Origin of the sequence: Nocardiopsis sp. NPDC006139 (assembly GCF_040614155.1) — a bacterium.
GTDB classification, from domain to species: Bacteria; Actinomycetota; Actinomycetes; order Streptosporangiales; family Streptosporangiaceae; genus Nocardiopsis; species Nocardiopsis changdeensis.
In genome coordinates, this window is the sequence record NZ_JBEXTT010000003.1 from 1 (window position 1) to 112618 (window position 112618).

A 112618-nucleotide genomic window follows, 5' to 3' on the forward strand; every position below is an offset into this window, starting at 1 on the left:
CTGGTGGCGTATCCTCGACCCGCCCCCCCCCACGTCCGTTGGTTCCCGCCCGCGTCCCGGGACGCGGGCGGGAACGGCGGACGTGCCCGTCGGCGGGCTCCGGCTCAGGGTGCGGGCGGGGCGTCCCTCTCCGCGAAGGCGTCCGCGACGATGCGGTCGGCACCGTCGGCGATCATGGTGCGGGCCAGCTCGCGGCCCAGGGCGGCGGCGCCCTCCACGTCGGTGGGGCCCCCGACGGCGGCGGCGCGTTCGCCGCGCACCGACTCGGAGCCGTCGGTGGCCACCACGGCGGCGCGCAGCCGCAGCTCGCCGCTGTCGGCGTCGTAGAGGGCGTGGGCGCCCACCGGCGCCGCGCAGCCCGCTTCGAGCTCGGACAGCACGGTGCGCTCGGCGACGACCGCGAGGCGGGTGGCCGGGTGGTCCACGGCGGACAGGTAGGCGAGGTCCCCCTCGGCCCGGTCTGCGCGGCACTCCACGGCCAGGGCGCCCTGGCCGGGGGCGGGCAGCACCAGCTCGGGGTCGAAGACGTCGGTGACGTCGGCCATGCGGCCCACCCGGACCAGCCCGGCGTAGGCCAGGACGACGGCGTCGAGCTCGCCGGAGGCGACCTTGCCCAGGCGGGTCTCGGCGTTGCCGCGGATCGGCACGTACTCCAGGTCGGGGCGCAGGGCGGCGAGCTGGGCGACGCGGCGCGGCGAGCCGGTGCCGATCCTGGCCCCGGCGGGCAGGTCGGCGAACTTGAGGCCGTCGCGGGCGCACAGGGCGTCGCGGGGGTCGTCGCGTTCGGGGATGGCGGCCAGGACCAGGCCGTCGGCGGGCGCGGTGGGCAGGTCCTTGAGGGAGTGGACCGCGAAGTCCACGGCGTCGGCCGCCAGTTCGTCGCGCAGGGCGTTGACGAACACGCCGGTGCCGCCGAGCTGGGTCAGGTGGGCCTTGGTGACGTCGCCGAAGCTGGTGATCAGCACCAGCTCGATCGCCCGTCCCGTCCGCTCGGTGATGGCGTCGGCGACCAGCCGGGACTGGCTGGTGGCCATGTTGCTGCGACGGGTGGCGAGCCTGGCGGGCCCGGTGGTGCCGGTCATGCCTTCTCCTGGGCGGCGCGGGCCGCCGTGGTCGTGGTGTCGAGGTCGAACAGTTCACGCAGGGCCGCCTCGTAGGACTCCCCGTCGGGGGCGGCGGCCAGCTCCTTGACCCGCACGGTGGGTCTGTGCAGGAGCTTGTCGGCGACGCGGCGCATCGCGCGGGTGATCTCCTCGCGGGTGCGGTCGTCCAGGTCCTCGGGCAGCCGGCCGTGCAGGCGGTCCAGCTCGGCCTCCACCACGTCGCGGGCCTGGGCCCGCAGGGCGACGACGGTGGGGGCGACCTGGGCGGCCCGGCGGACGGTGCGGAACTCGTTGACCTCCTCGTCCACGATCCCGCGGACGAGTTCGAGGGCGCCGCCCCGGCCCGCCCCGGTGCCGCCGCCGTGGGAGGCGGCCCGGCGCAGGTCCTCGATGTCGACGAGGTGGACCCCCGGCAGGTCGCGCACGGCGTGGTCGATGTCGTGGGGCAGCGCGAGGTCGAGGAAGACCAGCGGCCGGGTGCGGCCCGCGGCGGCGACGGCGTCGGCGGTCAGCACCAGGCCCTGGGCGCCGGTGCAGGAGATGACCAGGTCGACCTCGGGCAGCACGGCGGCGGCGTCCGCGAAGGGGACGGAGCGGGCGGCGACGCCGTCGTAGGCCTCGGTGAGGCACTCGGCGAGGCGGTCGGCGCGCTCACGGGTGCGGTTGGCCACGACGACGGTGGCCGCGCCCTGGCGGGCGACGGTGTTGGCGGACAGGGCGCTCATGGAGCCCGCGCCCAGGATCAGGACGCGCGTCCCGGCCAGGGGCCCGGAGGTGGCGCGGGCGATGCCCGGCGCGTCGGCGGTGTCGCCCTCGGCCGCGGACATCGGGCAGCCGACCGGCGGCGTGGCGCCGAGCCGCTGGACGGTGCGGTCGGCGGTGACCTCGCCGCCGCCGGTGGGGCCGGTGCCCAGGCGGCGCAGGGCCACGGTGAGGCCGAAGCTCACCATGTCGGCCCCGGCGTGGTCCAGGTGGGTCTCGGTGTGGGCGCGCTTGCCCACGCGCAGGGCGCGCTGGCCCAGGTCGTTGAGGACGCGGCCGACGGAGCCGGTCTCCTGTCCGGCCTTGAGGGCGTCGCGGACCTGGCCGAGGATCTGGCCCTCGCCCAGGACCATGGAGTCCAGGCCGCAGGTGACGGAGAACAGGTGCTGGACCGCGCGATCCTCGTAGTGCACGTACATGTGCTCGGACAGCTCGGCCAGGGGGACGCCGGTGTGCCAGGACAGCAGCTCGGTCACGGCGGCGACACCGCCGTGGAAGGCGTCGACGTCGGCGTAGATCTCCGTCCGGTTGCAGGTGGAGACCACCATCACCTCGTTGACGGACTCGGTGCCGAGCATCTCCTCGACGGCCTTGGCCCGCGTCTCCCCGTTCAGCGCGACGCGCTCCAGGAGCGCCACCGGCGAACTCCGGTGGCTCAACCCCACGGCCAGGACACTCATCCGCATTCTCCTATGCAGGCACTACATCAGCGTCTCTTCATGCTCCGCCAGGCCCCCCGCGCACTGCGGGCGGCCCCCCGGAAAGCGCGGCGGACGCTCGCTCACCGCCGCCGCTCATGCAGGCCTCGCGACCCGGTCCGCGGGGCGCCGCCCCGCGGTTCGTTCATGTCAGTTCCAGTCCCGCCGGCTCCGCGCCGTGGCCCTCGTCGCCGTTGCGGCGCTGCGCGTGGAAGGCGAGGATCTGGAGTTCGATGGACAAGTCGACCTTACGCACATCGACCCCGTCCGGCACATTCAGCACCACCGGCGCGAAGTTGAGGATGCTGCTCACCCCCGCCCCGACGAAGCGGGTCGCGACCGCCTGCGCGGACGCGGCCGGCGTGGTGATCACCCCTATGGAGACGCCCTTGTCGCGGACAACCGTTTCCAGGGTGTCAATATGCCCCACGTCGAGTGAGGCGACGCGCCGCCCCACCATGGCGGGGTCGGCGTCGAGCAGGGCCGCGATGCGGAATCCGCGGGTCCCGAACCCCCCGTAGTTGGCGAGGGCGCGCCCCAGGTTGCCGATGCCGACGATGGCGACGGCCCAGTCCTGGGTGAGACCAAGTTCACGCGAGATCTGGTACACGAGGTACCGGACCTCGTAGCCGACCCCGCGCGTTCCGTAGGACCCCAGGTGGGAGAGGTCCTTGCGGAGTTTGGCGGAGTTCACCCCGGCGGCCGACGCCAGGTCCTCCGACGAGACCGTGAGGGTGCCCCGGTCCTGGAGCGCCTGCAGGGTGCGCAGGTAGACGGGGAGCCGGGCGACGGTGGCCTCCGGGATTCCCCTCTCCCGGGGCCTGGGCGGACGACTTGTCACGGGCGGGTGCTCCTGAGGGCGGTCGTGCGGGCGCGGGGCCGGGGGCACGCCCCCGGAGGGCTGTCGGGTGGCCGAGGCCGTGTCCGGCCCCCGGGGCGCGACCGCCGGGCCACCTCCCGCGCGGCGGCTCCGGCCGCGCTCGGACGGCCGGCCCCCGACGGCCCGCCGCGCGGCGCCGCGGGGCCCGCCGGACGGGGCGCGGTGGGAGCGCCCCCGCCGGTCGTCCTGCGAGAGATCGCCCGGAGGGTGCCCCTGGGGCCGGCGCGAGCGCCGGACTGCCGGAGGCGGCCACCGAACACGCCCTAGGTTACGCGCTTGTGAAAGCACGCACAAAGTGGGGTCGCTTGTGACGCCGCGCTCATAAGTTCCCAGCGGCGGCCCGGCCCGCCGGTCCCGCGAACCGCCGGGCCGGGATGATCCGACGATCCCGCGCCCGGAACGGGCCCGATGGGGCGCGGTGTCGCCCCCGTCCCCCCGACGACCGTTCCGGTGGTGAAAGCGCGTGAATGGGAAACCCGTTCACACGCCGATCCCGCTTTCGCAACAGAACGATTCCGGTGCCGTTCAGCCGTTGAGCGCGGCGCGCAGACGGCCTTCGTCCACCCGCCAGAAATCATGCCGGGCGCCGTCGACGAAAGTGACCGGGATCTTGTCCCAGTACTCCTCCCGGTCGGCCTCCCCCACCTCGGTCAGGGACACCTCGGCGCGGCTCGCGCCCGTCTCGGCGGCGACTGCGCCGATCACCTTCCAGGCGTCCTCGCACAGATGGCACCCGTCCCTGCCGAGCATCACCACGCGCGCACGCCCCGCCCACTCAGGGGTTTCCGTCATGTTTCCTCCGGATTCCGCAGCCTTTTCGAGCACCTCACCCGCCCGCGAAGGGCGGTAGGACCTCGATCACAGTCCCATCCGTGACCGGAACGTCACCATGGGCCCGCCGGCCGACCGGCTTCTCGTCGACCAGGAACGAGGAAACCCCGAGAACCCGCTGAAAGCGGTCGTCGGGGTGGAGTCGGCGCGCCGCGTCGAGCGCCTCGCCGAGAGTCGCCGCAAGGACCGGCTCCTCGGCGATTCCCGCCGCTTCCTTGGCCGCGGCCCAGTACCTGATAGTGCACTTCGCCATCTGTTGATTATCCTTGGTGTTGCTCGGAGGCGACGTATTAAACAAATCTTCACCGGGGGCAATGGCGCCTTCGATCGTCCGCATAGCGCGGGATGACGGGAAGAGACGCATGAGCCATCTGCTTCTGTTGACGAACTCCAACGAACCGTCCGATCACGTGCTGCCCGCTCTCGGCCTCCTCCTGCACTCCGTGCGGGTGGCGCCTGCCGAAGCCGGCGCACTCCTGGCGTCCGGCGCCGGGACCGGCTCCAGCGCCCCGGTCGACGCCATTCTGGTCGACGCCCGTACCGACCTGGCGGCCGCCCGGAACTTCTGCCGCCTGCTGGACACCACGGGCCTGGACTGTCCGCTGCTCGTCATCCTCACCGAGGGCGGCGTCGCCGCGCTCACCCCGGACTGGCAGGTGAACGACTTCATCCTGACCGCCGCCGGTCCCGCCGAGGTGGAGGCCCGGTTGCGGCTGGCCATCGGATCCGCCGACGCGGGCACCGACGACCCCGACGAGATCCGCCGCGGCGACCTGGTCATCGACGAGGCCACCTACATCGCCCGGCTGCGCGGGCGCATCCTCGACCTCACCTTCAAGGAGTTCGAGCTGCTGAAGTTCCTGGCCCAGCACCCCGGCCGGGTGTTCACGCGGGCGCAGCTGCTCCAGGAGGTGTGGGGCTACGACTACTTCGGCGGCACCCGCACCATCGACGTCCACGTGCGGCGGCTGCGCGCCAAGCTGGGCTCGGAGTACGAGTCCCTGATCGGGACCGTCCGCAACGTCGGCTACCGCTTCGTGCCCGACCCCGTCGGCAAGGGGCAGCCGTCCGGGGCCGCCCCCTCCCCGTCCGGCGAGGGCGGCGAGGCGCTGCCCTCCGCCCGCCGGGAGGCCGCCACCGGCTGACCTGACGCCCGCAGTCCGTACGGCGCGGGGCCGCCCCGTCGGGGCGGCCCCGCGCCGTACGTCCGGGACACCGCTCCCCGCCCATGCCGGGGCGCGGCGGGCGGGCGGACGGCGGCCCCCGAGCGCACGGAGCCACCCCGCTCCCAGGCGCGTTCCCCGCACTCCTCGCCTGTGCACGGGGGGCTCGGCGGGCGGGCGGACGGTGGCGGACACCGGGGGGACGGGCGGGTGACGGGTGGACAACGGTGCGTCGTGGGGCCTCGTGTTCGGGGCGGGGACGGCCTAAGATCTGTGGAGCACCCCGAGGCCAGGCCAGGCGCGGCATGGCTCCCCCGACGGGTGCGGACCCCTGCATGGCGCACCGCCCTTGAGGAGTGAACCCGCCCTGATGTCCACCAGCGCCGCGAACACCCCGCTCACCCTCCGACGCCTGGGCATCGCCCTCGGTGCCGCGTTCGTCGGATCGACCCTGGTCGCGGTGGCGTCCCCCGCCATCGCGCAGCCCACGGACCCGGGCGGTCCGTCCCCCTCCCCCACGCCGCCGCCGGCCCCGGTCGCCGCGGTCGCCTTCGCGCGTGACGCGGACAGTGTCGCGCTGGGCACCCCGGCGCCGCCCAACACGCTCACCCTGAGCAACACCGGCACCCTCGACATCTGCGTGATCGGGCTGGAGATCGGCGGCGGCTTCCAGGGGCACGGCTTCGCCGCCGGACGGCTCGCCGCCGGCGCCTCGGACACCGTCATGGTGACCGGCTCCCCGCGGCGGTCGACCGACGTGGTCGCCACCCTGACCTTCGCCGCCGCCGACCCGGAGACCGGCTGCGCCACGCCCCCGGGCGACGTGCACAGCATCTCCTCCGGGGTGTGGGCGGTCACCATCACCGGGCCGAGCCCGTCGCCCTCCCCGACGCCGTCGCCGACCCCCACCCGCCCGGACCCGCCCGCCGAGAGCCCCTCCCCGACCCCGAGCGGTCGGCCTACCCCGTCGGCCACCCCCACCGCCCCGGGTTCCGAGACGAGCGGCCGGCCCTCGTCGCGGCCCTCCAGCGGCACCACGTCCCGGCCCTCCACGCCCGACCGTCCGCGCAGCAGTGTCAGCGACGTGCCCACCACCGGCTCGAACATCCCGACCCTGCCCCGGAACGAGGCCGACCTGCCCGACGTGCTGCCCGGCGAGGACCTGGCGACCCTGCCGCTGGCCACCCCGACCGGGTCCGACGACGCGGCGGAGACCGAGGTGGCCGCCGAGCACACCGACATGGGACCGAACATGGCCCCCGCGGTGCTGCTCGCCGCCTTCCTGCTCACCCTGCTGCTGGCCGCCCCGCTGGCCCCCACCCGCCGGGTCCGCCCCGGCACGGGCGGCTACCAGGGGCGCCGCCGCAAGGGCTGACGCCCGAACAGGCCGGTGCGCCCCGGCCCCGCGTCCGCGGGGCCGGGGCGCGGCCGTGTCCGGACCCCTTCCGACCAGACGCGGAACGCCACGGGCGAGGCCAACGGAATCTTCACGGGCCTGTCGTCGTAGGCTTTCGGTCCATGAGCACCCCGCTGGTCACCGACGACCTGGCGGCCGCGACGGCCGACCAGGTGCTGACGCTCGCCGAGGCCGCCCGCAGAACCGACGGCGTGGCCCCCCTGTCCGAACACACCCTGCTGCGCGTCCGCCACGGCGCGCCCTCCGGGAGCGCGCGCTTCCACGTGGTCTCCGAGGACGGCCGCGTCGTGGGCTTCGCGTTCGTCGAACGCGGCGAGGACGAGCCCGACTCCGGAGAGGTCGTCGTCGACCCCGCCCGCCGGGGGCGCGGGCACGGCACCGCCCTGCTGCACTCCGTCCACCGGGACGCCGGCGCGAACGGCGTCCGGGTGTGGGCGCACGGCCGCACCCCGCAGGCGGTGGCGGTGGCCGAGGAGGACGGCTGGCGGGCCGTCCGCGAGCTCCACAAGATGCGCATGCCGCTGCGCGACATCGCCGCCGAGGAGAAGGGCGGGCCGCGGACCGCTCCGGAGCTGCCCCCTCCCGTGCTGCGGCCCCAGGTCGCCGACCGGGTCGAGGTGCGCGCGTTCGTGGTGGGACAGGACGAGCAGGCCTGGCTCGACACCAACGCCCGCGCCTTCGCCCACCATCCCGAACAGGGCAGGCTCACCCTGGACGACCTGCTGCAGCGCGAGGTCGAGGACTGGTTCGACCCGAACGGGTTCTTCCTGGCCACCGGCAAGGACGGGCGGGTCGCCGCGTACCACTGGACCAAGGTGCACGCCGACGGCGCCGGGCTGACCGACGGCGAACCCGTCGGCGAGGTGTACGTGGTGGGCGTGGACCCCCAGTGGCAGGGCACCGGTCTGGGCCGGGCACTCACCCTGGAGGGGCTGCGGCACCTGCGCGACGCCGGGCTGCCCTGGGTGCACCTGTACGTCGACGGGGACAACGAGGCGGCCGTGCGGCTGTACACCTCGCTGGGCTTCGAGATCTGGGACACCGACGTGATGTACGCGCCGCCGGAGGAGCCGCCGGGCGAGGAATGAGGGGGCGCGTGGTGGGCAGGACATCCGTCAGGACGGGCCGCCCGCACGTGCCGCTCATCACATTAACCGGTCAAACCCTTGGCCGCCACGGGAGTGCGACGCCCCGTTCATTTCCCGTTCACCTTCCTTGGGACAACTCGTCACCTAGTGGGCCTACCTTCGCATTCGGCGCATCGCGACCTCTCGGCGTTCGGCGGTCGCGGCGGCCTCCCGCGGGGTGAACCCCCGGGGAGGACACCCGAACCCGACAAGGGTCCGGAACCCACCCGCAGGGGGCTGGTGGGCAGCACTGAACCCTTCCGAACCGGAGCCGATACATGACGACGACGGACGCGCCCACGGTGGCACCACCGCCCAAGGGCAGGCGCCGGATCGGCGATGTCGCATTCGCCGGGCTCGCCCGAGGCTCGGGCATCCTGATCCTCGTGATCCTCGCGGGCGTCGCCGCCTTCCTGATCGTTCAGGCCTGGCCGTCGCTGGCCGCGAACACGGCGAACTTCATCACCGACCAGTCCTGGGACGCCAACGTCCGCGAGAACCCCGCGTTCGGCGTGGGGGCCCTGGCGTTCGGCACCGTCCTGGCCGCCGCCATCGCGCTGCTGCTGGCCACCCCGGTCGCCATCGGCATCGCGCTGTTCATCGTCTACTACGCGCCGCGCCGCCTCGCCGCCCTGCTGGGCTACCTGGTGGACCTGCTCGCCGCGATCCCCAGCGTGGTCTACGGCCTGTGGGGCATCGGGTTCCTCGCCCCCCAGCTCGTCCCCGTCTACGAGGGGCTGGCCCGCAACCTCGGCTGGATCCCGCTCTTCGCCGGGCCCGCCTCCACCTCGGCCCGCACCATCCTCACCGCGGGCATCGTGCTCGCCGTGATGATCCTGCCGATCATCACCGCCATGTCCCGCGACGTGTTCCACCAGGTCCCGCAGGGGCACCGGGAGGCCGCCCTGGCCATGGGCGCCACCCGCTGGGAGATGATCCGCCTGGCCGTCCTGCCCTTCGGCAAGTCCGGCGTCGTCGGCGGCGCCATGCTCGGCATGGGACGCGCCCTGGGCGAGACCATGGCCGTCGCCATGATCCTGTCGCCCTCGCTGGCCGTCTCCTGGAACCTGCTCCAGAGCGGCAACCAGACCATCGCCGGGCACATCGCGCTCCAGTACCCCGAGGCCACCGGATACGGCGTGTCCGCGCTGATCGCCGCCGGCCTGGTGCTGTTCGCGATCACCCTGGTCGTCAACATGGGCGCCCGCTACATCGTGGCGCGCGGCAACAAGGAGTCCTGATGAGCCTGACGACCGCTCAGCCCACCGACCCCGGCCCGGGCTCCGGCGCCCTCCGGCGCGACCTGCGCGGCGGCTCGCTGCCCCGCTACTTCCCGCCCGCCCTGCTGGCCTCCTCGGCCGCCGTGGTCGCGGGCGTCCTGCTGGCCTTCTCGTCCTTCGGGTTCGTACTGTGGGGCGTGCTCACCGCGCTCGCCTACACGGTGATCGTGGTGGCGGCCTCCGCCCGTGTCGAGGGCGGCCGCAAGGCCAAGGACCGCCTGGTCACCTCGCTCGTCTACCTGTGCTTCACCCTGGCGATGCTGCCGCTGGTGTCGGTGCTGTGGACGGTGCTCGGCAACGGCATGGCCCGGTTCGACGGGTACTTCCTGTCGGTCTCCATGAACGGCGTGCTGCCGAGCATGGACGCCGGCGGCGCCTACCACGCGATCGTCGGCACCCTGGCCATCACCGGCATGGCCACGCTCATCGCGGTGCCGGTCGGCGTGATGACCGCCGTGTACCTGGTGGAGTACGCGCGGGGGCGGATGAAACGCACCATCATGTTCTTCGTCGACGTCATGACGGGCATCCCGTCCATCGTCGCCGGTCTGTTCGTGGTGGCCCTGTGGATCCTGCTGTTCGGTCCCGGCAAGACCAACGGCGCGGCGGGCGCGATCTCGCTGGCCGTGCTGATGATCCCGGTCGTGGTGCGCTCCAGCGAGGAGATGCTCCGCCTGGTCCCGCAGGACCTGCGCGAGGCCTCCTACGCGCTGGGCGTGCCCAAGTGGCGGACCATCACCAAGGTGGTGCTCCCCACGTCGGCCGCCGGCCTGACCACCGGAATCATGCTCGCCATCGCGCGTGTTATCGGAGAGACGGCGCCGCTGATCCTCACCGCGGGGTCGTCGGCGGTCTCGATCAACTGGAACCTGTTCGACGGGCAGATGATGAGCCTTCCCGTGTTCATCTACTCGCAGGTCCGCATGGGCGGCGCGGTCAACTACGAGAGGGCCTGGGCGGCCGCGCTGACGCTCATCCTCGTGGTGATGCTGCTCTTCTTCCTGGCCCGCATGATCGGCCGCCTGTTCGCGCCGAAGTCCCGCTAGCCCGCCAACCCGGCAATCACGAGGAACATCCAGTGGCGAAACGAATCGACGTCTCCGGACTCCACGTCTACTACAGCGACTTCCTCGCTGTGGAGGACGTGTCAATGACCATCGAGCCGCGTTCGGTGACGGCGTTCATCGGGTCCTCCGGCTGCGGGAAGTCCACCTTCCTGCGCACCCTCAACCGGATGCACGAGGTCACCCCCGGCGCCCGCGCCGAGGGCAAGGTGCTCCTGGACGACATGGACATCTACGCGCCCGACGTGGACCCCGTGATGGTCCGCAGCGAGGTCGGGATGGTGTTCCAGAAGGCCAACCCGTTCCCGACGATGTCGATCTACGACAACGTGCTCGCGGGGGCGCGCCTCAACAACAAGCGGATGAGCAAGGCCGCCGCCGACGACCTGGTCGAGGAGTCGCTGCGCGGCGCCAACCTGTGGGAAGAGGTCAAGGACCGGCTGAACAAGCCCGGTTCGGGCCTGTCCGGCGGCCAGCAGCAGCGCCTGTGCATCGCGCGGGCCACGGCGGTCAAGCCGTCGGTGCTGCTCATGGACGAGCCGTGCTCGGCGCTGGACCCGATCTCGACGCTGGCGATCGAGGACCTCATTCACAAGCTGAAGGAGGACTACACGATCGTGATCGTCACCCACAACATGCAGCAGGCGGCCCGTGTCTCGGACCGCACGGCCTTCTTCAACCTGTCGGCCCCGGGCAAGCCCGGGAAGCTGATCGAGATGGGCGAGACGAACAAGATCTTCACCCGTCCCGACAAGAAGGAGACCGAGAACTACATCACCGGCCGCTTCGGGTAACCGCCGCGCGCCCGACGTCCTCCCGAAGGGGGCCCGTGGACACGGGCCCCCTTCGTGCGCGGGGGGCGCGCCGCGGGCGGGGCGCCGGGCCGCCCGGGGGCGGGCGGGAGGAAATGCCGACGGCCCTCCGGTACGGACCGGAGGGCGTCCGGAAGTGAAGCGGATAACCGATCCGAAACCCTTTCCTGTTCATTCCGAAGAATCAGGAAAAGGGTCGCGAAAGGCGTTGTCCACCGTTTCCCGCATTCGGGGGCGGTGGCGCGCGCCGTCCCGGCCGGGCGGGGGCCCGGCCGGGGGTCGGGCGGAGGATCAGGTGAAGCAGTTACCGGACTGCTTGACGAGGTAGCTGGCCGAGACCCACCGGCTGGAGCCGATCTGCCGGAAGCCGTTGGTGGTGGACTGGGTCGCGTTCACGATCGCGCCGTTGGCCAGCGAACCCACGATGGAGTAGCCGGTTCCGGGGCCGCTGCGGATGTTCAGGCCGCCGCTGGCGTTGACCTTGTAGGTGCACCAGACGGCGGCGGCCGCCGGCGCCTGCTCGGGCGCGGGGGCCGCCTGGGCGGGGGCGGACAGGCCGATGACGACGGCACCGGCGGTGGCCGCCATGGTCGCCAGGCCGCGGGCGAGCCGACGGGACTTCGTGGCCTTCACAGGCTTTCCTCCATCATTCAAGGCTTGATCGGGGGACCTCGGCCGAGGGTGGAATCCCGTGGCGGGCAAGGCCTCTGGAATCCACGCCCAGAGTAACGGGGAAGCCCATTCCACGCATGATTCCGACCACATCAGGCCACCCCCTCCTCTTTCTCGGAGAAGATCCCTCAAAGCCCTATTCGAGTATTGACCCGACCCTTTGCCCGGCTTATCATCCCGCGCGGGAGGGCCGGCCCCGTGCGCCGCACGCGCCCGTCCCGGGGGCCCGACGTGACGTGGACCGCTCCCGGCGGCGGGGTTGAATGGGACCGGGAGGGGGCCCGCGGCGGGCTCCCGTTCGTTCGTCTGGGGGAACCGCATGACCGTGCCGTTGGTGATCGACACCGATACCGCGCAGGACGACTGCGTCGCCCTGCTGGTCGGCCTGCTGGACCCGGCGGCCGACCTGCGGGCGATCACGATGGTCGCCGGGAACGTGGGCTTCGACCAGCAGGTCCGCAACGCGTTCATGACGCTGAACGTCGCCGGGACGCCCGCGGTGCCCGTGTACCTGGGCTGCCGGCGGCCGCTGGTGCGCGAGTGGGTGAGCGCCGAGGACGTGCACGGCGACGGCTCCGGGGGGCTGGCCATGGCACAGGAGGGCCTGGTGCCGGAGGCCGAGCACGCCGTGGACGCCCTGGTGCGGATGGCCGCCGAGGCCCCCGGCGAGCTGTCGATCGTGGCGATCGGCCCGCTCACCAACATCGCCGCCGCGGTGGTGAAGGACCCCGGCTTCGCGCGGAACGTGAAGTCGCTGTTCATCATGGGCGGCTCCAACAACGGCCGCGGCAACATCACCGCCGCCGCCGAGTTCAACTTCTACGTGGACCCCGAGGCGGCCAAGGCGGTGTTCTCCGCCGGGTTCGACATCACCGTGGTGCCCTGGGACCCGCTCACGCTGCGCCAGGCCGTGTTCGGGCAGGAGCGCCTGGACGAGATCGCCGCGCTGGACACGCCCCTGTCGCGGTTCTTCACCCGCATCTGCGCGGCGACCCTGGAGTTCGACCGCAGGGTCGGCATCGACGGCACCACGCACCCCGACTCGCTGACCGCCGCGGTGCTGCTCCACCCCGAGCTGGTGCGCAGGGCCTCGCCGTACCACGTGGACGTGGAGACCGCCGGGGAGCTGACCCGGGGCTACTCGGCCATGTCGTGGGGCGTGCACGGCCTGGAGCCCAACGCCCGGGTGGTCGAGGAGGTCGACTCCGAGGCGTTCTACGAGCTGATCAAGGGCGTGCTGGCCCGCGAGACCGCGCCGGAGCGCGAGATCACCGGCCTGTGAACGTGATGACGCCCTGGGCGGCGGCGACGGTCGTCTCGCCGCCCTCGGCGTCGGCCATCACCAGGTCGCAGCGGCACAGGGCGCGGCGGCGGGTGTGCTCGACCACGTGCGCGCGGGCGCTGAGGCGGACGCCGCGGGCCGGGCGCAGGTACTCGATGGTGAAGCCGCCGGTGAGGACCGACGGGCCCAGCACGGTGCCCCCGGCGAAGGTGAGCGCGTTGTCGGCGGCGTAGGAGAGCACGCCGCCGTGCAGGAAGCCGTTCTGCTGGAGCAGCTCGTCGCGCACGTCCAGTTCCAGGACCGCGTCGCCCGGGGCGAAGCGGGTGACCCGGGCGCCGATCAGCCGGCTGAACGGCTGGGCGTCCAGCACCGCCGCGGCCAGGGCCAGGGCGTCGGCCCCGGAGAGCGGCGCGGTTCCGGGCTCGGGGTTCTCGGTGGACATGCGGTCCCGCTTTCTTCTACGCGCTTTGACCCTTTTGTGGGGATATGTCACCTAGGGTCCGCCTCAGGGAGGAGGATCCACCGTGCAGACTTCCACACTCGCCTCCGCCGCGGCGGCGGCGGCCCTGGTGTACGCGACCGCCTGCGGCCCCGTCGGTGTCGACACCACCGGCGGGGAGGGGGAGCGGACCGAGACCGCTCCCCCGCCGTCGGGGAGCCCGTCCGGGCCCCCGTCGCGGCCGCCCGGCGGCCAGGGGGAGCAGGAGGGGTCCGACAGCGGTCCGGGCAGGACGGAGGAGCCCGGCGGGGGCGCGGCCGTCCACCTGCCCCTGGGCGGCTCCCACACGTTCGCGGACGGCTTCTCGGTGAGCATGGGCCCGGTGGAGCGCCGGACGGAGGGGGACGAGGACCGGCGCGCGCCCCGGGAGCCCGGGGACGGCGCCACTCCGCGGGAGGGGCCGCCGGAGGGCGGGGAGTCCCCGGATGAGGGGGAGTCCCCCGGGGAGGCCCCGCAGGACGGGCCCTCCGGCGGGGAGTCCCCCGAGGACGCCTCCCCTGGGGAGGAGGGGACCGACGGAGAATCCCCCGGGGACACCGGCCCTGAGGAGGAGGGATCCAACGGAGAGTCCCCCGAGGACACCGCTCCCGAAGAAGAGGAATCCGGCGGGGAGTCGCCCGGGGACACCGGCCCCGCCGAGGAGGAGTCCGAAGGGGACGGCCCCGCCGGGGAGTCCCCGGAGGAGGTCCCCGAGCAGCCGGGCGAGGGCCCCGGGGAGGACGAGTGGGGCGAGGAGGAGACCCCGCGGGAGCCGCAGTACGACGCCCTGCACTACTTCGCCTGGACGGTCACCGCCACCAACGGCACCGGCGCCCCCGTGCACACCGGATCGCCGCTGGACACCTGCGCCGTCGGCGATCCGCTCCAGGAGTCCATCGCACCCGCCATGGGCGAGAGCGTGGACCCGCCGCGGAGCCTCGCACCCGGTCGAAGCGGGAGCTGGGACGCGGACTGCCTCATCACCGAGGGCGACGTGCCCCTGCAGTGGACCCTGGAGTTCTACGACGAGGAGGGCGAGCCGCTGTACCCGCCGCTGGTGTTCTCCGGCGACGTGCCCTGAGCCCCGTCCGGGGCGCGGCTCAGCCGTTCTTGACGACGATGCTCTCCACCGTGTTCGCCACGTGCTCGAACGCGTCCGCGGCCGTCTCCAGCTCCTCGATGACGTCCTTGAGCTTGAGCACCGTCAGCGCGTCGTACTCGCCGCTGAACAGCTTGGCCAGGAGCTTGCGGTAGATCCGGTCCGCCTGGTTCTCCAGCTGGTTGATCTCGATCCAGTACCGGGTGAGGTCCTGCATGGTGCGCAGCCGCGGCATGGCCTCGGCGGTCAGCTCGGCGGCGCGCTCCAGCACCTCGATCTGGTCGATGATGCCCTTGGGGAGGCGCTCCAGGCCGTACAGGCCGATGAGGTCGACCGCCGCCTCCATCGAGTCCATGACGTCGTCGAGGTTGGAGGCCAGCCGGTAGATGTCCTCCCGGTGCATGGGGGGTGCCGAGCTCTTGTTGAGGCGGCGCATGATCGCGTGCGTGGCGTCGTCGCCCGCGTGCTCGCAGGCGCGCATCTTCTCGGTGATGGCCTCTCGGTCGGCACCGTCGCTCATCAGCTCCACCAGAAGGCGGGCCGCGATGACCAAATTGTTCGCCGAATCGGTGAACATCTCGTAGTAGCTGTCATCACGCGGGCGCAAACGCAGGCGCACGTCGTCTCTCCCGATGGTGCGGTGGGTCTTCCTTGGTGGATGTTAAGCGGGTCCGCCGAGCGGCTCGTCTTGACGCGAGGGTCCGTCGCGTCGATCGCGTGCGCGGTCATCCCTCGTTCACTCGGCGGCACCGGTGCGTGGAACTCCCTGGGGGAAGGGGCCCATCGCATTCCTCCCAATCTCAACGACACCGGGACGGTTCGGGACGCTACCGTGTTCCGGGCCCGCTGACCAGCGGTGCGCTGAGACACGAATCACCCGATCGGTGGGAGACCGGTGGACGCCGACCCCACGGTTCTCCGATGTCCACTTTCGGGCCATTGGGCGGCAATGGCAAGTATCCCTCTCGTTCACCCGCACGTTGCCCCGCTCCGGTCGATCCGGCTTCCCGGACCCCCGGCCGCCACCTCCCCGACGCCGCCCGGGGCCTGTTCCCGGGTGTTCTCCGGTGTCACCGGGGGTCCGGAGGCCCCGGGAGGGCCCGTGGCCGCGGGCCTGCGGCCGGGGACGGCGGGTGGGCCGAAGGACACGATCTAGGCTCGGACCCATGCCGTCCAACCTCACTCCCGCACTGGTGCGCCGGGTCCGGCTGGCCCTGGCCGAGGCGGGCGCCACCACCCCCGAGAACCTGGGACCCGAAGACGCCGTGGCCCTGCTCGTGCGCACCGCGATGGCCCCCGGCGCCGCGCCCAAGCTGGTGAAACTCGCCGTGCGGGCCTCCCTGGCCCTGCTCGCCGACCGGGCGCCCGGCAACTCCCTGGAGGTCCGCGTCCCGCCGTTCGGAGCCGTACAGGCGATCGAGGGCCCACGTCACACCCGGGGCACCCCTCCCGGTGTGGTGGAGACCTCCCCCGCCGTCTGGCTGCGCCTGGCGACGGGCGGAACCGCCTGGGGGCAGGCGATCGCGGACGGGGAGGTCCAGGCCAGCGGCACCCGCTCCGACCTGTCCGAACACCTGCCCCTGTGGCCCCGGGTGGTCCCGCCCTCGTCCCCAGGCACTAAGCTGTGAGCGTGTCGTACTCCGACGGCCGGCTCTCCATGGACCTCGATCCGCTCGAACGCGGCCCGCAGGACGCCTGCGGTGTATTCGGGGTCTGGGCTCCCGGCGAAGAAGTCAGCAAGCTCACCTACTTCGGTCTCTACGCATTGCAGCACCGCGGACAGGAATCCGCGGGCATCGCTCTGAGCGACGGGGAACGGATCGTCGTCTACAAGGACATGGGACTGGTCTCCCAGGTCTTCAACGAGGCGACCCTGGACTCCCTGCGCGGCCACCTCGCCATCGGCCACTGCCGCTACTCCACCACCGGCTCACCGGTGTGGGAGAACGCGCAGCCGACCTTCTACACGGCGCGCGAGGGGGGCCTGGCCCTCGGCCACAACGGCAACCTGATCAACACCCCGGAACTGGCCGCGCTGCTGCCCGACACCCGGCGCAACGCGACGACGGACACCGAGGTCCTCACCAACCTGCTGGCCTCCCGGGCCCGCGACGGCAGCACCGTCGAAGAGGCCGCCATGGAGCTGCTCCCGCAGGTCCAGGGCGCCTTCTCCCTGGTGTTCATGGACGAGAACACCCTGTACGCGGCCCGCGACCCGCAGGGCATCCGCCCGTTCGTGCTGGGCCGCCTGGGCGAGACCTCCGGCGCGGGCGGCTGGGTGGTCGCCAGCGAGACCGCCGCCCTGGACATCGTGGGCGCCGAGGTGGTCCGCGAGATCGAGCCGGGCGAGCTGCTCACCATCGACGAGCGCGGCGTCCGGTCCCGCCGGTTCGCGCCCGCCCGCCGCAAGGGCTGCCTGTTCGAGTACGTCTACCTGGCCCGCCCCGACACCACCATCGCCGGGCGCAACGTCAACTCCACTCGCGTGGAGGTGGGCCGCCGCCTGGCCAGGCAGCACCCGGTGGACGCCGACCTGGTCATCCCGGTGCCCGAGTCCGGCACCCCCGCCGCGGTCGGCTACGCCGAGGAGAGCGGCATCCCGTTCGCCCAGGGCCTGGTCAAGAACTCCTACGTGGGCCGGACCTTCATCCAGCCCAGCCAGACCCTGCGCCAGCTGGGCATCCGGCTCAAGCTCAACCCGCTGCGCGAGGTCATCCAGGGCCGCCGCCTGGTGGTCGTGGACGACTCCATCGTGCGCGGCAACACCCAGCGGGCACTGGTCCGGATGCTGCGCGACGCGGGCGCCGCCGAGGTGCACGTGCGCATCTCCAGCCCGCCCGTGCTGTGGCCCTGCTACTACGGCATCGACTTCGCCACCCGCGCCGAGCTCATCGCCGCGAACCTCTCGGTGGACGAGATCGCCGCGTCCGTGAACGCCGACAGCCTGGCCTTCGTCGAGCTGGACGAGCTGATCGCCGCCACCACAGTGCCCAAGAACGACCTGTGCCGGGCCTGCTTCGACGGCGTCTACCCGATCGAGGTGGACCCCGCCGCGCGCGGCAAGTACCTGCTGGAGAAGTCCTGCGGGACTCCCGAGGGATCCACCCTGGCCACCAGCACCAAGTAACCGTCCGCACGGCGTCACCGCCGTGCGGACGTCCGCCGTGCCCCGGATCCGACCGCGGGGCCGGCGGGCCGTCCGGCACAACGAGCACCAACCATCACAGCACGAGGAGAACTCGCGTGGCAGCCGACAGCAAGACCACGGGGGCGTACGCCGCCGCGGGCGTCGACATCGCCGCCGGGGAGCGCGCCGTCGACCTGATGAAGCGCCATGTCGCGCGGACGCGGCGCCCCGAGCAGGTCACCGACGCCAGCGGATTCGCGGGCCTGTTCCGCCTGGACACCGCCAAGTACAAGGACCCGGTGCTGGCCACCTCCACCGACGGCGTGGGCACCAAGGTCCTGCTCGCCCAGAAGCTCGACCGCCACGACACCATCGGCATCGACCTGGTGGGCATGGTCGTCGACGACCTGGTCGTCAGCGGTGCCGAGCCGCTGTTCATGACCGACTACATCGCCTGCGGGTCGGTGGTCCCCGAGCGGATCGCCGAGATCGTCGGCGGCATCGCCGAGGGCTGCCACCAGGCCGGGTGCTCCCTGATCGGCGGGGAGACCGCCGAGCACCCCGGGGCGATGGGCCCCGAGGAGTACGACCTGGCCGGCGCCGGGACCGGCGTGGTGGAGGGCGACGCGATCCTGGGCCCGGACCGGGTCCGCGAGGGCGACGCCGTCATCGCGATGGCGTCCTCGGGCCCGCACTCCAACGGCTACTCGCTGATCCGCCACATCGTGGACACCGCGGGGCTGGACCTGCGGGCGCACGTGCCGGAGCTGGGCGGGGAGCTGGGCGAGGTCCTGCTCACGCCGACCCGGATCTACGCCAAGGACTGCGTGGCGCTGACCGGCGCCGTGGAGGTGCACGCGTACTCGCACATCACCGGCGGCGGGCTGGCCGCCAACCTGTCGCGGTCGCTGCCCGGACACCTGGACGCGGTGCTGGACCGCTCCACCTGGACGCCCGCCCCCGTGTTCGGCCTGCTGGCGGAGCGGGGCGGCGTGTCGCGGGAGGACATGGAGGCCACGTTCAACATGGGTGTGGGCATGGTGGCGGTCGTCGCGGCGCAGGACGAAGGGCGCGCCCTGGACGTGCTCTCCGAGCGCGGTGTCCCCGCCTGGCGCCTGGGCACGATCGTGTCCGGTTCCGGGCTGGCCCGCCTGGACGGCGAGCACCCCGGCGCGTGACGGACGCGAACATAGCCGGTGCGAACCACCGCAGTGGTTCGCACCGGCTATATCCACCTGTCCGGCCCGGCCCCTGGTGGGGGACCGGTGGTGTCCGCAGGTCTGCTGTGTTGCCCGAGCGACCTGGAAGCCCCGCCCGACGTACTGCTACTTGTCGGACTCCGAGTACTTCTCGGCGAGATCCGCGTAACGGTCGATCAGGTCATCGTGAGAATCCGCGTAGGAATCGTCCGGACCCGGTCCGGTCGGTCCCTCATCCTCAGCGACACCCAGCTCCGACCGCAGCCGATCAAGGTCGGTCCCACCGGTGCTGTACTTGAGCTTCCGGGCGACCTTCTGCTGCTTGGCCTTGGCTCGGCCGCGCCCCATTGGCTCGACCCCCTCAACGATGGGGTTCCGACGGAACCCCGGATCACTTAACTAACCCGCACTGAACGGGCTGACGGCCGTCAAACGCGACTGACGACAGGCGTCAGCTTACGTACACGTACAACCGTACCTGGTCGGGCCCCGCCGTGCCTACGCCACCCGGGTGTGACGGATGTGGTGCGGGGACGCGGCACGCCCCGGGGCGCCGCCGGTCGCCACCCTGCAAACCCTCCCCGACCGGCGGATACGGGGTTCGGGCGTGGCGAGTGCCACACGGCGGGATGTGTGCCACGATGCGTTCCGTGCTGCCCTACACCGCCTATCTCCGCGTCTATCAGCCGATCGAGTCGTTCGCGCCGGACGAGCGGAGACGCTGGGAGGAGTACGCGCGGTCCCCCGACCGGCCGCGCCGCGCGCACGCGCTGGCCGCCGAGCAGGCCGAGAGCCTGGGCCGCCTGGTGGTGACCCCGCCGGTCCTGGCGCCGCGCGAGGAGAGCCGCAACGCGTACCTGCGCCGGGTGGAGGGGCGGCTGTACGTGTGCCCCTGGGAGACCCGGCTGCGGTCGTGGCGGGCGTTCGCGGACTTCGCGGAGCGGGTCCCCCCGGCGCTGAGCGAGGCGTTCGTGTCCGAGCGGGAGGCGGAGCGGGTCGAGGACGGGTACCGGGAGTGGCGGGCCTCGGGCGCGCGCCTGCGGCCGGGGATCCTGTCGAGCAACTGGGCGGTCCCGGTGGCGTGGTTCGTGCCCTTCTCGGACGGGGAGCGGCGCCTGGTGCCGGAGGCGGGGCCCACCCGGGCCCTGCTGTACCTGACGCGGACCGCGACGGGCCTGGAGCGCCTGGAGCGCACGGCGGCGGTGCTGACGGAGTACATCGGGCGGCACGCCGTGTCGGCGGCCACGGAGGGGCTGGTGGAGTGGCTGCGGGCGGTGGCCCATCCGGGTTCGCTGCTGGAGCTGGACTACGGCGGCCTGGTGCACCTGCTGGACGACGAGCACCTGGCCGGGGAGCGCTCGGTGGCGGAGGTGGCCGCCGCGGTGGAGGCTCTGGCGGCCGGCGACGCGGAGCGGGTGGTCGAACTGCGGGACCGGCTGCTGCGCAGGTGGAGGTCGATCCGCGCCCTGGAGCACGCCAACTGAGGGTGATGAGATGCCCAGATTTTCGTGGACACCGACCCCTGGGTGTCGTGAAATTCCAGCGCCGACACCCCCGCGACGCGCCGCCCGCGAACCTGGTACACCAGGTTTCTTTCCGCCCGGCGTACCCGTTTGCGCACGTGACAACGGTGCGAGCCCGGACGTCGTCCGCGCACGACATCAAGCGTGGTGAAACTGGGCATAACGCCCGTTAGTGATCGACGTAGACTGTAGCCGTCCGATCACCGAAAGCACCGCCGTCCATCGGAGAACCCCTACCGCGCGGGCGATCCCGCGCGACCCGACCGCCCCGGGGCGGCCCGCGGAGGGGGATCCCGCCCCCGGCGGCCCCGCCCTCCCCCGGCGGGCCGGCCGAAGGCGCGATCCAGCGGGCAGCAGGCCCGGCACCGGGGTTTCGGTCAGACCTCTGTAGCACTTCGTGACCTCCGGATCGAGAAAAACAAGGCCCGAGAACGAAGTTTTGACCGAATACGCCACATGCCACTAAACGTGTCGCTAGAATCACTTAGCGTGACGCAGCCACGGGCGGCTTTCCAGGGCCTCCCATGAGCAAAGTTGCTGAAAGTGGCTGCACCATCACCTCGGGTGATGCCAATATGGACTCATATTGGACATCCGGGCGAAGCGCCAGGATCACAGGCTCAAGGATCGGCACACAGATCCAGGAGGAGAGGCCGTACACATGTCAACTCGCACGCCCGAGGCGGAGCCCCTGTTGACCCCCGCCGAGGTTGCCACCATGTTCCGCGTGGACCCCAAGACCGTGACGCGCTGGGCCAAGGCGGGCAAGCTGACCTCGATCCGCACCTTGGGCGGACACCGTCGCTACCGTGAGACGGAGGTCCGTGCCCTGCTGGCCGGCATCCCCAGCCAGCGTACGGAGTGATCTCCCCGGTCTGAGCCGCTGGTTCCGGGGGGAAACGGCCGGACGGGCTCCGGCCGTGCAGGCAGGCTGACAAGACCCGAGGGCGGGCCTTCACCGAGAAGGCCCGCCCCCTTGTGCTCCCGGGGCGCCTCCGGGGTACGGCGGCCCGGGCCCCGCACCCCCTCCCACCTGCGGATGGGACATTCGTACCGGCGGGGTCCGTACATTTCCATCTACAGCGGGCCCCAGCCGCTCCGTAGCGTTCGGGGCATGGACAGGACGCAGGCGGCACCCCCGGCCGTGGAACTCAACGGGGTCGTCAAGGAGTTCGGCGCGGTGCGCGCCGTGGACGGCGTGGACCTCGGCATCGGCGCCGGCGAGCGGGTCGCGCTGCTGGGCCGCAACGGCGCCGGCAAGTCCACGACGGTCGACATCCTGCTGGGGCTGGACACCCCCACCTCCGGGACCGCCCGGCTGTTCGGGGGCGCCCCCCGCGCGGCCGTCGACGCGGGCCGGGTCGGGGCGATGCTCCAGGACGTCCGGCCCGTCCCCCGGGTCACCGTGCGCGAGCTGGTCGGGTTCGTCGCCCGCACCCACCGCGCCCCCATGCCGGTCGCCGAGGCCCTGGAGCTGGCCGGGCTGACCGGGGTGGCCCGCCGCCGCGCGGACCGCCTCTCCGGCGGCCAGACCCAGCGGGTGTGCTTCGCCCTCGCCCTGGTCGGCGACCCCGACCTGCTGATCCTGGACGAGCCCACGGCCGCCCTGGACGTGGCCGCCCGCCGCGTGTTCTGGGATTCCGTGCGCGCCCTCACCGAGCGCGGCACCACCGTGCTCTTCTCCACCCACCACCTGGACGAGGCCGACCTCAACGCGGACCGGGTCGTCGTCATCGACCGCGGCCGGGTCATCGCCGACGACGCCCCGGACCGCATCCGCCGCTCGTTCGGGACCGGCATGGTGTCCTTCGCGCTGCCCGACGGCGCCGAACGCCCCGCGGGCCTGGAGGGCCTGCCCGGAGTGGTGTCCGTGGAGGACCTGGGCGGCCGGATCCGGCTGCGCACCGCCGACTCCGACGAGACCGTGCACGCCCTGAGCGCCCTGGTCCGGGTGCGCGACCTGGAGGTCGCCACCGCGAACCTGGAGGACGCCTTCATCGGCATCACCTCCGAGTCCTCCCCCTCCCCCGCCCGAGCCCGGAAGGCCGACCGATGACCCGCACCGCCGTCCTGCTGACCGCCTACGTGGGCCTGGAGCTCCGCCGCACCTACCGCGACCCCGGGTTCATGATCTTCGGACTGGGCACCCCCGTGCTGATGTACGTGCTGTTCACGAGCATCGGCCGCGGCGACGGCCCGGCCGACCCGGGCTGGGCCGTGGTGTCCATGGTGGGCCTGGCCGCCTACGGCGCGCTCGGCTCCGGTCTGTCGGCCGGGACCGCCGTCGCCGAGGACAAGGGGACCGGCTGGCTGCGCCTGCTGCGCCTGCTGCCGATGCGGCCGTGGACGGTGGTGGCCGGGCGGGCGATCACCGGGTCGCTCATGGTGCTGCCCTCCGTGCTGCTGGTCCTGGCCACCGGGGCGCTGCTGAACGGCGTCCGGCTGGAGGCGTGGCAGTGGGCCGTGCTGCCGCTGCTGCTGTGGGTCGGGGCGCTGCCGTTCGTGCTGCTGGGCATCGCCAACGGGTACCGGCTGTCGCCCTCCGCGGCCGGGACGACCAACATCGTGGTCAACCTGCTGCTGGCCCTGCTCGGCGGCCTGTGGTTCCCGCTCTCGGAGTTCCCCGGGGCGCTGGCGGACCTCGCCGCCTGGTCTCCGGGCCACCTGTTCGGGGCGCTGGGGTGGGCCACCGTGGACGGGGCCGCGCCCTCCCCCGGTACCGTGGCGGGGCTGCTCGGGTGGACCCTGGTGTTCGGGGCCTACGCGGTGCACTCCTTCCTGCGACCGGCGACGAAGGGCTAGGAACGCGATGGACGACCGGTCCGGGGGCGGTGGGGCGGCCGGCGCCGCCGGCGGTGGCGGTGGCGGTGGCGGGGACGACCGCGAGGGCTGCGGTGTCGTGGACCCGGTCGCGGCGCTGGGACCGGTCGGGCCGCCCGGGCGCACCGGGTACCTGCCCGGGCTGCTGCTGACCGCGGGGGCCGTCACCGACCTGTTCGACGGCGCCCGCTGGCCCTGGTTCGGCTGGGCCGGGCTGCTGGCGGTCTCGGCCCTGTACGCCGCCGTGGTCACCCGGGACCTCTCGCCGCCCCGGTACGCGGGCCGGGGCCTGCTCTGGCTGCTGGCCGCCCAGGCGGCGCTGACGACGGTGCTGGCGCTGGTCTACGGCGACACCTGGGTGTTCCTGTTCATGATGGCGGCGCTGGCCTGCGGGACCGCCCTGCCGACGGTGCCGCTGGTGGGCGCGCTGATCGTGCTGGGCGGGGCGGCCGGGGTGATCGCCGGGCACCGGGGCGACGCCCTGTGGCTGCCGATGGTCTCCGGGTACGGCACGTTCATCTCGGGGGTCATGGTGTCCGCGCTGCTGGGGCTCAACGAGACCGTGCGGGAGCTGCGCCGGACCAGGGAGGAGCTGGCCCTGGCCGCGGTGGACCGGGAGCGGCTGCGGTTCGCCCGCGACCTGCACGACCTGCTCGGACACAGCATGTCGGTGATCGTGGTCAAGGCCGAGGCGGTGCGCAGGCTGGCCCCGCGCGACGCGGCGGCCGCCGCCGCGCAGGCCGCCGACATCGAGGAGGTGGGGCGGCGCTCGCTGACCGAGATCCGGGAGGCGGTCTCCGGGTACCGGGAGGACGGGCTGACCCGCGAGCTGGAGCGGGCGGTCCCGGCCCTGGAGGGGGCCGGCATCGCCGTGGCGGTGCGCCGGTCGGGGCCGCCCGTCCCGGCGCGGGCCGAGGCGGTCCTGGGCTGGGTGGTGCGCGAGGCCGTGACGAACGTGCTCCGGCACAGCGGCGCCGCGTCGGCGGAGCTGTCCGTGGAGCACGCGGACGGCACCGTCCGGGTCACCGTGGCCGACGACGGCGGGGGCGGTCCCGCGCCCGGCGGGGGCCCGCGGGAGGGACGACGCGACGGCCCGCGGGAGCGGCGCGGAGGCGGGCACGGGCTGGCCGGGCTCGGCGAGCGGCTGGCCCTGGCGGGCGGCCGGCTGGAGAGCGGGGCCCTGCCCGGGGGCGGGTTCCGGGTGGTCGCCGAACTCCCGGTGGCGGACGGGGAGGCGCTGCTCCCGTGAGGGGCGGGGCGGCCGGGCGCGCCCGAGGCCCACGGGACCCGCGGGACCCGCGGGACCCGCGGGTCCGGGGCGGGGAGCGGTCGCCCGCGCCGGGGGCGGTGCCCTAGGGTTCGGCCCATGAGTGCTGCCGACACCCCCTCCTCCCCCGTCCGGGTCCTGCTGGCCGAGGACCAGGGGATGATGCGCGACGCGATGGCCCTCCTGCTGGGTCTGGAGGAGGACCTGGAGGTCGTGGCCCTGGTGGCCGACGGCCCAGGGATCGTGCCCGCCGCGGTGGAGCACCGGGCGGACGTCGCCGTGCTGGACATCGAGCTGCCCGGCGGCAGCGGCCTGGAGGCCGCCGCGGAGCTGCGCGAGCGGCTGCCGTCCTGCCGGGTCCTCATCGTCACCACCTTCGGGCGCCCCGGCTACCTGCGCCGCGCGATGGAGGCGGGCGCCGCCGGGTTCCTCTGCAAGGACGGCCCCGTGGAGGAACTGGCCGCGGCGATCCGGCGCGTGGCCGCGGGCGGGACGGTGGTCGACCCGGGCCTGGCCGCCGCCGCGCTGGGCTCGGAGCCGGATCCGCTGACCGCCCGGGAACGCCAGCTGCTGGCGGCCGCCAGGGACGGCTCCACGGTCGCCGACATCTCGGCCCGGCTGCACCTGTCGGAGAGCACCGTCCGCAACTACCTGTCCTCGGCCATCGGCAAGACCGGCACCCGCAACCGCACGGAGGCGGCGCGGGTGGCCTACGAGAAGGGCTGGCTCTGACGCCCGGCCCGGGCCTCAGTCGCCGATGCGGTCGTCCATGGCGGAGGTGCGCTTGCGGGCCAGGAAGGTGGCGGCGGACCCGCCGCCGATGGCCACCAGCGCAGCGGTGACCAGGGCGGCCAGGGAGCTGCCCGTCATCGCCAGGTCGTTGCCGGGGCGCTGCTGCGCCTGCGGGGCGGTGCCGGTCCGGCCGTCCGGGGACGGGGAGGCCCCCGAGTCCGCCGCGTAGGTGGAGCCCAGCGCCCAGGAGTCGGCGAAGTCGACGGTCAGCCCGTTGCCGTCCTCCGCCTCCCCCACGTTCACGGTCACGCTGAGCCGGGAGCGGGCGCCCTGGCCCCGCCAGTCCGGGTCCTCGTCGTCGAAGGTCTCCTGGACGCTCGCGAAGTGGACGGCCACCGGGACCTCCAGGACCGTCTCCCCCTCCTCGTCCACGACCTCCAGGACGTCCTCCACGACCTGGGCGCGCCCGGGCCGCAGCGGGTCCACGGGCACCCCGAACGCCCTGAGGGCGCCGTGCTCGAAGCCGCTGCCGGTGTGCCCGTCGTACCCGGCCGAGGCCGTGGTGACGACGTCGGCCACGGAGACCTCCAGGGCGTCGTCGGCCTCCAGGGGGCCCTCGGCCGCGAACCGGCGCGTGGAGGAGTCGTCCAGGGCGACCACGCCGTCCGTCGGGCTCTCGCTCGGGGAGGGGCTCGCGGGGCCGGAATCCTCCGGGCCGGGGCTCTCCGACTCCTCCTTGAGGTGGGAGTGGTCCCCGTCGGCGGGCGGCTGCTGGGGCCGGGGCTCCTCCCCGCCCTCCGGGGTGGGCACGTCCCAGTACGGGGAGAGCGGCTCCTCGCCCTCCTCGGAGGTCGGTTCGGCGTCCAGGGTGTCCGGGGCGGACGGGGAGATGTCGATGCCCGCGGGCACGTCGATCATGCCGAGGGCGATCAGGTCCGTGACGGTGAGGCGCAGGACGGCCGAGTCCACGACGGCGGTGGCGGCCGCGCCCTCGGCGCCGATGACGGTGCGGCTGGAGCCCTCGATGTCGACGTAGGGGGCGAGGGGGCCGTACACGTCGGCGGTGTCGCCGCGCGCCTCGTTGTCCCCGCCGAAGCTGACCGCGGTGGAGTAGCCGGAGACGGCGTCGCCGTTGGCGGCCCAGGCCTGCGCGTTGCCCCAGACGAGGGGGTCGACGGCGGTGGCCGCCGCGGCGGCCGGGGGCGCGGACAGGGTCAGGCCGAGCGCGGCCGCGAGCACGGCCGCGGCCGTGCCGCCGAGGAGGCGGTGTGCTGTCGTTCTGGCGGGGGTCACCACGGCACTCCTGTAGCTACTGGGGGATGTCCGGCCGTACGGCCGGCCCCGTCCTCCGGCCCGGGGCGCGGTTCACGGGGAGCGCCGCGTACGAGGTCGCGGCATGCGGGGCGGCGGGGACGGTCGCCTTCCCGCCCCGGGGGAAGGGTCCGTGCGTGGCGGGGCGCGGAGCGCCCACACGGCCGAGCCTAACCGCTCGATCACGAATCGGAAACCGTTCTCCGGCGCGTGATCGCTCACCGTGAGGGGTCGGATGCCGGATCAACGGCCGGGGGCGCGGAAGAGTTCCGGCGGCCGGGAACGCGAACGGCCCCGGGGAGGAGTCCCCGGGGCCGTTCAGGCCACCGTGTCACCGGCGGGTCAGGGCCGGCGGTGCGGTGTGGGTCGCCTAGTTGTCGTTCTCCTCGGCGGGAGCCTCGACGGCGGCGTTCTTCTTGCGGCGGGCCAGGTAGGCGGCGGCGCCACCACCGGCGGCGATCGCGGCACCGGCGGCGATCAGGCCGCCGATCGGGCTACCGGTCGTGGCCAGGGCCTCGGAGGGCTTGGCGACGGGCTTCTTGTCCTCGCCCTCGGGCTTCTCGATCGGCTTCTCCGGACGCGGCTTCTCCTCGCCGTCGTCGTCACCGCCGCCGGGGTTCTCACCCTCGCCGATGGTGACGGTGCCGACACCGGTCTCGGCGATGGTCACGTACTGGACCAGCTCGCCGTCGGCCTTGAAGTCGTAGTCGAGGACCGAGTAGGCGTCCTCCCAGAGGTACCCGTCGACCTCGGTGGGCTGCTCCCACTCGTAGATGTCGGGGGTGATGGTGAACTCCACGCCCTCGGGGGCGGTGATGTTGCTGACGGTGCCCGGGTCGACGCTGTGCTCGACCGAGCCGTCCCAGCTCTTGAAGGTGCTGACGGAGATGCCGGAGATGGTGGCCTCGACGAGGACCTCGTCGGAGTCGGCGACCGTCTCGCTGTTGGTCTCGTCGAGCGTGACCACGGTGGCGTCGGCGTCGGTGTCTTCGGCCTCGGCGGAGGGGCTGGGGCTGGGCTCCGGGGAGGGGTCGACGGTCTCGTCGTCCCCGTCGACCGGGGGCGTGGTCGGGGCGGGCTCGTCGGTGTCGCCACCGTCGCCGTTCCCGTTGTCGCCGCCCTCGGAGGAGCCGTCGTCCTCGCCGCCGCCGGAGGTGTCGTCATCTCCGGTGTCCTCGCCGCCCTCGGGGTCCTCGGCCCCGTCGGTCGGCTCCTCGGACTCGGTGGGCTCCTCGTCCTCGGTGAGCTCCTCGTCCTCCTCGGTGGGGAGGCCGTTCTCGGCGTCCGACACGGTGATCTGGACACGGACGGAGGGGACCTCCACCGTGGCCAGGATGCCGCTGGAGGTCACCGACGCGGTCGAGGTGCCCGACCAGGACACCCAGCCGTAGTCGACGGAGAAGGCGTCGCTGACGCTGCCGTCCTGGGTCTCGATGAACCCGTTGCCGCCGTTGGAGGTGGCGTAGGCCCAGCCGTACTGCTCGTCCGCGGCGGCGGGAAGGGCCGTCGCAATGCTCAGGGCGCCCAGGGCGGCGAAAGCGGCACCGGCCTGAAAGACGCGACGAGCGGCGATCTTGGTGTTCTTCAAATCAATCCTCATAGGGGATTCCGACCCGTGCTCGCCAGGTCGGCCCGGCTCAGTGCAACACTCGCGGGCGGGGTGCGGCCACGCGGTGCGGGGGTACTGCGGCCGGGGTTCGGATGGGATGGGGAGGCTCGAAAAAACGGCTTCCACCAGGGAGAATCGACAGCGGCCTCGGACGGAGGGGCCGGCGGAGCCGATGCGGGATACTTCCCGTTTCCTCACGGAAACCTTACACCGGCCGAATGCCCGAAAACATCCGAAAATAGATCACAAGAAGATCACGAGAGAAACTCGGATTACACTGCGCACAGGAACGGATTCGCTCGAAAATTTTTCCTTGTATCGTGTAAACCGATCCGACTTCCAGGCGTCTTAATAAGAAGTACCGCGCGAGGACCGGGGTGTTCCGCCCGGTTCGCCCGGTAGGTTGTGGACATGCCCGTCTCCGCACCGCCAGGGCCCCGGAGCCGCGCCACCCGCGCCCTGTACCTCATCCCGCTCCTCGCGCTCCTCGCCACCGGCTGCGCGTCGGCCTCGGGGGCCGAGCCCGACGCCGCCCCCACCGCCGCGATCCCGCTGCCGGGCCCCGACGACGGATCCTCGGAGGAGGGCTCCCCCGGCACCGCCGGCGCGGGGGACGGCGCACACGAGCCCGTCGGCGACGGCCCGCTGCACGACCGGGTCGTGGTCATCGACCCCGGGCACAACGGCGGCAACGCCGAGGCCTCCTCCGAGATCAACCGCCTGGTCCCCGCCGGCCCCCAGCAGAAGGCCTGCGACACCGTCGGCGCGGAGACCGGGTCCGGCTACCCCGAGCACCTCTTCAACTGGGAGCTCTCCCTCCTCGTCAAGGAGCGCCTGGAGGCCGACGGCGCCACCGTGATCCTCACCCGCGAGGACGACGAGGGCGTGGGCCCCTGCATCAACGAGCGCGCCGAGATCGGCAACGAGGCCGACGCCGACGCCGCCCTGTCCATCCACGCCGACGGCGGCCCCGAGACCGGGCGCGGCTTCCACGTGATCGTGCCGGGCGAGGTCGAGGGCTACACCGAGGAGATCGTGGAGCCCTCCCGGGAGCTGGCCGAGGACCTGCGCCGCGAGTACCGCGAGGGCACCGACATCCCCTATGCCGACTACCTGGCCCAGGACGGCCTGGACGAGCGCACCGACCTGGGCGGGCTCAACATGTCCACCGTGCCCAAGGTGTTCCTGGAGGCCGGGAACATGCGCAACCCCGAGGACGCCGCCCTGCTGGAGGACCCGCAGTGGCGGGAGCGGGCCGCGAACTCGATCGCCCGCGCCCTCGCCGTCTACCTCCTGCGGGAGTGAGAGCGGGGACACGCGTCCGCTGTCGGCCACAGGGCCGGTCCGCTATGGCGCGGGCCGCAGGGCCCTCGGCATAATGCGGGCATGCAATCCCCCATGACGGTCCCGGACTTCGACATCGTGCTGCGCGGATACGACCGCGTCCAGGTCGCCGACCTGGCGCACCGCGCGCTCGCCGCGCTGTCGGCGGGCACCGGGGCGCCACCGGCCGCGCGGGCCCCGGAGGGCGGGGAACCGATCACCTCGGCCGAGCTCGCCTCCGCCCGGTTCGACGTGGTCCTGCGCGGATACGACCGCACCCAGGTCGGCGACTGGATGGACGGCGTCGCCCGGGAACTCGCCCTCCTGGAGTCCCGGGACGGGAGCGCTCCGGCCCCCTCCGGCCCCTGGGACCCGCCCGTGGAGACCCCGCCGCCGCTGCCGGAGTTCGACGTCGTGCTGCGCGGATACGACCGCGTCCAGGTCTCGGAGCTCCTGGACCGGGCGTTCGCCACCCTGGCCGCCCGCACCGGGGTCCCCTCCCCCGTCGCGGTCCCGGCCGGGACCGCCGCGATCACCGCGGACGAGCTCGCCTTCGCGCGGCTCGACGTGGTCCTGCGCGGGTACGACCGCACCCAGGTCGCCGACGCGCTGAACGACCTCGCACAGCGCATCGCGCGGTCGGAGGCGCACAGCGGGCCGGAATGACCACCCCGAGAACCTCCTGAACTGCACAATAGGGACCATGCCTCTGACACCGGCGGACATCCGCAAGAAGAAGTTCCACACGGTGCGTCTGCGCCCGGGATACAACGAGGAGGACGTCGACGCGCTGCTCGACCGCATCGAGAGCACGCTCGTCGCACTGGAGGGCGGGCCGCGCACGGGCCCGCTCATCACGGCGGAGGAGGTGCGCAACTCGCGCTTCCGGACCACCCGGCTGAGCCCGGGGTACCGCGAGGACGAGGTGGACGACTTCCTCGACGTCGTGGTCGCCGACCTGGCCGGGCGTGGCCTGGGCCGCTCCGGACCGGCCGCCCCTCCGCTGCCGCCGCACCCGGCGGCGGGGCCGCAGGCGGGCGGCGCGGCGGCGCCCGGGCCCGGGCCCGGGCCCGCGGGCGGCCGGGGGCGGCCGGGGCCGCCGCCCCGGATGACGCCCGAGCACGTGCGCGACCAGCAGTTCGCCACGACGCGGCTGACCACCGGCTACAACGAGCAGGAGGTCGACGAGTTCCTGGACCGGGCCGAGTTCACCCTGGAGGTGCTCCTGCAGGGGCGGCCGGAGCGGGCGACGCTGTCCGCCAAGGACGTGGAGCGGGTCCAGTTCTCGACGACCCGGGCCCGGCCGGGGTACGACCCGGCGCAGGTGGACCGGTTCCTGGACGTGCTCGCCGAGGAGCTGCGCCGGTACGAGCAGCGCTGAGGGCCCGACGGAGGGGCCTCGAAGGGGTTCCGGACAGCGGCGCGGACCGGGGGAAGGTGTCCGTTAACCGTCGTTGACACGCCGTCGGGCTCTAAGCCCATCCCAGAGGAAGCGGAAAGTAATATTTGGACACAGGGAGTGATCATCCCTGTCCACATTCCCGCGCCCGAGGGGAGGCCTCCATGTTCCATCCCGCGCCCGCGCAGGGCCGCTTCAAGGGGTGTTCGGTGCACGGGGCGGGTGGCTGCGGATACGTCCCGGAGACCCGGTACCCGGCCGCGCCCTACTGCCGGTCCGTCCGACCGGGCGGCCGCGGGCCCTACGAGCTGGGCGACGGCGAGGAGATCGTCCCGGCGCCCGCCCACCCGTGGGAGGCCCCGCTGTTCGTCGTGTGCGCGGTCGCGAACGTGCTGCTGCTGGGCCTGGGCGCGCACCTGCTGGCCGTGCTGACCGGTACCTGGCAGGCGCCGGTCCTGGCGCTGGCGGCCGTCCCGGCCGGCTGCTGGCTGGTCCGGGGGCTGCGGTACGCGCGGCACCGGGCGGAGTCGGTGAAGATCTCCCCCACCCAGTTCCCCGAGGCGTACCGGGTGGTCGCGACGCTGTCGGCGGCGATGGGGGTGCGCACCCCCGAGGCGTACGTGCGGGTCGACGGCGGCCGGGCCGACGCGGGGGCGCACGGGCTGCGACGCTACCTGGTCCTGTCGGGCGAGCTGTTCGACGACGACGGGCGGGTCGGCGACCCGGACGCGCTGGCGTTCACGGTGGCCCACCAGCTCGGGCACGTGGTGGCGGGGCACACCGGGTTCTGGCGGCGGCTCGCGGTGCTGGGCGCGGAACCGGTTCCGCTGCTGGGGGCGGCGCTGGCGCGCTGCTCGGAGTACACGGCGGACAACCACGCCTACGCCCACTTCCCGGAGGGCGCGCACACCGTGCGGGTGCACGCGGGCGGGGTGCGGCTGTACCCGCGGGTCAACATGGGCGAGATGGCCGACCGGGCGCGCACCGACCGGGGGTGCACGCTGCTGCTCTACCACCTGCTGTCGCGCCGCCCCGGCAACGTCCGCCGCATGGCGGCCCTGCGCGACCGCGGCCGCCGCGGCCGCGTCTTCCTCTGACCCGCGCGCGCGGACCGGCGGTCAGCGGACGTAGAAGGGCTCGGGGCGGGCCTCCCGGGCGTAGGCGATGCGGTCGAGGATGCGCTCCGACATGGCGGGCAGCCCGCCGGGGGCGAACCAGCCCACCTCCAGGGTCTCGTCGCCGCCGGCGTCGAGGGCGCCGCCGACCGGGCGGCAGCGGAACGCCAGGTCCAGGAACTGGACCCGGTCGCCGTTGGGGTAGACGTAGGGGTCCTGGCCGAGCACGCTGACCAGCCGCTCGACCTCCACTACCAGGCCGGTCTCCTCCTCGACCTCCCGCACCACGGCGACGGCGGGCTGCTCCCCCGGTTCGAGGATGCCGCCGGGGGTCGCCCAGCGGCCGTCGTCGGCGCGCCGGTGCAGCAGCACACGGTCGTCCTCGTCCAGGACCACGGCGGTGACCCCCACCAGGGGGACCAGGGCCGGGCCGATCTGATCGCGCAGCTCGCGCAGGAACTCGGGAACGGGCATACCCCGAGGCTAGCCGTCCCCGGCCCCGGTGTCCCCCGCGGCGCGTAGGGCCGAGTACTCGTGGGCGAGCACCGACATCAGGACGGCGTCGTGCCACTCCCCGTCCCAGTGCAGGGCCTGGCGCCACACGCCCTCGCGGACGAACCCCGACTTCTCGTAGGAGCGCCGCGCCCGCGGGTTGAAGTCGAACACCTCCAGCGCCACCCGGTGCAGGCCCGCCACCGTGAACGCGTACTCCAGGACCAGGTCCGTGGCGGCGGTCCCGTACCCCTTCCCGGCGTGGGCCGTGGAGGCCAGCGCGATCCGGTAGCCCGCGGAGGCGTTGTCGGGGTCCAGTTCGGTGAGCGCGCAGTCGCCGACGGTCGTGCCCCCGGCGCGTTCGACGATCACCCAGTCGGCGCGGTCGTGGTGGTCCGGGCGGGTCCGGTTCCACTCCTGGACCTCCTCCCGCGTGAACCGCCGGTGGGTGCCGGTGAGGCGGCGCACCTCCGGGTCCATGTCGACGAGGGCCCCGACGAGCGGGGCGCCGGTCTCGGCGTCGAGGGGGCGGAGTTCGACCAGGTCGCCGGTGAGGACCGGCTGGTCGCGGAAGACGTCTGCGGGGACCATGGCCCGCATCCCACCACCGGTCGGGGCCGTCCGGCAACCCGTTTTCGGCCCGCCCGGTACGATCCGGACACGGCGGTGGGTTGACGAGGGAGGTCCCCGTGGCGATGGGTTCGGGAACGGTGGGCCTGCGCACGGTCCGTGAGGCCAACCTGGGGGTGGTGCTGCGCACCATCCGCGAGTCCGCGCCGTGTTCGCGGGCGGCGGTGGCGGCGGCCACCGGCCTCAACAAGACGACGGTGTCCAGCCTGGTCGCCGACCTGATGGCGCGCGGCCTGGTCCGGGAGACCGGCCGGACCGCGCAGAGCGGCGTGGGCCGCCCCGGGGTGCTGCTGGACCTGGACGACACGTCGGTGGCGGCGCTGGGCCTGGAGGTCAACGTCGACTACCTGTCGGTGGTGGCGGTGGACCTGGTGCAGCGGGAGCTGACCGCCCGGCACACGCCCTTCGACGCGCGGGAGGCGGGGCCCGACGAGAGCGCCCGCCGGATCGTGGCGGCGCTGCGCGAGGCCGCCGACGACCCGGCGGTGCGCGGACGGACCGTGGTGGGCGCCGGGATCGCGGTGCCGGGACTGGTGGACGCCCCGTCCGGGACGGTGCGCCGGGCCCCCAACCTGGGCTGGGCGGACTTCCCGCTGGGAGCGCGCGCGGACGCGCTGGGCTTCCCGGTGCGCGTGGACAACGACGCCAACCTGGGGGCCGTGGCCGAGTACCGGGTGGGCTCCTTCGCCGGGACCCCGGACCTGGTCTACGTCACCGGGGAGGTCGGGATCGGCGCGGGGGTGCTCACCGACGGCGCCCTGCTGCGCGGCGCGGGCGGGTTCGCCGGGGAGCTGGGGCACCTGGCGCTGGACCCGGGCGGGCCGGAGTGCTCGTGCGGGCGGCGCGGCTGCCTGGAGGCGGTGGCGGGCATCGGCGCGATCCTGCGCGACGCGCTCCCCGGCCTGGCTCCGGGCGGGCCGCTGTCCGGCGCGGACGTGGCGGTCCTGGTGGACACGGCGGTGGGCCGGGCGGCGGCGGGCGACGCGGTGGCGGTGGCGGCGCTGGAGCGGGCGGGAGGCATGCTGGGCCGGGGGCTGGCGGCGCTGGTCAACCTGGTGGACCCGGGGCTGGTGCTGCTGGGCGGGTACTTCGTGCCGATGGGCCCCTGGCTGCTGCCGCCCTGCCGGAGCGCCCTGGCGGCCGGGGTGTTCGCCCCGGACGCGGGCGGCTGCCGGGTGGAGCCGTCGGCGCTGGGGCTGAGCGCCGCGGCCCGGGGCGGGGCGGCGGGGGTCATCCACGCCCTGGACTCGGGCGCGCTCCCGCTCCCCGCGCCGGCGGCGGTCGGCTGACCGGTCCCGGCCAGGGGCCTGCGCCTTCCGGGCCTCGGGCGGACACCGCGGGTCCCCCGGCCCGTGCGCTAGCGTGTGCCCCGCGGCGGGGCCGTAGCGCAGAGGTCGTCGCGTTCGGCTGCACACCGAAAGGACGCCGGTTCGAATCCGGCCGGCCCCGCCCTTTCCCCCCGCGGCGCCGGTGCGCTATCTTTCCCCGCAGCGGTGGGACCGTAGCGCAGAGGTCGTCGCGCCCACTCTTCAATGGGGGAGGACGCCGGTTCGAATCCGGTCGGTTCCATTCCGCGCCGCCCACGGCCCGGGCCGCCGCCCGCGGAACCGCTACGCTCGTCGCGTGGCGGGGGTGTAGCGCAGAGGTCGTCGCGCCTACACATCATGGGGGAGGACGCCGGTTCGAATCCGGCCGCCCCCGTCACCCCGATCCTTTTCTCCGCCCCCACCTGCGGCAACGCCGAAAACCAGGGGGAGAGCGCCGGAAACGTCGGTATTTGTGGTTAGACTGCCTGCTCGGCAGGGCCGTAGCGCAGAGGTCGTCGCGCCGGACAGCGAGTTGGAGGACGTCGGTTCGAATCCGACCGGTCCTGCCGCTTCTTCTTTTGCACGCAGGGGCCCCGGTCGGCTCCGTCCACCGGCCCGATCACGATCGAGCGGTGGAATGGTGATGACCGACAAGACGCCCGTACGCTGCCCCGCCATCGAGCACCCCGACCTGCCTCTGGCGGACCCCGCCGGCCTGGAGCCGCTGCTGGCCCGGCTGGCCGACCCGGCCCCCGTGACGGCCGACGAGACCTTCCCGCTGGGGACCCTGCGCCCCGACGGCCGGGTGGACCTGTGCAAGCAGGGCCTGGGCCTGGCCGGGGCACGGCGGGTGATCCCCGCGGCCGCGGCCTCCCCGCACGCCGCCCACCTGCTGCTGGGCACCAACGCCATCGGCTCCGAGGGCGCCCGCGTGCTGGCCGGCTCCCTCGCCGACGGGCACGGGCTCCAGACCCTCTACCTGGGCTGCAACCGGATCGGCGCGGACGGCGCCGCCGCCCTGGCCGACCGGCTCGCCGGGGACGACACCGTGCGGGCCCTGTGGCTCAAGCGCAACCCCGTGGGCGACGAAGGGGCCCGGGCGGTCGCCGGGGCCCTGGCCGCCAACGGCCGCCTGCGCTCCCTGGACCTGGTGAACACCGGGGTCACCGCCGACGGGCTGCGCGCCCTCCTGGACGCGCTGGCCGGGCGGGAGGCCCCGCTGGAGCGGCTGTTCCTTGGCGGCAACGGGCTGGGCCCGGACACCGCGGACCTGCTGGCCGCGTTCCTGCGCGAGGCCGGGGTGCGGGAGCTGTACGCGCCCGCCAACCACTTGGGCGACGCGGGCGCGCGGACCATCGCCGCCGCCGTCGCCGGGCTGGACCGGCCGGTCACCCTGGGCCTGGGCGGCAACGGCATCGGCGCCGACGGCGCGATCGCCCTGGCCGAGGCGCTGGGCGGCATCGAAGCACTCGACCTGGGCCGCCCGCCCTCGCAGCGGGCGCTGGGCGCGCCGTCCAACGAGCTGGGCGACGCGGGTGTGACGGCGCTGGCCGAGGCGATCCCCGCCAGTCCGCTGCGCCGCCTGGAGGTGCGCCACACCGGGTTCGGCTACCCGGCCGCGCGTGCGCTGTCGGAGGCGGTGGCCCGCAGCGGCCGCATGGAGTACGCGGGGCTCGGGCCGGGCCTGCCGCGCCGCACCAAGCGGACGATCGCCGGGCACCTGCGCCCGGCCCGCCGGGTGCACGAGGACATGCGCGCGATCGCGAGCCTGTACCGGTGACGCCTTCGGACCTCTCCCGCTCGGCGTCCCACCGGCCGATGCGGGCGGCGGGACTGCGCAAGGGCCGGCGCTACGGGATCTCGCGCGAAGCGATCGACCTCGCCACCGAGCGGCGCCTGGCCGGGGACTGGGAGGGCGCCTGCGAGGCCGCGGGGGTGGAGACCCTCCTCGACGTCGAGATCGACGACCTGCGCGACGAGCACGGCTCCGAGTTCGCCGACCGGCTGCTGGACGACCTGCACCACCTGGTCCCGGACCTGGCGCGGCTGCACATGCCCCGGTTCTGGAACGGGTCGGGCACGCTGGTCCCCAAGCAGGCCGTCCTGCTGTCGCGCCCGGGCGGGGACGAGGGGCCGTGGCTGACGCTGCGGCCGCGGGGCTGGAAGATCCACGGGGACCAGCGGTTGGTGCTGGCGGTGGAGGAGGTGTTCCTACGGGAGTACCTGCCGCGCTCCAACCGGGTCCCCTACGCGGCGCACTGGTCGGGCGCCGCCCACGTGTGGGAGACCTCCCGGCACCTGTGGGACTCCCGGCACGTCCACGAGATGCGCGAGCGCTGGGGCGGGGGACCCGACCGCGCGCCGTTCCTGAACGCCGACGGGACGCCCCGCGCCGCCGGGGAGCTCCCGACGGGGGACCCCGGGCCCGGCGACCCCGCGGCCCGGACCGAGTGGATCGACGGCCTGCACCAGGCGGGAGAGGCGGTCGCGGCCTTCGCCGCCGCGGGGATCGTCCTCGACACCGCACCGGCGGAACTGGACTGGGGCGACCCGGCCGACCCCGTGGAGACGGCGGCACAGCTGCCGTTCTCCCCGGCGCGGCTGCTCGGCGAGGCGCGCAGGCTGGCCGACGCCGGGTTCGGCACGCGGTTCCGGATCCCGTTCACCATCCACGAGTCGGTGATCCTGGACCTGGAGGGGGACGCCCCGCGGCTGGGGATCGAGGAGTACATGCTCTGGGAGGACGACGAGCCCCCGGTGCTTCCGGAGGTGTGCTGGACCCGGCCGCCGGACGTCGACGTGCTCCGCGACGGCATGTCCCCCGAGGAGCTGCACCCGCTGGTCCGCGAGGCCCTCGCCCCGGCGCGGCCGCCCGCCGACCGGCGGCCCGGCCCCGCGGGGTTCGATCCCGGAGGGTTCGGCCCCGTCCGGGTGCGCTGCCGCGACGGGGAGTGGCACACGGTGACCCCCGCCGGCGACGGCCTGGACATCCCGCACACCGCGGAGGAGCTGGAGCGCGAGACGGCGCTGCGGGCGCTGGGCGGCGCGAGCGGCGGCTGCTTCGCCGCGCGCGACGCGTGGAGCACCGGGCGGGGGCGGCTGCCCCGCAGGCTGCGGGAGCCCCGCGACGAGCTGTTCGAGCGGGCCCGGCACGGCGACACCGGCGCGGTCCTGCGGTACCTGGACGCGGGCGGCGACCCGAACCTGCGCGACCGCAACGGGAGGACCCTGCTGCACCACCTCTCCATGGTCGACCACGAGGCGGTGCTACCGCGCCTGCTGAAGGCGGGCGCGGACGTGGACGCCGCCGACCCGGAGGAGCGCACGCCGCTGTTCTACGCGGTGGCCGGCAGCGGGACCGCCGAACTCGCGCGCGCCCTGGTGGAGGCGGGTGCGCGGACCGAGGACATCGGGAACGGCGACGACCTGGTGGACGTGATCGACCAGCGCTCCGGCGAGGACTCCGAGGAGAGGGGCATCGCCGGGCAGGACTGGGAGAGCCTGCTGGAGGAGGGGTGAGCGGGGCCGACGGGCGCCGGCGCCCGTCGGCCTCGCACGAGCCGTGGCGCGCGGCGGGGCTGCGCAAGGGCCGACGCTACGGGATCTCACGCCAGGCGATCGACCGCGCCACCGAGCGGCGGTTGGCCGGAGACTGGCGCGGCGCCTGCGCGGCCGCCGGGATCGACGTCGAACTCGACCTGGACGCGATCCGCAACGAGTACGGCACGGAGTTCACCGAACAACTGCTCGACGACCTCCACCACCTCGTCCCCGACCTGGCAAGACTGCACATGCCCCGCTCCTGGAAAGGACTGGGACTCCTCCTACCGGAGCAGCCCGCACTGCTCTCCCGCCCCGGCGGCCCCGACGGCCCCTGGCTGACACTCGGGGTAGGGCCCCACTACCACCCCTGGCTCCGCGGGCCCGTCCTCAAGGTGGGACGAATGAGTGTCATACCCGACTACAACCCTCATCATCCGATGCGGGAACAACCGGCCCTGGACCGTTGGAAAATCTCGTCCTTCACCGCGCACTGGGCGGGGCTCCCCCATGTCTGGGAGACCTCCCGGCACCTGTGGGACACCCGGCACGTCCACGAGATGCGCGAGCGCTGGGGCGGGGGACCCGACCGCGCGCCGTTCCTGAACGCCGACGGGACGCCCCGCGCCGCCGGGGAGCTCCCGACGGGGGACCCCGGGCCCGGCGACCCCGCGGCCCGGACCGAGTGGATCGACGGTCTGCACCAGGCCGGGCAGGTGGTCGAGGCGTTCACCGCCGCGGGGATCGGATTCGACCCCGGTCCGGTATCAGTGGAGGCCGCCGCACGACTGCCCTTCTCCCCCGCCCGCATCCCCGGCGAATTCCGACGGCTCGCCACGGCCGGGCTCGGCGACCGCTTCCAGATCCCCTACGACAAGCACACCACGGTCCTCATCGCCCTGGACAAGGGCACCGTGCGAGTGGAGTTCGCCGAATTCGACCTCGACACGGCGTCGGGGATACCAGCCATGTCCGAGGTGTGCTGGGCCCGACCGCCGGACATCGACGTGCTGCGCGACGGGATGTCACCCGACGAACTTCATCCGCTGGTCCGCGAGGCGATCGCTCCGGACCACGTCCCCGGCGCACCGCCTGAACCCGCCTTCGCCGACCGTTCCCCGGTGCGGGTTCGCTGCCGGGACGAATGGCACGAGGTCATCCCGTCACCCGTCGGACTGCGGATCCCGCACGACGACGAGGAGACGAACCGCGAAGCGTCCCTACGGGCACTCGGCGGCAACAGCACCGGCTGCTTCGCCGTCCGGGAAGCCTGGTCCACCGGCGAAGGACGTTTGCCCCAGGCTCTGCGCAAACGGCGCGACGACCTGTTCGGGTGGGTGAGGCAGAGGGATACCCGCGCGGTGCTTCACTACCTCGACAGGGGAGGCGACCCCGACATCCGTGATGGGAAGGGCCGGGCGCTACTGCACCATCTCGCCTTTCTGAACCATGAGGTACTGCTGCCGCGCTTGCTGGAGGCAGGGGCGGATGTGAACGCCGAGGATCGCGACGGCCGTACGCCTCTCGATGTATTCGATCAGGTCGCCGGTGGTCTTCGAGAGGACACCGTCGCGAGGAGGACACTCGTGGCCGCCGGTGCGGTGGCGAAGGACCCGGAGGAGTTCCAGGCATGGCTCCTCCGTGCTTCGGCGGGATCCAGTGATGATCCGCCCTTCTAGGAGTCGGCCGTGAAGACCTCGTCCGAATACCGGCGCCCGTCGGCCTCGCACGAGCCGTGGCGCGCTGCCGGGCTGCGCAAGGGCCGACGCTACGGGATCTCACACCAGGCGATCGACCGCGCCACCGAGCGGCGGTTGGCCGGAGACTGGCGCGGCGCCTGCGCGGCCGCCGGAGTCGACGTCGAACTCGACCTGGACACGGTCCGCAACGAGTACGGCACGGAGTTCACCGAACAACTGCTCGACGACCTCCACCACCTCGTCCCCGACCTGGCGAAACTGCACATGCCCCGCTCCTGGAAAGGACTGGGACTCCTCCTACCGGAACAGCCCGCACTGCTCTCCCGCCCCGGCGGCCCCGACGGCCCCTGGCTGACGCTCAAGGTCAAGCCCTGGGACGAACGCAGGAGCCGCAGACCCGTCCTCGGGCTGCGAGCGGAGGGGCCGGTGCCCGAGCACTGGCTCTCCTACACCCCGCAGGAGAAACTGTTGCCGTACCTGCGCTTCAATGTCTCGCCCTCCGTCGGCCATTGGGGGCACATACCCCACGTCTGGGAGACCTCCCGGCACCTGTGGGACATCAGGCGCGTCCACGAGGCCCGCGAGCGCTGGGGCGGGAACTCCCGCCGGGCCCCGTTCCTGAACCCCGACGGCACTCCGCGCCCCTTGGAGGAGATGCCCGGATCGGAACCCGCCGACCCCGCCGCCCGCTCCGAGTGGATCGACGATCTGCACCAGGCCGGGCAGGTGACCGAGGCGTTCGCCGCCGCGGGGATCGAGTTCGCCGCCGAGACGGCGTCGGCGCCGGAAAGCCGGTGGTCGAAGACGCGCGCCGGGTCCATCGACCCGGTGGCGGCGGCCGCACGGTTGCCGCTGTCCCTCGCCCGTGTCCCCGGCGAACTCCGCCAACTCTCCCTGGCTGGCCTGGGAACCGAGTTCTTCATCCCCTACAGCGGGGAGCACCGGCTGCTGTTCGTTCTTGCCGGGGACACCGTGCGAGCCGGGTTCGCCGAGTTCGACATGGAGACCGCAGAGGAAACGCCGGTGCTTCCGGAGGTGTGCTGGGCGCGGCCGCCGGACGTCGACGTGCTCCGCGACGGCATGTCCCCCGACGAACTCCACCCCCTGGTCCGCGAGGCGATCGCCCCGGACCACGTCCCCGGCACGCCGCCGGAACCCGCCTTCGCCGACCGCACCCCGGTCCGCGTCCGCTGCCGGGGCGAATGGCACGAGGTCACCCCCACCCGGACCGGCCTGGAGATCCCGCACGACGGAGCGGAGCAGACCCGGGAGGCCTCCCTGCGGGCATTCGGCGGGCGCGCGAGCGGTTGTCACGCCGTCCGGGAGACCTGGGCGACCGGGGGCGGGTGGCTGCCCCGGGCGCTGCGGGAACGCCGGGACGGCCTGTTCGAGCGGGTCGGGCACGGCGACACCGACGCGGTCCTGCGGTACCTGGACGGGGGCGGTGACCCGAACGTCCGCAACGCGGGCGGGCAGACCCTGCAGCACCACCTTGCCCTGCTGGACCACGCGGTGCTGATCCCCCGCCTGCTCGCCGCCGGCGCGGACTTCCGCGCCGAGGACCTCAGCGGAGAGATCCCGCTGGACCGCATCGGCAGGTGGAACGCCGACCCCGACCTGAAGAAGACCCTGCTGGACATGGAAGGCGGAGCGACGCACGGCCCGGTGCAGTGGCCGGACTGGGCCTGACCTCCGGCTGAACAGGACGGACGCCATGGGCGCCTCCCGCCGGAGGCGTCTCCTGGAAGCGGCCGCGGAGACCTCTCACGGACCGGTTTCCCCGTTCGCCTGGGCCGGGCGTACGAGCGCCCTTATGCTGCGCGGCCGGCGGTGATCCTGGTCGCGGGCGGCATGCCCGACCGGTGGAGCGACAGGTATCGCGACAGGGCCCCTGTCACGAACAGGGTGCCCTTGAGCACGGAAAGGACGGTAGCGGGTGAAGGCTCGCCATTGGCTGGAGATCCTGACGGAGGTCGAACGGCTCGACCCGTGGTTCCTCTCCCCTGAGGCGGACACGATCGCTGCCGCCGATACCGCACGTATAGAGGCGGAACGGCAGGGCGCCCTGGCGGCCCTACGTGAGGAGGGCGGCACGGCGGCGGACCCGTGAGTACGAAGACGGGTACCGGCGTTGCCCATGCACGACGCCGACCTCTGGGTGTGAGCCCGGGGCGGGTGGCCGGAGAACCGGACGGGCGCCGGGAGCGTCTCCCGGGGGGAGCGAACCCCCCGCCATTGGAGGCCGCCATGAAGACCTTTTCTTCCTCCCGAAACCGGCGCCCGTCGGCGTCGCACGAGCCGTGGCGCGCGGCCGGGCTGCGCAAGGGCCGCCTGTACGGAGTCCCGCGCGAGGCGATCGGACGGGCGGAGGAACGCCGGCTGGCCGGGGACTGGCGCGGCGCCTGCGCGGCCGCCGGAGTGCACGTGGACCTGGACCCGGGCGCGCTGCGGCGGGCCCACGGCTCCGAGTTCACCGAACGGCTGCTGGACGACCTGCGCCACCTCGTCCCCGACCTGGCGCGGCTGCACCTCCCCCGGTCCTGGAAGGGGGTCGGGCTGGTCATCCCCGGGCACGACGCCCTGCTCTCCCGCCCCGGCGGCCCCGAGGGGCCCTGGCTGACGCTCGGGCTCCGGGACGCGCGCATCATCGGGGACCAGCGGCCCACGCTCGCCGTCCAGGAACGGCGGACGGGCCCCGACCTCGCGTACTCGCCGCAGGGGCGGCCGTTCATCCCCCGCACCGCCCGGTCCTCGCCCACCGGCCACTGGCGGGGGCTGCCGCAGGTCTGGGAGACCGCGCGGCACCTGTGGGACTCCCGGCACACGGGTCGGGCGCGCGAGCGCTGGGGCGGGGACGCGCACCGCGTTCCGTTCCTGGACCCCGACGGCACCCCGCGGAAGGACCTGCCCTCCGGCGACCCCGGACCGGGTGATCCGGTCGCGCGGGCCGAGTGGATCGACGGGCTGCACCAGGCCGGACGGGTGCTCGAGGCCTTCGCCGCCGCGGGGATCGGGTTCGCCGAAAAGGTGGTCGCGGCCCCCGGAGGGGAGGGCCCGCCCGCGATGGATCCGGTGGCGGTCGCCGCCCGGCTGCCCCTGTCGCCCGCCCGGCTGGCCCGGGAGGTCCGCCACCTGGCCGCGACCGGCCTGGGGACGGGCTTCCAGCTCCCCGTCGACACGCACACGACGCTGGTGGCCTCGCTGGACGGGGACACCGTGCGGGTCGCGTTCACGGAGTTCGCCGACGGCTTCTCGGCAGGGCTCCCGGTGCTGCCCGACGCGTTCTGGACACGGCCGCCGGACGTCGACGTGCTCCGCGACGGCATGTCCCCCGAGGAGCTGCACCCCCTGGTCCGCGAGGCGATCGCCCCGGCCCGCGTACCCGGCGCACCGCCGGAACCCGCCTTCGCCGACCGCACCCCGGTCCGCGTCCGCTGCCAGGGCGAGTGGCACGCCGTCGCGCCGGCCGACGGCGGGCTGGACGTCCCGCACACCGACGAGGAGTGGCGGCGGGAGGAGTCCCTGCGGGGGCTCGGCGGGAGCAGCAGCGGGTGCTTCGCCGTCGCGGAGGCGTGGACGTCCGGGAGGGGGCGGCTGCCCCGGGAGCTGCGGCGGCGCCGGGACGACCTGTTCGAGCGGGTGCGGCACGGGGACACCGGCGCCGTGGTCCGGTACCTGGACGGGGGCGGGGCGCCGGGGATCCGCGACGCTTCGGGGAGGACGCTGCTGCACCACCTGCGCTTCCTCGACCACGAGGTGCTGCTGCCGCGCCTGCTCGCGGCGGGACTCGACGTGGACACCGAGGACGACCTGGGGCGCACGCCGCTGTACTACGCGGCGGTGGAGAGCACGCAGACCGGGCCGGCCCGCTCGCTGGTCCGCGCCGGGGCCCGGACCCGGGACCTCGGCGGCTTCCCGCCGGCCCCGGGCCCGATGTTCTGCGGGAACTACTTCGACTACTGGTTCGAGGAGCTGGACGCCCTGCGGGACACGCCGGCCACCGGCGGTCCGTGATACCGGTCACGCCGGGCTGCGCGGGCCTCCCCGGCACCGCGGCATCCGGGGAGGTCACAGCGGTGGGCGGCACGGGACGCCCGGTGCTCCGAACACGGGGAGGACGGCATCCACTTGACCTCAATAAATGTTGAGGTCCGATGCTTCCCGGTAGGACACACCGCCTCCAGAGGAGCCCCACATGCCCCACCCCCAGACCGGCCTGGCGGCACCGCCCCGGGCCGGCGCACGCGAGTGGACCGGACTGGCCGTCCTGTCCCTGCCCACCATGCTCCTCACCATGGACCTGACGGTCCTGCACCTGGCCGTCCCCCACCTGAGCGCCGACCTGCGCCCCAGCGCCGCCCAACTGCTGTGGATCACCGACGTCTACGGCTTCCTCATCGCCGGGTTCCTCATCACCATGGGCGCGCTGGGCGACCGCATCGGGCGGCGCCGACTCCTCCTGACCGGGGCCGTGGTGTTCGCCGCGGCCTCGATCCTGGCCGCCTACGCGCCCACCGCGGTCACGCTCATCGCCGCCCGCGCCGTCCTGGGCGTGGCGGGCGCCACCCTCATGCCGTCCACACTGGCGCTGATCCGCACCATGTTCCAGGACCCCGCCCAGCGCTCCGCGGCGATCGGGGTGTGGATGGCCGGTTTCATGGTGGGCGGCGCGATCGGCCCGCTGGCCGGGGGCGCGCTGCTTGAGCACTTCTGGTGGGGCTCGGTGTTCCTGCTGGCGGTGCCGGTCATGGGCCTGCTCCTCGTGCTGGGCCCCGTCCTGCTGCCCGAGTACCGCGCCTCCGACCCCGGACCGGCCGACCCGCTCAGCGCGCTGCTGTCGCTGACCGCGGTCCTGGCCGTCGTCTACGGGATCAAGGACGCGGCGGCCCACGGTCCGGGCTGGACGTCCGCGCTGGCGGTCGCGGCGGGCCTGGCCGTGGGCGCGGTGTTCGTGCGCCGCCAGCGCACGCTGGAACGCCCCATGGTGGACCTCCGCCTGTTCGCCGACCGGTCCTTCTCCACCTCGATCGGCGTGATGACGCTGGGCAGCTGCCTGATGATGGGCATCAACCTGTTCGTCGCCCAATACCTCCAGATGGTGCTGGACATGTCCCCGTTCCAGGCGGGCCTGTGGACCCTGCCCATGGTGGGCGCCATGCTCGTGGGAACGGTCCTGGCCACCGTCGCCGCCCGCCGTATCCGGCCCGCCTTCGTCATGGGCGCGGGCCTGGGCGTGGCCGCCGTCGGATTCGCGGTCCTGGCCTCGGCCGACGGGGCCGCCGGGCTGACGGCGGTGGTGGCGGGGACGGCGGTGTTCGCCGTGGGCCTGGCGCCGGCGAGCGCGCTGGGCACCGACATCGTCGTCGGCGCGGCCCCGCCCGAGCGGGCGGGCGCGGCCTCGGCGCTGTCGGAGACCGGGAACGAACTGGGGGGCGCGCTGGGCATCGCCGTGCTGGGCAGCATCGGCGCGGCCGTCTACCGCACCTCGATGGAGGGCGCCCTGCCGCCGGGCCTGTCGGCCGGGGCGGCCCAGGACGCGGGCGCCACCATCGGCGGGGCCGTGGCAGCGTCCGAGCTGCTGACCGGTCCGCAGGCGGCCGCGGTGCTACAGGCCGCCCAGGAGGCGTTCGCCGACAGCATGCGCACCGCGGCCCTGGCGGGGGCGGTGGCGCTGGCGGCCGGCTCGGTCCTGGCCGTGGCCCTCCTGCGCCGGGTGCGGCCCACCGCGCACGGCGCGGCCGAACCGGCCGTCTGACCCCGCCCGTCCACCCCGGCGGGACGAACGCGCGGGAGCCCCCCGGCCGTGCGGCCGGGGGCTCCCGCGCTCGGGAACGGGCGTGCCGCGCGTGCGCCGAACGCGGCGGTGGCCGGAACAGGCCGTACACGGCCCCGGCCGCCGCCCCCGGCGCTGGCTAAAGTACGCACATGCACGAACACGGCGCCCCTCGGCCGCAGGACCCCCGCTCCCCCCGGCCCTCCGGCCCGCAACCCCCCGCCGGCCCTCCCTCCGGCCCTCCACTCGGGCAGCCGCAGGGGGGACCTCCCCAGGGCCACCCCGGGCAGCCCCACCCCGGGCAGCCGCCCGCCAATAAGAGCTCGGTCGGTAAGACCCTCGCCTGGATCGGCTGCGGCTGCGGCACGCTCCTCCTCCTCGCCACGGCCGGCATCGGGTTCGGCGGCGCCTACTACCTCGGCTGGTTCGGCCCGGAGGACGTCTACTCCGCCCCGCAGGACCCCTGCGCGGTCCTGGACACCGAGGCCGCGAGCGAGATCGCCGGGAACGGCGAGAACCTGGAGGTCTTCGACGCGGACTACTCCTACGCGTACGGCGCCGAGGGCCTGGAGTGCGTGGTCCACCCCGGGTGGGGTGCCACCTCCGGCCACGAGGTGGACCTGCGCGTCATCGTCTTCACCAGCCGGGTCGACGGGCTCAGCAAGGAGAACGGCACCGAGGCCGCCCAGGCCTACTACTACTCCTCCCGCCCGGAGTCGGACGGCTCCGAGTCGCCGGACTGCCCGGGCGTCGGGTTCCCGCTCACCGGCACCCGGGACGGCTCCGGCCACGCCCTCCACCGCATGGACAACCTCGTCCTGGAGGTCGAGGTGAAGCCCGCGGAGCCGGACGTCCAGGAGACGCTCGACGAGGCCGGCCGCACCCGGGCGGCGCTGGACCTGCTCTGCGACGCCGTCCCCCGCGTGGAGTGAGGGCCGCGCCCTCCTCCGGCCGGGCCCCCTTCAGGTGCCGGGCCTGGCCTCCGCCGGGAATTCCACGACCGCGCGGAGGCCGCCCGCGGGCCGCGCCGTGAGGGTGAGCGCCCCGTCGTGCGCCCGGGCGATGCTCTGGACGATGGCCAGCCCCAGCCCGACTCCCGCGTGGTCGGTGTGGACGCGCTCGGTCCCCCGGCGGAACGGCTCGGTGAGGGTCGCGACCAGCTCCGGGGCGAGCCGCTCTCCGGTGTTCTCGACGGTCAGCACCGCTCCTCCCCCCGCACCCGCCCCGGTACGGACCCGCACCTCGCCGTGCTCCGGGAGGTTGTGGACGATCGCGTTCTGGACGAGGTTCGTGGTCAGCAGCAGCAGGAGCGCGGGCGAGCCGGACACCGGGGCGATGTCTCCGTCGGCCTCCAGGGCGACCCCGCGCTTCTCCGCCAGGGGCAGCAGGGTCTCGGCGGCCTCCTCCGCCACCAGGGACAGGTCGACCCGTTCCCGCGCGAAGGCCCGCCGGTCGGCGCGGCCGAGCACGAGCAGCGCCTCGGTGAGGTCGATCGCCCGGGTGTTGACGACGTGGAGGCGGTCGACGAGCTCACCGGGGTCGTGGCCGGGGTCGGTGCGCGCCACGTCCAGGAGCGCCTTGGAGATCGCCAGCGGGGTGCGCAGCTCGTGCGAGGCGTTGGCCGCGAACCTCTGCTGCTCGGCGACGTGGGCCTCGATCCGCGCGAGCATGGAGTCGAAGGCGTCGGCGAGTTCGCGGAACTCGTCCGCGCGCCCCGGCAGCCGGATCCGGTGGGAGAGCGACCCGGCCGACGCCAGCCGGGTGGCGTCGGTGATCCGCCTCAGCGGCGCCAGCATGCGACCGGCCAGGATCCACCCTCCCACCAGGCCGAACACCAGCAGGAACGCCATCACCCCGACCGTCGCCGGCAGGTAGGAGCGCAGGAGCACGGCGCTGATGGGCGTGAAGTCGCCCGGCGCGTGCGACACCACCTGCACGTCGCGCAGCAGGAACACCCACACGGTGGCGAGCAGCAGGGCACCCGCCACCATGAGGAACCCGGCGTAGGTGAGGGTGAGCCTGAGCCGGACGCTCGGCCCCGGCGCCCTATCCACGAGCCCCTCCCCCGCCGTCTTCCGCACCGCCTCCCCCGTCTGCGCCCCGGTCCCCTCCCCCGGTCCCAGTGTCGATGCGGTACCCCACCCCCGGCACGGTGGCGATGACCCAGGGTTCCCCCAGGCGCTTGCGCAGCGCCGAGACCGTGATGCGCACCGCGTTGGTGAACGGGTCGGCGTTCTCGTCCCACGCCCGCTCCAGCAGCGCCTCGGCGCTGACGACCCCGCCCTCCGCCGCCATGAGGACGTCGAGGACCGCGAACTGCTTGCGGGTGAGCGCCACGTAGCGGCCGTCCCGGTGGACCTCGCGGCGGAACGGGTCCAGGCGCAGCCCCGCGATCTCCCGCACCGGCGGCCTGCTGTGGGCGCGCCTGCGGTCGAGCGCCCTGAGGCGGAGCACGAGCTCGCGCATTTCGAACGGCTTCGTCAGGTAGTCGTCGGCGCCGAGCCCGAACCCCGAGGCCTTGTCGTCGAGGCGGTCGGCGGCGGTGAGCATCAGGATCGGCATGCCGCTGCCGGAGGCGACGATGTGCCGGGCGACCTCGTCGCCGGACGGCCCGGGGACGTCCCGGTCCAGGACGGCGATGTCGTAGGCGTTGACGTCCAGCAGTTCCAGGGCCGTGTCGCCGTCGCCGGCGACGTCCGCGGCGATCGCCGCCAGGCGCAGACCGTCGCGGATGGCCTCCGCCATGTAGGGCTCGTCCTCGACGACCAAGACTCGCATGTCCCCAGGTTAGGAGCCGGAGCATATCGTCGGCGTATCCGGAACCGCATACGCGCCGGCAACACCGCACCGCCTTGACTCGGGACATGGCCCGAACACGGACAGCGCCCCGCGGACCCGCCCGGCCGACCGGCTCCGGCCGGGCACGGCGCGGGGCACGGGCCGTGCCGGATCCACCGGAACGGGGCCTGGAACCATGAGCCGCGCCCCGAGGCCGCCGACCGCGGCCGCCCGGACATGTACGCCGACCCCGCCCAGGACCCGAGGATGCAGCGGTGAACGACATCGAACACGAACCGGCACGCGCGGACGCCGCGCGGTCGGACACCCCGGCCGCGGCCGCCCCGGAGGACGGCGGTGCCCGGAGCGCGAGCGCGCTCCGGGCGTTCCGCGGCCTCCTGGCCCCGGCGCCGTGGCGGCGCGGCCCGGTGCTCACGGCCTCCGCGCTCGCCCTCGGCCTGCTCCTGCTGTTCCACGCGCACGTCCCCAACCGGATCGGGGGCCTGGGCAGCCTGGTCGAGAGCTTCCTGCCGTGGCTCGGCCTGCCGGTCCCCGTGCTGCTGGCCGGGGCGCTGTGGCGCCGCTCCGCCTCCGCCGTGGTCGCGCTGCTGCTCCCGGTCGCGGTGTGGCTGAACCTCTTCGGCGGGCTGCTCGGCGACAACGCACAGGAGGGCGGCGACCTCACCGTGGTGAGCCACAACGTCGGCGCCGACAACCCCGACCCGGTCGGCACCGCCCGGGACCTGGCCGCCTCCGGGGCGGACGTGCTGGCCCTGGTGGAGCTGACCGGGCCGGCCGGGGGCGTGTACGAGGAGGAGCTGGCCGACGAGTACCCGTACCACGCGGTGCTGGGCACGGTCGGGGTGTGGAGCAGGCTGCCGCTGTCCGACACCCGCCCGGTCGACACCGCGATGGACGCCGGGCCGCTGGGGGAGGCCAAGCCCGACGAGGTCACGATGGCGTACAACCGCGCGCTGCGCACCACGGTCGCCACGGACCGGGGGCCGCTGGAGGTGTACGTGGCCCACCTGGGGTCCGTGCGGCTGACGCCCCGGACCGGGTTCTGGACGGACAGCCGGGACCGCAACGCGCAGGCGCTCGCCGAGGCCCTCGCCGCCGAGCCCGGCGAGCGGGTGGTGCTGCTCGGCGACCTCAACGGCACCGTGGACGACCGCGCGCTGTCCGGTATCACCGCGCTCCTGGAGCCGGTCCAGGACACGGCCGGGGACGGCTTCGGGTTCAGCTGGCCCGCGGCGTTCCCGGTGGCGCGGATCGACCACATCCTGGTCCGGGGCGTCGAGGCGGAGGGCTCGTGGGTGCTGCCGGCCACCGGGAGCGACCACCTTCCGGTGGCGGCCGGGCTCCGCTGACGGCGCCCGCGGGACCGCGCCGCACGGGACGCGGTCCGGTTCAGGCCGGGGCCCGGCGGGCCAGGGTGTCGTAGGTGTCGGTGGTGCGCTCCAGCTCCACGCCCAGGCCGCGGGCCCAGGCGTCGAGCCCGGCCTGGGCGGCCCGCCCGTCGCGGTCGTCGTCGACCACCAGCTCCAGCTCCAGGAACACCCCGGCCCCCGCCATCTCGTCGACGCACACGCCGATCGGCCCCGCGGTCCCGGTTCGGCGGGTCTTGACGATGCGCACGCTCGGGACGTAGCCGAGCGCCGTCAGCACACCGTGCATCGCCTCCCGGTCGGCGACGGCCGTCTCGTGCTCGACGCACTCCATGGCGTTCGCCACGGGGGTCTTGGTCGTGACGGTGTGCGTCCGGCCCTGGGTGCGCAGGCGGGCGAAGGTGAACCCGGCCTTCCCCTGGGACGGGTCCCAGCCCCGGGGGGCGTAGGCCTGGTCGTCCTGGCGGGCCGGGGCGCCGAGTTCGACACCGGCGGCCGCCAGCGCGTCGAGCAGGGCGTCGGGGTCGCGCACCCGGTACTTCGTCTCGATCTCCCGCGCCATCACAGGCCTTCCCGGTCCGGGTGTCACCGTCCCAGGGAGGCTACCGCTGCGGGCCGGACCGCGTCCGGGAAACCGGGGGATCGGCCCGCATCCGCGAACGCGGTGCCCGACGGCGCTCGGGCCGCCTCCCCGTGCGGTGCGTCCGGGGCTTCTGGAAAGCTGTGCCGGAAAGGTCCGGATCGGTGAAGGAGAACGCCGCGTGAACCCCTCGAAGGCGCATCGGCCGATGCGCGCCGCCGGGCTGCGCAAGGGCCGCCGACACGGCGTCCCGCGCACCATGATCGAGCGCGCCGCCGAGCGCCGCCTGGCCGGGGACTGGCTCGGCGCCTGCGCCGCAGCCGACGTGGCGGTCGACCTCGACCTGCGGGCGCTGCGGCGCGAACACGGCGCGGAGTTCACCGACCGGCTCCTGGACGACCTCCACCACCTGGTGCCCGACCTGCTCCGCTGGCACTTCCCCCGGTTCTGGCACGGCGACGGCCGGCTGCTGCCCGGCCAGCGGCTGCTGCTGTCCCGGCCCGGCGGCGCCGACGGCCCCTGGCTGTCGGTCCACCGGACCGACCCGCACACCTACGGCCACCGCCGCCTGGTCCTGAAGGTCGCCGGGCACTCCTGGTCGGACGTCCTGCTGGAGCGCTGCGAGTCCGCCATGCGGGTGAACCACTGGGAGAACCTCCCGCACGTGTGGGAGACCTCCCGGTACCTGTGGGACGCCCGGCACGTGCACGAGGCCCGCGAACGGTGGGGTGGTAGCGCCGAACGCGCCCCCTTCCTGGACCCCGACGGCACCCCGCGGACGTCGGACGAACTGCCCGCCACCCACCCCGGCCCCGGCGACCGGGCCGCACGCACCGAATGGATCGACGGCCTGCACCGCGCGGGACGGGTCGCCGAGGCCTTCGCCGCCGCCGGGATCGTGTTCGACCCCGCCCCCGTGGAGAGGGAGTACACCGGCCCGGTGGACCCGGTCGAAGCGCTCTCCTACACGCCCCTGGCCGTGTCCCGGCTGGCCGGCGAGGTCGAGCGGCTGGCGGAGGCCGGGCTCGGGAGCGTGCACTGGTTCCCCTACGACGCGGACGGCCGCTTCGTGGTCGAGCGCTCCCCCGACGGGTCCACGTCGTTCCGCCTGGAGGCGTGGAGGTCCTGGGAGAAGGACGGCGACGGGGCGATCCTCCCCGAGGTGTGCCGCCTGCCCCCGGTCGACGTGGACGTGGTCCGCGACGGCCTGTCCCCCGACGAGCTCCACCCCTTGGTCCGCGAGGCGCTGGCCCCCGCCCGTCCGCCCGCCGGGGGCCCGGTCGGCCCTCCCCCGCCCCTGTCCCCCGGACCGGTGCGGGTGCGCTGCAACGGCGAGTGGCACACCCTCTCCCACGCCGGCGGCCGCCTGGCCCTCCCGCACACGGATCGGGAACAGGAACGCGAGGCCGCGCTGCGCGCCCTGGGCGGAGCGGCGACCGGCTGCCACGGGGCCCGCGAGGCGTGGACCACCGGCCGGGGCCGCCTGCCCCGGGCGCTGGCCCGCCTGCGCGACGACCTGTTCGACCGGGTGAAGCAGGGGGACACCGACGCGCTGCTCGCCTACCTGGACGCGGGCGGCGACCCGCGGGTCCGCGACCGGGGAGGCCGGACCCTGCTGCACTACCTGCACCTGCTCGACCACGAGGCCCTGCTGCCGCGCCTACTGGCCGCCGGAGCGGAGGTCGACGCCCGGGACGGCGAGGAGCAGACCCCGCTGTTCCGCACCACCCGGCTGGGCGGTCCGCCGGGCCTGGCCCGGGCGCTGCTGGAAGCGGGCGCGCGGACGGAGGACATCGGCGGCGACGACCGGCACGGCGAGACGTTCGAGGACGCCGTCGACGTGCGCTGGGAGGCCGACGGCTCCGACCCGGCCTGGCAGGAGCTCATCGGCGCAGGAGAGGAAGAGGAATGAACGCCGGACCACAGGACACAGCGGGGAACGCGCGGACCGGGGGGCGGACCGACCTGGCGCGGTACCTCCGCCGCCATCCGGTGCCGTGGACGATGATCGAGCGCGCCACCGAGTGCCGCCTCGACGGGGACTGGGAGGGCGCCTGCGAGGCCGCCGGGGTCGACGTGTGGATCGACCTGGACCGCGTGCGCCGGGACCAGGGCGCGGAGGCGGCGGACGCGGTCCAAGAGGATCTGCTCCATCTCGTCCCCGACCTGCTGCGCTGGCACTTCCCGCGGGCCCTGTACTCACCCGCCGCGCTGGTCCCCGCGGACGGCTTCGAGCTCTCCCGGCACGGCGACGGCCGGGGCCCACGGATCACGGCCCGGCTCCGGTGGGACGACGCCGGCACGCCGGAGGGCGTCATCCTGGACGTGGACACCGATGCCGAGCCGGACCGCGGCCGCGGGGAGGAGGTCCTCCGACAGGTGTCACGGCACCTGTGGGACGCCCGGTACGTCCACGAGACCCGCGAACGGTGGGGCGGGAGCGCCGAACGCGCCCCGTTCCTGAACCCCGACGGCACCCCCCGCACCGTGGCCGAGCTCCCCACCGCCGACCCCGGCCCCGGCGACCCCGCCGCCCGCACCGAATGGATCGACCACCTCCACCGGACCGGACGGATGGCCGAGGCCTTCGCCGCCGCCGGGATCGTGTGCGATCCGGGGGACTTCCCCGGGGGGACCGTGCCCGACCTCGCGTTCCTGTCCCCGGCGCTCCTGTCCGCCGGGTTCTCCCGGCTGACCGCGGCGGGCGGCCCGGAACGGGCCTGCGTCCGCCTGCGCGAGGACTGGGACTCGCCCCGGTTGGAGGTGCGCCGCGACGGGGACCGCATCCGGCTCGGACACCTGGACCGGACGGACGACGCCCCGCTGCTGCCCGAGGCGCTGTGGAAGAGGCCCACGGACCTGGACGTCCTCCGGGACGGGCTGTCCCCCGACCACCTGCACCCCCTCCTCAGGGAGGCGCTCGCCCCGGCCCGGCCGCCCGCCGGCGGACCCGTCGGTCCGCCCCCGTGGGAACCGCTGGAACCGTTCCGGGTCCGCTGCGGCGGGGAGTGGCACACCGTCGAGCTCTCCGGCGGCCGCCTCAACGTTCCGCACCGGGACGAGGACCTGGCCCGGGAGACCGTGCTGGGCGCGCTGGGCGGGCCGGTGTCGGGCTGCCTCCCGGTCCTGCGGGCGTGGGAGACCGGGTACGGGCGGCTGCCCAAGGCGCTGCGCCTGATGCGGGTGGACCTGTTCAGGCGGATCCGCAGCGGCGACACCGACGCCGTCGTGGCCTACCTCGCCTCGGGCGGGGACCCCCGGATCCGCGGCGGGCAGGGGGACACCCTGCTGCACCTCCTGCACCTGCTGGACCATAGGGCCCCCGTGCCCGGACCGTCGGGCGCGGACGGCCCCGGGGACGGGGTCCCCCTGCTGCGGGCGCTGCTCGACGCGGGACTCGACCTCGACGCCGTGAACGACGAGGGGTTCACCCCGCTGGGCACGGCCGTGTGCTCCGGCGGAGTGCTCTCGCTGCTGCGGGCGCTCCTGGACGCGGGCGCGCGCACCGAGGGCATCGCGCCCGAAGAGGACGACGGCCCCGGCCTGCGGGACCTGGACGACCTCGTCGAGGAGCGGGCGGCCTCGACCCACCCGGCCAGGGCCCAAGCGCTGAGGGAACTGCTGTGACCGTCCCCCGCCGCCCGTCCTCCGCGTCGCACCGCCCGGAGCGGGCGGGCGCGCTGATGCGGATCCGCCGCTTCGCGGTGCCGCGGGAGATGATCGGGCGCGCCACCGAGCGCCGCCTGGCCGGGGACTGGCGCGGCGCCTGCGCGGCCGCGGGCATCGACGTGCGCCTCGACCCGGAGCAGGCGCGCCGGGAGCACGGCGCGGAGTTCGCCGACGCCCTCCTTGACGACCTGCGCCACCTCGTGCCCGACCTGGTCCGCTGGCACCACCCCCGGCAGGCCGACGACCGGACCGGGGTGGAGGAGCACCTGTTCCCGGTGCTGTCCCGCCCCGGGGGCGACCGGGGCCCGTGGCTGACGGTCCGCTCCCCCCGGCGGCGCACGAGCCGGTACGAGGGGGGTCCCTGGTCGCAGCGCCTCGTGCTGGGGCTGACGGCCCACGAGGAACTGACCCTCGACGCGTCCCCCGGGCGGACCCGGCTGTACGAACCGCAGCTGTGGTCCTCGTCGCGGTACCTGTGGGACGTCCGGCACGTGCACGAGACCCGCGAGCGCTGGGGCGGCGGCCCCGACCGCGCCCCCTTCCTGAACCCCGACGGCACCCCCCGCACCGTGGCCGAGCTCCCCACCGCCGACCCCGGCCCCGGCGACCGGGCCGCCCGCACCGAATGGATCGACCACCTCCACCAGACCGGACGGGTCGCCGAGGCGCTGCGCGCCGCCGGGGTCGAGGCCGCCGATGAGGGGACGGTCCGGGTCCTGGAGCGGGTACCCGTGTCCGCGGGACGGTGGCGGGCGGAGCTCGGCGGCCTGGCCGCCCTCGGGTACGGGGCGGCCGCCGGGTTCCCCGACTCGTACCACCTCAGGATCACCGTCCGGTACGACGGACACCGGGTCCGGGTGGCCATGACCCCGTACGGGGGCGCGGAGCCGGATCAGGCACTGTCCCTGCCCAGGGCCTGCTGGGCCCGGCCGGAGGACGTCGACGCGGTCCGGGACGGGCTGTCCCCCGACCACCTGCACCCCCTCCTCAGGGAGGCGCTCGCCCCGGCCCGGCCGCCCGCCAACGGACCCGTCGGCCCGCCCCCGTGGGAACCCGTCGCACCGGTCCGGGCGCGCTGCGGAAAGGAGTGGCACACCCTCTCCCTGCGGGACGGGCGCCTGGTCACCCCGCACACCGGGGAGGAGCAGGCCCGGGAGCGGGCGCTGTCGGCCCTGGGCGGCACCGTCAGCCCCTGCTTCCGCGCCGCCGAGTCCTGGCGTACCGGACGGGGGTGGCTGCCCAAGGGGCTGCACGCCCGGCGGGCCGAGCTCTTCGAGCGGATCCGGCACGGCGACACCGGCGCCCTGGTCGACTACCTGGACACCGGCGGCGACCCCCGCGTCCGCGACGGCGAGCTCAACACCCTGCTCCACGAGCTGTACCACCTCGACCACACGGTGCTGCTGCCGCGTCCGCTGGAGGCCGGGCTCGACGTGGACGCGGAGAACGGGCTGCGCTCGACCCCGGTCCACCGGGCGCTCCGCTACGGCGGGGACCCGTCCCTGGTCCGGGCGCTGATCGCCGCCGGGGCCCGCACCCGGGCCATCGCCTACGACCGCTCCCGTCCCCTGGACCTGCAGTCGGAGCTGGAGTCGGTGTCGGGCCACCGCGTGCCCGCCGACCCGGAACGCTGGCGGGAACTGCTGGAGGAGCTGCGCGGGCCGGAGGGGCCGGCCGCCCCCGGAAGAGGACTCCCCCGGCCGAGGAGGGACCCGTGAGCCGGTCCGACCGCGCGAACCACCTGGCGCGGCACCGCCGCTTCTCGGTGACGCGGGAGATGATCGAGCGCGCCACCGAGCGCCGTCTGGCCGGGGACTGGCGCGGCGCCTGCGAGGCCGCCGGGGTCGACGTCCGGATCGACCCCGACCGGGTCCGCGGCGAGCACGGCGCGCAGGTTGCCGACGCCCTCCTGGACGACCTGCGCCACCTCGTCCCGGACCTGGTCCGCTGGCACTTCCCCCGCGCCCCGGTCCGGGACCGGCCGGAGCTGCGGGCCTCCGCCGCCGTGACGCTGTCCCGTCCCGGGCCCGGGCTGCGGCTGGCCGTCCTGTCCCCCGCTCCCCTGGGCGCGCCCGGTCACCGGCTCGTGCTGGAGCTCGCCGACGGGCCCCTCACCGGTGACCGGGGCGCCTACGGGCGCGGCATCCGCCGGTACGTGGAGCCGTGGGAGGGGAAGCGGTACCTGTGGGACGCCCGGTACGTCCACGAGACCCGCGAACGGTGGGGCGGGAGCGCCGAGCGCGCCCCGTTCCTGAACCCCGACGGCTCCGTGCGCGGCCCCCACCTGCTCCCCTCCGAGGACCCCGGCCCCGGGGGCGACCCCGCCGCCCGCTCCGAGTGGGCGGCCTCCCCGGGCCGGGGAGGGCCCGGCCCGCACCCGGGCGCAGGAGCCCGGCGGGTGCCCGACGACCTCCACGCGGTCCGGATCGGCCTGCCGCCGGACCACCTGCACCCCGTGGTCCGGGCGGCGCTGGCCCCGGCCCTGCCGCCCGCCGACGGCCCGGTGGGGCCGCCGCCCTGGGAGCCGCCGGAGCCGGTCCGGGTGCGATGCGGCGGCGCGTGGCACCTCGTCTCCCTGCGCGACGGGCGGCTCGCCGGACCGCACACCGACGCGGAGTACGCCCGGGAGTCGGCGCTGCGAGCGCTCGGCGGCCGGAGCCACGGGTGCTTCCGGGTGGCCGGGATCTGGCGCACCGGCGGGAGGGGGCTGCCCTGGCGGCTGCGCGACCACCGGACGGAGTTCTTCGCCCGCGTCCGGAACGGCGGCACCGACACCGTCCTGCGCTACCTGGCGGCGGGCGGGGACCCCCGGATCCGCGACGGGGCCGGGCTGACCCTGCTGCACCACCTCGCCCACACGGACCACGCGGTGCTGCTCCCCCGGCTGCTCGCCGCCGGGCTCGACGTGGACGCCGAGGCCGGGCCGGGGGTCACCCCGCTGTACTCGGCGGTCAGGCACGGCGGCGACACCGCTCTGGTCCGGGCGCTGATCGCCGCCGGGGCCCGCACCGACGGGCTCGGCGTGGGGAGGCACGCCCCGGAGTCGCTGGCGTCCATCGTCCGCCGGCACACGGGATGGGGCCTGTACCCCGACGCCGGGCCGTGGGAGGAACTGCTCGCGGAGCTGTCGGCCGCGGAGTGACCGGGGCCACCCCGGCCCCGGGCCCGTTCCGTCACCCCCCTTTGGGAGGATCCACGCACGAGCGCGGGAGGAACCGCGGTGCGAACTCCGAGCCCCCGACGACCATCGGAAGAAGACGTGACCATCACCGACACACCGGCGCCGCTCGCGGCCGCCGACGACCTCACCCGGCAGCTCCTCGACCGGCGGTCCGAGCCCGCCGAGAACCCCCAGCTGGAGGCACTGGCCCTGGCGGTCACCGCCAACCTGCCCGTCCTGCTGTGGGGGGAGCCCGGCATCGGCAAGTCCGCCGGGCTGGAGCGCCTCGCCCTGGAGCTGGGGCTGCCGCTGGAGACCGTGATCGCCAGCGTCCACGAGCCCTCCGACTTCTCCGGCCTGCCCGTGGTCGGCGACGACCCGGCCCGCGACGGGGTGCCCATGGCGCCCCCGGCGTGGGCGGTGCGGCTGGCCGCGCGGGGCACCGGGCTGCTGTTCTTCGACGAGCTGTCCTCGGCTCCGCCCGCCGTGCAGGCCGCCCTGCTGCGGGTGGTCCTCGAACGCCGGGTCGGGAGCCTGGAGCTGCCCCCGGCGGTGCGGATCGTGGCCGCGGCCAACCCGCCCTCCAGCGCCGCCGACGGCTGGCACCTGGCCCCGCCGCTGGCCAACCGGTTCGTGCACCTGCGCTGGACCCACGACCCCCGCACCGTGGCCCGCGGCATGACCGGGGTGTGGCCCGCCGCGTCGATGCCGCTGGTCGCCCCGGACCGGGTGTCCACGGCGATCGCCCAGGCCCGCGGTGTGGTGTCCGGCTTCCTCACCGCCCGTCCGGGCCTGGCGCACAGCCTCCCCGAGAGCGCGGAGGGGCGGGGCGGCGCCTGGCCCTCGCCGCGCACCTGGGAGATGGTGCTGCGGCTGCTGGCCACCGGGGGCGCCGCCGGCGCCTCCCGGCAGGCGCTCTCGGAGGCGGTGGTCGGCGCCATCGGCGACGGGGCGGGCCTGGAACTGCTGTCGTACATGGAGCAGCTCGACCTGCCCGACCCGAACCGGGTGCTCGCCGACCCCAAGGCGTTCGCGCTCCCCGAGCGGGGCGACCGCCAGCTGGCGTTCCTGACCGCGGTGGTGTCGGCGGTGCGCAGCGAGCCGACCCGGCGCCGCTGGGAGGCGGGCTGGCAGGTGCTGGCCAAGGCCGTGGAGGCGGGGGTGCCCGACGTGGCCGCCCGCGCCGCCACCGACCTGGCGATGATGCGCGACCCGGCCTGGCCGGTGCCCGAGGACATCGACGCGTTCGTGGACCTGCTGCGGCTGTCCGGCGCGCTGCCGGGGAGCTGACCCGGTGGAGACCGGGGAGGACGTGGTCCGGCTGGACCGGACCAAACTGCTGGCGGCCCGGTACCGGGCCGCCCAGGACCGCCCCTACCTGGCGGCGGCACTGTACTCGCTGACCGTCGTGGAGACCCGGCAGGTGCCCACGATGGGGGTGGACCGCCGGTGGCGTTGCTACGTGTCGCCGGAGTTCGTGGCGCGCACCCCCGTCCCGGAGCTGGCGGGCGTGTGGGTCCACGAGGTGTCCCACCTGCTGCGCGACCACCACGGGCGCAGCGACCGGCTGCCCGCCGCGGAGCAGCGCGACCACATGCGGGTCAACATCGCCCAGGACTGCGAGATCAACGACGACATCCTCGCCGACGGGCTGCCGCTGCCCGAGGGGACGATGAGCCCCCAGCGGTTCGGGATGCCCGAGGGGCTGATGTTCGAGGCGTACCTGCGGCTGCTGCCCGAAGACGTCAGGAGCCACGACTGCGGGTCGGGCGCGCACGGCGTGGGGCGCCCCTGGGAGGAGCCCGGACCCGCGGGCGGGGTCGGCGACGTGGAGGCGGGGGCGCTGCGCCGGTCCACCGCCGAGGCGATGCGCTCCCACCAGCGCACCCGGGGTTCCCTTCCCGGGGGCTGGAAGCGGTGGGCGGAGGAGATCCTCCAGCCCACCGTGGACTGGCGCCGGGTGCTGGCGGGCGCGGTGCGCGAGGCCCTGGCCTGGGCCGGGGGCGCGGTGGACTACACCTACGCGCGGCCCTCGCGGCGCAGCGGGGCGATGCGCGGGGTGATCCTGCCGAGCCTGCGCCGCCCGATGCCGCGGGTGGCGGTGGTGGTGGACACCTCCGGCTCCATGTCCGAGGACGACCTGGCGGCGGCCCTGGCCGAGGTCTCCGGCGTGCTCAAGGAGGTGGGCGTCGGCAAGGAGCGGGTGGCGGTGCTGTCCTGCGACGCCGACGTGCAGGTGGTCCGCCGGGTGACCTCCGCCGACCAGGTGGAGCTGCTCGGCGGCGGCGGGACCGACATGCGGGTGGGCATCGAGGCGGCGCTGCGCGCCCCGCAGCGCCCGCAGGTGGTCATCGTGCTCACCGACGGGTACACGCCGTGGCCGTCCGAGCCCTCGGCGGCCCGGGTGGTCGCGGCGCTGATCGGCGACGCCCCGCCGGACCCTCCCCCGTGGATCGAGAAGGTGTACGTCACCGGCTGACGCCCGCGGGTGCCCGCGCGGCGCCCCGGCGGGGCGCCGCGCGTCAGTCCAGGGTGACGGCGGCCACGGCGGCCCCGGGGACCTCGCAGACCAGGTACAGGTCGCGTACCCCGGCGGTGCCCGGCGCGAGGGCGGCCACGGCCTCGGCGAAGTCGTGGGGGCCCGTGCCCGCCGGGACGCGCAGCACCGCCGCGGGCCCGGTGTCCGGGCCGTCCAGGTGCACCCGCAGCTCGGTGTCCCGGTCGGCGTTGGCGAACACCCGGATGCCGCTCGCCCCGGTGAGGTCCGTGTCGCGGAACAGCAGGCGGGCGCCGGGCTCCGTGAAGCGCACGGCGTCGCCGCGTTCGGGGGTGAGCGGGCACAGGGCGGTGCCGCGCTGCTCCTCGTACCCGGCCGCCGACCAGGTGCCGCGGCGGACCGCGGGCGGCTCCCCCGGGACGTCCAGGGGCGCGGTCCCCCGGATGTCGGCGGCCGAGCGCCCCACCAGGACCTCGCGGGGGGCGTCCTCCACGGTGAAGCGCTCGCGGACGGTGTCCCAGCGGGCCAGGTCGGCGGCGTCGAACCCGATCTCGGCGACGGCCTCCTCCCCCGGTCCCAGCCGCAGCCGGGCGAAGCCCCGCAGCGCCCGCACCGGGACCCGCACCCGGGAGGAGAGCTGGCGCGTGTAGACCTGGACGACCTCCTCCAGCGGCCGGTCGCCCGGGTTGGCCACCGGCACCCGCACGGTCACCCGGCCGCCGTCGACGACCGCCTCCGGCTCCCCGTAGACGGGTTCGGCGTACCCCAGCCCGTGGCCGAACGGGTACAGGGGCTCGCCCTCGAAGTACAGGTAGGTGGCCCCGGACCCGATGACGTCGTAGTCGAGGAGGTCGGGCAGGTCGTCGGCGGACCGGTACCAGGTCTGGGTGAGCCGCCCGGACGGTTCGGCGTCGCCGAACAGGACGTCGGCCAGGGCGCGGCCGTACTCCTGCCCGCCGTGCGCCGACCACAGGACCGCGGGGACGTTCTCGTCGGCCCAGGTGACCGCGAAGGGGCAGCCGCTGCTGATCACCAGTACCGAGGCGGGGTTGGCCGAGCGCACCATGCGGACCAGGTGCCGCTGGGCTGCGGGGAGTTCCAGGTCGGCGCGGTCCTCGGTCTCGCGCCCGTTGACCATGGGGTGGTCGCCGACGACCACCACGGCGACGTCGGCGGCGGCCGCGGCCCGGGCGGCCTCCAGCGCTCCGGAGGACACCCGGTCGATCCAGAACGGGCAGCCGTCGCCGGGTTCCTCCACCAGGGCCAGGACCCCGTCCGCGCGGACGCCGACCCGCCGCCCCGTGTGGACCTGGACCAGGTGGTAGGGGCCCTCGGGGCCGCCGGCCGGGTTGGCCGCCTCCAGGCGCAGGGTCTGGCGCACCTCCCAGCCGCCCGGCCCGGGCGCGGTGCAGGCCAGGGTCCCGTCGGGGCCCTCGTCCAGGTGCAGGCCGGTGCGCTCCGAGCGCAGGGTGAACGCCCCGCCGCCCCAGTCCAGCAGGGCGAACACGTCGCCCTCTCCACCGTCCAGGCGCAGCGGTTCCCCGGACACGGGTTCGGCGACCGCCGTCACCAGCGAGGTCAGCCGGATCCGGTCGGCGCCGTCGTGGTGGACGACCTCGACGCGCTCGGCGACGCCCTCCTTCGCGGTGACCGCGTAGGGCGGGGTCCCGCTGTACCAGTCCGTCAGGACGGTGTCGGCGAGCGGGCCCAGGACTGCGACCCGGCGCACGTCCCGCAGGGGCAGCACCCCGCCCTCGTTGCGGAGCAGGACCAGGGAGCGGGTGGCCGCCTCCCGGGCCAGGGCCCGGTGGGCGGGGGTGTCCAGGGAGCCCTCGGGGGCGGGGCCGGGGTCGAACTCGCCCAGGCGCAGCCGCACCGAGAGCACGTGGCGGACCGCCCGTTCCAGGTCCGCGTCGGTGAGCAGCCCGCGCCGCAGCGCCTCCCGCAGGTGGTCCAGGGTGGCCTCGGGCCGGTCGTCGTCCTGGGTGAAGGAGTCCAGCCCGGCCCGTACGGCGTGGGCGTAGGCGGTGGGGCCGTCGGGGTGGAAGCCCTGGAGGCCGAACAGGTTGCCGGGGGCCATGGCGTCGCTGACCACGAGCAGGTCGTCGGGGGCGGCCGCGCGCAGCACGTCCTCGATCAGCGGGCTCAGGTGGGCGGGCCTGCCGTTGACCAGGTTGTAGGAGGGCATCACCGCGACGGCCGCGCCCGCGCGCAGGGCGGGCAGGTGGGCGGGCAGCTCGTACTCGTGCAGCACCCGCGGCGGCAGGCCGCTGGAGGTGGTGCAGCGGTCGGTCTCGTTGTTGTAGCCGAGAAAGTGCTTGAGGGTGGGCGCGGTGCGCAGCCGGGGCCCGTCCCCGGCCAGCCCCCGGGCGTAGGCGGTGGCCAGCAGCCCGGTGAGCCAGGGGTCCTCCGACCACCCCTCCTCGTTGCGGCCCCAGCGGGGGTCGCGCAGCGGGTTGACCACCGGCGCCCAGACGTTGCGCCCGGCGCCGCGGTCGCGGGCGGCCAGGACCTCGTCGGCGACGGCCTCGCCGACCCGGCGTACCAGCTCCGGGTCCCAGGTCGCGGCCAGGCCCAGGGCCTGGGGGAACACGGTGGCGGTGCCCAACCAGGCGAGGCCGTGCAGGGCCTCGGTCCCGGTGCGGAACCCGGCCAGCCCCAGCCGGGGGACGGGTGCCTGGTACTGGTGCAGCAGCCCGATCCGCTCCTCGGTGGTGAGCGCGGCGACCAGGGCCGCCAGGCGCTCCCCGTCCGTCCGGGACGGGTCGGTGTGCACGGGGTCTGTGACCGGGTCGCTCATGGGGCTTCCGTCCCTCGTGGGTGCCAATGTCCACCGAAATCGAAACGCTTCGACTTCGTTCGCCGCAGAACCCTTGTGCAGCAGATCACAGTGGACTAACTTGCTTTTTCCAACGGCCGAACAATTCATAGCAAAATGGCCGCTCGTTTCCTACCCCCCGGACCATGCGGCTCCGACCGCACGAAGGAACGACGCTATGCCCCTCCGCCCCCCTCCCCCGTCCCGCCGCCGCTTCCTCGGGCTCGCCGGCGCAGGCGCGCTCGCCGCACTGTCCCCCGCCGTCCTCACCTCCTGCTCCTCCGGGGGCGGCGGGGCGGGCAGCGGCTCCGCGGCCGAGGCCGGCTCCCTCGACTCCCTCATCCCCACCCACATCCCCTTCGAGGGGGTCGTCCCCGACATCGAGGGGATGCACGGCGCCCCCGACGGCTTCACGTCCTACCCCACCGAGTTCGTCCAGGCCGTCCCCGAGCCCCCCGGCCGGGGCGGTAGCTACACCGCGATGACCCCGCTGTGGAGCCCCCTGCCGCCCGGCCTGGGGAACAACTCCTTCTTCGACCACGTCAACGGCCGCCTGGGCACCACCATCGAGTTCAACTTCCAGGACGGCAACACCGTCATCGACAAGATGAACGCGGTGGTCGCCGGGCGCGACGTCGCCGACCTCACCATGTTCCCGGACTGGGTCATCAACCTGATGCCGCAGTTCAACCGGGCCGTCGGCGAGCTGTTCGAGGACCTGACCCCGTACCTGGCGGGCGACGCGGCCGCCGCCTACCCGCTGCTGGCCAACCTGGACAGCGACGCCTGGCGCTGGAACGTGTTCAACGAGCGCCTCCAGGGCGTGCCCTGGCCCGCCGAGCCGTTCGGCAACTGGGTGCTGTACCGGCGCGACCTGCTGGAGGAGTACGGCCTGGAGCCGCCCACCAGCCCGGACGACCTCTTCGCCATCGGCGAGGAGATCAACGACCCCGACAACGGCCGGTGGGCGTTCGGGGACTTCAACCTCAGCATGCGGCAGGTCTTCGGGGCGCCCAAGCAGTGGCGCTACGCGAACGGCGAGCTGACGCACATGTTCGAGACCGACGAGTGGCGGGCCAGCATCGAGTTCATGCGCAGGATCTTCGACGCCGGGCTGGTCCACCCCGACATCGTCGCCCTGGGCGACAACTCCAAGGAGCTGCTCAACTCCGGCCGGATCGTGTTCAACCAGGACGGCATCGGCGCCTGGCACGAGGCGTACGGCCAGATGCTCGGCGACTCCCCGGACTTCCGCCTGGACCTCATGCCGGTCTTCGGCGCCGACGGCAACGACCCGGTCATGCACCGGTCCGACCCCTCCGCGCAGTCGGTGTTCGTCCGCAAGGGCATGGAGCCCGAGCAGATCGAGGAGCTGCTGGGCGTCATGAACTTCTGCGCGGCGCCGTTCGGCACCCGCGAGTACATGGACTACCGCTACGGCGCCGAGGGGACCCACCACGAGCTGAACGACGACGGCGCACCGCAGCTCACCGACCTGGGCGCGGGCGAGGTCAACGACGGCTACTACTTCATCAGCGGCCGGCCCCCGGCGATCACCGAGAGCCAGTACCCGGACTTCGTCCAGTGGAAGACCGACTGGTACAACCACGCGGCGCAGTTCTCCGAGGACGACCCGTTCGCGGGCATCCGCATCCAGCGGCCCGAGCGGTTCGCCGGGGCCGAGACCCCGCTCACCGACCGGGTGGAGGACATCATCCGCGGCCGGGAGGACCTGAGCGCGCTCGACCAGGCCGTCGCGGACTGGCGACGCGACGGCGGGGACGAGGGACGGGAGTTCTACCTCGGCGTACTCCAGGAGCACGGCCGTGACTGAGCGGTCGACCGCGGTCGCCCCCGCCCCGGACCGGGACCCCGCGCCGCCCGCCCGGCGGCGGGCGGCCCGCCCGGGGCGGGGGCCGTCCCTGCGGGCCCGGTGGCGGCGCGACCGCGCCCTGCTGCTGATGACGCTGCCCGCGATCGGCCTGCTCGCGGTGTTCCACTACGTCCCCACCTTCGGGAACATCATCGCGTTCCAGCAGTACAACCCGTGGGACGGGGTCCTGGGCAGCCCCTGGGTGGGCTTCTACCAGTTCGAGCGGCTGTTCACCGACCCCCGGTTCTGGAACGCGGTGGGCAACACGCTGGTCATCGCCGCCGTCCAGCTGGTGTTCTTCTTCCCGGTGCCGATCGCGCTCGCGATCCTGCTCGACAGCGTGCTCACCCGCCGGCTGCGGCTGGTGCTCCAGAGCATCGTGTACATGCCGCACTTCTTCTCGTGGGTGCTGGTGGTGACCCTGTTCCAGCAGATCCTGGGCGGGGCCGGGCTCATCTCCCAGGCCCTGCGGGGCGCCGGGTACGCGCCGCTGGACATGATGACCGACCCCGACGCGTTCCTGCTGGTCGTGACCTCCCAGATGGTCTGGAAGGACGCCGGCTGGGGCACGATCATCTTCCTCGCCGCGCTGGCCGCCATCGACCAGAACCTCTACGAGTCGGCGGCCGTGGACGGGGCGAACCGGTGGCGGCGGATGTGGCACATCACGCTGCCCGGACTGCGGCCGGTCATCGTGCTGCTGCTCATCCTCAAGCTCGGCGACATCCTCAACGTCGGCTTCGAGCAGTTCTACCTGCAACGGGACGCCTTCGGGTCGGGGGTGTCGGAGGTCATGGACACGTTCGTCTACCACCAGACGCTCGTCACGGGGAACTTCAGCGCGGGTGCGGCGGCGGGGCTGCTCAAGGGGGTCGTCGGACTCGTACTGATCCTGGTCGCCAACAAGATGGCCCACCTGATGGGCGAACACGGGGTGTACAAGCGCGCATGAGCACACTGTTCGAGAGCCGCCCGGTCTGGGCGGAACGGCCGTCCCTGCCCGCCCGCGCCGCGAAGAACACGGTCCTGGCGGCCGTCGCGGTCGTCATCCTGCTGCCGATCTACGTCGTGGTCCTCACCAGCCTGTCGCCCGCCTCCGCGGTCACCGCCGCGGGCGGCCTGGTACTGGTTCCCAGTGGGATCTCGTTCCAGGCGTACGCCGACCTGTTCTCGGGGGGCGTGGTCACCCGGGCGGTGCTGGTGAGCCTGGGCGTGACCGCGGTGGGCACCCTGGTGAGCCTGGCGGCGACGGTCCTGGCCGCCTACGGGCTGTCCCGGCCGGGGTCCCTGCTGCACCGGCCGCTGCTGTTCGCGGTGCTGCTGACGTTCCTGTTCGCGCCCGGGATGATCCCGCTGTACCTGCTGGTCAGCGATCTCGGGATGATCGACTCCTACGCCTCCCTGATCCTGCCCACAGCGGTGAACGCGTTCAACCTGGTGGTGATGCGGGCGTTCTTCATGAACCTGCCCCGGGAGATCGCCGACAGCGCCCGGATGGACGGGGCCGGGGAGTGGACGATCCTCACCCGCCTGGTGCTGCCGATGTCCAAGGGGGTCACGGCGGTGGTGGGCCTGTTCTACGCGGTGGGGTACTGGAACGCGTTCTTCAACGCGATCCTGTACCTCAACGACAACGCCAAGTGGCCGTTGCAGCTGATCCTGCGCCAGTACGTGCAACAGGGGCAGCAGCTGAACTCCAGCTCGCTGATCGGCGACGCCGTGCAGGGCACCGCCTCGGCGCCCAACCTGGCGGTGCAGATGGCGATCGTGGTGGTCGCGCTGGTGCCGGTGACGGTGATCTACCCGCTGGTGCAGAAGCACTTCACCAAGGGGGTCATCATCGGCGCCGTCAAGGGCTGACCCCTCTCGGGACCGCGGCCCGGGAGCCCCCGGGCCGCCCTGTACGGCGCCCCTTCCGCGGTGGCCGCCGAACCGCCCGCGGTGCCCTCACGGCACCGTGGGCGGTCCCGGGTCCGGCCTCCGGTGGGGGTGGCCGGACCCATCGCGGGTCGGGTCGTGTTCTCCGGGTCTCCGCGGGGCTCCGGGCCGTCCGTCGAGGGGCGGAAGGCCCTCGGCGGACGGCCCGGGGCCGCGGCCGCTCCGGCGTCGTCGACGCCCCGAACGCAGGGGCGGGTCCGGTCGGCCCCCACCGGCCGACCGGGCCCGCCGCCGGCCTCAGTCGCAGGGGGAGCCGTTGAGGCTCAGGGCCTCGGGGGTGCCGGGCTCGCCGTCGGCGAACCCGTTGAACCCGACCGTCACGGACTCCCCGGCCGGGATCCGGGCGTTCCAGCCGGAGTCGGAGACGACCACGGACGCGCCGTCCTGGCGGTGGGTGGCGTTCCACAGGCTGGTGATCTCCTCGCCCGCGGTGAAGTCCCAGGCCAGGTCCCAGCCGTCCACATCCTCCGAGCCCGTGTTGGTCACGGTGACCCGGGCCTGGAAGCCCCCCGGCCAGGTGTTGTCGACCGAGTAGTCCCACGTGCAGTCGGCGGTGCCGGGCTCGGTCGGCTGCCCCGTGGGCTCTCCTGTGGGCTCCTCCGTGGGCTCCTCACTCGGCTGCGGGTCCGGGCCGCCGCCGGCGGGGCCCCCGTAGACGATCCCGCGGCCGTTGGTGCCGATGTAGACGCGCCCGTACACGTCGGGGTCGCCGGTGATCGCCGCGCCGGTCCAGGCCCACTGGTGGCGGTCGTCGTTGATGCGCACCCAGGTCTCCCCGGCGTCGTCGGACCGGAAGATCCCGCGCACGCCGTCGATCCTGGAACTGGTGTACACCGCCGGGTAGTCGGCGCCGGGCGCGGGCGCGCCGAAGCCCACCGAGTCGCCCTCGTCGACCCCCGCGACCGCCGTGAAGGTCTCCCCGGCATCGGTGGTGCGCCACATCCCGTAGTGGTCGCCGGTGCCGCCGGCGACCCACACGTCGCCGGTGTGCCCGGGCACCGCGCCGAAGCGGATGTTCCCCTCGGCGGGCAGCCCGTCGAACCGGGCCTCGAACGTGGCCCCGCCGTCGGTGCTGGTGTAGAAGGTGCCGCCGGAGACCGCGTAGAACACGTCCGGGTCCACCCGGTCCGCCTCCACCCGGGCGCCCGCCGGGACGCCGGAGGACGGGCTCCAGGACGATCCCAGGGTCGTGGACGCGTGGACGCCGGTCCCCTCCGGGCTCCAGACGATCCGGGAGCCGTCGGCGTTGACCGCGACGGTGCCGCCGCCGGTGACCCCGCCCGGTGCCTGTCCCGCCCACCAGGAGTCGCCCCCGCTGGTGGAGATCCCGATGGAGCCGACCCCGTCGGCGCCGCCGGTGCGCACCAGCGTGTCGGGCGACAGCTCGGCGAAGTCGAGCGAGGAGCCGTGGTCCCACGAGGGCTGCTGGAACATCCGGTCCGGGACGGTGCCGGGGTCCTCGTGGGTGAACCCGCCCAGGTCGAGCAGGGCCGAGTGCAGCGGCGCCCCGTCGCCCGGCGGGCTGACGAGGTCGTTGACCGCGGTCTCCTCGATGCCGTGCGCCTTCACCTCGATGGTGAAGGGCGTGTCCGTGTCCCAGTTCGTCAGCTCGTCGGAGCCGTACACGGTGGCGCCGGTGCCGTACAGGAACCGGTCCGAGTCGAACGGGTCGATGGCCATCGCCTGGGTCATCCAGCCCAGCTTGGGCTGGGTCTCGGGCGGGGTGCCCTGCCCGCCCCAGTCCAGCCAGGGCGCGGTGGAGATGTCCATCTCGTAGCGGGTGGTGCGCTCGGGGTAGGCGCCCCAGTCCCAGGCCCGCGTCCAGGTCTCCCCCGCGTCGGTGCTGCGGAAGATCTGGATGTCGGGCCACCACGAGATCTGGGTGGCGACCATGAGGGTGTCCGGGTCCTGCCGGTCGACGGTCAGCCCGCCGTACCCGAAGTAGGAGTCCTCGCTCGCCTCGGGCACCGGGCTGATGTCCGTCCACTCGCCGGTGCCGGTGTCGAGCCGCCACACCTCCCCGGCGTCGCCGTCGTAGGGCCCGGGGGTGCTGGTGGTGGCCAGGTACAGCCGGTCGTTCTCGTGGTCCAGGACGCCGTGCGCGGGCAGGAACCCGGTGGGCGCCCCGGGGACGGGCTCCCAGGTCTCGCCGCCGTCGGTGCTGCGGTAGAGGGGGTCGTCGAGGTCGGCGACGCCGGCGTAGACCTCCTGCGTCGGGGAGCCGGGCGAGCCGGTGTCGGGGTCGAAGGCCACCCAGGTGACGCCGATGACGTCGTCCAGCAGACCGTTGGGGTCGTCGGGGTCCTGCACGTAGTCGCCGGGGTTGGGGAAGGCGGTGACCTCGGACCAGGTCTCGCCGTGGTCGGTGCTGCGCCACAGGCCGTGGCCGCCCCGGGCGCCGAAGTACACGACCGAGTTGTCGTTGGGGTCCACGGCCAGGCGCTCGCCCAGGCCGCGGCCGGGCATGTTGCCGCCGAGCTTGAAGGGCAGCTCGGTCGCCTCCCAGGTCTCCCCCCGGTCGTCGGAGCGCAGGATCGCGCCGTTGTCGGGGTCCCAGTCGTTGGTGTAGGTGCCCACGGCGGCGTAGACGCGGTCCGGGTCGACGGGGTCGGTGGCGATGGACACGACGCCGGTCCACCCCCACCGGTCCCAGCCGACCCAGTCGAGCAGGGGGACCCAGCGCTCGGTGTCGGGGTCCAGGCGGTAGGCGCCGCCGATGTCGGTGCGGGCGTAGGCCAGGCCGGGCTCGGACTCGTTGAACACGATGCCGGGGACGAAGCCGCCCCCGGCGATCTGGACGTTGTCCCACTCGTAGTCGGCCTGGGCGAGGGCCGGGGCGGGTGCGGCCGCGCCGACGGCGGCGAGCGGTAGGGCCACGGCCAGGGCGGCCAGGAGGGCGAGGGGCCTCCGGTGCGGCGGTCTCGGGGGGCGGGTGGGCATGCGGGGCTCCTGAAATCGGGGGGTCACGCCCTCCCGGGGATTCCGGGCCACGGGAGGACGCCAATTCCCGATCAGTGTGAATACCCTTCGGGTGTCCGGCAAGAGGGGTCCGGGCAACTTTTCGAAGCGCTTCGACTGCGGGCATGGAGGAAAGTCTGAAATCGCAGCGAAATGGCCTGCCGGGGACCGCAGTCCACCCGGCTCCGGGTCCCGTCCGGGAACGCGACCACCAGGCTCCGGGGCTCCGCCGACCGCAGCCGGGCGTGCGCCCGCCCCCGCTCCCACTCCAGGACGTCGACGACGAGCCCGCCCCGGCCGCGCAGCCCCTCCACCCGGCCCGCGGTCCACGTCCCCGGCAGCGCGGGCAGCAGGTCGGCGCGGCCCTCGGTGGAGCCGAGCAGCATCGCGGCGACGACCGCGGGGAGCCCGCCGCCGATGTCCACGTTGAACAGCTCCCCCCGGTTGTGGGTCGGGATCAGGGTGGGCCGCCAGTAGCGGGAGGCCAGCATCCCGAGGGCCGCGTGCGCCTGCTCCGCCTCCCCCAGCCGGGCCGCCGCCAGGCCGAGCTGGACCAGTCCGAACGCCATCTCGTCGGACTCCTCGCCCCGCCACCAGTCCAGACGGGCGAGCACCGCCGCCGCGGCGGCCGCCCGCAGCCGGGGCGCGGCGAGGGCCGGGTCCGGCTCGTACCAGAGCGGGTACAGGTGGGAGGCGTGCCGGTGGGCGTGCTCCTCGGCCTGCTCCAGCGGTCCGGCCGGGCCCGCCCACTCGGCGAGCTCCCCGCCGGGCGCGACCCGGTACGCGGGCAGGCGGGCGGCCAGGGCGGCCCACCGCCGCCCGCCGGGCAGGCCCAGGACCCGGTGCGCGCGCATGAGGTTGCGGCACAGGTCGCGGACGGCTGCGACGTCCATGGTGGCGTTGACGCAGGCCTGGCCGCCCGCTCCGGCGGGGGTGTTCTCCGGCGAGTACGACGGCACGAACCCGTCGGCGGTGAGGAAGTCCTCGTGGAACAGGGCCGCCTCGGTGAGGAAGGGCAGCGCCCGGTCGCGCAGGAAGGCCCGGTCGCGGGTGTGGGCGTAGTGGTCCCAGTACAGCCGCCCCGCCCAGGCGGCCCCGGCGGTCCAGCAGGTCAGGCACCACACCGGGCCGAAGTGCTGGTGGCGGCCGGAGGTGGAGGCGTGCGCGGGCACCAGGATCCCCCGGCAGCCGTACAGGCGGCGGGCGTTCTCGCGCAGGTCGCCGAGCATGCCCTCCAGCAGGTCGAACACCGGGGTCATCAGCTCGGGGGTGCCGGTGGCGTGCAGGGCGGCCACCGCGGAGAACAGGTTGCCGTCGAAGGTGTAGCCGGACCGCCAGGGCGGGTCGTAGGTGCCGCTCCACACCCCCTGGAGGGTGGGCGGCAGGTCGCCGCAGCTCGACACGATCGCGTACCGCCCGGCGTCCACCAGCCGGGCCAGGTGCGCCGGGGCGGTCCCCTCGGCGGGCGGGCCGTCCAGCCCGATGCGGAACCGGTCCATGAGGCGGCCGTGCAGCGGCGCGTGCCGGGCCAGGACCCGGTCGAACCCGGTGTCCCCGGGCGGGGCGGGCGGGGCCGCCGGGGTGTCCCCGGGCGGGTCGACGGTGATCCGGACGACGGCCTCCAGGCGCCGGACCCCGCGCAGCTCCAGGCCGCCGGGGACCGGCCGGGCCGTGCCGCCGGCCGCGGTGAGCGCGCACTCGACCGTGTACCCGGCGGGCGCGGCGGCCGGCGCCCCGGCCGGGCGGTCCGGGAAGCGGACGGCCAGCCGCAGCAGGCCCGGGGCCGCGGCTGGCTCCGCGGCGATCCGCACCGGCGGCGGGCCCTGCGGCGGGTCCAGGCGCAGCGTCCCGTCCAGCCCCGCGGCCCGGGTCAGCTCCACGGCGACCACCGCGTCCGCCCGGGAGGCCACCGCCCGGTGCCGGGTCCCGTCCGGCAGGGTCTCGGCGACCACGCCGGTGGCGAAGTCGCACTCCCGCAGCGGGTCGCCCGGGGCCGGGGAGCGGGGGGCGAACGAGAGCACGGCCGCGGGGACCAGCGGGTCGATCCACCGGGTCTCGGCGTACCCGGGGTCCTCGGCGGCCGCGAACCCGGCGATCCGCTCGGCGGCCTCCCTGGAGCGGCCCGCCAGGAGCAGGGCGCGCAGCTCCGGCAGGACGCGCGCGGTCTCCGGGGCGGGCAGGGCGTCGGCGGCCGGCAGGAAGAGGCGTTCGTGGCCCAGGGTGAGGCGGACCAGGCCGGCGGTGGAGTGGACCAGCGCGCCGACCCGGCCGCCCCCGGTGACCAGGGCGTCCTCCCAGGAGGAGGCGGGGTGGCGGGTTCGGACGCCGCGGCGGGGGGCCGTACGGGGGTGGGACATGTCGCTCCCGGGAGGTGGGGGGTGCCAAGGGCGGGGGGTTCTCGCCATACTTCGTTCGTCCGCCCAACCTAAGGAGTCCCCCACATGGCCGCCCAGACCCCGCCGCACGCCCTGTCCCACCGGAGGCTGTGGTTCGGCGGAGACCACAACCCCGAGCAGTGGCCGGAGGAGACGGCCGCCGAGGACGTCGACCTCATGCGGCGCGCGGGCGTCAACCTGGTCACCGTCGGGGTGTTCGCCTGGTCGCGGCTGGAGCCGCGCGAGGGCGAGTACGACTTCGCGTGGCTGGACCGGGTCCTGGACCGGCTGCACGGGGCGGGCGTCCAGGTGGCGCTGGCCACCCCCACCGCGTCGCCGCCGCCGTGGTTCTCGCTGGCCCACCCCGACGCCCTGCCCGTGAACGCCGACGGGGTCCGGCTCACGCACGGCAGCCGCGACACCTACGACGTCTGCTCCCCCGACTACCGGCGGGCCTCGGTGCGGATCGTGCGGGCGCTGGCAGAGCGCTACGCCCACCACCCGGCGCTGGCCATGTGGCACGTGCACAACGAGTACGGGACGTGGACCTACTCCGAGCACGGCGCCCGCGCGTTCCGGGACTGGCTGCGCCGCCGCCACGACACCCTGGACGCGCTGAACCGGGCGTGGACCACCGAGTTCTGGGGCCAGCGGTACGGCTCCTGGGACGAGGTGCTGCCGCCCCGCTCCACGCAGTACCTGGCCAATCCGGCGCACGTCCTGGACTTCCGGCGGTTCCTGTCCGACGAGATGCTCGACCACTTCCTGGACCAGCGCGACGTGCTGCGGGCCGCCTCCCCGGACGTGCCGGTCACCACCAACCTGGCGTTCGGCGACTGGGTGCCGGTGGACCCGTGGCGGTGGGCCGAGCACGTGGACCTGGTGTCGGTGGACGACTACCCGGACCGGGCCGGGGAGGGCGGGGACGAGCAGACCGCGTTCGCCGGGGACCTGGCCCGCTCCTGGGCCGACCGGGTCCCCGGGGGCGGCCGGCCGTGGCTGCTGATGGAGCAGGCGGCCGGGGTGGTCTACGAGAAGGGGCTCATCCGCCCCAAGGCGCCCGGGGAGATCGCCCGGCACAGCCTGGCGCACGTCGCGCGGGGGTCGCGGGGGGCGATGTTCTTCCAGTGGCGGGCCTCCCGGGGCGGCGCCGAGCAGTGGTACTCGGGCATGGTGCCGCACGCCGGCCCGGACTCGCGGATCTTCCGGGAGGTGTGCGAGCTGGGCGACGTGCTGGGGCGCATCTCCGAGACCGCCGGGGCGGACGTGGTCGCCGACGCGGCGGTCGCCTGGGACCCGGAGAGCTGGTGGGCGATGGGGGCCACCACCCTGCCGTCGGACCGGGTCGACTACCTGGAGGCGGTGCGCCAGGTGCACCGGGTGCTGTGGCGGTCGGGGCGCACGGTGGACTTCGTGCGCCCGGACCGGGACCTGCCCCGGGTGCCGCTGCTGGTGGTGCCGTCCCTGTACCTGCTGTCCGAGCAGGCCGCCGAGCGGCTGGCCCGCTACACCGAGTACGGCGGAACGCTGGTGGTCACGTACCTGAGCGGCATCGCCGACCCCACCGGGACGGTGCGCACCGGCGGCCACCCCGGCATGCTGCGCGACCTGCTGGGCGTGCGGGTGGAGGAGTTCCACCCGATGGCCGAGGGCGAGAAGGCCGGGGTGGACGTGGGGATGGTCCGCGAGGAGGTGACCCTGTGGAGCGAGCACGTGCACCTGGAGGGCGCCGAGACGGTCGCGCCCTACGCGGGCGGGGCGCTGGACGGGCTGCCCGCGGTGACGCGGCGCCGGTACGGGGCGGGCGAGGCCTGGTACGTGTCCGCGCACCTCAACGACCGGGGGCTGGGCCGGGTGATCACCGAGGCCGCCGGGCAGGGCTCCTTCCCCGAGGAGGGGCTGGACGTGGTGCGCCGGGTGGGGCCTGAGGGGGCGTGGGTGTTCCTCACCAACCACGGGCACCGGTCGGTGCGGATCGACCCGGCCCGGCTGGGGCTGGGCGCCGGCGCGGTGGACCTGGTGTCCAAGGCGTCCGCCGAGGGCATGCACCTGCCCGGAGGGGGTGTGGCGGTGCTGCGCGGGCACCCCGTTGACAATTAGTTGTGATCCTAGACAAACTGAGGTCCCCGACCCCAGGAGGCTTCCCATGACCGCGTACCGACCGACGCCCGAGGACCGGTTCACCTTCGGGCTGTGGACCGTGGGCTGGCGCGGCGTCAACACCTTCGGCGACGCCGTGCGGCCCGAGCTCGACCCCGTCGAGGCCGTGCACCGGCTCGCGGAGCTGGGCGCCTACGGCATCACGTTCCACGACGACGACCTGATCCCGCCCGGCAGCGGCCCCGCCGAGCGCGAGGCGGTCCTCAAGCGGTTCCGGGGAGCGCTGGACGAGACCGGCCTGGCCGTGCCCATGGTCACCACCAACCTGTTCACCCACCCGGTGTTCCGCGACGGCGGGTTCACCTCCAACAGCCGCGACGTGCGCCGCCACGCCATCCGCAAGGTCGTGCGCAACATCGACCTGGCGGTGTCCCTGGGCGCCACCACGTACGTGTGCTGGGGCGGCCAGGACGGCGCCGAGACCGAGGCGGGCAAGGACGACGCCGCCGCGCTGGACCGGCTGCGCGAGGCGTTCGACATCCTCTGCGGGTACGTGCGCGAGCAGGGCTACGACCTGCGGTTCGCCATCGAGCCCAAGCCCAACGAGCCGCGCGGCGACGTGCTGCTGCCCACCGTGGGCCACGCCCTGGCGTTCATCAACTCGCTGGAGCACCCCGAGATGGTGGGGGTCAACCCGGAGGTCGGGCACGAGCAGATGGCCGGGCTGAACTTCGCGCACGGGGTCGCCCAGGCGCTGTGGGCGGGCAAGCTGTTCCACATCGACCTCAACGGCCAGCGCGGGGTCAAGTACGACCAGGACCTGCGGTTCGGCGCGGGCGACGTCAAGGAGGCGTTCTTCCTGGTCGACCTGCTGGAGGGCGCCGGGTACACCGGGCCGCGGCACTTCGACTTCAAGCCGCCGCGCACCGAGGACATGAGCGGCGTGTGGGTGTCCGCCGAGGCGTGCATGCGCAACTACCTGATCCTCAAGGAGAAGGCCGCCGCGTTCCGCGCCGACCCCGAGGTCCGCCGGGCCCTGGAGGAGTCGCGGGTGCCGGAGCTGGCGGTGCCCACGCTGGGCGAGGGCGAGAGCCTGGCGGAGCTGCTGGCCGAGGAGTTCGACGCGGACGCGGCCGGCGGGCGCGGCTACCACTTCGAGCGGCTGGACCAGCTCGCCCTGGAGCACCTGCTGGGCGTGCGCTGAGCCGGGGCCGGCGGACCGGCCCGGGAACGACGACGGCCCCGCCGGGCGTGTGCCCGGCGGGGCCGTCCCCCGTCTGTGCGGGACGGTGCGGCGGTCGCCTCACGGCGGAGTGCACAACACGGCTCCAAGGCCGCCCGAGGGCGCGGTATTCCGTGAAGGCTTCGGTTGAGCCCGGGGGACACTTTCTACCGCACCGTCCCACACGGGGTGCAACGAGCGGCCCCCGTCGGAAATTCCTGTGCGGACGTGACGGCGGTCACCCGGCGATCGGCACCTCGGCCCCCTTCCGGACCAGGACCGGGGCCCGGTCCAGCGGGGCGTCCAGGACGACCTCCGCGCCGCCCGGGTGCGTCTCCCCCGTCCAGGGGTCCGTCCAGTCGGTGCCCTGCGGCAGGTACACCCGCCGCGAGCGGGCCCCGTACTCGGTGACCGGGGCGACCAGCAGGTCCGGGCCGAACAGGAAGGCGTCGCCGACCTCCCAGGCGCGCGGGTCGCCGGGGTGGTCGACGAAGAGCGGGCGCATCGGCGGCAGCCCGCGCTCGTGGGCGACGCGCATCTGCTCCATGACGTAGGGGCGCAGCCGCTCGCGCAGGAACAGCAGCTCCCGCAGCCGCCCGTACACCTCCTCCCCGTAGGACCACACCTCGTTGGGGCCGCCCGTCATCTCCGGGTACAGGGCGTGCGAGAAGGGCTCGCGGTACCCGTGCAGCCGCAGCAGCGGGCAGAACACCCCGTACTGGAACCAGCGCACCAGCAGCTCCCGGTACTCCGGGTCGTCCTGGTCGCCGCCGTGGAACCCGCCGACGTCCGTGGTCCACCAGGGGATCCCCGACATCGCCACGTTCAGCCCGGCGCGGACCTGGGCCCGCAGGGACGCGAAGGTCGGGGCGATGTCCCCCGACCACAGGGCCGCCCCGTACCGCTGGGAGCCCGCCCAGGCCGAGCGGCACAGGGTGATCACCTCCTCCTCGCCCGCGGCGAGCATCCCCTCGTGGAAGGCGCGGGCGTGCTCGCGCGGGTAGATGTTGCCGACCTCGGCGCCCGGGCCCGCGTGGTAGCGCAGGTTGCCGGGGTGGCCGGGCTTGAGCTCGGGTTCGCAGGCGTCCAGCCACCACACCCGGATGCCGAGGGAGTGGTAGTTCTCGCGGATCCGCTCCCACAGGTAGGCGCGGGCCTCCGGCTTGGTGGGGTCGTAGAACGACACCTGCACGTGGGCGTCCACGCCCTTGTCGGCCCAGTCCGCGTGCACCGGCGGCCCCTGCTCGGTGGCCACCAGGTGGCCGGCCGCCAGCATGGGCTTGTAGTTCTCGCTGAGCGGGCTCACCGACGGCCACACCGACACCATCAGCTCCACCCCCATCTCCCGCAGCTCCTCGACCATCGCCGCGGGGTCGGGCCACTCGGCCGGGTCGAACCTCCAGTCGCCCAGGTGGGTCCAGTGGAAGAAGTCCGCGACGATGACCGACAGCGGGAGCCCCCGGTCGCGGTACCCCCGGGCGACCTCCAGCAGCTCCTCCTGGGTGCGGTAGCGCAGCTTGCACTGCCAGAACCCGGAGGCGAACTCCGGGAGCATCGGGGTGTGCCCGGTGGCGTCGGCGTAGCGTTCCAGGACCGCCGCCGGCTCGGGCCCGGCCGTGATCCAGTAATCGATCTGGCGTGCGCTGTCGGCCGCCCACCGGGTGCCGTTGGCGGCGAACTCCACCCGGCCCACCGCCGGGCTGTTCCACAGCAGCCCGTAGCCGCGGGAGGAGACCACGAAGGGGACGGTCACCTCCGCGTTGCGCTGCACCAGGTCCACCACCGCGCCCTTGTGGTCGAACAGGCCGTGGGTGTGCTGGCCCAGGCCGTACAGGCGCTCCCCGTCGTAGGCGCGGAACCGCTGCTCGATCCGGTAGTAGCCGTTGCCGGTGGAGGAGTACACGCGCGGGCCCGGCCACCAGAAGTGGGCGCGCTCCTCGGCGAGCAGCTCCTCGCCGGGCACCCCGTCCTCCACCCGCAGGAAGCGGAGCATGCCGGAGGCGTCGATCTCGGCGGCGATCGCGCCGTTGACCAGCAGTGCCCGGTCGCCGTCCAGGGTCGGCCGGGGCGCGTCCCCGGTGGGCGGGGGCGCGTCCAGCGCGCCGGGCAGGTCCTCCCGCAGGACGGACAGCCCGGCCTGGACGCGCAGGCCGTCGGCGCCCCAGGCCCGGACCCGGACGACCTGGTGGCCGCCCCGCCACTCGACGCCGTCCTCGATCTCGTTGAACATGTCTCGTCCTTCCGGTCGGGGGGTGGGACCGCACGGTCGGCGCGGTCACGATCGGTGTGTGCTTGTGCACGTGTCAGTCGAAGCGCTTCGACGATACGTGCGGCGGAACGCCGGACGGCCCGCGCCCGGCGGGGTCAGCCCGTCGGCGGGGCCGTGCTCCGGCCCGGGACGACCCGCGGCTCCAGCAGGGTGACCTCGGTCCGCCCGGGGTCGTCGATCAGGTCCATGAGCAGGGACACCGCGCGGGCGCCCAGCTCCTCGGCGGGCAGCTCCACCCGGGTCAGGTCCGGCGCCCCCGGCGGCAGCGACCCCAGGGCGACCACGGAGATCTCCGGCGGCACCCGGCCGTGGTCGGCGAAGGCGTCCAGCAGCGGGGCGAGCGAGGCCTCGTTGTGGACGATGAGGCCGGTGAGCCCGGGCCGGTCCCGGACCAGTCCGGCCACCAGCTCCCGGGCGCCCGCCGGGTCGCAGGGGTGGGAGGTGGCCCGGACGCCGCGTTCGAGGGCGGCGGCCTCGAACCCGGTGAGGGTGCGCTCGGCGAACCCGGTGCGGCGCTCGTACACCGAGGCGGGCTGGCCGACGAAGGCGATGTCGCGGTGACCCAGGTCGGCCAGGTGGTGCACGCAGGCGGCGCCCGCCGCCGCGAAGTCCAGGTCGACACAGGTCAGGCCCTCGGTGTCGGCGGGGACGCCGATGAGGACCGAGGGCAGGTCCAGGGAGCGCAGCACGGGGACGCGGGCGTCGTCGGTCTCCACGTCCATGACGACGATCCCGTCCACCATGGCGCTGCCCGCCACCCGGTGCAGGCCCGCCGGGCCCTCCCCCTGGGTGAGCAGGAGGACGTCGTGGTCGTGGGCGCGGGCGGCGGTGACCACCGAGACCGCGAACCGCATCGCGACGGGGACGTGCACGTCCTCGCGCAGGGGGACGACCAGCGCCAGGACGTTGCTGCGGCGGCTGGCCAGGGACCGGGCGCCCGCGTGCGGGCGGTAGCCCAGGGCGTCGATGCTGTCGAGCACCCGGCGGCGGGTGGTCTCGGAGATCGAGCGCTTCCCGCTGAGGACATAGGAGACCGTGCTGGGCGACACACCTGCGTGCCGGGCCACATCGGAGATCCGCACGGTGCCGTCCCGTCCGTTGTCGAAGCGATTCGATGAGATGTTACGCACGACACCACCCTGGCGCAATGCCCGTTCCGGGCACCAGAGTAGAGACCCCCCGACATGCGAAACCGGGGTGGCGGATCCGGCGTCTACCAGGTCACGGGGAAACCGCCCCGTCCTCGCGACCGTCCCCCGGACCCCGCTTCCCGAAGGAGAACCGTGGGCTTCAATCCACTCTTCCTCGTCTTCCCCGTGGTCTCGCTGCTCCTGAGCCTCGCGGCCCTGGTCATCGGGTTCACCGCCCCCTACGGGCGGCGGGCGCTCACCGCCGTCGGCGGCGGCCTGCTGCTGGTGGGCTCGGGCCTCACCCTGGTGCTCATCCTCGGGGGCGGCTCGATCCACGAGGCCGTGAGCGCCCTCAACGGCGGGCGGACCGCCTCCATCGTCCTCGACGTGCTCGGGGGGCTCTCCGACTTCCTCTGGGCGACCGGCCTGCTGCTGGTGGCCGTCGCCGCGACCAAGCGCCGTCCGCGCCCCCGCGCCGTCCCGGCGCCGCACGCGCCCTACGGGGTCCCGCAGGGCGCGCACCAGGCCGGACCGCACCAGGGAGGGCCGCACCAGGCCGGACCGCAGGGCGCGCCCGCACCCCACGCGGGACCGCGGACCGGCCCTCCGCAGGGCGGGCCGCAGGGTCCCGGGCCCCGACCGGGCGGCCCCGGCCAGGACGGACCGCGCCCCCCGCACACCCCCCGCTGACCGCGCACGAGACCCGGAGACGACACGGACATGATCGGCCTCATCGCCACCTTCCTCTTCGCCTGTCTGCCGCCCGTCGTGGTCGGCGCCATCGCCCTGATCCGCTCCTTCGGCGCCCCCTCCGGCAAGGGGGCCGCCGCCGCGGGCGGGGTGCTGCTGATCCTGTCCGGGCTGGTCACGACCGGCTGGCAGATCTACCTGAGGTTCTTCCTCTCGCCCGACCCCTTCTTCGACCCCGGCTTCCTGCCCGTCCGCCCCGGCGTCATGGAGACCGTCTTCCTCGGCAGCGGCGCGCTCGGCGCGGGCGGCCTGGCCCTGCTGCTGGTCGCGGTGCTGAGCGCCCGGAAGTTCAAGGACGGGCCGCAGGGTCCGCCCGCGCCCCCCGCTCCCCCCGCCGCCCCGGGCCGGTGGCAGCCGAACGCCGCCCCCTCCACGGAAGGACCCCGATGATCTCGGCACCCGACCTGACGCCCCTGGTGTCCCTGCTGCCCTCGCTGCTGTTCGTGCTCGTCGAGATCGCCCTGGGCGTCGCGGCGATGGCCGCGGCGCCCCGCCTGGCCCCCGACCGCCGGTCGGCCGCCATGGTCGGCGGCGTCCTGGTGGCGGTGGGCGGGCTCCTGACGGGGGGCTACCAGGTCCTCACCCTCTTCCCCCCGACGTTCCCGCTCGCCCACGCCCCCGTGCTGGGCCTGCTGGGCGCGGTGCCCCCGCTGGTGTTCGCCGGCGGGGCCCTCACCCTCGTCCTCGCCGTGACGAAGGCCCCCGCGCACCCCGCCCCCCACCCGTACCCCCGCCGTTAGGAGGCGACCGTGCCATCGAGCGACCCCGGCCTCATCGTCGGCATCCTGACCAACACGCTGATCTTCTCCCTGCCCCTGTTCGCGATCGCGGCCGTCGCCCTGATCCGCGCCCGGAACGCGGCCGCGCCCGGCCTGGTCCGCACCTCGGCCGTGCTGTTCCTCTGCACCGGTCTGTTCACCGCCCTCTTCCAGGTGGTGTGGGCGGTGTTCCCGCACGCCGTCTCCGACCCGCTGGCGGTCCTGCCCCTGATCGGCCTGGTCCAGGGGGTGCTGATCGGCCTGCTGACGACCGGCGCCCTGCTCTGCCTGGTCCTGGCGCTGTGGCGCGCCCGGACCCCGGCGCGCCCGGTCCCCGCCCGCGGCGGCCACGGCGGTGACGGGTACGTCCCGACGGGCGCCGACACCGCCGCTCCGGCCCACTACGCGGGCGACCACGGGCACCGCTCGGACGGCCCCGGGGCCCCGTCCGCGCACGGTCAGCCCGGCGACCCCGGCGCCGCGCCCTCCCACGGCTCCCACGGCTCTTCGGGCTCCTCCGGCGGCGGCTTCTGGGGCGGCCTGTTCGGGGGCGACTCCGGTGGCGGCGGCTGGGGCGGCGACTCCGGCGGAGGTGGCGGTGACGGCGGGGGCGGAGGAGGAGGCGGCGACTGAGCCCCTCCCCCGTGAGCGCACCGCGGCGCGGCCGGTCCCCGGCCGCGCCGCACGCGTACGCACCCCCGCGGGGTCAGGTGTCGGCGGCCTCCCGGTCCCCCTCCAGGCGGACGACCCCCGCGGAGCCGTCGATGGTGATCACCGCGCCGTCGGGCACCTTCTCCGTCACCCCGGGGACGCAGATCACGCAGGGGATGCCGTACTCCCGGGCGACGGTCGGCCCGTGCGCGACCGTCGAGCCGGTCTCCACGACCACACCGCCCGCCGTCATGAACAGCGGCGTCCACCCGGGGTCGGTGGTCGGGGCGACGAGGATGTCCCCCGGCTCGATCGACGCGCCCGCCGGGTCGTGGACCACCCGGGCGCGCCCGGTGGCCTCGCCCGGCGAGGCCGCCACCCCGGTCAGGACCCCCGGCCCGTCCGCCCCCGCATCGGGCGGCAGCGTCACCTCCACGTCGGTGCCGTCCGACAGCAGGACCGGCGGCACCCGGCGGCGCCGCTGCTCGCGGCGGTGGAACCCCCTGCGCTCGGCGATCACACCGCGCAGGTCCTCGCCGTCGAGCAGGTCCCGCGCCTCCCGGAAGTCGACGAACATGATGTCGTCGGGGCGCTCCAGGCGCCCCTGTCCGACGAGCTCCTCCCCCACGGCGAGCAGTTCCCGGCGGCTCGCCGCGATGGCGTACAGCCACACGAACTTGGGGTACTCGCGCATCCCGCCGAGCGCGCGGGCCCGGTCGAAGAGGAGGTCGGCGACCCGGGCGCGCACCGGGCGGCTCGCGCGCGCACGGGCCACGAGTCCGGCCCGCGTGCGCTCGGCCTCCGCGGCCGCGCGCTCGAACCTCCGGTCCGGGGCCTGGTCCCGGTCGTCCACCCGCAGGTACCCGGCGATCGCGGCGAACAGCGGCGCCGGGTCCTCCGACCAGCGGGGGACCCCGAGGTCGACCTCGGCCGCCGCCCGGTGGCCGTACCGCTCCAGGAAGGCGCCCAGGCCGATGTCGGGCAGGTCCCCGGACGCGTACAGCTCCGCCAGCCGCTCCGGCGGGGTCTCGGCGAAGACCTCCCGGTGCGCGGCCGCGGCCCGCGCGACGCCCCACAGCTCCAGGTCCATGGTGGTGGTGACGTTGTGGGGCATGCCCCGCAGGACCGCGGCCACCTCCGCCGGGGTCGCGATGCCCCGCAGCAGCCCCTCGGGGATCCGCCCGGCGAGGATGCCGACGTACAGCGGCCCCAGCATCGGTGTCATGAACTCGGCCAGCACGGGTGCCTGGACGTGCTCGGCGTACTCCAGGCGCTCGTGCGCGGTGGCCCCGGGCCCGGGGCCGCGGGACACGGCCCGGCGCGCCTCCTCGCCCGCCCGCAGGATCCGCTCCCGGGCCGCGGCCGGGTCCCGCAGCGCCGCGACCGTACCGGCCGCGAGCCCGCCGGCCATCGGGAGCACCCCGGCCGCGGTGCGGACCGCGCCGAGCAGCGCGCCCGCTCCGGGCAGCCGCATCCGGCGCGGGGCGAACCGGGGGTCGTCCAGCAGGGACCGGACCGCCTCCCTGGCCCGCGGCCCGTACAGCTCCACGGCCTCCGGCAGGGTCCCGCGGATCCACCGGTTGCGGACGAAGGGCGTCAGGTCGAGGTAGAAGCGCCCGCCGATCTCGGTGAGGAAGCCGGTCCGCGCGTACGGGTCGATCCGCACCCCCACCGTCCGGAACCAGTCGGCGGCGGCGACCTTGAGCCCGGACATGCCCATGGGCGTGCAGGGGCGCAGCAGGCCCTGCATGTGGCCGCCCTCGAAGTACACGCGCGGGCCGTCCGGGTGCTCCGGCGGCCGGGGGAACAGCGTGGTGACCGCCCTGGACTGGAGGGTCCACAGGACGCCGTCGGCGTCGATCGCCCACTCCACGTCCTGCGGCGCCCCGAAGTGCTCCTGGAGCCGCAGTCCCAGCGCGTGCAGCTCCTCCACCTCGGCCACCGACAGGCAGCCGTCGGCCGGGGCGGTGACGCCGCCGTCGGGGCGGACCGTGTAGTGGTCGGGCTCGGCACTGCCGTCCACGACCCCGGTGCCCAGGCCGGGCACGGCGTCCACGACGGTCTCGCCGCGGATGCCGGTGACCGGGTTCGCGGTGAAGAGCACCCCGGCGGCCCGGGGCCTGACCATGCGCTGGACGACCACCGCCATGTGGACGGACGCGTCGTCGATGTCCCGGTCGCGGCGGTAGGCGACCGCCCGGTCCGTCCACAGGGAGTCCCAGCAGTGGCGGACGGCGGTGACCAGGTCGTCGGCCCCCTCGACGTCGAGGTAGGTGTCCTGCTGCCCGGCGAAGGAGGCGTCGGGCAGGTCCTCGGCGGTGGCGCTGGAGCGCACCGCCACCGGTCCCCCGCCCAGGGCCTCGTAGGCGGCGGCGACCTCGTCGGCGGGGACGGTGCCGTCGCGGTGGGCCTCGGTGGTGACACAGAAGCCCCCGGGGACCCGCACGCCGGCGGCGATCGCCCCGGCCAGCCCCACGGCCTTGCCGCCCGCCAGGTCGCCGTCACCGGCGCCGATCCGTTCCAGGGGCAGAACAACCGGCATTCCGCCACCTCCCTCTTCCGCGGTGGTGTCCTGCCGGTCCTTGTGCCCGCGGGGAGGTCGGCCAACCGCCGCCGGGGCGGCGCGTACCGGCGACCTGCCGCACGGGCGCCCGGGCAGACGTCACGGCCGGACGTCGTGGGGCGTCCGGCCGTGCGGGTCCGTCGGTGTGCGGCTGTCGGTGTGCGGCTGTCGGTGCGGGGTCAGCCGGCCTGGCGCTTCTCCAGCGCCTCCATGGCGGCGACGGCGGTGGCCACCGTCTGGTGGACGGGGACCTGGCGGTGCAGGCCGACCAGGCGGACGACCTTGGTGACGCGTTCGTTGAGGGCCGCCAGCGCCAGCGCCCCGTCCCGCTCGCGGACGGTGCGGTAGGCGTTGATGATGACGTTGAGGCCGCTCGAGTCCATGAAGTCGAGCCCCGACATGTCCAGGATCAGCCACGGGCCGTGGTCGTCGATCGCGGACCGGACGTGCTCCTGGAGGTCGTTGGTGGTCGCGATGTCGAGCTCGCCCTCGACCGCGACGATGACGCTGCGGCTTTCCACCCTTGTGCTCAGTCCGAGCCTGTGCACGTTCACTCCTCCCGACCCCACGTTGAGAAGGCGAGGGGTCCCTTCGCTTAACCATACGCAGGCGCGCGGGCCGCGCCCACCGGGTCCGCCCCCACTCCCACGGGGCCGGCCGACCGGGGAGGGAAGCAACGTGCGCGTCCGCGTGTCCGGTAAGTCGTTGGACACACACGGTATAAGCCGCGCGGGCGTTCGGGAATGGCATCTCGGAAGAAATTTTCGCCTCGGGGGCACGAACCCTCCGCGGCCTGCCCGAAATCGCCCGTTGACTCTAGGTCATTTCACGATATGAGACCCATTACTCCCGGAGCTCCCGGAGCCCGGCTCCGCGGACCGCCCGGCGGCCCCCGCCCCGGGCTCCGCCGGCGGTTCCGCCGCCCCTCCGGCATCACTCTCGGTGAACAGCGAGAGGAGCCCGTCGGCCGCGAGCGTGGCCGTGGTCTCCCCCGACCGCACCTCCCGCTCCAGCTCCGGGATGCGCGCCGCCACCTCCGGGTGCCGCAGGAACGCGTCCATCAGGCGGTCGCGGACCCGGTCCCACATCCAGCTGACCCGCTGTCCGCTGCGCCGCTCGGCCAGCGCCCCGTCGTCCTCCAGCACCTTGCGGTGCTCGCGGACGGTGTCCCACACCTCGCCCAGGCCCTCGCCGGTGAGCCCGCTGCACGTGAGCACCGGCGGCCGCCACCGCGGGTGGACCGGCTGCAGCAGCCGCAGCGCCCGCGACAGCTCCCGGGCCGCCTTGCGGGCGTCCTCGGCGTGCGGGCCGTCGGCCTTGTTGACCGCGACCACGTCCACCAGCTCCAGCACGCCCTTCTTGATGCCCTGGAGCTGGTCGCCGGTGCGGGCCAGGGTGAGGAACAGGAAGCAGTCGACCATCGCGGCGACCGCCACCTCGGACTGGCCCACCCCCACGGTCTCCACCAGCACCACGTCGAACCCGGCCGCCTCCATGAGCAGCATGGTCTCCCGGGTCGCCCGCGCCACCCCGCCCAGGGTCCCGGCGGTCGGCGAGGGGCGGATGAACGCGTTCGGGTCCACCGCCAGGCGCGCCATCCGGGTCTTGTCGCCCAGGATGCTGCCGCCCGAGCGGGTGGAGGAGGGGTCCACGGCCAGCACCGCGACCCGGTGGCCCTCCCCCGTCAGCCGGGTGCCCAGCGCGTCGATGAACGTGGACTTGCCCACCCCCGGCACACCGGTGATGCCCACCCGGTGGGCGCCGCCGGTGTGCGGGAGCAGGCGCACCAGCAGGTCCTGGGCGTCGCGGGCGTGGTCGGGGCGGCGCGACTCCACCAGGGTGATCGCCCGCGCCAGGGTGGGCCGGTGCCCGGCCAGCACCCCCTCGGCCAGCGCGGCCACGTCCACCGGCCTGCGCGGTCGTGTCCGCCGCACGCCCGCCTCCTCGTCTGTCATCGGTTCCGCGTCCCCGTCCGACCGTCGTACCCCGGACGCCGCCCGCGACTCCGGCCGGCCCGGGCGGCCCCGCCGGCGCGCCCTGCTCCGGGAGCGCCGCTCACTCCTGCTCCAGCCGGGCCTCCAGCCGGTCGAGCAGGTCGACGGCCGCCTCGGCGATGACCGTGCCCGGCGGGAAGATCGCCGCGGCCCCGGCCTCGAGCAGGGCGTCGAAGTCCTGCGGGGGGACGACCCCGCCGACCACGATCATGATGTCCTCGCGGTCCAGTTTGGCCAGCTCCTCCCGCAGCGCGGGCACCAGCGTGAGGTGCCCCGCCGCCAGCGACGACACCCCCACCACGTGCACGTCGGCCTCGACCGCCTGGACGGCGACCTCCTCCGGGGTCTGGAACAGCGGGCCCACGTCCACGTCGAAGCCCAGGTCGGCGAACGCCGTCGCGATGACCTTCTGGCCGCGGTCGTGGCCGTCCTGGCCCATCTTCGCCACCAGGATGCGGGGGCGGCGCCCCTCGTCCTCGGTGAACTCCTCCACCCGGCGGGTCACCCGCTCCATGAGATCCGCCGCGTCCGCGCTGCCCGCCGCCTCGTTCCGGTACACACCCTGGATGGTACGGATCTGACCGGAGTGGCGGCCGAACACCTTCTCCATCGCGTCGGAGATCTCGCCGACGGTGGCCTTGGCGCGGGCCGCGTCCACGGCCGCCGCCAGCAGGTTGCCGGTGAGGTCGGCGTCGGCCCTGGACTCGCGCCCGGCCGCCGCGGTGAGGGCGTCCAGGGCGGCGCGCACCGCGTCCTCGTCGCGTTCGGCGCGCAGGCGGCGCAGCTTGTCGAGCTGGCTGGCGCGTACCCTGGAGTTCTCGACCTTGAGGACGTCGATGGCCTGCTCGCTGTCGGGCCGGTACTTGTTGACGCCGATGACGGGCTGGCGCCCGGAGTCGATGCGCGCCTGGGTGCGGGCGGCCGCCTCCTCGATGCGCATCTTGGGCAGCCCCGCGTCGATGGCCGCGGCCATGCCGCCCGCCTTCTCGACTTCCGTGATGTGGCCCCAGGCCTTGGCCGCCAGCTCCTGCGTGAGCCGCTCCACGTAGTAGCTGCCGCCCCACGGGTCGACCGACCGGGTGGTGCCGGACTCCTGCTGGAGGAGGAGCTGGGTGTTGCGGGCGATGCGCGCCGAGAAGTCGGTGGGCAGCGCCAGCGCCTCGTCCAGGGCGTTGGTGTGCAGAGACTGGGTGTGGCCCTGGGTGGCGGCCATCGCCTCCACGCAGGTGCGGGCCACGTTGTTGAACACGTCCTGGGCGGTCAGCGACCAGCCCGAGGTCTGGGAGTGGGTGCGCAGGCTCAGCGACTTGTCCCGGACCGCGCCCAGGTCCCTGACCAGCCGCGCCCACAGCAGGCGGGCGGCGCGCAGCTTGGCGACCTCCATGAAGAAGTTCATGCCGATCGCCCAGAAGAACGACAGCCGCGGCGCGAACACGTCCACGTCCAGGCCGGAGCGCTGCCCGGCGCGGATGTACTCCACGCCGTCGGCCAGCGTGTACGCCAGCTCCAGGTCGGCGGTGGCCCCCGCCTCCTGCATGTGGTAGCCGGAGATGGAGATGGAGTTGAACCGCGGCATCCGCTGCGAGGTGTAGGCGAAGATGTCGGAGATGATCCGCATCGACGGCTGCGGCGGGTAGATGTAGGTGTTCCGGACCATGAACTCCTTGAGGATGTCGTTCTGGATGGTCCCGGACAGCTTCTCCGGCGGGACGCCCTGCTCCTCGGCGGCGACGATGTACAGCGCCAGGACCGGCAGGACCGCGCCGTTCATGGTCATGGACACGCTCATCCGGTCCAGCGGGATGCCGTCGAACAGCCGGCGCATGTCGTAGATGGAGTCGATGGCCACGCCCGCCATGCCCACGTCGCCCGCCACGCGCGGGTGGTCGGAGTCGTAGCCGCGGTGGGTGGCCAGGTCGAAGGCGACCGACAGGCCCTTCTGCCCGGCCGCCAGGTTGCGGCGGTAGAAGGCGTTGGACTCCTCCGCCGTGGAGAAGCCCGCGTACTGGCGGATGGTCCACGGCTGGTTGACGTACATGGTCGGGTAGGGGCCGCGCAGGTACGGCGGGATGCCGGGGAGGCCGTCGACGAAGTCCAGGCCCGCGCGGTCCGCCGGGGTGTAGAGCGGCTTGACGGCGATGCCCTCGGGGGTCTCCCACTCCAGGGCGTCGGGGGCCTTGCCTGTGGCGGCCTCGACGGCGGCGGCCCAGGCGGCGCCGTCGCCGGAGGGCTCCGGCTCGCCGGGGGCCACGGTGGACAGGTCGGGGATCATGCTTCCTCCCCCTTCGGGGCCGTCAGGTCGACGAGTTCGGTGAGGAGGGCGACGGCGTCGCACCCCTGGTGCAGGAAGGCGTCCACCCCGAGTTCGCGCGGGGCGCCCGCCAGCAGGACGCGTTCGGCGCCCGCGTCCCGCAGTGCCGCGACCACGGAGGGGGCGTGCTCGGCGTAGAGCTTCTCGGAGGAGCACAGCACGGCCACCCGCAGGCCGGACTCCGCGAAGGCGCGCGCGGCGTCGTCGGCGGACTCCAGCGGGCCGGGCTGGTGGGCGGCGATCCCGCCCGCGGCCAGCAGGTTGGCGGCGAAGGAGGCCCGGGCGGTGTGCGCGGCGACCGGGCCCAGGGTGGCCAGGAAGGCGGTGGGCCGGTCGGGGGCGGCGTCCGCGCGGTCGCGCAGCTCCTCGAAGTCGCCCGCGTAGCGGCGCAGCGGGAACCAGGATTCGTGTTCGGGGAGGGGTTCGCGCTCCAGCGGCTCCTCGGCGAGGTTCGGGAACTCGCTCACCCCGGTCAGCGGGGCGCGGCGGTGCGCCAGGTCGGCGCGGCGGCGCTCCCAGATACCGTCGACGCGTTCGCGCAGCCAGCCGTCCTCGACGACCTCGGCGGCACCGCCGCAGGCCTCGATCTCCTGGAGGAACGCCCATCCGGCCAGGTAGAGGTCGCGGGTGAGCGCCTCCACGTGGAAGGAGCCGCCGGCGGGGTCGGCCACCCGGGCCAGGTTCGACTCCTCGATGAGGAGGGCCTGGGTGTTGCGGGCGACCCGGCGGGCGAAGTCGTCGGACAGGCCCACAGCGGCGTCGTAGGGCAGGACGGTGACGGCGTCGGCCCCGCCGACCCCGGCGGCGAAGCAGGCCACGGTGGTGCGCAGCATGTTCACGTGCGGGTCGCGGCGGGTCAGCATCGCCTCGGAGGTGACCGCGTGGACGCGCATGGTGCGGCGGTGGGCGGGGACGCCGCCGACCTCCAGCACCCGGTTCCACATGGCGCGGAGGGCGCGGAGCCCGGCGATGCCCGCGAACTGGTCGGCGTTGACCGCGATCCGGAACTCGATGCGCCCGGCGGCGTCGGCGACGTCCATCCCGGCGGCGGCCAGGGCGCGCAGCAGCGCGGTCCCGGAGGCGACGGCCCAGCCCAGGCTCTGGCCGTCGGAGCCGCCCGCGTTGTGCACGAGGGTGGCGTCGGCGGTCACCAGGCCCAGGCCCGGGCGGTCCCGGGCGCGGTCGGCCGCGAACCGGGCGGCGTCCATGACGTCGGGGCGGGCCCCGGCGCGGGCGGCCGCGGTGAGGGGGTCGATGCCCAGGTGGGAGATGATCCGGGCGTCGGGGACCCCGGCGTCGGCGTGGACGCGCAGCAGGGCGTCGGCGGCCTCCCGGTAGGCGGCGCCGGGCTCCAGGACCACGGGGGCGAGGTCGAGGTAGACGTCGGTCAGGGCGGCGTCCAGGCGGTCGGCGGGCAGGTGGCCGTCGCCGACGGCGATCCACAGGGAGGAGACGCCGTTCATCAGGTCGGTGTGGGCGCGGCGGCGCAGCACCTCGGGGTCGGACTCCAGGTAGCGGGCGCGCACGTCCCAGCCGCCGATGGCCGCCGGCCGGTAGCCGCGGGTGAAGGGGGCCAGCCCGGGGTGGCCGGGGTCGGCGGCGGGCGGCTCGGAGGTGGCCAGGGGCGCGATGTCGAAGCCGTCGTAGGTGCGGGTGGCCAGCACGGCCTCGGGGCGTTCGGCGAGGCGTTCCTCGGGCACGCCGCTCTTGCGCAGTACTCCGGCGACCAGCTCCCGCCACCGGTCAGGGGTGGCGACCGGGAAACCCTCGGCGAGGTCGGGGGCGCCGGATCCGGCGGCGCCGCTCTCTTGGACGTCCATACTCCGGATGGTAGAGAACGGGATTCGGTGACGGGGCGCCGGGGTGTGGCCCAGGGCACGTGCGGACGCAGACGTGACCGTTGCCCGGGCATTCGATGACCGGAGGGCGGTGCCCCCGTGTGAACCGGCGGGGCGGGCCCGGCGTTATACCGCTGGAAAGAACGGTGCCCGGCCCGGGACCGGCGGAGTCGGAGGAGCGTACGGCGATGGCCTGGAACAGAACCCGTCCGCGGGCGTCGGCCGAGGGCCGCTGATGCCCTTCACCCCGGCCCACGTGGCGGCCGTCCTGCCCTTCGCCCGCACCCGGCTGCCGACCGCCGCGCTGGTCGTCGGCGCCATGGCGCCCGACCTCCCGTACTACCTGCCGGTGCCGGTGGGGGCGTCCACGACCCACTTCCCGCTGGGGCTGCCGCTGGTCGTGCTCCTGGGCGGGGCGGTGTGGGCCTGCTGGACGTACGCGCTGCGGGCGCCCCTGGCCGCGCTGGTCGGGCGCGAGGCGGGGCCGCCGCCCGCCCCGAGCGCTCGGGGCGCGGCCCGGGGCGCGGCGGCGATCGCGGTGGGCGCGCTCACGCACATGGTGTGGGACGCGTTCACGCACCCGGGCGGCGCGGGGGTCCAGCTCCTCCCGGTGCTCCAGACGCCCGTGGTGGAGCCGCACAAGCTCTACAACGTGCTGATGTACGCCAGCTCGGTGCTGGGGCTGGCGGCGGTCGCGTGGTGGGTCCTCCGGGACCGGCCGGCCGTCCGGGCCCGCTGGGTCCCGCTCGCGGCGATCGCCGCCTGCGCCCTGGTGGGCGGCGCGGTGTCCCGCCTGGCGGCGGGCGACGCGCTCGCCAGTGGCTACGACCTCGTGCGGGTCGTCCTCCTGGGGGCCGTGCCGGGCGCGGGGGCGGGGGCGGCCGCCTGGAGCCTGTACTGGTGGGCCCGCCGGTGGCGGGAGCGGGGGAACGCGTGAGCCCCCGGGATCACTGCCGGGGGCGCTGCCTCGGCGTGTACGAGGTGGTGAACCACACCCCGACCAGTAGGGCCGCCCCCATCACGACCAGCGCGATCGCCCACGAGGCGACCGGGGCCGTGGCCGCCTCGCACATCTCGTGCGGCAGGACGGCGGGCATGCCCGAGCCGTCCAGGGACGAGTAGCCGAACCACCCGTAGGAGGTCCCGTCGCCGTACAGGGGCGACCACCAGCCCGCCCCGCACCGGCCACTGGGGATCAGCCCGAGGGCCGCTCCGCCGGCGATCAGGGCGGCGGCCACGGTGCGGACGATCTGGGTGGGGGTCATGGTTCTCTCCTCGGAGCCGGGGGGTGGCACCCCGTACTCTTCCGCATTCCGGTCGGGGAGGGGGAAACGAGGTGCCTGCGGGCGCCACCGGGCACCATCGCCCCGGCCGGCTCCCCTCCGGACCGGCCTGCCTCCGGGACGGCCGGGAACGGGTTCCACCTGCTTGTACCCTGAAGCGGAGCGTCGGTCCCGGCACCGCCGCCCCGCCCCGTCCCCCGGACCCGAGCCCGCAGGCGCACGCCGCGCGGCCGTCCGCGGAAGAGCCGGGGCCGCCACGGAACAAGGGGAGGTACAACGGTGACCACGTGGAGCACCGCCGACATCGAGGAGGCGGCTCGCGTGCTGCGCGCCGGCGGACTGGTGGCGCTGCCCACCGAGACCGTCTACGGTCTCGGCGCGAACGCCGAGGACCCGGACGCCGTCACGAGCACCTTCAAGGTGAAGGGGCGCCCTCCGTCGCACCCGCTCATCCTCCACATCGGTTCCGCCGCGCGGCTCGGCGACTGGGTCCGGGAGGTCCCGGACACGGCCCGTGTGCTGGCCGAGCGCTTCTGGCCGGGACCGCTCACGCTGGTCCTGAGGCGGGGCCCGCGCGTGCCCCTGGAGGTGACCGGCGGGCTGGAGACGGTGGCCGTCCGCGTGCCCGACCACCCCGCCGCGCTCGCGCTGCTCGACGCCTTCGGCGGGGGCGTCACGGCTCCGTCCGCGAACCGCTTCGGCTCGGTCAGCCCCACGACGGCAGGGCACGTCCGCGAGGAGCTGGGGTCCGACGTCGGCTTCGTGCTGGACGGGGGCCCCTGCCAGGTGGGCGTCGAGTCGACCATCGTCGACGTCACGGGCGAGACGCCGAGCATCCTGCGGCCGGGAGGCGTCACCAGGGAGGCCCTCGAAGAGGCGCTGGGGCGCCCGGTCGCGGCGCCCTCGGCGAGCCCGGTGCGGGTGCCGGGCCAGCACCCCTCGCACTACGCGCCGCGCGCACGGGTCGTCCTGGTCGCGCCGGACGAGGTGGCGGGGGAGGCCGAGCGGCTGAGGAAGCAGGGGAACGGGGTCGGGATCCTGCTGCCCCCCGGGTCTGGGGAGGCCCCCGCCGGAGCGCACGCCGTCGTCGCCGTCCCCGGTTCCATGGCCGAGTACGCGCGCGGCCTCTACGGGTTCCTGCGCGAACTCGACGGGAGCGGGTGCGACGTCATCGTGGCCTCCCTGCCGTCCGAGGAGGGGCTGGGGTTCGCGATCGCCAACCGGCTGCGCCGCGCCGCCGGGCCCCGGCCGTCCGCACAGGGGTGAACGCCCTCGGCGGCCGGTCCGGCCGCCGGGACACCCCCGCCGTCAGTGGCGGGCGTCGCGCCAGGGCTGGGGGAGGGCGCCGCCGCGGCTGAGGTGGCGGTGCAGGGCCTCGAAGGCCCGGTCGGCGGCACGGAGCAGCGCGGCGGTGTCGGCATCGGGGTCGGCGGCGTCGCGGAGGAGCGAGGAGAGCAGGTCGAAGAGTTCGTCGGCCCGCTCCCGCTGGAGGCGGGTGGCGGGCCGGCCGCACCGGGCGGGGCGGGTGTCGGTGTGGGCGGGCATGACGGGCTTCCTTCCGGGGTCTTCGGGTGCAGGGGAGCGTCGGCGCCGGGGCAGCGGGGGCTGTTCCGCCGGGCGCGGGCGCGGGATCGACGGTGTGCGGGGGCGGGTGAGGCGGATGAACTCGGCCCAGGTGAGGGGTTCGTCGGCGTTCACAGCCGCCCCAGGAGTTCGGAGACGAGTCGACGGGCGAGGTCGTCCTCGGCGCCCTGGCGGGCGAGGGGGATGGTGATGCCCGGTTCACCGGGCATCGACCGCCACCACTGTTGGTCAGTCAGGCGGACGGTGACCCGCCTGCCGTCGTAGTCCGCGCGAACGGAGAGGGGGAGGTCGCCGTCCGTCGAGGCGATCCCCCGGCGGCGCAGCGCCGAACGCAGCGCCAGCACTGCCACTTCGTTGTCCGAGTCCAAGTGCCCTGCGACGGGCCTGTGGGTTCCGATCATGAATCCAGCGTCGGGTCTCCCAGCCTGGTCTCACAGCGAATTCCAAGAATCCCAGATGCTCCCGGCATCCCTGCCGGTATCTTTCCTGCATGACCCCCGGCATATTCGCAGAGGCTTTGACCGCTGCTCGGGAAGCGGCGGGATTGACGCAGACCCAGCTCGCGAGATCAGCTAATTTGTCGCTTTCCTCCCTGAATAGGTGGGAAAACTCGGGCTCACTGCCCAAGCGGGAGAACGCCGAGGCACTCGACCGCATCCTGGGATGCGATGGCACCCTGCTGGCCAGGCACCAGGAGGCGAAGGACGGCTTCAGCATCCCGGTTTGGGCGAGGTCGTTGTCTCGCATCGAGCCGGAGGCACGCGCTGCCACGGTCATCTCCCCAGGCATGGTTCCCGGCTACCTCCAGTGCCCCTCGCTAGCGTCGTTGCTGTTCCGCGCCGCACGCCCCTGGATGACCGAAGAGGAGGTAACGAGACTTACTGCACTTCGATGCGAACGACTGCACCAACTGCCGAAGCTTCGGGTGACAGCCGTCTTTCCTCTCTTTGTGTTGGACGCACTCCCCCGAGAGATTCAGGTCGAACAAGCAAAAGCCCTGCTTGACTGGATCGAGACGGGTCGAGTGATCGTGCACCTGGTGCCCCGCGGCTCCATCCTGCTCGTACCAGGTAGCGCCACAACGGTCTTCCATCTGGCCGGTGATGACGTGGCGGTCGTCGGGGACTGGTCACGCGGTACGGTGATCGCTGAGCGGAGTGATCATTCGGCGCTGCTCGGCATGGTCTCCTCGGCACTCGCCGCCGCTCTCCCCTCCCGGGAGACCACCGCAGCATTGAAGGAACTACTGTGAACGACTCTTGGTTCAAATCGACTTATTCGGGTGACTCCCCCAACTGCGCGGAGTGCCGGATGCAGTCGGACATGGTGGCTCTACGGGACACGAAGAATCGCGAAGCCGGACACCTCACCTTCCCCTCCTCGGAGTGGCTCGCGGCCCTCGCCGCTGAAAAGTAACCACCCCCACGCAAGGCCCCGGGCGACCACTCGGGGCCTTCGCCATGCGTGGACGGCCACTTGTGGGGGGATACTCCAGGCGACCCGCATACCCCCTCCCTCTGGAGCGTCGATGAAGTCCTCGACCGACTGGCACAAGAGCAGCTACAGCTCTACAGGGGCGAACTGCGTGGAGACCCGGGAGCACACCTGCGGTGCGGATGTCCGCGACACCCAGAACCGAGCCGCCGGACACCTCACCTTCCCCTCCTCGGAGTGGCTCGCGGCCCTCGCCGCTGAGAAGTAACCACCTCCGCACACCAGGAACCGCCCTCACCGAAGCACCACAGCGTGTCAGGTAGACGGTAGCCACACCTTTCCCTGCAGTACTCGTCGAAAGTCCGAGGCCTCTTGAGAGGTACACCGATGAACGAGATCTGGAAGAAGTCGCCGTACAGCCCGAACAGTGGGAACTGCGTCGAGTGCAGGTGGACTGCGGAGGCAGTTGAGGCACGCGACACCAAGAACCGCGAAGCCGGACAGCTCTCCTTCGGCCCCTCCGAGTGGCTCGCGGCCCTGGCGACCGAGAAGTAACCACGCTCATGCAAGGCCCCGGGCGACCGCCCGGGGCCTTTGCCAAGCGTGGATGGCTGCCTCCAAGGGAATACTCCAGGTGGCCCCACACCCCCCTTGGAGCGGCGATGAAGTCTTCGCCTGAGTGGCACAAGTCGAGTTACAGCGGAGCCTCCGCGAACTGCGTGGAGATCCGCGAGTCCTCCGAACGCATCGATGTCCGCGACACCCGGAACCGCGAAGCAGGCCACCTCACCTTCCCTTCCTCGGAGTGGCTCTCAGCCCTGGCAGCCGAGAGGTGACCACCCCCGCACAAGTCCCCCGGGCACCGACACGGGGCCTTCGTCATCCGTGGATGGCCACCCAGGAGGGGATGCCCCGGACAGCCCGCATTTCCCACCCTCTGGAGCGCCAATGACGTTCTCGGCCGAGTGGCACAAGTCCTCGTACAGCAGCGGCAACAACGAATGTGTGGAGACACGGGAACATGTAGCGGGTGCTGACATCCGCGACACCCAGAACCGGGACACCGGGCACCTCACCTTCCCCTCCTCCGAATGGGTCGCGGCCCTCGCCGCTGAGAAGTAACCACGCTCATACAAGGCCCCGGGTGACCAGCGTCCGGGGCCTTTTCCAAGCGTGGATGGCCGCCTGCAAGGGAATACTTCAGGTGGCCCCGCCCCCTCTCCTTGGAGTGGCGATGAAGTCTTCGCCCGAGTGGCACAAGTCGAGTTACAGCGGATCCTCTGCGAACTGTGTGGAGGTTCGCGAGTCCTCCGAGCACATCGATGTCCGCGACACCCAGAACCGGGACACCGGGCACCTCTCCTTCGGCCTCTCCGAGTGGACGGCGGCCGTGGCAGCCGAAAGGTGACCACATTCGGGTAACAGCACGAAGCCTTCGTCATGCGTGGATGGCCACCCTCAAGGGGATGGCCCAGACAGCCCACACACCCCCTCCCCCTGGAGCGGCAATGAAGTCCTCGATCGAGTGGCACAAGTCGAGTTACAGCGGCTCGTCTTCAAACTGCGTGGAGACACGGGAACATGCAGCGGGCGCCGACGTCCGCGACACCCGGAACCGCGAGGCCGGACACCTCACCTTCCCCTCCTCCGAGTGGCTCGCGGCCCTCGCCGCTGAGAAGTGACCGCCTCCGCACGCCGGGCAGATGATCGCCGCGCCTTTCCGCGCCACATTCATGGAAAGCCCGAAGCCTCCCGAGGGGTACACCGATGAACGAGACCTGGAAGAAGTCGACGTACAGCCCCAACGGTTCCGACTGCGTCGAATGCCGCTACGGGGACGGCGCAGCCGGGATGCGCGACACCAAGCACCGGGACGCCGGACACCTCACCTTCGGCCCCTCCGAGTGGGTCGCAGCCCTGGCGGCCCAGAAGTAGCCACCCAGCACAAGGCCCCGGACGGCCGTCCGGGGCCTTTGCCATGCACACGCCTTCGCGAAACCACCCGGGACTTCACCACGACCACGCACATAAAGTTCAAACCGGACTTATTTCGCCTATCCCCGAAAAAGCTCTCCCCTCTCCACCAACAACCCCCTGACCTGCACCAATACCAAAGCGCACAACTTCTTCGGCAATCCGTCCGAAAAATGTGCACGCAGCCCTCAGGTTGCCCTATTCTGGCCCCACAACCGAAAAACCCGTGACCCCGCGACGCCTACAAGCGCCCGGGGTCGTGGCCAGCAATTCACACCTTGAACCAAAGGATTGCCAGCGTGAGCCAGTTTAGTGCCGCGCTCTTCCGGGCTGCCCTCGGGCTCCTGCGAGCGCTGTTCACCTCTCCCTGCGGCCGCCACCACCGGCGCCGCTCCTCCCGGGTCCGCCGCTACGCCGCGAACCCCGGCCCCGCCGTCCGCCCCCTGCCGTCCGCCGCACCGCGCCTGGCCGAGCCGCGCGAGACCTTCCCCGCCGACGACCTCCCCCTCGTCAGGCCCTACTACACCGCCCACGAACAGGCCCGTGCCCGGTCCCGCGCCCACTCCCGCGCCCAGGCCGAGGCCACCGCCCGGCTGGAGCGGTGGACCGCACCCCGCATCCCCGCCCCCAGGATCGGAGAGGGCGACCTGCTCGCCCCCACCCCGCCCCCGGTCACGTTCGACGACCTCGCCGACGCGGTACGGCGCTGGCAGGCCCAGCAAACCCGGCAGGCCCAGCAGACCCATCCGGCCCCTCAGGACCGCAGGAGCACCGCGGGGGTGGGCGCATGACCCCGGCACGGCTGTGGACCCACCGCCTCTATCCCGGCGACCTCGCCCGGCTCTCCCAGGTCCGCCGCGACCTGCGGGCCGACCTGCACGGCTTCGACCCCGACACGGCCGACACGCTCGTCCTGTGCGGCAGCGAACTGTTCGCCAACTGCGTCAAGTACACCGCCTCCGGCCGGGACGGCGGAGTGATCCGGACCCTGTGGTCCGCGGACGACCGCTCACTGACCCTGGGCTTCACCGACGACGGGCTCGGCGGCGGCATCCCCGCCATCCCCAGAGCGCGCACGTCCGACGAATGGGGCCGGGCCGAGGGCCAGCGCGGCCTCCTCATGGTCGAGGAGTTGTCCACAGCCTGGGGATACTCGCCGGTCTGTCCGTTCGGCGACCTCGGCACCCACACCTGGGCCACCTTCACCCTCGCACGGTGACCCCGCGCCCGGGCTCCCCGCACGCCGGGGAGCCCGGTGCCGCCGGGCCGCCCCGACCGGCGGTGCTCACCGGCCCTTCCGGCCCGGCCCGCCCTTCCCGCCTTTCCCGCCCGGCCCGCCCTTCCCGCCCTCCGCGGGCCCCGACCTCCACAGGTCCGGATTCCGCCAGGCGAAGCGCCCCAGGAAGGCCAGACCCATGAACACCATGAACCCGAAGTACCCGGTGAGGGCCAGCCGCCCCCTCCTGCCCGCCGGGTCCCCGGCCAGGTCCAGGGACGCCGCCCGGTCCGGCTCGGCGGGGTCGTAGGCGACCGTGACCCGGTCCCCCGCCTCGGGCTCCGGCTGGAGCACGCCGGCCACCGCTGAGATGTACCGCGCACCGTCGACCGTGTAGACGACCTCCACGGTGACCTTCGGGCCGCCCATCCCCGGCTGCCCGGACCCGGCCTCCGTCCGGACCCGCACCACCTCCGCCTCCGCCCGGCCGGAGTAATCGGGATAGGCGTCCGTGTCCGGTGTGTTCACCCATACCGCCAGGGCGACCGCCAATGCGGCCACCACCAGTACGGGCACGATCGCGAGCAGCCGGTCGCGCGTGCGGAACTCTCGTCCGGGGGGTTCGAGGGGTTCGGGAGGCATGACCTCCGCCGTGCCCCCGCACTCCGGGCCGAAACCCGTGGCACCGCGCGGGCGCGGTCAGAAGGCCAGGACCTCCCCGTCCTCGGGCACCAGGACCCTGTCGGCGATCCCGTGTGCGGCCACCAGGGACCGCACGTCGGCCCGGGTGACCGGGCAGTGGTTCAGCGCCTCCAGGTGCACGGCCACGATCCGCGCCCGCGGGGCCAGCCGGTGGACCTCCACCACATCCCGGGCGCCCATGATGAGCGGGCCGACGGAGCCGATCCACCCCTCCCCGGTGTTGAGCACCACGACGTCGGGGTCGTGCCGCTCCAGGGCCGCGGGGACGTCGTCGGTGAGGACCGTGTCCCCCGCGAAGTACACCACCGGCTCCCCCGGGTGGCTCACCACGACGCCCATGACCTGGCCGAGTTCCTCCCCGATGGCCTCCATGGCCTCCTCCGAACCGTGCCTGCCGCCGGTGCGGATGAAGACGGTGCCGTCGACCGTGACCGGCTCGTCGAGGACCCGCACGTCGGTGAAGCCCTCCTTCGCGATGGCCCCTGCGTCCGCGGCGTGCTGGACCAGGACGGGGACGCCGCGCGGCAGCAGTGAAGCAGCCGCGGCGTCCCAGTGGTCGGAATGGGTGTGGGTGACCACCACGACGTCCGGGGACAGCAGGTCGGCCAGGGGCACGACCAGGTCCACGAGCGGGTTGCGCTCGGTGCCGCCCCTGGTGTTGGGCACCCCCTCCCTGGACCCCCGGGCCCCCAGCATCGGGTCGACCAGGACGGTCTTCCCGCCCACCCGGAGTACGGCCGTGGCGTTGCGGACGTGGGTCATCTCCATCGCTTCACGCTCCCTCTCCCGGACGCGGGCTGCTTTTCCGTGCAGAAGTTAGGGCAAGACGAGGGGAAGGACAACGTGTCACCGCGGGCCCGGTCCGGCCACCGGGCGCGGGCGGCACCGCCGCTGCCGCCCGCGCCCGGCGCCGGGGAGCCCCCTGCCTCGGGGAACGCCCGGCCCCGACCCCGGGGAACCCGCGCCCGCCCCTGCTGGCGGGAGGGTGGGCGACGCCTCGGAGACGCCCGGGGCTGCGCCGGCGCGCCCGGTCGAGCGCGGACCCCGCCGGGAGCGGACCGGCCGCTGCGGGAGCAAGGCCCCCGGGTCGCCCGGCTCGCGCATCCGGGTGCGCGAGCCGCTCCGCGCGACCGTGGCCGACGGCCCGTCCGGCGCCGCCGAGCGGGTCCGGTCCCCGGAACCCGTCGGTGCGGGAGCCGTCCGACCGGTCCGTGACCGGGAATCGAACTCTCCCCGGCTCCGAGGAGAACCCGCCCGTTCCCGTGCCCGGCGCGGGCGGGGTTCCGGAAGACTCGTGGCGGGCCCGGTGGAAAACCGGGTGGCCCGCCGGGGGAGGCCCCTCGTCGGCGGGTATGCCGTGCTCGACTCGGTGGAGCGATCGGAAGGCTCACGTGAACGCGCTGGTGGTCGCCGCCCTGGTGGCGGGATTCGTACTGTTGGTCGCAGGAGGGGAGGCACTCGTCCGGGGTGCGGGCTCACTGGCCCGGACACTGGGGATGTCGTCGCTGGTCGTGGGCCTGACCGTGGTGTCGTTCACGACGTCGGCACCGGAACTGGCGGTCAGCACCGACGCCGCCCTGACCGGCTACGCCGGGCTGGCCGTGGGCAACGTGGTCGGCAGCAACATCGCCAACATCCTGCTCGTGCTGGGCGCGTCGGCGCTGTTCGTGCCCCTGCTGGTGAACTCCCAGGTCGTGCGCGCCGACATCCCCGTGATGGTGGTGCTGTCGGTGGTGGCGCTGCTGATGGCGCTGGACGGCAACCTGGGCATGCTCGACGGCGCCCTGCTGTTCGCGGCCCTGGTGGTCTACGTGGCCGTCACGGTGGTCGCCTCGCGCAGGCGCGCGGCCGAGGACCCGGAGCCCGGGCGGGAGGGCGCCGAGGACGCCGAGGGCGCCCAGGGCCCCGAGGGCACGGTCCGCACGGCGTCGCGCGCGCGGTCGGTCGTGCGGGACCTGGTGCTGGTGGTCGTGGGAACGGCCCTGCTGGTGGTGGGGGCGCGGCTGCTCGTGTACGGGGCGAGCGCGATCGCGACCGCGCTGGGCGTGAGCGACCTGCTGATCGGGCTGACCGTGGTGGCGGTCGGCACGTCGCTGCCCGAACTGGTGACCTGTGTCGTCGCCGTGGTGCGGGGCGAGCGCGACATGGCGGTGGGCAACATCGTGGGCAGCAACGTGTTCAACCTCGGCGCCGTGCTCGGCCTGGCGGCCGTGGTGGCCCCCGGCGGGATCGAGGTCGCGGCGTCGGCGCTTCGGTTCGACCTGCCGGTCATGGTGGCGGTGGCCCTGGTGCTGCTGCCGATCGCCCTGACCGGGTCGGACGTGTCCCGCTGGGAGGGAGCGCTGCTGGTCGGCTTCTACATCGCCTACATCGCGTACCTGGTGCTGACGGCCACGGAGCACGCCGCCCTGGAGCCGCTCAGCGCCGCGATGCTGTGGTTCGTCATCCCGCTCACCGCGCTGTGGCTGGCGGTGGCGGCGGTCCACGAGCTGAAGAGGCGGCGCGGGAAGAGGAGGGCCGCGAGCGCGCCCGACCCGCAGGACGGGGTGGCGGCGCCGGAACCGCGGTGACCGCCGGGGCGGGGAGGCGGCGCCCTCCCCGCCCGGCGGTCAGCCGCAGTTGGTGCCGTTGCGGACGATCCAGTCGTCGCCGATCCGGCCGCCCCAGTCCACGCACTGGCCCGCGGCCGAGAGGTACACCGGGCCCGCGTACTCGGTGAAGTCGCCCGGGTCGGTCTGCCAGGAGGTGCCGCCGCTCTGCTTGAGCGCCGCGTCCATGGCGATCCGGGGGCCCGGGGAGGAGCGGACCACCACCACGCAGTTCTTGCCGTTGGAGCCGTTGTAGGTGAGGAACACCGTCCCGCCCGGGATCGCCGCCTCGTTGACCTTGCCGTACCCGCTGCCGCACTGGCCGCCGTAGGCGACCGCGCCGACCGGGGCCGGACCGGCGACGGTGACGACCAGGGCCAGCCCCAGCGCGGCCGCGACGCGGCCGGTGATCTTCTTCATCGTTCCTCGCTCGTTCGCCCGGGTCACCACGGCGGGGTCCCGGTGCCGCTGGTCCGGTGCTGCTCGACCAGGCGTGTGATGGTGACGGTGCCGTCGGCCGCCGTCGTGTAGGTGACCTCGGCCCTGACGGTCCGGCCGCCCTGGTTCGCGTAGCCGGTGAGCGCGGACGGGCTGGAGGGCACCGACCCCGCGCTGCCGTTGCCGACGCTCCCGCCCTGGCTCTGGCAGAAGCTCCAGGCGCACACCACGTCGGCGCCGTCGAGCCGGGCGTACACGGCCGCCCCGCCGTCCGGCTGGAACGCGACGACGTGCTCCCCGGAGGGGCGCGCGCCCGCGGCGGCCACCCCGGCGCCGACTAGCCCGGTGGACGTGGCGGAGGTGCCGCCGCCCTCCTCCTCTTCCCCGCCGCCGTCCCCTGCTTCGGCCTCCTCCGACGGGGACTCGGACGGCTCCCCGGAGGGGGACTCGGAGGGCTTCGGCTCGTTCCCGGCCCCCGGGCGGCGGTCACCGCCCGTGCCCGCCTCCTCGGCCGGGACGTCGTCGGCGACGACCTGCGTGTCCCAGCTCCGGGCCAGCACCACCCCGCCGAAGGTCGCGCCGGCGAGCAGCAGCAGGGCGCCCGCCACCGCACCGGCGACCGCGAGCCCGCGCTTGGCCCGCCCGCCGCCCGGCCTCGGGGCGATGGCGAACACCTGCTCCGGGGCGGCCGGCACCCCCTGCCAGTTCTCGTCGACGACGGTGGCCATCGCGCCGTCCACCGCCTCGGGCGTCCCCGCCGGGGGCCTGCCCCGGCCCGGACCGCTGAGGGCGAACACCCCCTCCACCAGGCGCATCGCGTCGGGACGCTGCCCCGCCTCCTTGGCCAGGGCCCAGCGGGCGAGGTCGGCCAGCGGCCCGGTGAACCCGTCCATGTCGGGCTCGCCGCTGATCACCCGGTGGGCCACCACCGCGGGGTCGCCGGTCCCGAACGGCTGCCGCCCGGTGGCGGCGAAGGCCATCAGCGCACCCCAGGCGAAGACGTCGTCGGCGGTACTGGCGGGCCTGCCCCGGTAGTGGTCCGGGCTGATCCACCCCGGCGAGCCCACGATGGACCCGGTCCGGGTGAGCGCCGTCTGGTCCACGGCGCGGGCCACACCGAAGTCCAGCACGCGCGGGCCCTCCGGGGAGAGCACGACGTTGGCGGGCTTGAGGTCGCGGTGGGCGATGCCCACCGCGTGGATGCGCACCAGGGCCTCGGCGACACCCGCCGCCAGGCCCAGCAGCAGCCGCTCCGGCAGGGGGCCGTGTTCGCGCACGTAGTCGCCGAGGGTCAGGCCCCGCACCAGGGGGGTGACCAGCCAGGGGCGCTCGGCCGCGGTGTCGGCGGCCAGCAGCGGCACCGCGCAGGCGCCGCCGACCCGGTGCAGCAGCTCGACCTCGCGGGCGAACCTGGCGCGGAAGTCGGGGTCGGCGGAGTACTCGGGATGGATGAGCTTGACCGCGACCAGGCCGCCCGCGGCGTCGTGGGCCGCGTAGACCACCCCCATGCCGCCGGCGCCCAGCCTCTTGAGGGGCCGGTAGGGGCCGATCCGCTCGGGGTCGGCGGGGGTCAGGTCGGTCGCGGTCGCGGGGAGCGAGGCGACGTTCTGTGCAGAGCGCATGGGATCCACGGGTGAAGGGAGAGTGGGGACACGTCCCACACGGGCACCAGGAGGCTCAGGGGTACCGGGGGGACATGTGACCACCGCATCTTAACCACCGGGTCCGACCCGGACCGTGACGAGTGCGGACGGAACGAACGGATCCCGCCTCGGTGACCGAAATCGGTCACCGAGGCGGGGTCCGGGGGCGGGGGACGCCGGTCAGGAGGCGGGGGGTGCCGGTCAGGGGACGGAGGCCTCTTTCAGGAGGGCTTGCGGCCCTTCTCCGCGCCGCCGCCCGCGCGGCCGGGTCGGGGCACCGGTCAAGGAGCGGAGCCCTCTTCCAGGAGGCCCCGCGGCCACTCGATCTCCTCACGGCGCACATGCGCGGCCGGAGCGGGGGCACCGGTCAGGAGGGGCTGCTCCCCTTGCGGCGTTCCTGCGCCCGGAAGATCCGGCTTTTCTCCGCGTTCTTCCGGGCGTTCGGGTCGACCTTCGCGTTCGCGTACCTGGTGAACTCGCGGAGCGGGGAATCCTCGCTCACCACCTGGCGACCGGACTTCGGGTAGATGACCGACGTGGGCGGGTCGCCCAGGTCCTCCGCACCCCTGCCGGCCTCTTCTCCGCCACCGCGCTTACTACCTCGTGCCATCTCCCCGTTTCCTTTCTGAAGAGCCCGGTCGAAGGGGCTTCCCCCGGGGGCAGGCGGGGTCGGCCGTGCGGCCGGTGCGGCATGTTAACAGGGCGCCGATTCCCTTGGGGAGAGACGGAGGCGGGTTTTGAGGAACCTCTGAGCTCCGTCCGGCGACCGGTCCGCGCTTCCCCGCTCAGCGGGTGTGTACTAGGCTCGCCGCAGCGTTGCCGGGCACCGTGCCCCGCCCCGGAACCACCTCCCCCTCCCCGCCCGCGCAGCGGTCGGCCCGCGCAGGCGTCGCCCCGGGCCGCCCGGGTCCCGACCCGATCCCCCTCCGCGCGCCGCCGGTCGGAGGGGACCGCCGCCGTCCAGGAGGGATCCCATGCTCGGTCAGGGCCGCCGCCGTGTGCCGCCACCCCCGGTTCCCGGGATGCGCTCCCTGACCACCATCCGCCTCGGCGACGCCTCGCTGCTCTGGCAGGCCGAGCCCGAATCGGGCGAGCCGCCCTTCGCGGTGAAGCTGCTGCGCCCGTCGCCCGACACCGGGCGGCCGGACGAGGTGGGCCTGTGGGAGGAGTTCTCCGCCACCGATGGCGTGCAACCCCTGCTGTTCTCCGGTGTCACCGACGAGGGCCGCCCCTATGCGGTGACGGAACTGCGCCCGGAGGGCGACTACGGCCAGGCCCTGGCGCGCGGCGAGCACCTCTCCGTGGACGAGGTCGTGGCCGCGGGCGAGGCCGTGGCGGGGGCGCTGGCCGCGATGCACGCCGCCGGGTTCCTGCACCACGCGGTGCGCCCGGACCACATCCTGCACGGCGAGCCGGGTCCCGCCCTCGTGGACTTCGGCTCGGCGCTGCCCCTGGACCACCCGTTCCCGCCGGTGTACTACACGCGCCGGGACCTGCACCACACGCCGCCCGAGGAGCTGCGCGGAGAGGCGCCCTCCCCGGCGTCCGACGTGTTCCGGCTGGCCTCGACCCTGTGGACGCTCCTGGACGGGCGGCCCCCGTTCGACCCGGACGCGGACGGGGAGGAGCCCCTGTCGGAGTACCGGGACCGGATCCTGTCCGCCGCCGTCGGGGACATGCGGCGGGAGGACGTCCCAGAGTGGCTGCGGGCGGTCCTGCGCCGGGCGCTGGACCCGGACCCCGCGCTGCGGACGGCGACCGCCGAGGAGTTCGCGGCCGCGCTGGCCGCGCGCCAGGGCCCGCTAAGCGGGGAGGCGCCGGAGTCCGCGGACGGCGACGGCCCCCCGGAGGGAGCCGACGAGGCGCAGGAGCCCCGCGCGGCAGTGCCCGACGCTGATGATGGTTATCCCGAGGAGGCTGAAGGGGCCGCTGCCCCCGAAGCCGAGGGGGCGCAGGGGGCCGACGAGGCACAGGAGACACCAGAGCCCCGCGCGACGACGTCCGACGCGGACGACGGATACCCGGATGAGGCGGAGGCGGAAACCGCTCCCCTGGCTGCTGAGGAACCCGCCTGGTGGGAGGAGGACGAGGAACCGCACCCCCTACAGTCCCCCGCCGCCCGAGCGGACGCAGCCTCCCGGGCGGAGTCCGCTCCCGACCCCGACGCCGACGACGGGTACCCCGACGAGGCGGAGGCGGAGACCGCTCCCCTGCCCGCCGAGGAACCCGCCTGGTGGGAGGAGGACGAGGAACCGCAATCCCTGCCGTCCCCTGCCACCGGAACGGAAGCGGCCGCCCGGACAGACTCCGATCCCGACTCCGACGATGACGGCTACCCGGACGACGGGTACCCCGACGACGACACGAGCGCGGAGGCCGGAGTCCCCGGGACCCTCCGCGCGCGGCGGGCCGCCGTCCTTCCGGAGGCCGATGGGCCCGGCCCCGCCGACCAGGAGGAGACAGAGCCGCTCGGCGCCCTCGGCACCGCGAGCGGTCCCGCGCGGCCCGACTCCGGCACGTCGGCGACGGGCGCTCCCCGTCCGCCCGCGCCGCCCCGGCCCTCGGCCGCCGCCACCGGGCCTTCGACGGCCCCTACTGCGGCGTACAGCGCGCCCGCGCCGAGTACGGGGACCGAGGCGGGCGCCTCCGCGTCGACCACTCCCCTCAGCCCTTCGACGGCCCCCGCCGCAGCGCACACCACGCCGGCACCGGGCACGGGCACGAAGGCGAACGCCCCCGCTCCCACCGCCCCACTGTCGGGCTCCCCCGCGCCGACACGGCGCGACCCGGGGCCTGCTCCGGCGCCGCCGTTCCGGCCGTCGCCGGCTCCCCGGCCCACCGCACCCCCCGCGCCCGCCTTCGGCACCGGCGGCCCGGACCGCTTCGCGCCGCCGTACCCCGACCTGGCTCCGGAACCGCCGCGGGAACGCCGGTTCGGCGCCCTCGTCGGACCGGTCCTCGTCGGCCTGCTGGCCGTCGTGGTGGTGGTGGCGGGCATCACCGTGCTGGTGCGGGGCATGGGCGGGGACGACTCCCCGTCCGCCTCCCCGGAGGCGGGGTCGGAGTCCTCCGGCGGCCCGGAGGCCGGGGCCTCGGCGCCCCCGGCCGACGACCCCGCCGTGGCGCTGGCCCCCGCGGACGTGGCGCTCACCGACGACCTCGTGGCCGTGTCGCTGACCTGGACGGACAACACCGGCGGCGAGAGCGCGCACGTGGTGGTCGGCGGCCCCGCCGACACCCGGGGAACGTCGATGGCCCGCACCGAGGCGGGCGAGTCCTCGGTGGAGATCTCCGGCCTCAACCCTGAGGTGGAGTACTGCTTCCAGGTGGTCGCCGTCCACTCGACCGAGGTCCTGGCCCCCTCCGAGGAGGTCTGCACCGACCGCGCCGCGGGCGACGGGGCCTGACGGCCCTCCCGTGACAACGAGCGCCCCCGTGCCCGGGCAGACCCGCAGGAAGCCCGCCGATCCGGAACCGCACAGCGAGAAAAAACCGCATTCCCTCACTTTCCGAGACCCCTTTCGCCTTCGCGAAATGGGCGGCGGCTCCCGAGGGATCTCCATCGCGGTGTGATCAGGTCATCGGCACATCCCACAACGGGGGCGAAAAAGCTTCGACCAGGCCGAACCCTGCACACCGACATAGAACAACCCATTGCGTGACGCGCATCACATTCTACCCCTGGCGCCGCGGCTCTAGGCTGTCCCGGTGTACAGCGGCGATCGGATCCGGGGAACGAGGAGGCCATGGGTGCACTGATCGGCTCACTGCCGAGCTGGCTGCAAATGCTCTACCTTTCCTACGGCATCATTTCCGGGATGTCGCTCATGATCGTTTTCACGATTCGGTCATCGGTCGACGCCAAAACGGACATGAGCAAGAAGCTCCTGGTCAACGGGCCTCGGAAAAGGGACAAGAAGAAGAACTTCCCTGGCACCAAGACCAAGATCGGCTCCATGGACATCGTCCCCAAGAAGGAGCTGGACGAGCTCAAGCGCCAGGAGCAGGAGAAGAAGAGCGCCCTGCGCACCATGGAGGAGGAGAACAAGCAGGTCCAGCGCCACGCCGCGGACGCGAAGAACCAGGCCGCGGTCGTGGAGGGTGTCCTGAAGCGCTACCAGGGCGCCCAGGAGGACGGCAAGGCCCTGGAGAAGGAGCTGGGGCTGGACGCCCCCGCCGCGACACCCGGCGGACCCGGCCTCGTCGTCGTCCGCGGCAAGAACCAGGCGAGCGCCGTGCGGGCGGCACGGCAGGGCCCCCACCCCGAGGCCCCCGGCAGGAACCGCGGCGCGAGGCCCTCCCCGTGACCGGCCGGAGAACCGGCGTCCCGCGCCGCTCCGAGAACAAGGAGTGACCCCCATGCTCGATGAGCGCGTCCTGGCCCTGGCCGGTGTCGCCGCCCTCGTCCTGGTCGTGCAGGGCCTCCTGCACGCCTTCATGGCCGGACGCCGGGTCCACCTCCCCGAGGGAAGGCGCCTCCAGGACTTCCCGGATTCATCCGATGACCGGGAGAAACTCGACGCATACGCGGCGCACCTGCTGGAAAGGAGCCGCGCCCTCTCGGAGGGCGCCGCTCCGGAACCCGGCCCCGAGGCGGCCGCGCGCGTCCGCCCGCCCTCGCCCGCCCCTCTCCCCGGAGCCTGGTCGGGCGCCTGGGTCTGGGCCGGCCTCGTCCTGTTGATCGGTGTCTGCGCCCTCGCCGGGTGGTAAGAGGAGAAGATCGGAACATTGGGCACTCTGTTCACCGCACTCATGACGGTGGCCTTCACCGTCCTCATGGGGAGCATCACCACCCAGCTCCGGAACACGCTGAAAATGGCGGCGACGAGGCGCCAGGAGAACTACCTCGCCGCGCTCAACAGCCCCACCGAGAAGCGGCAGATCCAGGACAGGATCGAGGACCTGGACCGCAAACCGGAGGAGATCGCCGCCGACAACCGGGCCAAGCTGGACGAGCAGTCGGCCTCCACCAACAAGCTCTTCCAGATGGGCAACGAGATCGAGCGGGTGCGGGAGTCCCACCACGAGAGGATCGCGAAGCTGGAGGGCAAGGGCGTCGCCAGGGTCGTCTTCGACCTCACCGACGCGGGTGTCCGGATGGACTCGGCCTCCGGGACCATCCGGAGCGCCATCGACGACCGGAACCGCCGGGCCGAGTCGGGTCAGGACACCTCGCAGATCGACCTCGAACTGCGTGCGCAGGCCGCCATCGGCCTGGTGTCGGAAAGGTACGAGCTGCGGCCGGACGCCCCCCTCTCGCCCCAGGGGAAGATCCGGGCCGAACGGTACCTGCGAGAGCTGAACAACCTGAACCCCGTCAGCGACGACCTGCTCCGCGACGCCCTGGAGGTGCGGCCCGAGCGCGTCGCCCGGGCGCTGGCCCGGCACGGGCTCACCGACTCGGTCAGCCGGAGTGTGACGACGTCCCCGCAGATGGGCACCCGTTCCCGGCTCGGTCCGGCACGCGGTGTCGTGGCGGCGCTCCAGCAGAACTCCGGCGCCTCGACCGACCCCGCCGCCATCCCCCGGCTGCCCACGTCCACCACGACCGCGCGGACCACCGGTCAGGGCCCCGCCTCCGGGCGGACCGCGACCCCCTAGAGGAACGAACGCACGACATGGCTCTACTTCTCTGCATCCTCGCGGGCGCCCTCGTCTTCACCCGGTCGGTGCGGCGGATCCTGGACCACGGCCTGGACGTCCCCGAGGCGCTCACCCGGCTGGAGGCCGAACGGGCGCGGACGGAGGCGTCCCTGGCCGCGCTGGGCCGGGCCGAGGCCCTGCTGAACGAGGCGGCCTCCTCCGCGGCGAACGGCGCCGCGGCGGCCGCGGCGCTGGAACGCGCGGACCGGGAGCTCGCCGCCTACCCGGCCGAGGGGGACCGGGCGGCCGAGGCCGTGGCGGCACGGCTGCCCGGCAGGCACGCGGCCGCGCGCCTCGCCCGGGTGGCGGACTTCGTCCTGGCCGCCGCGGGGGCGGCCCTGGTGGTCGTCGGCGGGGTCCTGGGCTTCGTTCTCATCCCCTAGCCCCTCCCCGCCCGCCGCGCCCGGACCGGACGCCGTCCGCACGCGGCGGGCGGCGTCCGCGGAACGCGCGGGTCTACCACTCGTCCTCGAACCAGCCCTCGGGGGCGGGGTCGGCGGGCAGGGGCCGGGGCTCCTGGTGGCGGCGCGAGGTGCACTCGCGGAACGGCCCGTTGTCCCCGAGCAGGATGCCCATCTGGAAGTCCAGGTGGTCCCGGTACCAGATGGCCATGCCGGTGCCCGCCTCCCAGCGCAGCACCTCCCAGGCGTGCCACAGCGCCTGGAAGCGCGACACCGCCTCGGCGTGGCGCCACCACTCCTTGCACCACCGGAACTGGCCGCCCTCGGGGCGGACGTAGACCGGCAGGAAGCGCAGCCGCACGAACTCCTCGACGTTCCGGAACACCGGCTCCGGGGCCGGGTCGCCCTCCTCCCCGTCCCCGGGGACGTCCACGCCGTCGAGGGCCTCGGAGACGTCGGGGGTCTCGTCCTTCAGCGTCCCCCCGGCCCCGGGGAGCAGGGCCCCGTCCGGCCGCTCTTCCTGTTCGGTGTCCATCGGTGTCCTGTCTCTCCTTGTCGTGGTCGTGGTCGTGTGCCGGGCCGCGGCCCCTTACCCGGCCCGGGGCCGCCCCGTCAGCGGCCGGCGGTCGACCGCCGGGTCAGGGTGCTCAGCTCGTTGCGCTGGCGCCGGTGGACGACGGTCGCCCGCCGGACCGCCGCGTTCGCCTGCACCCGGGTGCGCGGCAGCCCGACGCCGTCGCGGCGGACGGCGTCGGTCCGGCCCGCCCGGTAGGCGGCCCGCTGCTCGCGGGCCTGCTGTACGCGCTGCCGGTTCCGGTCGCGGCGTTCGTCGAGATTTCCCTGCTGTGCGCGGTCCAGGCGGGTGGCGGGGGTCCGGGCGACCGCGCGGCCGTTGGCCTCCACCGCGCGCTCCGCCTGCCCCCGGTTCTTCGGCAGGCGCGCGTCGGCCAGCTCCGGGCGCCGGTCGGGGGCGCCGGTCCCGGCCCCGGCGCGCAGGCGGGCGGCGTCCCCGTTCCCCGCCGCCACCACCGCCTCGCGGCCCTGGCGCGCCTCGTTGACCGGGAAGTCCCTGCCCCTGTCCAGCGCGTAGAGGACGGCGTCCCCCTGGGGGAAGCCGCTGCCGGTCCCCGCGCGGGCGCGCTCCTCGGCGAGCGCCAGGCCTTCGCGGTAACGGGCGTCGAACCCGGGCAGGTTCCGCCTGGCGTTGTCGATGAGCGCGGGCACGGAGCCCGCGGGGGCCCTCCCGTCGAGGGCGGCGGTGATGACCGACTCGGCGGCGTCGCGCCGCCAGTTGGGGTCGGTGCGGGCGTCCTTGAACCGGGGGACGGCCCTGACCAGCCACTCCTCCATCGGTACGGGGCGTTCGTCCGCCGACCACACCGCGCCGGCCACGGCCGTGTTCTTGTCGAGCCGGGCGGAGTGCGGGTCGCCCGCGAAGGCGCGGTCCTGGACGAGGCCGCGTTCGACGGACGCCGCGAGCTGGGGGTGCCGCTCGGCCAGGGCCTCCAGGACCCGGGCCTCGGCCTGCCGGGCCTGCGGCCCGGTGGCCTCGGCCGCGCTGAGGTAGAGCGCGCCGAGGTCGCGCGGGCGCAGCCTGCCCAGGTCGGAGCCGTCGAGGGCGCGCCGCCAGGACTGCTCGGGCGGCGTCCCGGGGTCGATCCCCTTCTCCTGGAGGGCGGCGTGCGCGGTCCTCTCCAGGTTCCCGCTCACCAGGTCCCTCTCCAGGGCCTTGGCCATCGTCGCGAAGTCGAGCCGGTCGCGGGCCTCGCGGACCTGCCGGGCGTCCGCCCCGGGCAGCGCGGCCGCCGCAGCGGCGGGGTCGGCGCCCCGGGCCAGGTGGAGGGCGGCCTGCACGAGGGCCGGGGAGCCCGCCACGTGGGTCTCGGGGAAGAACGCCTCGCCGCTGCTCTGGAGCCGGCGCCTGCGCAGGTGGCCGTGGAGGGAGGCCATGGCGAGCCAGCCGGAGTTGGTCATGCCGCCGCGCGCGATCGGTGCCCGCATGGCGGCGGCCAGGAGGGCGTCGGCCGTGTCGAGCCGTCCCCCGCCGGAGTCCGATCCCCCGCTCTCGCGGGGGCCGGTCGGCTGTTCCCGGGTGCGGCGCCGGGAACGCGCCTCCTCGTCGTCCCAGCGGCCGACGCCGCCGTTCCGTTCGCTCATCCCCTGCCTCCCGGACGCCGTCGTCCCCGTCGCAGAACCATCACACTCCATGCCCCCTTCGTTCGGACCGCTGCTCGCCCGCCCGCGACGGGGAGCCGCCCGGTGTCGGGGCCGCCTCCCCGCGGTAGGCGCGCGCGATCGCCCCGCGGAGCCCCGTCGCGGCATCCGGCCGACGCCGGCCGGGCACCACGGCCTCCGACGCGGGCGCGGGGGCGGGAGCGGTGCCGCCCGCCCCGGAGAGCCCCGCCCGCCGTTCCGCCGCGGCGAGCCGGCTCTCGAACCCGGCGAGGCTCGCCCGCTCCCGCCCGCGGTCCTCCCGGAGGAGCGAGCGCAGCTCGCCGCGGGGCATGCGGGCGCCCAGCAGGCCCTGAAGCGCTTCCTTCCTCCGGCCGAGCTCCGCCAGGCGGTCCGCTCTGGCCGCCTTGACCTCCGGCCGGGCGGCGGCCGCGTCCGCTTCGGCCTCGGCGGACGCCTCGGCGGACGCGGCCTCGATCCGGCGCACCTCGGCGGTGCTGTCGGTGCGGGCGCGGTCGACGAGGGCGCTCCCCTGGGCTGAGGCGAGGCCGACGCCCCGCTCCCCTTCCTTCCGGGCGGCCCGCATGTGCCCGGCGGCCTCGGCGGGGGCGAGGGTGAGCGCCCTGTTCTCCGCGTCGCGGACCAGTGCCCTGCCGGTGCCCTCCGCGCGCTCCACGAGCCCCTCGGCCTCGGACCGCGCGTGCCGGACCGCTTCCGCTCCGCGCGCCCGCGCGGCGCGGACCCGGGCCTCGCCGTCCCGGCGGACGCGCTCCACGTGCTCATCGATCCTGATGCTGCTGCCCACGCCCGCTATGTACGCCTGTGTCCGGGACTCCTCGACCTCCTTGAGCCGTCTCCTGATCCCCAGGTCCCGCATGGGGCTGCCCTCGGCGTCCCGGCCGTCGCCGGCGCCCGGCGGGAGCCCGTGCGGGGGACGCGCCCGCTCCGCGGAACCCCGCTTCAGAAGCGGTCCTGCTTCGCCGTCTGCCATGGCCTGGTCCTTCCGTGGGGGGTGGGTTCGGGCGGGCGCCGCCGTGCTCCGGCCCGCGCCGGCCGGCGGTGCGTGCGGACGTTCACGAGCCGCCCGCCCTTCTCCTGGGGGCGGGGACCCGCACCGGGGCGCGGCGCTGCGCGGGGACCGCCCTCCCCCGGTTGCGTCCGACCGCCCCGCCGAGCCTCAGGCCGGGGCCGCGTCCGGCCGCGCCGCCCAGCCGCAGCCCGGGGATGCGCGGGCGGGGCGCCGGGGTCGCGGCCGGCGAACCGGCCGGCGCGGGGCGCACGGGCGCCGGAGCGGGCCCCAGGCTCTGCTCCGCCGCCGCGATCCTGCCCCGGAACCGGCGGGTCGCCTCCCGCCCCTGGCGGTGGTCCGCGCGCAGGCGGGCGTGCAGGGCGCGCGGCGCCAGGCGCTGCCCGCGCAGGTCCCGCACCTCGGAGGCCCTGCGGTCGAGGTCCGCCAGGCGCTCCGTGCGCGCGGCGTCGATCTCCCGCAGGGCCGCACCCGCACGGGTCACGGCCTGCCGGTTGTCCCGGTCGCGGTCGGCCCGGGCCCGGACCACCTCGGCGTCGGCGGACGCGCGGACGCGGTCCACGACGGCGTCGCCGCGCTGCCGCGCCCGGTCGACGCGCCGGTCGCGGGCCTGCTCGGCGGCGCGCACGCGCGCGTCGGCCTGCGCCGGGGGGAGGTTGCGCGCCTCCCAGCGCGCACGCCGGACACCGGCCTCGCCGGTCCGGCGCGCCTGGTCGGTGAGCCGACCGGCCCGCTCCCGGGCCTCCCCGACCCGGGCGGCCCGGCGCCGCACGGCCTCCCGGACCCGGGCGTCGCCGTTCTCCCGGACGGCGGCCACGCGGTCCTCGACACGCCCCAGGGCCTGTTCGGCCTCCCGGTCCGTCCTCTTCTTCGCGCGTTCGATGCTCGCGAGCCGGGCCCTGATCCGCCAGCGCTGTACCGGGCGGCCCCGCCGGAGCGACCAGCGCAGCACGAGGAAGGAGACCCGGAGGGCGAACCGCGAGAGCCGGGACACCGCTTCGGCCAGGGCCCTGAGCACGGCCCCCAGCAGTTGGAGGATCCAGTCCGCGAACCTCTTCAGGCCCTCGAGCGCGGCGAGGGCCTCCGGGGCGACCTGCCCGCCGCCGTCCGGGAGCCCGGGGGCGGCGGGGGCGCCCCCGGAGGGCCGGGGGGTCAGTCCGGCGGCCTCCTGGGCCAGGGAGGAACCGCTGCGCTCCCGGTCGCGGGAGCGCGTGTGCTCGGGCGGCTGCGCCGCGTCGGCTCCGGCCATGTCCTACTCCTTCTCCGCGACGGCCGCACCGCTGCGGCGGCCGCCGTAGCGCTTGCGGGCCCCGCTGGTGATGAGCGCCTCTGCGGCCTTGATCTCGGCGGAGATCAGG

Annotated in this window: 104 protein-coding genes, 2 tRNA genes and 1 pseudogene (1 of these 107 cut by a window edge); 68 read left to right on the forward strand and 39 right to left on the reverse strand. The window is 74.5% G+C overall.

Annotation, left to right across the window (positions count from 1 at the left end; all coding sequences use genetic code 11):
• Nucleotides 1–104: 104 nt before the first annotated feature.
• The 5 genes from hemC to ABZ249_RS04380 form a co-directional block, all read right to left on the reverse strand.
• Nucleotides 105–1082, reverse strand: a complete 978-nt coding sequence (gene hemC / locus ABZ249_RS04360) for a hydroxymethylbilane synthase (RefSeq protein WP_355257130.1) — start codon at nt 1080–1082, stop codon at nt 105–107.
• A complete protein-coding gene (locus ABZ249_RS04365; RefSeq protein ID WP_355257133.1) occupies nt 1079–2545 on the reverse strand; it encodes a glutamyl-tRNA reductase in 1467 nt (488 codons plus the stop codon). The genes hemC and ABZ249_RS04365 overlap by 4 nt, the downstream gene beginning before the upstream one ends.
• Nucleotides 2546–2708: 163 nt before the next feature.
• Nucleotides 2709–3404: a redox-sensing transcriptional repressor Rex gene (locus tag ABZ249_RS04370; protein WP_220564545.1), complete on the reverse strand. Its 696-nt coding sequence runs from the start codon at nt 3402–3404 to the stop codon at nt 2709–2711.
• A 564-nt stretch (nt 3405–3968) separates the two neighbouring features.
• Nucleotides 3969–4235, reverse strand: coding sequence for a glutaredoxin family protein (locus ABZ249_RS04375; protein WP_220564544.1), 267 nt, complete (start codon nt 4233–4235; stop codon nt 3969–3971).
• Nucleotides 4236–4269: 34 nt separating this feature from the next.
• Nucleotides 4270–4527: a MoaD/ThiS family protein gene (locus ABZ249_RS04380; RefSeq protein ID WP_220564543.1), complete on the reverse strand. Its 258-nt coding sequence runs from the start codon at nt 4525–4527 to the stop codon at nt 4270–4272.
• Nucleotides 4528–4636: 109 nt separating this feature from the next.
• On the opposite strand from ABZ249_RS04380, the gene ABZ249_RS04385 reads away from it, so the two are divergent.
• The 6 genes from ABZ249_RS04385 (at nt 4637) to pstB (ending at nt 11119) form a co-directional block, all read left to right on the forward strand.
• Complete coding sequence (locus tag ABZ249_RS04385; protein ID WP_220564542.1) at nt 4637–5419, forward strand: response regulator transcription factor; 783 nt, start codon at nt 4637–4639, stop codon at nt 5417–5419.
• A 388-nt stretch (nt 5420–5807) separates the two neighbouring features.
• Nucleotides 5808–6812, forward strand: coding sequence for a hypothetical protein (locus ABZ249_RS04390; RefSeq protein WP_355257138.1), 1005 nt, complete (start codon nt 5808–5810; stop codon nt 6810–6812).
• Between the two features lie 143 nt (nt 6813–6955).
• Nucleotides 6956–7942: a mycothiol synthase gene (gene mshD, locus ABZ249_RS04395; RefSeq protein ID WP_355257141.1), complete on the forward strand. Its 987-nt coding sequence runs from the start codon at nt 6956–6958 to the stop codon at nt 7940–7942.
• Nucleotides 7943–8259: 317 nt separating this feature from the next.
• Nucleotides 8260–9222, forward strand: coding sequence for a phosphate ABC transporter permease subunit PstC (gene pstC / locus ABZ249_RS04400; protein WP_355257144.1), 963 nt, complete (start codon nt 8260–8262; stop codon nt 9220–9222).
• A complete protein-coding gene (gene pstA, locus ABZ249_RS04405) occupies nt 9222–10307 on the forward strand; it encodes a phosphate ABC transporter permease PstA (RefSeq protein ID WP_355257147.1) in 1086 nt (361 codons plus the stop codon). Before pstC ends, pstA begins: the two co-directional genes overlap by 1 nt.
• A 32-nt stretch (nt 10308–10339) precedes the next feature.
• Complete coding sequence (pstB, locus tag ABZ249_RS04410) at nt 10340–11119, forward strand: phosphate ABC transporter ATP-binding protein PstB (RefSeq protein WP_355257150.1); 780 nt, start codon at nt 10340–10342, stop codon at nt 11117–11119.
• 309 nt (nt 11120–11428) lie between these two features.
• Here the strand turns inward: pstB and ABZ249_RS04415 are convergent, their stop codons facing one another.
• Entirely contained in the window at nt 11429–11770 is a 342-nt protein-coding gene (locus tag ABZ249_RS04415; RefSeq protein ID WP_355257152.1) for an SH3 domain-containing protein, read from the reverse strand.
• A 358-nt stretch (nt 11771–12128) separates the two neighbouring features.
• Between ABZ249_RS04415 and ABZ249_RS04420 the strand changes: the two genes are divergently transcribed.
• Entirely contained in the window at nt 12129–13091 is a 963-nt protein-coding gene (locus tag ABZ249_RS04420; protein WP_355257155.1) for a nucleoside hydrolase, read from the forward strand.
• On the opposite strand, the gene ABZ249_RS04425 is transcribed toward ABZ249_RS04420, so the two are convergent.
• Nucleotides 13078–13533 carry a PaaI family thioesterase gene (locus tag ABZ249_RS04425; protein ID WP_220564534.1) on the reverse strand — a complete coding sequence of 152 codons (456 nt, stop codon included), beginning with the start codon at nt 13531–13533 and terminating at the stop codon, nt 13078–13080. The two genes, ABZ249_RS04420 and ABZ249_RS04425, sit on opposite strands and share 14 nt — an antisense overlap.
• A gap of 82 nt (nt 13534–13615) precedes the next feature.
• Between ABZ249_RS04425 and ABZ249_RS04430 the strand changes: the two genes are divergently transcribed.
• On the forward strand, nt 13616–14650 hold the full coding sequence (locus tag ABZ249_RS04430; RefSeq protein WP_355257158.1) for a hypothetical protein: 1035 nt from the start codon (nt 13616–13618) through the stop codon (nt 14648–14650).
• A 19-nt stretch (nt 14651–14669) separates the two neighbouring features.
• Here ABZ249_RS04430 and ABZ249_RS04435 read toward each other — a convergent pair whose 3' ends face one another.
• Nucleotides 14670–15287 (reverse strand): DUF47 family protein, encoded by a 618-nt coding sequence (locus ABZ249_RS04435; protein WP_220564532.1) that lies wholly within the window; start codon nt 15285–15287, stop codon nt 14670–14672.
• 547 nt (nt 15288–15834) lie between these two features.
• Here ABZ249_RS04435 and ABZ249_RS04440 point away from each other — a divergent pair.
• The 3 genes from ABZ249_RS04440 to purM all read left to right on the forward strand — a co-directional run bounded on the left by ABZ249_RS04440 (nt 15835) and on the right by purM (nt 18973).
• Nucleotides 15835–16296: a sterol carrier family protein gene (locus ABZ249_RS04440; protein ID WP_355257162.1), complete on the forward strand. Its 462-nt coding sequence runs from the start codon at nt 15835–15837 to the stop codon at nt 16294–16296.
• 2 nt (nt 16297–16298) lie between these two features.
• On the forward strand, nt 16299–17795 hold the full coding sequence (purF, locus tag ABZ249_RS04445) for an amidophosphoribosyltransferase (RefSeq protein ID WP_220564530.1): 1497 nt from the start codon (nt 16299–16301) through the stop codon (nt 17793–17795).
• Between the two features lie 116 nt (nt 17796–17911).
• On the forward strand, nt 17912–18973 hold the full coding sequence (purM, locus tag ABZ249_RS04450; protein ID WP_355257165.1) for a phosphoribosylformylglycinamidine cyclo-ligase: 1062 nt from the start codon (nt 17912–17914) through the stop codon (nt 18971–18973).
• A 147-nt stretch (nt 18974–19120) separates the two neighbouring features.
• Here the strand turns inward: purM and ABZ249_RS04455 are convergent, their stop codons facing one another.
• Nucleotides 19121–19342 carry a DUF3073 domain-containing protein gene (locus tag ABZ249_RS04455; protein WP_220564528.1) on the reverse strand — a complete coding sequence of 74 codons (222 nt, stop codon included), beginning with the start codon at nt 19340–19342 and terminating at the stop codon, nt 19121–19123.
• Nucleotides 19343–19644: 302 nt separating this feature from the next.
• On the opposite strand from ABZ249_RS04455, the gene ABZ249_RS04460 reads away from it, so the two are divergent.
• The 6 genes from ABZ249_RS04460 (at nt 19645) to ABZ249_RS04485 (ending at nt 25336) form a co-directional block, all read left to right on the forward strand.
• A complete protein-coding gene (locus ABZ249_RS04460; RefSeq protein ID WP_355257168.1) occupies nt 19645–20478 on the forward strand; it encodes a hypothetical protein in 834 nt (277 codons plus the stop codon).
• A 700-nt stretch (nt 20479–21178) separates the two neighbouring features.
• Entirely contained in the window at nt 21179–21382 is a 204-nt protein-coding gene (gene bldC, locus ABZ249_RS04465) for a developmental transcriptional regulator BldC (RefSeq protein ID WP_013155387.1), read from the forward strand.
• A gap of 249 nt (nt 21383–21631) precedes the next feature.
• Entirely contained in the window at nt 21632–22573 is a 942-nt protein-coding gene (locus tag ABZ249_RS04470) for an ABC transporter ATP-binding protein (protein WP_355257171.1), read from the forward strand.
• Nucleotides 22570–23319, forward strand: coding sequence for an ABC transporter permease (locus tag ABZ249_RS04475; RefSeq protein WP_355257174.1), 750 nt, complete (start codon nt 22570–22572; stop codon nt 23317–23319). Before ABZ249_RS04470 ends, ABZ249_RS04475 begins: the two co-directional genes overlap by 4 nt.
• Before the next feature lie 7 nt (nt 23320–23326).
• Nucleotides 23327–24586: a histidine kinase gene (locus ABZ249_RS04480; protein WP_355257177.1), complete on the forward strand. Its 1260-nt coding sequence runs from the start codon at nt 23327–23329 to the stop codon at nt 24584–24586.
• 117 nt (nt 24587–24703) lie between these two features.
• On the forward strand, nt 24704–25336 hold the full coding sequence (locus ABZ249_RS04485; protein WP_355257180.1) for a response regulator transcription factor: 633 nt from the start codon (nt 24704–24706) through the stop codon (nt 25334–25336).
• Nucleotides 25337–25351: 15 nt separating this feature from the next.
• Here the strand turns inward: ABZ249_RS04485 and ABZ249_RS04490 are convergent, their stop codons facing one another.
• The gene (locus ABZ249_RS04490; RefSeq protein ID WP_355257183.1) at nt 25352–26629 is read right to left on the reverse strand and encodes a hypothetical protein; all 1278 of its coding nucleotides are present in this window, start codon (nt 26627–26629) and stop codon (nt 25352–25354) included.
• 388 nt (nt 26630–27017) lie between these two features.
• A complete protein-coding gene (locus tag ABZ249_RS04495) occupies nt 27018–28235 on the reverse strand; it encodes a cell wall protein (RefSeq protein ID WP_355257186.1) in 1218 nt (405 codons plus the stop codon).
• Nucleotides 28236–28667: 432 nt separating this feature from the next.
• On the opposite strand from ABZ249_RS04495, the gene ABZ249_RS04500 reads away from it, so the two are divergent.
• The 4 genes from ABZ249_RS04500 to ABZ249_RS04515 all read left to right on the forward strand — a co-directional run bounded on the left by ABZ249_RS04500 (nt 28668) and on the right by ABZ249_RS04515 (nt 32075).
• The gene (locus tag ABZ249_RS04500) at nt 28668–29561 is read left to right on the forward strand and encodes an N-acetylmuramoyl-L-alanine amidase (protein ID WP_355257189.1); all 894 of its coding nucleotides are present in this window, start codon (nt 28668–28670) and stop codon (nt 29559–29561) included.
• An 81-nt stretch (nt 29562–29642) separates the two neighbouring features.
• Nucleotides 29643–30245, forward strand: a complete 603-nt coding sequence (locus ABZ249_RS04505; protein ID WP_355257192.1) for a DivIVA domain-containing protein — start codon at nt 29643–29645, stop codon at nt 30243–30245.
• Between the two features lie 28 nt (nt 30246–30273).
• Nucleotides 30274–30960 (forward strand): DivIVA domain-containing protein, encoded by a 687-nt coding sequence (locus ABZ249_RS04510; RefSeq protein WP_355257927.1) that lies wholly within the window; start codon nt 30274–30276, stop codon nt 30958–30960.
• A 182-nt stretch (nt 30961–31142) separates the two neighbouring features.
• Nucleotides 31143–32075 (forward strand): M48 family metallopeptidase, encoded by a 933-nt coding sequence (locus ABZ249_RS04515; RefSeq protein WP_255646990.1) that lies wholly within the window; start codon nt 31143–31145, stop codon nt 32073–32075.
• 21 nt (nt 32076–32096) lie between these two features.
• On the opposite strand, the gene ABZ249_RS04520 is transcribed toward ABZ249_RS04515, so the two are convergent.
• On the reverse strand, nt 32097–32567 hold the full coding sequence (locus ABZ249_RS04520; RefSeq protein ID WP_220564519.1) for an NUDIX domain-containing protein: 471 nt from the start codon (nt 32565–32567) through the stop codon (nt 32097–32099).
• Between the two features lie 9 nt (nt 32568–32576).
• On the reverse strand, nt 32577–33176 hold the full coding sequence (locus tag ABZ249_RS04525) for a GNAT family protein (RefSeq protein ID WP_355257197.1): 600 nt from the start codon (nt 33174–33176) through the stop codon (nt 32577–32579).
• 98 nt (nt 33177–33274) lie between these two features.
• Between ABZ249_RS04525 and ABZ249_RS04530 the strand changes: the two genes are divergently transcribed.
• The 12 genes and pseudogenes from ABZ249_RS04530 (at nt 33275) to ABZ249_RS04585 (ending at nt 46467) form a co-directional block, all read left to right on the forward strand.
• A complete protein-coding gene (locus ABZ249_RS04530; RefSeq protein ID WP_355257200.1) occupies nt 33275–34504 on the forward strand; it encodes an ROK family transcriptional regulator in 1230 nt (409 codons plus the stop codon).
• Nucleotides 34505–34591: 87 nt separating this feature from the next.
• Nucleotides 34592–34664 (forward strand) — tRNA-Cys (locus ABZ249_RS04535).
• Nucleotides 34665–34843: 179 nt separating this feature from the next.
• A tRNA-Met gene (locus ABZ249_RS04540) sits at nt 34844–34916 on the forward strand.
• Between the two features lie 100 nt (nt 34917–35016).
• Nucleotides 35017–35088, forward strand: a pseudogene (locus ABZ249_RS04545).
• Between the two features lie 77 nt (nt 35089–35165).
• The gene (locus ABZ249_RS04550) at nt 35166–36302 is read left to right on the forward strand and encodes a gala protein (RefSeq protein WP_355257203.1); all 1137 of its coding nucleotides are present in this window, start codon (nt 35166–35168) and stop codon (nt 36300–36302) included.
• Entirely contained in the window at nt 36299–38041 is a 1743-nt protein-coding gene (locus tag ABZ249_RS04555; RefSeq protein WP_355257206.1) for an ankyrin repeat domain-containing protein, read from the forward strand. The genes ABZ249_RS04550 and ABZ249_RS04555 overlap by 4 nt, the downstream gene beginning before the upstream one ends.
• Nucleotides 38038–39741 carry a hypothetical protein gene (locus ABZ249_RS04560; RefSeq protein WP_355257209.1) on the forward strand — a complete coding sequence of 568 codons (1704 nt, stop codon included), beginning with the start codon at nt 38038–38040 and terminating at the stop codon, nt 39739–39741. Before ABZ249_RS04555 ends, ABZ249_RS04560 begins: the two co-directional genes overlap by 4 nt.
• A 9-nt stretch (nt 39742–39750) precedes the next feature.
• Entirely contained in the window at nt 39751–41451 is a 1701-nt protein-coding gene (locus tag ABZ249_RS04565) for a hypothetical protein (protein ID WP_355257212.1), read from the forward strand.
• A gap of 247 nt (nt 41452–41698) precedes the next feature.
• Nucleotides 41699–41872: a hypothetical protein gene (locus tag ABZ249_RS04570; RefSeq protein WP_355257215.1), complete on the forward strand. Its 174-nt coding sequence runs from the start codon at nt 41699–41701 to the stop codon at nt 41870–41872.
• A gap of 137 nt (nt 41873–42009) precedes the next feature.
• The gene (locus ABZ249_RS04575) at nt 42010–43776 is read left to right on the forward strand and encodes a hypothetical protein (protein ID WP_355257218.1); all 1767 of its coding nucleotides are present in this window, start codon (nt 42010–42012) and stop codon (nt 43774–43776) included.
• A gap of 181 nt (nt 43777–43957) precedes the next feature.
• Nucleotides 43958–45517, forward strand: coding sequence for an MFS transporter (locus ABZ249_RS04580; protein WP_355257221.1), 1560 nt, complete (start codon nt 43958–43960; stop codon nt 45515–45517).
• Nucleotides 45518–45687: 170 nt separating this feature from the next.
• Nucleotides 45688–46467, forward strand: a complete 780-nt coding sequence (locus ABZ249_RS04585; protein ID WP_355257224.1) for a hypothetical protein — start codon at nt 45688–45690, stop codon at nt 46465–46467.
• A gap of 30 nt (nt 46468–46497) precedes the next feature.
• Here ABZ249_RS04585 and ABZ249_RS04590 read toward each other — a convergent pair whose 3' ends face one another.
• Both ABZ249_RS04590 and ABZ249_RS04595 read right to left on the reverse strand, forming a co-directional pair.
• The gene (locus ABZ249_RS04590; RefSeq protein WP_355257226.1) at nt 46498–47589 is read right to left on the reverse strand and encodes a HAMP domain-containing sensor histidine kinase; all 1092 of its coding nucleotides are present in this window, start codon (nt 47587–47589) and stop codon (nt 46498–46500) included.
• Nucleotides 47582–48313, reverse strand: coding sequence for a response regulator transcription factor (locus ABZ249_RS04595; protein WP_355257228.1), 732 nt, complete (start codon nt 48311–48313; stop codon nt 47582–47584). Before ABZ249_RS04595 ends, ABZ249_RS04590 begins: the two co-directional genes overlap by 8 nt.
• Nucleotides 48314–48588: 275 nt before the next feature.
• On the opposite strand from ABZ249_RS04595, the gene ABZ249_RS04600 reads away from it, so the two are divergent.
• The gene (locus ABZ249_RS04600) at nt 48589–49683 is read left to right on the forward strand and encodes an endonuclease/exonuclease/phosphatase family protein (protein ID WP_355257231.1); all 1095 of its coding nucleotides are present in this window, start codon (nt 48589–48591) and stop codon (nt 49681–49683) included.
• 40 nt (nt 49684–49723) lie between these two features.
• On the opposite strand, the gene ABZ249_RS04605 is transcribed toward ABZ249_RS04600, so the two are convergent.
• Complete coding sequence (locus ABZ249_RS04605) at nt 49724–50263, reverse strand: CYTH domain-containing protein (RefSeq protein ID WP_355257234.1); 540 nt, start codon at nt 50261–50263, stop codon at nt 49724–49726.
• A 199-nt stretch (nt 50264–50462) separates the two neighbouring features.
• On the opposite strand from ABZ249_RS04605, the gene ABZ249_RS04610 reads away from it, so the two are divergent.
• From ABZ249_RS04610 to ABZ249_RS04635, 6 genes are all read left to right on the forward strand, one after another.
• Nucleotides 50463–52193, forward strand: coding sequence for a hypothetical protein (locus ABZ249_RS04610; protein ID WP_355257236.1), 1731 nt, complete (start codon nt 50463–50465; stop codon nt 52191–52193).
• Entirely contained in the window at nt 52190–53908 is a 1719-nt protein-coding gene (locus tag ABZ249_RS04615) for a hypothetical protein (RefSeq protein WP_355257239.1), read from the forward strand. The genes ABZ249_RS04610 and ABZ249_RS04615 overlap by 4 nt, the downstream gene beginning before the upstream one ends.
• Nucleotides 53905–55668 carry a hypothetical protein gene (locus ABZ249_RS04620; RefSeq protein ID WP_355257242.1) on the forward strand — a complete coding sequence of 588 codons (1764 nt, stop codon included), beginning with the start codon at nt 53905–53907 and terminating at the stop codon, nt 55666–55668. Before ABZ249_RS04615 ends, ABZ249_RS04620 begins: the two co-directional genes overlap by 4 nt.
• Complete coding sequence (locus tag ABZ249_RS04625) at nt 55665–57092, forward strand: ankyrin repeat domain-containing protein (protein ID WP_355257245.1); 1428 nt, start codon at nt 55665–55667, stop codon at nt 57090–57092. Before ABZ249_RS04620 ends, ABZ249_RS04625 begins: the two co-directional genes overlap by 4 nt.
• 117 nt (nt 57093–57209) lie before the next feature.
• Nucleotides 57210–58400, forward strand: a complete 1191-nt coding sequence (locus tag ABZ249_RS04630) for an AAA family ATPase (protein WP_255646987.1) — start codon at nt 57210–57212, stop codon at nt 58398–58400.
• A 4-nt stretch (nt 58401–58404) separates the two neighbouring features.
• On the forward strand, nt 58405–59589 hold the full coding sequence (locus ABZ249_RS04635) for a VWA-like domain-containing protein (protein WP_255646986.1): 1185 nt from the start codon (nt 58405–58407) through the stop codon (nt 59587–59589).
• Nucleotides 59590–59632: 43 nt separating this feature from the next.
• Here the strand turns inward: ABZ249_RS04635 and ABZ249_RS04640 are convergent, their stop codons facing one another.
• A complete protein-coding gene (locus ABZ249_RS04640) occupies nt 59633–62407 on the reverse strand; it encodes a glycoside hydrolase family 3 C-terminal domain-containing protein (RefSeq protein ID WP_355257250.1) in 2775 nt (924 codons plus the stop codon).
• A 196-nt stretch (nt 62408–62603) separates the two neighbouring features.
• Here ABZ249_RS04640 and ABZ249_RS04645 point away from each other — a divergent pair, with 196 nt between their 5' ends.
• From ABZ249_RS04645 to ABZ249_RS04655, 3 genes are read left to right on the forward strand one after another with little or no spacing between them, the layout of a single operon-like run.
• Complete coding sequence (locus tag ABZ249_RS04645) at nt 62604–64259, forward strand: extracellular solute-binding protein (protein ID WP_355257253.1); 1656 nt, start codon at nt 62604–62606, stop codon at nt 64257–64259.
• On the forward strand, nt 64252–65250 hold the full coding sequence (locus ABZ249_RS04650) for an ABC transporter permease subunit (RefSeq protein ID WP_255646985.1): 999 nt from the start codon (nt 64252–64254) through the stop codon (nt 65248–65250). The genes ABZ249_RS04645 and ABZ249_RS04650 overlap by 8 nt, the downstream gene beginning before the upstream one ends.
• A complete protein-coding gene (locus ABZ249_RS04655) occupies nt 65247–66158 on the forward strand; it encodes a carbohydrate ABC transporter permease (protein WP_220564498.1) in 912 nt (303 codons plus the stop codon). The genes ABZ249_RS04650 and ABZ249_RS04655 overlap by 4 nt, the downstream gene beginning before the upstream one ends.
• Before the next feature lie 315 nt (nt 66159–66473).
• On the opposite strand, the gene ABZ249_RS04660 is transcribed toward ABZ249_RS04655, so the two are convergent.
• Both ABZ249_RS04660 and ABZ249_RS04665 read right to left on the reverse strand, forming a co-directional pair.
• Complete coding sequence (locus ABZ249_RS04660; protein WP_355257258.1) at nt 66474–69176, reverse strand: cellulose binding domain-containing protein; 2703 nt, start codon at nt 69174–69176, stop codon at nt 66474–66476.
• Nucleotides 69177–69247: 71 nt separating this feature from the next.
• Nucleotides 69248–71551, reverse strand: a complete 2304-nt coding sequence (locus ABZ249_RS04665) for a glycoside hydrolase N-terminal domain-containing protein (RefSeq protein ID WP_355257261.1) — start codon at nt 71549–71551, stop codon at nt 69248–69250.
• 84 nt (nt 71552–71635) lie between these two features.
• Between ABZ249_RS04665 and ABZ249_RS04670 the strand changes: the two genes are divergently transcribed.
• On the forward strand, nt 71636–73669 hold the full coding sequence (locus ABZ249_RS04670; RefSeq protein WP_355257264.1) for a beta-galactosidase: 2034 nt from the start codon (nt 71636–71638) through the stop codon (nt 73667–73669).
• Between the two features lie 46 nt (nt 73670–73715).
• A complete protein-coding gene (gene xylA / locus ABZ249_RS04675) occupies nt 73716–74873 on the forward strand; it encodes a xylose isomerase (protein WP_355257267.1) in 1158 nt (385 codons plus the stop codon).
• Between the two features lie 256 nt (nt 74874–75129).
• Here the strand turns inward: xylA and ABZ249_RS04680 are convergent, their stop codons facing one another.
• Together ABZ249_RS04680 and ABZ249_RS04685 are read right to left on the reverse strand one after the other, a co-directional pair.
• Entirely contained in the window at nt 75130–77121 is a 1992-nt protein-coding gene (locus tag ABZ249_RS04680) for a TIM-barrel domain-containing protein (protein ID WP_355257269.1), read from the reverse strand.
• Between the two features lie 134 nt (nt 77122–77255).
• Nucleotides 77256–78242, reverse strand: a complete 987-nt coding sequence (locus ABZ249_RS04685) for a LacI family DNA-binding transcriptional regulator (protein ID WP_355257930.1) — start codon at nt 78240–78242, stop codon at nt 77256–77258.
• Nucleotides 78243–78443: 201 nt separating this feature from the next.
• On the opposite strand from ABZ249_RS04685, the gene ABZ249_RS04690 reads away from it, so the two are divergent.
• From ABZ249_RS04690 to ABZ249_RS04705, 4 genes are read left to right on the forward strand one after another with little or no spacing between them, the layout of a single operon-like run.
• On the forward strand, nt 78444–78980 hold the full coding sequence (locus tag ABZ249_RS04690) for a hypothetical protein (protein WP_355257272.1): 537 nt from the start codon (nt 78444–78446) through the stop codon (nt 78978–78980).
• A 30-nt stretch (nt 78981–79010) separates the two neighbouring features.
• Nucleotides 79011–79430: a hypothetical protein gene (locus ABZ249_RS04695; RefSeq protein WP_220564489.1), complete on the forward strand. Its 420-nt coding sequence runs from the start codon at nt 79011–79013 to the stop codon at nt 79428–79430.
• The gene (locus tag ABZ249_RS04700) at nt 79427–79780 is read left to right on the forward strand and encodes a hypothetical protein (protein ID WP_355257275.1); all 354 of its coding nucleotides are present in this window, start codon (nt 79427–79429) and stop codon (nt 79778–79780) included. The genes ABZ249_RS04695 and ABZ249_RS04700 overlap by 4 nt, the downstream gene beginning before the upstream one ends.
• Nucleotides 79781–79789: 9 nt before the next feature.
• Nucleotides 79790–80431, forward strand: a complete 642-nt coding sequence (locus ABZ249_RS04705; RefSeq protein WP_355257278.1) for a hypothetical protein — start codon at nt 79790–79792, stop codon at nt 80429–80431.
• A 73-nt stretch (nt 80432–80504) separates the two neighbouring features.
• Here the strand turns inward: ABZ249_RS04705 and ABZ249_RS04710 are convergent, their stop codons facing one another.
• The 5 genes from ABZ249_RS04710 to ABZ249_RS04730 form a co-directional block, all read right to left on the reverse strand.
• Nucleotides 80505–82991, reverse strand: a complete 2487-nt coding sequence (locus ABZ249_RS04710; RefSeq protein ID WP_355257281.1) for a PEP/pyruvate-binding domain-containing protein — start codon at nt 82989–82991, stop codon at nt 80505–80507.
• A 200-nt stretch (nt 82992–83191) separates the two neighbouring features.
• Complete coding sequence (locus ABZ249_RS04715) at nt 83192–83560, reverse strand: STAS domain-containing protein (protein WP_073380538.1); 369 nt, start codon at nt 83558–83560, stop codon at nt 83192–83194.
• Between the two features lie 273 nt (nt 83561–83833).
• Nucleotides 83834–84967 carry a methylmalonyl Co-A mutase-associated GTPase MeaB gene (meaB, locus tag ABZ249_RS04720; RefSeq protein ID WP_220564484.1) on the reverse strand — a complete coding sequence of 378 codons (1134 nt, stop codon included), beginning with the start codon at nt 84965–84967 and terminating at the stop codon, nt 83834–83836.
• Between the two features lie 100 nt (nt 84968–85067).
• Nucleotides 85068–87278: a methylmalonyl-CoA mutase gene (gene scpA / locus ABZ249_RS04725; RefSeq protein ID WP_355257286.1), complete on the reverse strand. Its 2211-nt coding sequence runs from the start codon at nt 87276–87278 to the stop codon at nt 85068–85070.
• Nucleotides 87275–89137, reverse strand: a complete 1863-nt coding sequence (locus ABZ249_RS04730; protein WP_355257289.1) for a methylmalonyl-CoA mutase family protein — start codon at nt 89135–89137, stop codon at nt 87275–87277. The genes scpA and ABZ249_RS04730 overlap by 4 nt, the downstream gene beginning before the upstream one ends.
• A gap of 253 nt (nt 89138–89390) precedes the next feature.
• Between ABZ249_RS04730 and ABZ249_RS04735 the strand changes: the two genes are divergently transcribed.
• Entirely contained in the window at nt 89391–90092 is a 702-nt protein-coding gene (locus ABZ249_RS04735; RefSeq protein ID WP_355257292.1) for a DUF4184 family protein, read from the forward strand.
• A 10-nt stretch (nt 90093–90102) separates the two neighbouring features.
• On the opposite strand, the gene ABZ249_RS04740 is transcribed toward ABZ249_RS04735, so the two are convergent.
• Nucleotides 90103–90420, reverse strand: a complete 318-nt coding sequence (locus ABZ249_RS04740; protein WP_355257295.1) for a hypothetical protein — start codon at nt 90418–90420, stop codon at nt 90103–90105.
• A gap of 297 nt (nt 90421–90717) precedes the next feature.
• Here ABZ249_RS04740 and ABZ249_RS04745 point away from each other — a divergent pair, with 297 nt between their 5' ends.
• Complete coding sequence (locus tag ABZ249_RS04745; protein WP_355257298.1) at nt 90718–91704, forward strand: L-threonylcarbamoyladenylate synthase; 987 nt, start codon at nt 90718–90720, stop codon at nt 91702–91704.
• 42 nt (nt 91705–91746) lie between these two features.
• Here ABZ249_RS04745 and ABZ249_RS04750 read toward each other — a convergent pair whose 3' ends face one another.
• Both ABZ249_RS04750 and ABZ249_RS04755 read right to left on the reverse strand, forming a co-directional pair.
• Nucleotides 91747–91983 (reverse strand): hypothetical protein, encoded by a 237-nt coding sequence (locus tag ABZ249_RS04750; protein WP_220564470.1) that lies wholly within the window; start codon nt 91981–91983, stop codon nt 91747–91749.
• A 149-nt stretch (nt 91984–92132) separates the two neighbouring features.
• Complete coding sequence (locus ABZ249_RS04755) at nt 92133–92423, reverse strand: hypothetical protein (protein ID WP_355257302.1); 291 nt, start codon at nt 92421–92423, stop codon at nt 92133–92135.
• Nucleotides 92424–92512: 89 nt separating this feature from the next.
• On the opposite strand from ABZ249_RS04755, the gene ABZ249_RS04760 reads away from it, so the two are divergent.
• From ABZ249_RS04760 to ABZ249_RS04810, 11 genes are all read left to right on the forward strand, one after another.
• On the forward strand, nt 92513–93274 hold the full coding sequence (locus ABZ249_RS04760; protein WP_355257305.1) for a Scr1 family TA system antitoxin-like transcriptional regulator: 762 nt from the start codon (nt 92513–92515) through the stop codon (nt 93272–93274).
• The gene (locus ABZ249_RS04765) at nt 93271–93438 is read left to right on the forward strand and encodes a DUF397 domain-containing protein (RefSeq protein ID WP_220564468.1); all 168 of its coding nucleotides are present in this window, start codon (nt 93271–93273) and stop codon (nt 93436–93438) included. The genes ABZ249_RS04760 and ABZ249_RS04765 overlap by 4 nt, the downstream gene beginning before the upstream one ends.
• Nucleotides 93439–93550: 112 nt before the next feature.
• On the forward strand, nt 93551–93724 hold the full coding sequence (locus ABZ249_RS04770) for a DUF397 domain-containing protein (RefSeq protein ID WP_355257308.1): 174 nt from the start codon (nt 93551–93553) through the stop codon (nt 93722–93724).
• Between the two features lie 119 nt (nt 93725–93843).
• Nucleotides 93844–94011 carry a DUF397 domain-containing protein gene (locus ABZ249_RS04775; protein ID WP_355257311.1) on the forward strand — a complete coding sequence of 56 codons (168 nt, stop codon included), beginning with the start codon at nt 93844–93846 and terminating at the stop codon, nt 94009–94011.
• A 107-nt stretch (nt 94012–94118) separates the two neighbouring features.
• Nucleotides 94119–94292: a DUF397 domain-containing protein gene (locus tag ABZ249_RS04780; RefSeq protein ID WP_220564465.1), complete on the forward strand. Its 174-nt coding sequence runs from the start codon at nt 94119–94121 to the stop codon at nt 94290–94292.
• Nucleotides 94293–94404: 112 nt separating this feature from the next.
• Complete coding sequence (locus tag ABZ249_RS04785) at nt 94405–94578, forward strand: DUF397 domain-containing protein (protein WP_355257316.1); 174 nt, start codon at nt 94405–94407, stop codon at nt 94576–94578.
• 112 nt (nt 94579–94690) lie between these two features.
• The gene (locus tag ABZ249_RS04790; protein WP_355257319.1) at nt 94691–94864 is read left to right on the forward strand and encodes a DUF397 domain-containing protein; all 174 of its coding nucleotides are present in this window, start codon (nt 94691–94693) and stop codon (nt 94862–94864) included.
• 100 nt (nt 94865–94964) lie between these two features.
• A complete protein-coding gene (locus ABZ249_RS04795) occupies nt 94965–95138 on the forward strand; it encodes a DUF397 domain-containing protein (RefSeq protein ID WP_355257322.1) in 174 nt (57 codons plus the stop codon).
• Nucleotides 95139–95223: 85 nt separating this feature from the next.
• Nucleotides 95224–95391: a DUF397 domain-containing protein gene (locus tag ABZ249_RS04800; RefSeq protein WP_355257325.1), complete on the forward strand. Its 168-nt coding sequence runs from the start codon at nt 95224–95226 to the stop codon at nt 95389–95391.
• Between the two features lie 338 nt (nt 95392–95729).
• A complete protein-coding gene (locus ABZ249_RS04805; protein ID WP_355257328.1) occupies nt 95730–96221 on the forward strand; it encodes a hypothetical protein in 492 nt (163 codons plus the stop codon).
• Nucleotides 96218–96649: an ATP-binding protein gene (locus ABZ249_RS04810; protein ID WP_355257331.1), complete on the forward strand. Its 432-nt coding sequence runs from the start codon at nt 96218–96220 to the stop codon at nt 96647–96649. The genes ABZ249_RS04805 and ABZ249_RS04810 overlap by 4 nt, the downstream gene beginning before the upstream one ends.
• 66 nt (nt 96650–96715) lie before the next feature.
• Here the strand turns inward: ABZ249_RS04810 and ABZ249_RS04815 are convergent, their stop codons facing one another.
• Nucleotides 96716–97288: a DUF3592 domain-containing protein gene (locus ABZ249_RS04815; protein ID WP_355257334.1), complete on the reverse strand. Its 573-nt coding sequence runs from the start codon at nt 97286–97288 to the stop codon at nt 96716–96718.
• Between the two features lie 57 nt (nt 97289–97345).
• Nucleotides 97346–98116, reverse strand: a complete 771-nt coding sequence (locus tag ABZ249_RS04820) for an MBL fold metallo-hydrolase (protein ID WP_355257337.1) — start codon at nt 98114–98116, stop codon at nt 97346–97348.
• Nucleotides 98117–98739: 623 nt separating this feature from the next.
• On the opposite strand from ABZ249_RS04820, the gene ABZ249_RS04825 reads away from it, so the two are divergent.
• A complete protein-coding gene (locus tag ABZ249_RS04825) occupies nt 98740–99918 on the forward strand; it encodes a calcium/sodium antiporter (RefSeq protein ID WP_355257340.1) in 1179 nt (392 codons plus the stop codon).
• Between the two features lie 39 nt (nt 99919–99957).
• On the opposite strand, the gene ABZ249_RS04830 is transcribed toward ABZ249_RS04825, so the two are convergent.
• The 3 genes from ABZ249_RS04830 to ABZ249_RS04840 form a co-directional block, all read right to left on the reverse strand.
• Nucleotides 99958–100356 carry a spore-associated protein A gene (locus ABZ249_RS04830; RefSeq protein ID WP_355257343.1) on the reverse strand — a complete coding sequence of 133 codons (399 nt, stop codon included), beginning with the start codon at nt 100354–100356 and terminating at the stop codon, nt 99958–99960.
• Nucleotides 100357–100379: 23 nt separating this feature from the next.
• Nucleotides 100380–101996 (reverse strand): serine/threonine-protein kinase, encoded by a 1617-nt coding sequence (locus ABZ249_RS04835; protein WP_355257346.1) that lies wholly within the window; start codon nt 101994–101996, stop codon nt 100380–100382.
• A 388-nt stretch (nt 101997–102384) separates the two neighbouring features.
• Nucleotides 102385–102627 carry a hypothetical protein gene (locus ABZ249_RS04840; protein WP_355257349.1) on the reverse strand — a complete coding sequence of 81 codons (243 nt, stop codon included), beginning with the start codon at nt 102625–102627 and terminating at the stop codon, nt 102385–102387.
• A gap of 412 nt (nt 102628–103039) precedes the next feature.
• Between ABZ249_RS04840 and ABZ249_RS04845 the strand changes: the two genes are divergently transcribed.
• The 5 genes from ABZ249_RS04845 to ABZ249_RS04865 all read left to right on the forward strand — a co-directional run bounded on the left by ABZ249_RS04845 (nt 103040) and on the right by ABZ249_RS04865 (nt 108043).
• Nucleotides 103040–105424, forward strand: a complete 2385-nt coding sequence (locus ABZ249_RS04845; RefSeq protein ID WP_355257352.1) for a serine/threonine protein kinase — start codon at nt 103040–103042, stop codon at nt 105422–105424.
• 465 nt (nt 105425–105889) lie between these two features.
• Nucleotides 105890–106324 (forward strand): hypothetical protein, encoded by a 435-nt coding sequence (locus ABZ249_RS04850; protein ID WP_355257355.1) that lies wholly within the window; start codon nt 105890–105892, stop codon nt 106322–106324.
• Between the two features lie 52 nt (nt 106325–106376).
• Nucleotides 106377–106727 (forward strand): hypothetical protein, encoded by a 351-nt coding sequence (locus ABZ249_RS04855; RefSeq protein WP_355257358.1) that lies wholly within the window; start codon nt 106377–106379, stop codon nt 106725–106727.
• Between the two features lie 18 nt (nt 106728–106745).
• A complete protein-coding gene (locus ABZ249_RS04860) occupies nt 106746–107618 on the forward strand; it encodes a hypothetical protein (RefSeq protein ID WP_355257361.1) in 873 nt (290 codons plus the stop codon).
• Nucleotides 107619–107635: 17 nt separating this feature from the next.
• Nucleotides 107636–108043, forward strand: a complete 408-nt coding sequence (locus tag ABZ249_RS04865; RefSeq protein WP_355257364.1) for a hypothetical protein — start codon at nt 107636–107638, stop codon at nt 108041–108043.
• Between the two features lie 73 nt (nt 108044–108116).
• Here ABZ249_RS04865 and ABZ249_RS04870 read toward each other — a convergent pair whose 3' ends face one another.
• From ABZ249_RS04870 to ABZ249_RS04890, 5 genes are all read right to left on the reverse strand, one after another.
• Nucleotides 108117–108596 carry a DUF4913 domain-containing protein gene (locus tag ABZ249_RS04870; protein WP_355257367.1) on the reverse strand — a complete coding sequence of 160 codons (480 nt, stop codon included), beginning with the start codon at nt 108594–108596 and terminating at the stop codon, nt 108117–108119.
• A 77-nt stretch (nt 108597–108673) separates the two neighbouring features.
• Nucleotides 108674–110218, reverse strand: a complete 1545-nt coding sequence (locus ABZ249_RS04875) for a hypothetical protein (RefSeq protein ID WP_355257370.1) — start codon at nt 110216–110218, stop codon at nt 108674–108676.
• 40 nt (nt 110219–110258) lie between these two features.
• Entirely contained in the window at nt 110259–111224 is a 966-nt protein-coding gene (locus ABZ249_RS04880) for a hypothetical protein (RefSeq protein WP_355257373.1), read from the reverse strand.
• An 82-nt stretch (nt 111225–111306) separates the two neighbouring features.
• On the reverse strand, nt 111307–112509 hold the full coding sequence (locus ABZ249_RS04885; protein ID WP_355257376.1) for a hypothetical protein: 1203 nt from the start codon (nt 112507–112509) through the stop codon (nt 111307–111309).
• A gap of 3 nt (nt 112510–112512) precedes the next feature.
• Nucleotides 112513–112618: the 3' end of a TraM recognition domain-containing protein gene (locus ABZ249_RS04890; protein ID WP_355257379.1), read on the reverse strand. Its footprint extends 1730 nt past the window's final position; 106 of the gene's 1836 nt are visible here — the last part of the coding sequence; the start codon falls outside the window, past its right edge; its stop codon occupies nt 112513–112515.

What these genes read in the sequence shown, in the direction of transcription:
- ABZ249_RS04865 (WP_355257364.1), top strand. Translation starts at nt 107,636, where the DNA reads ATGGCTCTACTTCTCTGCATCCTCGCGGGCGCCCTCGTCTTCACCCGG.
- hemC (WP_355257130.1), bottom strand. Translation starts at nt 1,082, where the DNA reads ATGACCGGCACCACCGGGCCCGCCAGGCTCGCCACCCGTCGCAGCAAC.
- ABZ249_RS04730 (WP_355257289.1), bottom strand. Translation starts at nt 89,137, where the DNA reads ATGGACGTCCAAGAGAGCGGCGCCGCCGGATCCGGCGCCCCCGACCTC.
- ABZ249_RS04660 (WP_355257258.1), bottom strand. Translation starts at nt 69,176, where the DNA reads ATGCCCACCCGCCCCCCGAGACCGCCGCACCGGAGGCCCCTCGCCCTC.
- ABZ249_RS04640 (WP_355257250.1), bottom strand. Translation starts at nt 62,407, where the DNA reads ATGAGCGACCCGGTCACAGACCCCGTGCACACCGACCCGTCCCGGACG.
- ABZ249_RS04520 (WP_220564519.1), bottom strand. Translation starts at nt 32,567, where the DNA reads ATGCCCGTTCCCGAGTTCCTGCGCGAGCTGCGCGATCAGATCGGCCCG.
- ABZ249_RS04735 (WP_355257292.1), top strand. Translation starts at nt 89,391, where the DNA reads ATGCCCTTCACCCCGGCCCACGTGGCGGCCGTCCTGCCCTTCGCCCGC.
- ABZ249_RS04365 (WP_355257133.1), bottom strand. Translation starts at nt 2,545, where the DNA reads ATGAGTGTCCTGGCCGTGGGGTTGAGCCACCGGAGTTCGCCGGTGGCG.
- ABZ249_RS04550 (WP_355257203.1), top strand. Translation starts at nt 35,166, where the DNA reads ATGACCGACAAGACGCCCGTACGCTGCCCCGCCATCGAGCACCCCGAC.
- meaB (WP_220564484.1), bottom strand. Translation starts at nt 84,967, where the DNA reads ATGACAGACGAGGAGGCGGGCGTGCGGCGGACACGACCGCGCAGGCCG.
- ABZ249_RS04845 (WP_355257352.1), top strand. Translation starts at nt 103,040, where the DNA reads ATGCGCTCCCTGACCACCATCCGCCTCGGCGACGCCTCGCTGCTCTGG.
- ABZ249_RS04680 (WP_355257269.1), bottom strand. Translation starts at nt 77,121, where the DNA reads ATGTTCAACGAGATCGAGGACGGCGTCGAGTGGCGGGGCGGCCACCAG.
- pstC (WP_355257144.1), top strand. Translation starts at nt 8,260, where the DNA reads ATGACGACGACGGACGCGCCCACGGTGGCACCACCGCCCAAGGGCAGG.
- ABZ249_RS04885 (WP_355257376.1), bottom strand. Translation starts at nt 112,509, where the DNA reads ATGGCCGGAGCCGACGCGGCGCAGCCGCCCGAGCACACGCGCTCCCGC.
- ABZ249_RS04755 (WP_355257302.1), bottom strand. Translation starts at nt 92,423, where the DNA reads ATGATCGGAACCCACAGGCCCGTCGCAGGGCACTTGGACTCGGACAAC.
- ABZ249_RS04390 (WP_355257138.1), top strand. Translation starts at nt 5,808, where the DNA reads ATGTCCACCAGCGCCGCGAACACCCCGCTCACCCTCCGACGCCTGGGC.
- pstA (WP_355257147.1), top strand. Translation starts at nt 9,222, where the DNA reads ATGAGCCTGACGACCGCTCAGCCCACCGACCCCGGCCCGGGCTCCGGC.
- ABZ249_RS04615 (WP_355257239.1), top strand. Translation starts at nt 52,190, where the DNA reads ATGAACGCCGGACCACAGGACACAGCGGGGAACGCGCGGACCGGGGGG.
- ABZ249_RS04695 (WP_220564489.1), top strand. Translation starts at nt 79,011, where the DNA reads ATGATCGGCCTCATCGCCACCTTCCTCTTCGCCTGTCTGCCGCCCGTC.
- ABZ249_RS04385 (WP_220564542.1), top strand. Translation starts at nt 4,637, where the DNA reads ATGAGCCATCTGCTTCTGTTGACGAACTCCAACGAACCGTCCGATCAC.
- ABZ249_RS04375 (WP_220564544.1), bottom strand. Translation starts at nt 4,235, where the DNA reads ATGACGGAAACCCCTGAGTGGGCGGGGCGTGCGCGCGTGGTGATGCTC.
- ABZ249_RS04655 (WP_220564498.1), top strand. Translation starts at nt 65,247, where the DNA reads ATGAGCACACTGTTCGAGAGCCGCCCGGTCTGGGCGGAACGGCCGTCC.
- ABZ249_RS04420 (WP_355257155.1), top strand. Translation starts at nt 12,129, where the DNA reads ATGACCGTGCCGTTGGTGATCGACACCGATACCGCGCAGGACGACTGC.
- ABZ249_RS04575 (WP_355257218.1), top strand. Translation starts at nt 42,010, where the DNA reads ATGAAGACCTTTTCTTCCTCCCGAAACCGGCGCCCGTCGGCGTCGCAC.
- scpA (WP_355257286.1), bottom strand. Translation starts at nt 87,278, where the DNA reads ATGATCCCCGACCTGTCCACCGTGGCCCCCGGCGAGCCGGAGCCCTCC.
- ABZ249_RS04475 (WP_355257174.1), top strand. Translation starts at nt 22,570, where the DNA reads ATGACCCGCACCGCCGTCCTGCTGACCGCCTACGTGGGCCTGGAGCTC.
- ABZ249_RS04830 (WP_355257343.1), bottom strand. Translation starts at nt 100,356, where the DNA reads ATGAAGAAGATCACCGGCCGCGTCGCGGCCGCGCTGGGGCTGGCCCTG.
- ABZ249_RS04580 (WP_355257221.1), top strand. Translation starts at nt 43,958, where the DNA reads ATGCCCCACCCCCAGACCGGCCTGGCGGCACCGCCCCGGGCCGGCGCA.
- ABZ249_RS04770 (WP_355257308.1), top strand. Translation starts at nt 93,551, where the DNA reads ATGAAGTCCTCGACCGACTGGCACAAGAGCAGCTACAGCTCTACAGGG.
- ABZ249_RS04870 (WP_355257367.1), bottom strand. Translation starts at nt 108,596, where the DNA reads ATGGACACCGAACAGGAAGAGCGGCCGGACGGGGCCCTGCTCCCCGGG.
- ABZ249_RS04595 (WP_355257228.1), bottom strand. Translation starts at nt 48,313, where the DNA reads ATGCGAGTCTTGGTCGTCGAGGACGAGCCCTACATGGCGGAGGCCATC.
- ABZ249_RS04515 (WP_255646990.1), top strand. Translation starts at nt 31,143, where the DNA reads ATGTTCCATCCCGCGCCCGCGCAGGGCCGCTTCAAGGGGTGTTCGGTG.
- ABZ249_RS04700 (WP_355257275.1), top strand. Translation starts at nt 79,427, where the DNA reads ATGATCTCGGCACCCGACCTGACGCCCCTGGTGTCCCTGCTGCCCTCG.
- ABZ249_RS04740 (WP_355257295.1), bottom strand. Translation starts at nt 90,420, where the DNA reads ATGACCCCCACCCAGATCGTCCGCACCGTGGCCGCCGCCCTGATCGCC.
- ABZ249_RS04425 (WP_220564534.1), bottom strand. Translation starts at nt 13,533, where the DNA reads ATGTCCACCGAGAACCCCGAGCCCGGAACCGCGCCGCTCTCCGGGGCC.
- ABZ249_RS04585 (WP_355257224.1), top strand. Translation starts at nt 45,688, where the DNA reads ATGCACGAACACGGCGCCCCTCGGCCGCAGGACCCCCGCTCCCCCCGG.
- ABZ249_RS04855 (WP_355257358.1), top strand. Translation starts at nt 106,377, where the DNA reads ATGCTCGATGAGCGCGTCCTGGCCCTGGCCGGTGTCGCCGCCCTCGTC.
- ABZ249_RS04880 (WP_355257373.1), bottom strand. Translation starts at nt 111,224, where the DNA reads ATGGCAGACGGCGAAGCAGGACCGCTTCTGAAGCGGGGTTCCGCGGAG.
- ABZ249_RS04505 (WP_355257192.1), top strand. Translation starts at nt 29,643, where the DNA reads ATGCAATCCCCCATGACGGTCCCGGACTTCGACATCGTGCTGCGCGGA.
- xylA (WP_355257267.1), top strand. Translation starts at nt 73,716, where the DNA reads ATGACCGCGTACCGACCGACGCCCGAGGACCGGTTCACCTTCGGGCTG.
- ABZ249_RS04850 (WP_355257355.1), top strand. Translation starts at nt 105,890, where the DNA reads ATGAGCAAGAAGCTCCTGGTCAACGGGCCTCGGAAAAGGGACAAGAAG.
- ABZ249_RS04380 (WP_220564543.1), bottom strand. Translation starts at nt 4,527, where the DNA reads ATGGCGAAGTGCACTATCAGGTACTGGGCCGCGGCCAAGGAAGCGGCG.
- ABZ249_RS04525 (WP_355257197.1), bottom strand. Translation starts at nt 33,176, where the DNA reads ATGGTCCCCGCAGACGTCTTCCGCGACCAGCCGGTCCTCACCGGCGAC.
- ABZ249_RS04455 (WP_220564528.1), bottom strand. Translation starts at nt 19,342, where the DNA reads ATGGGGCGCGGCCGAGCCAAGGCCAAGCAGCAGAAGGTCGCCCGGAAG.
- ABZ249_RS04875 (WP_355257370.1), bottom strand. Translation starts at nt 110,218, where the DNA reads ATGAGCGAACGGAACGGCGGCGTCGGCCGCTGGGACGACGAGGAGGCG.
- ABZ249_RS04500 (WP_355257189.1), top strand. Translation starts at nt 28,668, where the DNA reads ATGCCCGTCTCCGCACCGCCAGGGCCCCGGAGCCGCGCCACCCGCGCC.
- ABZ249_RS04815 (WP_355257334.1), bottom strand. Translation starts at nt 97,288, where the DNA reads ATGCCTCCCGAACCCCTCGAACCCCCCGGACGAGAGTTCCGCACGCGC.
- ABZ249_RS04795 (WP_355257322.1), top strand. Translation starts at nt 94,965, where the DNA reads ATGAAGTCCTCGATCGAGTGGCACAAGTCGAGTTACAGCGGCTCGTCT.
- ABZ249_RS04605 (WP_355257234.1), bottom strand. Translation starts at nt 50,263, where the DNA reads ATGGCGCGGGAGATCGAGACGAAGTACCGGGTGCGCGACCCCGACGCC.
- ABZ249_RS04440 (WP_355257162.1), top strand. Translation starts at nt 15,835, where the DNA reads ATGCCGTCCAACCTCACTCCCGCACTGGTGCGCCGGGTCCGGCTGGCC.
- ABZ249_RS04810 (WP_355257331.1), top strand. Translation starts at nt 96,218, where the DNA reads ATGACCCCGGCACGGCTGTGGACCCACCGCCTCTATCCCGGCGACCTC.
- bldC (WP_013155387.1), top strand. Translation starts at nt 21,179, where the DNA reads ATGTCAACTCGCACGCCCGAGGCGGAGCCCCTGTTGACCCCCGCCGAG.
- ABZ249_RS04790 (WP_355257319.1), top strand. Translation starts at nt 94,691, where the DNA reads ATGAAGTCTTCGCCCGAGTGGCACAAGTCGAGTTACAGCGGATCCTCT.
- ABZ249_RS04835 (WP_355257346.1), bottom strand. Translation starts at nt 101,996, where the DNA reads ATGCGCTCTGCACAGAACGTCGCCTCGCTCCCCGCGACCGCGACCGAC.
- ABZ249_RS04800 (WP_355257325.1), top strand. Translation starts at nt 95,224, where the DNA reads ATGAACGAGACCTGGAAGAAGTCGACGTACAGCCCCAACGGTTCCGAC.
- ABZ249_RS04750 (WP_220564470.1), bottom strand. Translation starts at nt 91,983, where the DNA reads ATGCCCGCCCACACCGACACCCGCCCCGCCCGGTGCGGCCGGCCCGCC.
- ABZ249_RS04760 (WP_355257305.1), top strand. Translation starts at nt 92,513, where the DNA reads ATGACCCCCGGCATATTCGCAGAGGCTTTGACCGCTGCTCGGGAAGCG.
- mshD (WP_355257141.1), top strand. Translation starts at nt 6,956, where the DNA reads ATGAGCACCCCGCTGGTCACCGACGACCTGGCGGCCGCGACGGCCGAC.
- ABZ249_RS04665 (WP_355257261.1), bottom strand. Translation starts at nt 71,551, where the DNA reads ATGTCCCACCCCCGTACGGCCCCCCGCCGCGGCGTCCGAACCCGCCAC.
- ABZ249_RS04645 (WP_355257253.1), top strand. Translation starts at nt 62,604, where the DNA reads ATGCCCCTCCGCCCCCCTCCCCCGTCCCGCCGCCGCTTCCTCGGGCTC.
- ABZ249_RS04775 (WP_355257311.1), top strand. Translation starts at nt 93,844, where the DNA reads ATGAACGAGATCTGGAAGAAGTCGCCGTACAGCCCGAACAGTGGGAAC.
- ABZ249_RS04485 (WP_355257180.1), top strand. Translation starts at nt 24,704, where the DNA reads ATGAGTGCTGCCGACACCCCCTCCTCCCCCGTCCGGGTCCTGCTGGCC.
- ABZ249_RS04785 (WP_355257316.1), top strand. Translation starts at nt 94,405, where the DNA reads ATGACGTTCTCGGCCGAGTGGCACAAGTCCTCGTACAGCAGCGGCAAC.
- ABZ249_RS04710 (WP_355257281.1), bottom strand. Translation starts at nt 82,991, where the DNA reads ATGCCGGTTGTTCTGCCCCTGGAACGGATCGGCGCCGGTGACGGCGAC.
- ABZ249_RS04670 (WP_355257264.1), top strand. Translation starts at nt 71,636, where the DNA reads ATGGCCGCCCAGACCCCGCCGCACGCCCTGTCCCACCGGAGGCTGTGG.
- ABZ249_RS04780 (WP_220564465.1), top strand. Translation starts at nt 94,119, where the DNA reads ATGAAGTCTTCGCCTGAGTGGCACAAGTCGAGTTACAGCGGAGCCTCC.
- ABZ249_RS04470 (WP_355257171.1), top strand. Translation starts at nt 21,632, where the DNA reads ATGGACAGGACGCAGGCGGCACCCCCGGCCGTGGAACTCAACGGGGTC.
- ABZ249_RS04840 (WP_355257349.1), bottom strand. Translation starts at nt 102,627, where the DNA reads ATGGCACGAGGTAGTAAGCGCGGTGGCGGAGAAGAGGCCGGCAGGGGT.
- ABZ249_RS04480 (WP_355257177.1), top strand. Translation starts at nt 23,327, where the DNA reads ATGGACGACCGGTCCGGGGGCGGTGGGGCGGCCGGCGCCGCCGGCGGT.
- ABZ249_RS04820 (WP_355257337.1), bottom strand. Translation starts at nt 98,116, where the DNA reads ATGGAGATGACCCACGTCCGCAACGCCACGGCCGTACTCCGGGTGGGC.